Genomic DNA, 110917 nt, shown 5'->3' with positions numbered 1-110917 from the left:
TTACTAAACTAATCAGGGTGGGTCTTATTTGGCTGAAGGATGGGTGATTGAAATTTATATTGCTTTTGCTGCTGTTCCAGGGCATTACCTCGGCTGGGCCTTGGAGCTTTACAATAACGCGACACAGTGATGCGTCTGGGTGTGGGACTCCTGCTTCGCTAGAAATGAAATATCCAACCTCTCTTGATTTTAGTTCTTTTGTTATAAGTCTATTGTTGCAGTAGATATAGACTCCATAGTTTTCTAATTCGGGATCTCGATCGGATATCAATCCAGCATTAATTTCTACAAGGACTTTGTGTTGGATTGTCGGATATATCTCTAGGTTTAATTGTCTTGGTTCAAATGTTGGCGGGTATGACCAGTTCTCGAACAGGCTTGGTGTGATTGTCGTGCCGTTGAGTCTTATCGTGCAGCCTTGATTTATAAACCAGGCGTAGGTTTCTGATAGCTGCGAAAATATTTGGGTGATATCATTTTCTGTAAAGCTTTGTCTGAGTTTCGATATGTCTACGGTGGTTGTCCCTGGGCCTATGTTTTCTATTTCGTAGGCGGCTAGGCTCCAGTCTTCTGATTCGATCCATTCTGTAGTGATGTCGACTTGGAATCCTTGTTCTTTCTTGAATCGGGTTCGGATTTCTACCCTTTCCCCTAATGCTATTCCAGCTCTTTTCCCTCCTACTCCAAATATTCCGATGAGTTCTTGGTTTGCTTTATTACCACTTGCCCCGGGTGCTACAAGTAACCTTAGTTGTGGCTCTTTTATTCCTCCTGCATTGTCTGTTACTGATATTATTTGGCGTTCTGCGTCTAGGTATATATCTATTTTTAAGTCGCCGGATTTTCCATTAGAAACCCCGCAGTCTATGGCGTTATCTACTAGTTCAAAAAGCCCTGTTCTCAAGCCATAATCGCTTATTATTGATAGGAAAAGCCTTTTTTCTGGGGTTCCGTCTATGATGTGGTGTTCTTTTTTATGGCTGTTATTATACATTTTGCCTCCCGGGTTAAGCTGTTAATTTGACTTGGATGTTTGAAGTTGGGATTGGCTGATGATTAGTTTTTTTGAAAAAACTGAGGGCTTCTGATACGTCATCACCAACCGATCAATCGCCCGCGTCATCGCCACATACAGCAACCGCGCCTCATCCGCTTCCGGCTCGTTCTGCCTGGGCATTTCGCCTAGTCCCGGAATCAGTACCAAGCCGAATTCCAGCCCTTTGCTGGAGTGCATGCTGACGATCTTCACGCTGTCTTCGGCGTCGTAGAGTTGGGCGCGGCCCTTGTTGCTGGCGCCGGAGCGGTAGGGGATGGCGGCCTTCTTGAGTTCGTATTCGGTCTGGTAGGCCTGGCTGGTGCTGCGGTAGAGGATGGCCATGTCGCTGAGCTGGCGGCCGTTTGCCTGTTCGTCGCGGATGCGGGCGATGAGCAGGTCCCATTCCTCGCGGTCGCTGCCGCACTGGATGAGTTCAGGGAAGGGGCCGCGGCGGCCGGCGCTTTCCGGGGCGATCAGGGGCACGCCGTCTTCGCTGGCGTCACGGCTGGTCAGCAGTTCGGTAGCGAAGGCGCGGGCGACGGCGAGGATCTCCACCGTGTTGCGGTAGTTGAGCTTGAGGATGGTGGTGCGGCCCTGGGCTTGGATGCCGACGCTGGCGAAGCTGAAGTCCAGCGCCTTCTTGCCGCCCTTGCCGCGGTAGATGGCCTGGGCGTCGTCATAGAGCACCAGCAGGGACTGGGTGCTGGGGTCGACCATCTGCACCACCAGCTGGAACCACTCGGGGGCGAAGTCGTGGCCTTCGTCGATCAGCACGGCGCTGTACTGACCGCGGGGGATCTGGCCGCGGTCGACGGCGTCGATGGTGCGCAGCACGTACTGCTCCATCTTGGCCGCTACCGGCAAGCGGTGGTCCGGCTTGTCCACCTGATAGGCGGTGAGCATCTCGGCGCACCAGGCGTGGAAGTTCTGCACCACCACCCGTTCGCCCAGGCCCTTCTGCTCGATCACCTGGCGTAGCCGCCCGGCCAGGGACTTGTTGTAGCAGAGCACCAGGATGGGTTTGACCGAGACCTTGGCCAGGTGGGCGCAGCGATAGCCGAGGATCATGGTCTTGCCACTGCCGGCGGCGCCGTGGATGACGCGGTGGCCGTCGCCCAGGGAGCGCGCCAGTTGTTCCTGCTGCAGGTCCATGACCTTGATCAGGCTGGGCAGCGGCGCCTCGGCGGCGTCGAACAGGCCGAATTGGCCGGGCTGGCTGTTGACCCGTACCGCGGGGTAGAGGTGATAACGCACCCGGTCGATCTGCGGCAGGCTGAGGGCGCAGGGAAAGACATGGGGGAACATGTCCCAGAGGCGTTGCTGGAAGGCTTCCGGGTCGGCGGATTCGGTCATCTCGTCCTGGAACAGCACGCGTTGGGGATCGAGGACGTCGACCAGATCGGTCTGCTCGAACTGGCGGCGGGTGATGCCGGTGAGCACCACGCCCCAGCCCCAGGGCATGATCAGTTGGCCCGGGTGAGGCGAGCTGGCGCTCTGGCGCAGCAACGGATCTTTCTTGAGTAGCAGGTCGACTTCAAGGATGTAGGAGCGGGCTTGCAGCAGGGGATTGGCGACGGTCTTGAGGCCGTCCTGGGTATGCAGCCGCACCTTGCCCGGGGTGACGGATTCCAGGGTGGCGAGCTTCCAGTCCTTGACCTCCAGCACCAGGATGCCGCGACGCGGATGAAGTACGACGAAATCCGGGTAGCGCGCCTTGGGGCCGACCGGGACGTTGCTCCAGCAGAGGTAGTCGTCTTCGAGCAGTTTTTCCAGGCGTTCGGCGAAGCGGCGTTCACCGGGGGTATCGAACTGGCATTGGCTGCGAGCGGGGAAAAAGCGGGCCATCGGTCATCCATTCCGAGAGGCGGCAGGGCGCGGTAAAGCGAGACCTGGCGCACAAAAAATCCTTTCGTCATACGTTAGCCAGACCGGCAAGGCGGGTAAAGCGAGGAAGGGCGTTTGGTGGGCGATTGGAGCGCTTGGCCGACCGATGGTGGCTGGCAGGTGGCCGGTATTGGGCTGTCTTGGGGGTATAGCGGTACTTCGGGGTTTGGTTTGCCCTCACCCCGGCCCTCTCCCGGGGGAGAGGGGGCGTTTGGATGAGGTGCGGTGCCTTGGGGTGTTGGGCTTCGACGATGGAGCTGTCTCAGCCCAACCTACGGGGTGTGGTTTGCCCTCACCCTGGCCCTCTTCCTGAGGGAGAGGGGCGTTAGGTAGGGTGCGGTGCCTTGGGGTGTTGGGCTTCGACGATGGAGCTGTCTCAGCCCAACCTACGAGGTCTGGTTTGCCTCACCCCGGCCCTCTCCGGAGGGAGAGGGGGCGTTTGGGTCGGATGCGTTGCTTTGGGGCGTTGGGCTTCGACGGTGGGGCTGTCTCAGCCCAACCTACGAGGTCTGGTTTGCCCTCACCCCGGCGCTCTCCCTGGGGGAGAGGGGGTGTTTGGGTGGGATGCGTTGCCTTGGGGTGTTGGGCTTCGACGGTGGAGCTGTCTCAGCCTAACCTACGGTGATGGGCTGCCCTCACCCCGACCCTCTCCCTAGGGGAGAGGGGGCGTTTGGGTGAGGTGCGTTGCGTTGGGGTGTTGGGCTTCGACGGTAGAGCTGTCTCAGCCCAACAATCAGGGCCCCGCTCAGTAGTAACGGCGCATCACCGCGATCCCCGCTTCCAGCACGCTTTGCCATTCCTGGCGCAGGGCGGGGGTGAAGTCGGCGTCGTGCTGGGCCAGGGTGGCGAGCAGGCAGTCGACCCAGAGTTCGTAGAGTTCGGGGCCGATGTCCAGCCGCGCCCTGCAATGGCTTTCGCCGAGCTGGCGCAGTTTGGTGGTGGGCATGCCGCGGGCCACCAGGACCAGGTTCATGATGCCGTGGCGCAGCAGCAGCTTCTGGGCAGCCATGTCGGTGTGGGCGAATTTCTCCTGTACCTGCGGCGAACTGGCGAGGAAGCGCTGATAGAAATCATCGAAGAAGGCGGGGCTGGCGCAGCAGCGTCCGTAGCTCAGCATCACGTTCTGGGCCGGCAGCATGCGGATTCCTGGGTGGGCACGAAACGGCGCAGCCTGCCTGAGCGCTGCTGAGGACGTCTTGATCCCGATCAAGGGGGACGCCGCGCGACTCTGAAACATTTTGAACCAACTCACACGGCGGCTTCTCTACCTTAAGCGCAGCGGTCGCCGAGAAACCCCTACTCCAGAGGGCCTGGCCCGTCAGTGCGCACCTATCGTCCCCCTGGAGAACCCCATGAGTCAGACCCCTCTGCTAATCGGCTTCGTCATCATGTCGCTCGCCTCCCTGGCCATCTATGCCAAGGGTGCGCACCGCGGTCCGCTGCGCGGTCATACCCTGGTTCACGCCGCCGTGCCCTTCATCGCCGCCACGGCCTATCTGGCCATGTACCTGGGGGTCGGCAACCTGATCAAGCCGGACGGCAGCATCACCTACGTCGCTCGCTACCTGGACTGGACCTTCACCACGCCGTTGCTGCTGGCCGGGGTGGTGAGTTCGGCCTACCTGGGTGCCCGCGAGCAAGAGGGACAAGGCGGCTTCGTGGCCTCCATCGTCACCCTGGACGTGGTAATGATCGTGACCGGTCTGGTGGCCTCTCTGGCACCGTACGGCACCATCAAGTGGGTATTCTTCGCCTGGTCCTGCGCGGCCTTTGTCGGAGTGCTCTATCTGCTGTGGAAACCGCTGGCGACCCTGGCCGGCCAGCAGGCCGCGATCGGTGCGGCCTACCGCAAGAACGTGGGCTTTCTCAGTGTGCTCTGGCTGATCTATCCGGTGGTTTTCGCCGTGGCGCCGGAGGGCGTCTGGGCGGTGAGTGACACTGCGACGGTCTGGGTCTTCCTGATCCTCGATGTGCTGGCCAAGGTGGTCTATGCCTTCACCTCCGAGCGCAATCTGCGCGCGGCCCTGGCGCGGACCGGCGTCTAAGGATGCAGGAGACCGGGCGAGGCTGGCTGGCGCTGGTGCTGAGCGCCGGGCTCGCCAGCCTGGCAGGCGGAGCCGGGCAACTGGCCTATGCCCTGGTGGTAGGCCTGGGTCTGGGCCTGCTGCATGGTGCCAGCGATCTGCGCCTGGTCGCACCCGGGCGGCGCCTGGTCTTTCTCGGCTGCTATCTGGCGACGGCCCTGGCCTGCCTGCTCTGCTGGCAACTGGCAGGCACGGCAGCGCTGCTGCTGTTCCTGCTACTCTCGGCCTGGCATTTCGCCCATGAAGACGAGCTGTTTCCCGGTCGGCTGACCTCGCTGGCCCTGGGGCTGTTCATCATTGGCGGTCCGGCGCTGGTGCACGAAGCCGCCGTCGCCCGGTTGCTGGCTCTGGCCATGGGGCCGACTGCTTCTCTGGCCCTCGCAGACTGGCTGGCCCGCGTGCTCGCCCTGGGTGGGCTGCTGGCGCTGCCGGTGCTACTGCTGGCGGCCTGGCAGCAGCGTTGCCCTAGGTTGGCGGTGACGCTGCTGGCCGTGGTGCTGGCGCCGCCGCTGGTGGGGTTCGCCCTGGGCTTCTATCTGCTGCACGCCGCGCCCCAGACCGGGGCGCGCCAACGTTTGTTGGGGGCGCCCACCTTCAAGGCCTATCTGCGTCTGACGTGGCCGATCCTGCTGGGCGCTGCGCTCTTCACCCTGGCCGGTGGCCTGGTGTTCCTGCTGCAGGAGCGTACCGGTATCCGCGCCCTGTTCGCCGTGCTGGCAGCCTTCGCCGTGCCACACATGCTGGTGCTGCCGCGCTTTCTCGTATCCGACGCTGAAACGCAGCCGCGCTCAAGACCGCAGGTGGTTGAGCGGTAGCTCGGTACTGGCCAGGATCTGGTTGAGTACAAAGCTCGACCGCACGCTGGAGACGCCCTCGATGCGCGTCAGGGTACCCAGCAGCAGCTGCTGGTAGTGCTCCATGTCGGGCACGACGACCTTGAGCTGGTAATCCGCATCCATGCCGGTGACCAGGCAGCACTCCAGCACCTCAGGACACTGGGCGATGATGGCCTGGAAGTTCTCGAAGCGCTCGGGGGTGTGTCTGTCCATGCCGATGAGGACGAAGGCGGTCAGCGACAGGCCGAGTTTCTTGCGATCCAGCAGGGCGACCTGACGGGTGATGTAGCCGCTGTCTTCCAGTTGCTTGACCCGTCGCGAGCAGGGGGAGGGCGATAGCCCGATGCGTTCGGCCAGTTCCTGATTGGACAGGCGCGCGTCGCGCTGCAGTTCTGCCAAGATTTTCAGATCGAAGCGATCGAGTTTGTCCATTCTGCATGCCTTGCGCTAGCCGATTGCGCTTAATCCTAGGTTTGTGGACATGGATTGCGCAAGAGGCAGGAAAGAAGCGGCACAACGCAACCCGCTGCCGGCCACAGGGGCGTAAGCTGAATTCAACTTCGATAGCCCGGTAGAGCTGTCCAACGAAGGTGCCCCAGGAGGGCCTTTCGCATAGCCAACGACGGTATCCCGTCCGCCGCGCCCGGGCCCGCCCAGGTCACCATTCCTGGTCGATCGCAGCCACCGTCACGAGCGGTGCGAGAGGACAACGAATTCAAGGGGAGGCCGCAAGGTCTCCCCTTTTCTTTTGCGTGGGATTTGGGGGGCGGGGAGGGCGTCTGGGGAAGGTTGGGTAAGGGGGAAGAGCATCGCGGCCATGGGCCGCTCCTACAGCGGTATATGCCTGTAGGAGCGGCCGCGATCAATCCGTGAAACTCACGCCTGCCCAGGCGGCTGCTTGTCCACGGTCAGGGGTGCGTCGCTGGCGAGGAACTCCCTGGCCTCTTCTTCGCTGGCTACCGAGGGTGGCGAACCGCGCAGGGGTTGGCCGGCGGTTTCGCGCACGGTCAGCATGGTCAGGATGCCGATCACGGCCGCGGCCATCAGGTAGTAGGCCGGCACCAGGGGGTCGCCGGTCTTTTCCACCAGCCAGGCGGTGACCAGCGGAGTGGTCCCGCCAAACAGCGACACCGAGATGTTGAAGGCGATGGATAGGGCGCTGTAGCGGATGGGGGTGTAGAACAGCGCCGGCAGGGTGGACGGCATGGTGCTGGTAAAGCAGGCCAGGGCCATGCCCAGCAGCATCAGGCCGAGGAAGATCAGCCAGTCGTGGCCGCTGCCGATCAGCTTGAGGCAGGGAATCGCCAGGACCAGGATCGCCACGCACGCACCAATGATCATCGGCTTGCGCCCCAAGCGGTCGCTGAAGAAACCGCCCAGGATGTTGAGCGGCATCATCACCACCATGACGATGAGGATCAGCAGCAGACCCTTGGTCTCGGCGTAGCCCATGGTCACCGCCAGATAGCTGGGCATGTAGGTCAGCAGCATGTAGTCGGTGACGTTGAACACCAACACCAGGCCGACGCACTTGAGCAGCGCGACCCGATGCAGGGTGAACAGCTCGCGCAGACTGTGTGCCGGACCGTCCGCGGCCTTGCCTTCGTTGGCCTCGGTGTGGGCCTTGAACGCCGGGGTCTCTTCCAGCTTCAGGCGCATGTAGAGGCCGAGCAGGCCGAGGGGACCGGCGATGAAGAAGGGCACCCGCCAGCCCCAGTCGAGCAACTGTTCCTGGGTCAGGGCCGCGGTGAGCGCCGTGACCGTTCCCGCGCCGGCGATATAGCCAGCCAGGGTGCCGAATTCCAGCCAGCTGCCCATGCGTCCGCGGGTCTTGTCGGTGGCGTACTCGGCGATGAAGGTCGCCGCTCCCCCGTATTCACCGCCGGTGGAGAAGCCTTGGACGACACGTGCCAGCAGCAGCAGGGCAGGCGCCCAGATGCCGATGCTCTCGTAGCTGGGGATGAGGCCGATGCTGAAGGTGCCCAGGGCCATCATGATCATGGTCAGGGCCAGCACCTTCTGGCGACCGTACTTGTCGCCCAGGGGGCCGAACACCATGCCGCCGAGGGGGCGGACCAGAAAGGCCACGGTAAAGGTGGCGAAGGTGGCGATCAGCTGGGCGGCGGCATCGCCGTCGGGAAAGAAGACCTTGCCAAGGGTCACGGCCAGGTAGCCATAGACGCCGAAATCGAACCACTCCATGGCATTGCCAAGGGCGGCGGCGCCGACGGCGCGCTTGACCAGGGAATTGTCGACGATGGTGAGGTCGTCCGGCTTTACCTCATGGCGACGCTTGAACCAGCCAACGTGATGATGGTGTTTCGACATGTGTTTTCCTCCTTGCGTGGGGCCATAGACCCAAGCGGACCGCTGTAAGTGCGATTCCTGTGCGGTTGAAACTTGCCGAACACGCCTGGAGTCGACCCTTTATCGGTAAAAACTCTTGGAGGTTCCATGCAATATCGTCCGCTCGGCCACTCCGGCCTGCTGGTTTCCCAACTCGCCCTCGGCACCCTGCAGGTGGGTGGTCGCGATGGATTCGAGAAGTGCGGGGGCATCGACCTGCGCACCCTGCGGCGGCTGTTCGACATCGCCTTCGACGCCGGGGTGAATCTGGTGGATACCGCCGATCTGTATTCCTACGGCCTGGCCGAGGAACTCGTCGGCCAGGCCCTGGGCGACAAGCGCGACGGCATCCTGCTGGCGTCCAAGGGGCGGAGCGCCATGAGCGACGACCCCAACGACAGCGGCGCTTCGCGCTATCACCTGATCCGCGCCTGCGAGAACAGCCTGCGCCGGCTGGGCACCGATCACCTGGATCTCTACCAGCTGCACAACTGGGACGGGGTCACCCCCATCGAAGAGACGCTGGAGGCCATGACCCACCTGGTGCAAAGCGGCAAGGTGCGCTACTTCGGCACCAGCAACTACACCGGCTGGCAAATGATGAAGACCCTCGGCAAGGCTGAGCTGCACGGCTTCATCAAGCCGGTCAGCCAGCAGATCTATTACACCCCGGAATCCCGCGAGGCGGAGTACGAACTGTTGCCGTTGGCCCTCGACCAGGAGGTCGGCACCCTGGTCTGGGGCCCCATGGGCGAAGGTCTGCTGACCGGATCGACCCTCCGCGGCAAGCCTGCACCGCAGGGGACGCGCCAGGGCAGCGATTGGCCCGAGCCCTATGTACACGATCCCGAACGCGCCCTGGACATCATCGAGACCCTGGCCGCGGTGGGCGATGCCCATGGCGTCTCGGTGGCCCAGGTCTGCCTGGCCTGGCTCAGGGATCGCCCGGGCATCACCAGCCTGATCGTCGGTGCCCGCAGCGAGGCCCAGCTGCACGACAACCTGGCGGCCATGGAGCTGGCGCTGACGGCAGAGGAGTCCGCGCGGATCGAGGCGGCGACCCGTCGCGAGCCGCTGTATCCCTATTGGCACCGCATCGTCGCCGGGATGGATCGACTGGATCCGGCCGAGCAGCCGTTCCTGGCCGAGCAGCGCAAGACCCTGGAGCAGCGCCGCGACAAATAGGGCGAGCGGCTAACGGCCGGGCTGGGGGAGGGTCCAAGCCTTGGGGTACTCTGGGCCATCCCCTCGTGGAGCCGTGCGATGAAATCGCCTGCCGTGCTGTTCGCGCTTGTCTTCTCCGGCGTTTCGCTCTGGAGCATCGCGCCCGCCTGGGCCGATAACAACTATCGCCTGGGCGGCGTCTATGTGAATCCGCCGCCGGGCGCCCAGCCGCCACCCGTCATTCCCCCAGGCAATGCTGGGCGCTGGCAGGGCCGCGGTCAGGGTGACTGGAATGGCGGCTCGCCCGGACGCGGCAATGGTCCAGCCCTGGAGCGCTGGGAGCGCAACGATCCACCACCGCCGCGACCAGGCTATCAGCCGGCCTGGCAAGACCGCCCCGTCCCGCTGCCGCGTCCAGGCTACATGATGCCGGCGCCTGACCAGCCCGGTCGGAATTATCCGCCGCCGCCACCCCCACGACCGGAGCGGGACCCGCATTGGTCCGGCCCGCGTCCCGGTTGGGGCGCTAATCCCCAGTGGCGACCCGGTTTCGAGGTACCGGGCGTGCCGGCCGGTTTCACCCGCGTCTGGTATCGGGACAGTCAGTATTACTACGCCGACGGCTACTGGTATCGGCCCCAGGGGCCGCGCTATGTGGTGACCCTGCCGCCGACCGGGGTACGCGTCAGCGTCTTGCCGGCCTTTGCCGAAACGCTGTGGATGGGCGGCACCACCTACTATTTCGCCGCGGGCAGCTATTACCGCACCGATCCGGGCGGCGGCTTCGTCACCGTCGCCGATCCCAACGTCGCTGCAGTACCGACCACGACGGCAGCGCCTGCCGGGACCGGCTACGATGCCTATGACGTTACCGCCTATCCCTTGCAGGGCCAGCCGCCCGAACGCTACGCCACGGATCGCTACGATTGCCGCCGCTACGCCGCCGGCGAGTCGGGCTTCGATCCCGAACGACCCGGTGCGGTTGGCGATCCCTACCTGACCCAGCGTTTCCGCCAAGCCCTGGCCGCCTGCCTGGCGAGGCGTGGGTATCGGGTGGAGTAGCGCTCAGTCGTTGGTCAGCTGCACCAGGGTGAACAGCCCAAAGGGCGGCACGCTGCTGCGACTGGCGCGGCGCAGGTCTTCGCGGGAAAGGATGGAGTCCATGGCGAAGTCAGGGTGCCAGCCCAGCTTGCGCGAGGCCGGCGCCAGGGTCTTTTCCGCCAGCAGGCGCAGGCCGCTCTCGGCCTGGAAGTGATTGACCAGCAAGAGGTGGCCGCCCGGCTTCACCACGCGCCGCATCTCCTGCATCAGCTTGCGCGGATTGGGCACCACGGAGGCCACGAACATGGCCACGGCGATATCGAAAGAGCCGGTGGGCAGGCCGGTTTCCTCGGCATTGGCTTCGAGCAGCGCCTCCACCGTGGTGATCTCGTCGCGCGCGACCCGCTCCCGCGCCTTGGCCAGCATGTCCGGCGAGAGATCGATCCCGGTGACGCGCTTGTCGGCGCCATAGTGCGGCAGGGCCAGCCCCGTCCCTACCCCTACTTCCAGCACCCGGGTGCCCGCCAGGGCATTGACCGCTGCCACTGCCCGCTTGCGACCGGGCGCAGAGACGCCACCAAACACTCGATCGTAGACATTGGCCCAGCGCCGGTAGGCGGAAATGATGGCGGCATTGTCCAGCGCGGAGTGCGGTGCGGACGTGTCGGCGGTATCTAGCGAATAATCGATTTTCTTCGAGTCGTGCATAGCGGCCTTGTCATTGTCGGTAGATGAAAGCAGGGGCGTTACGGAGCTAACTCGGAGCGGCGTCCGATGGTGGGAAGTACATGCCAATGAGCGAAGCGTAAGCAGCTTCGTTATCGCTCGTGTTTTCTGTAATAGGGTTTGCCACCTGTCTCCTATTCGCAGCAGAACACCCCTAGATCATTTGGATGCTTGATATGGATCTCATCAGGCAAGTGATCTTCTTGTTTTAAAACAATTTATAGGTACTTGGCTAGTTTGTATTCATTTGGTCTTCCCTGAATGAGAAGCTGATTCTTTTATGGATTTTTTTTGTTCATTCAATGAATTTAAAGCTTCATTGTTTTTTGTTCGTTCAAATAAAAGGCTGTATTGGCGAAGATAGAGAGTGCCTACCGCTTTTTATCGATGTCAGAGCAGCCGTTCGAGCCTTGGCTACCGAGGGACAGCAAAGAAGGCTCGACGGCTGGTGTAAGGACGCCTTTGGTCGCATACGAAGCCAGGGATTGCTCATTGTCATATTTTGGTAATAGACAGCTTAATAGGCTAAGCAGAGCAGGCCTGAAAGCGCTAGGCTAGAGCGCTCGGGAACGCGAGGCAGAGACGTTAGCTGGCACATTGATAGCGGGCTATGCTTATGGCCTGTGGGCGTGCCTTTCCTCGGTGTAAGTCGCCGGATACGGCGTGTCCGGTTCGTCCCGGTCGTCCCGTCCTTACGTCCGAATGTCTCTCCATTGCTGATTTTCAGCCGTCTCGAAGGCAGCATTGCCTGGGTGTCCGGAATTGACAAGGCAGATGTGGCGTGAAGAAGGCCGCAGGCTTCACTCTTACAGAATTGCTGATAGTCGTAGGCTTGATCGCTATCCTTGCTGCGATAGCGGTACCTGGTTTCAGCTCGTTAATCCGCTCCAACAGAGTCGTCGGAGCTGCCGAAGAGCTGCAGAATGTTCTGACTTATGCCCGCAGTGAGGCGATGGCTCGCGGCGTCAACGTGGGTGTCACAGCCCCTAATGTCGATGCCTGGACCGGTGCCCTGATTGTCGCCACCGTGAGCAGCACCGTGTTGGGCGAGGCGGAAACACTGCGCAGTTTCACCAACACCGGCTTGGCCGCTTCGGGGGTCAACAGCACGGGCACCGCTGCCGCGCTGACCTTCCGGCCCAATGGCACTCTGGTGTCCTCCGCTGCAGCCACGATCAACGTCTGCGCCAGTAATGACAAAACCACTACCGGTAGGACGCTGACGATCACTCAAGGTGGGCAGATCAGCATGAAGGACTTTTCGCCGACGTCGGCCAAAGCGAGTGGCTGTTCATGAGCGCCTTGCGTCAACGGGGTTTCAGCCTCATCGAGGTGCTGGTCAGTCTGATCGTCATCTGCATTGGCGTTCTGGGCATGGTGGCATTGCAATCTCGTAGTCTGGTGCAGACTCAGGACTCCGTGCTGCGCAACAACGCCATCATGCTGGCGGGCGATCTCATAGAAATGATGCGCAGCAATCCCGGGGGGGCCCTTGCCGGAGACTTGTTCAGCGTCACCAGCAAGTACCACAAGGCTACCGGTAGTGACTTTGCCAGCGTTGCGCTGGATTCTGCCGACGACTCGTGCGCCAAGCTCGCACGAGGTGTTGGGGGGGACACCGTTGCTGGCAAGGATCTGACCTGCTGGCTGCGCCAGGTCAAGGCGCTGCTGCCGGTGACCGATGACCTCATCAAGGCCAACTTCGCCGTTTGCCCCTCGCTGGCGCCACCTGCGGTCGGCAGTACGACACCCTACGATGCCTGTGGCACCGAAAACAGCTCGATAGCCATGGTGGTCTTGGCCTGGCAGGACGCTTCCAGCAATACCCAGGGATGCGCCGGTGGTATCTGCTACTACGTCTTGAGGGCCGAGCTATGAAGCGACAGCGTGGTCTGTCCCTGATCGAGATGATGATCTCTCTGACGCTCAGTACCTTCTTGATTCTTGCCGTCACCCAGCTTTATCTCGGCAACAAGCGCCACTACCTCTATCAGGAAGGTCAGGTCGAGAATGGCGACAATGGTCGGCTTGCCCTGTTGCTGCTGGATCAGCAATTGGCGAAGGCTGGCTTCCGTGCCAATCCCGTCGTCAAGACAACTCTGACAGAGGCCTTTCCTCGTCTTGAGGAGACCAATGGCTGTCCGGCCTTCGCTGCAGGGCAGACCATCCAGCCCACCACGGACGCCAACCAAAGCGGTATCTGCTTTCGCTATCAAGGCGCGGCAAAGGGAACGGACGTTGATTGCCTGGGCAACAAGATCGCGGCTGCTACCCATGGTACCGAGGTTCTCACGCGAATCAGCTATGTGGCCGATGGCAGCGGAACGGGAACCCTCCGCTGCAGCGCTCAAGGCCAAGCCGCCCAGGTACTGGTCAGTGGCTTGACCAGCTTTGTCTGGTTCAAGGTGCCGTCCAGTGCCGACTCCAATCAGGCGATCCGCTATGCGGCCTTGTTTTCCACGACCAAGGATCTCACCGATGGTATCTCCAGTACGGTGATCAATAACTGGAACACCTTGAGTGGGCAGAGCTTGCAAGACAGCACCCACGTGTTGCAGATCGTTCAAGGCAGCGTGACCCTGCGGAATCTGATGCAATGACGGGCGCACCGGTGGCATCACAACGGGGTGCGGTATTGATCGTCGCGCTGATCATGCTGTTGCTGCTCACCCTGCTGGCATTGTCCAGCATGCGTTCCAGTACGCTGCAGAATCGCCTGGGTGGCAGCGTGTCCGAGCAGAAGCGGGCCTACAACGCGGCTGAATCGGCGCTACGCGAAGGAGAGCGCCGGCTAAATGCCCTGAAGTTCACGGCCGTCTTTTCCGCGGCCAGCGCAGGCTATTCAAGCTGCTCTTCGAGTGTAGCGGCCATTGGCAGCAATCTATGCATCCTGCTCGAAGGCAATGATCTCGATACCACCGAGAAAACTCAGGCTTGGGCCAAGACCGCTCTATCGGCAAGCGGTACGGCATCGGCATCAGTGGCCTACAGCGGCTATGACGGCAAGTCGACGTTCAGCCGCTTGCCTCGTTGGGTCGCTACGGTCGTCTCCAGCAGCGGGGAAAGCGATATGTCTCTCGCCAGCCAAGGCAAGGGCATCTACTACTATCGGGTAACCGCCGCTGCCACGGCAGGGGGCGCGCGTTTTCCTGTCATTCTGCAAAGTATCATCAAGGTAGAAGTCCAATGAGCTTGCGCCAATGCTCTGCGTTTCTGGCCCTGTGTTTGGCGCTTCCCTTGGTGGAAGCGGCTACCTTCAACCCGAGCCAGCAGCCGCTTTTCTTGACTACCGGTGTCGGGCCAAATTTCTTCATCACCATCGATAACTCCACCAGTATGCAGATGGCGGTGGTGCCGGACGCGTCGAACAACGCCACCATTCGCCCAACTCGCCGGGCCAAATCCGCTACCTTCAATGGGTTGTATTACAATCCTGCGGTCACCTATGCCGCGCCTTACAAGGTCGTTTACGACGCTTCGACAGGCATCTTGACCAAGACCCGATTGACGACGAGTTTTAACGCAGCCTATGTAAACGGTTTTCGTACCGGTTTAGGAACGGTAGACCTGAGCAGTAACTACAAGGTGAGTTGGGGCTACAACCCCAATATAAGCACGACCGACCCAGAGACCGCCCGTGGCACCACCTATGCCAACCCCGGGCTGGCGACCGGTAGCGTCAGTACCCTGGCAGAAAACCCTTCGGCTGATTTCCCCACTGTTACGTCTACCACCTCCAGCACGGGAAGCAGTACCAGGACGAACAACGTTACCTACACAACGTCCGCCTCTTTCTGTCCTTCTTCAATCAGTGATTCTTCGTCAACTTCCGGCACCACTAGCACCACGTCGAATGGTGTAACTACCAGTAGTTATACGACAACTCAAACGTCGTACAGCAATATTTCCTGCTCTTTCAATTTCTTCAGATACACGATCAGGGTTACCACCACCTCTACGCCGACGACCTACACCACCACTACCTCTGACAGAGTGAAAGCGGGTGTGGCCGCTTATTATTATCTTTACGATACCAAGCTCTCCACGTGCACCACGATTGGCACTCGTAACGATGACTGTTACAGGAAGGTCACGGTCTCCAACGACTCCGGTTTGAATGGTAGCGACGAACGCCAGAATTTTGCCAACTGGTATTCTTTCTATCGCAGTAGGTCCCTGGCGGCGCAAAGTGCAACCAACCTGGCGATGATTGATGTGGATGAAAACATCCGTGTTGGCTGGCAGGCGCTGGGCAGCTGTACCTTTTCCGCTACATCGCCAAGTTGCCGTGGTATCAATAACTCCAGTTCGTCGGCCTACGACAATCGCCTCCGCCCCTTCAGCGGCAGTCACCGACAGGCTCTGTTCGATTGGCTTGGCGACATCTACTACGACTCCAGCACGCCCTTGCATTCGGCATTGGCGCGGGTGGGCAACTTTCTATCCACGACTGGCATCAATGGCCCCTATGCCTACAGCCCTGGCAGCACCGAGGCTCCAATCTACGCCTGCCGGGCCAGCTATAGCCTGATGGTGACGGATGGCGTGTGGAACGCCAACTACGACGTGGCCGGCGAGGACAGTAGCAGCCAAGAGTTAGGCGATGGCAGGACATACAGCCCTATGGCGCCCTATCAGGACCTCACCACGGATACGCTGGCGGACTTGGCCTTCCAGTATTGGTACAGGGACGCCAACAGGTCGCTCGACAACAAGATTCCACCCTACACGGCAGTGAGCGGCACCGAGACCCATGGTGACAATAAGCTGACCTCCTACTGGAATCCAAAGAACGATCCAGCCACCTGGCAGCACCTGACCGGTTTCTATGTAGGCATCGGTTTGAGTAGTGCCCTGACCAGCCCAGTCTGGGGTGGGGATACCTACTCTGGTGGTTATGATGCGATCGCCGCCGGCACCCTGAATTGGCCCAAGGCGGCTTCGGGCAGCGACAACAATGTCTACGATCTTTGGCACGCGGCCATCAATTCACGCGGCGCCTTCTTCAGTGCGGATGACGCCGGTGACCTGGTCAGTTCGCTCGGCGCCGTGGTGACGCGGATCACCCAGTCGAACAATGCCTCTGCCAGCCAGGTGTCTTCGCCGATGCTCGACAACAGTTTCTCATCGAGCTACACCTATGTTCCTACCTTTTCCAGCAGTGACTGGAGTGGGGATCTAGACAAGAATTTGCGGACCGCAAAGTCTGTCACTCGCCAATGGAGTGCCCAAAGCAAACTCGATATTGCCTATGGCAGTGGTGGTTACACCGGGCGAACGGTGAAGATGGCCAAGTCTGCCAATACGCTGCAGGACTTCAATTGGAGCAATCTCAGCGCTACCCAACAGGCGTATCTGAACAAGAATCTGCTTGGTACGGTCGACAGTTACGGCTCTCAGCGGGTGGATTATCTGCGCGGCGCGCGTACCTATGAAAACAGCGCTACCACGCCAAGTTTCCGGATACGCAGTCACATCCTGGGCGATATCGTCAATTCGACACCGGTACAGGTAACTATCCCCAGCAGCCCCGAAGCCAAGATGAATGCGCTGGTTTCCTCAGCCAGCGGATCCTATACCGCGTTTCGCCAAAAATGGGCCAGCCGTGCCACACGTATCTATGTCGGAGGCAACGACGGCATGCTGCACGGCTTCGATGATGGCGGTAACGAAAAATTCGCCTTCATTCCCAGTGCGGTCCTGCCCGCTCTCTACAAGCTCACCGACGTGAACTACACCGGCGGTGCGCACCAGTTCTATGTCGATGGCTCGCCGGTGGTACAGGACGTCTATTTCGGCGGGAGCTGGCACACGGTGTTGATAGGGACCCTGCGTGGCGGTGGTCGCGGCCTCTTTGCCCTGGACATCACCGATCCAGACGATATCAAGTTGTTGTGGGAAAAAAGCAGTAGTGATTATCCCCAGCTGGGCTACACCTATGCAAAACCGGTAGTCACTCGGTTGCAGAACGGGTCCTGGGCAGTGGTGCTGGGCAACGGCTATGGCAGCAATTGGACGAACAACGGCGCTACCTTGGAGAATGCCGCTTCGCTGTATCTACTCAATGTCAGCGATGGCAGCTTGATTTCGCAGTTGACTGCCTCTGCCAGCGGTACGGCGGTGAATGGTCTGTCTTCGCCGCTCGTGGCCGATGTCAATAACGACCTGATTGCCGACTATGCCTATGCAGGTGATTTACAGGGTCGCTTGTGGCGCTTCGATTTGGTGGGTAGCAGCGCGACCAGCTACAGCGTTGCCTTTGGTGGCAAGACGCCCTTGTATAGCGTCCTGGCCAGCAGCTACTCGAGTGGCTTGAGCAGCTTTACCCAGGCCATCACTGCAGCGCCTTATCTGGTACGTCATCCATCCGGTACCGGCTATCTGATCGTCTTCGGGACAGGCAAGTACTTGGAGGGCGCCGATGCCACTGCCAATACCACCAAGGCCATGACGCTCTATGGCATCTGGGATCGTCAGGCTACGGGTACCGCCGCCAGCACGACACCGACGTTGACCGTTGCCAACCTGCAGCAGCAAACGCTGGGTGCGGACACTGGCATCTCCTATACCAGCTCTACGGGAGACTCGGTCGCATCCACTGCCAATACGCTGTCCACGACAGCGGTGGACTGGTACACGAGTACCAATACGGCGGGCAAGTATGGCTGGTACGTCAATCTGCCGCTGACAGGCGAGATGGTCATCAACAAGGCCCAGTACATCAGCGATACCTTGCTGTTCACATCGCTGGTGCCCAACGACGATCCGTGCGATTCCGGCGCGGTAACCTACCTGTATGCCCTCAATCCGTATACCGGGGGTGGCAGCGATCTCCTCGAACTTGGGCTGGATACCTCTTATTCACGGCTCAAACTGGCAGGCCTCTATGGCGGCGCCTCCATCTTCACCTATGGCAACAGCGTCGTCATTTCAGGGACGAGCCCGTCCACCACGACTACACTGACCAATGCTGATGGTTCCGTTACCACGACGACCCTGGATCCGAGTCTGTCGAAATCCACGGTCACCAAGCCAAAGTTCTCCCGCCAGACCTGGCGCACCATACCCAATCAGAATCCTGACGAATGAAATTTTCGATGCGAGCACGAGGCTTTACCCTGATCGAGCTGATGGTCGTTGTGGCGATCGTCGGCATCCTGGCGGCCATCGCCTATCCGAGCTATCAGAGCTACGTTTTGCGCTCTCATCGTAGCGAGGGGCAGGCACTGCTCAATGAAGCGGCGGCACGGATGGAGCGCTTCTATGCGCAGAACAATGCCTATCCGACCACGGTGAAGGACCTGAACATCGTGAATACCAAGACCGCAGCCGGCAGCGACAAGGTGTTTTCCAGCAGTGGTTATTACCAGTTGGGCATCGTGGCCAATACCGCTGGTAGCGATGCCTACAGCCAGAATGGTCCTTACCTGCTGACGGCGGAGCCGAAGGGTACTCAGGCCAATGATGTCTGCGGCAACCTGATGCTTAATGCCCAGGGCGTCAAGAAGGTATCCAAAGGCAACGCCACCGACTGCTGGCGCTAATCCTCCCGCCCCTGCACCAGGCCCGTATCCCGCTCCTGCTCCACCCGATAGCCGCCAAAGCCCAGGGTCACCCGCTGGGTGGCGTCGGCCTTGCCGGCGTCTTGGGCTTCGTGCTCGACCACCAGGCGATTGAGGCGGTTGAGCAGCTGCATGGATTCGTCGTAGGCGGTGCGATAGAGACTCAAGGTCGAGTCCTGGGTCAGGTTGTGGCCGTAGACCACGTGAAAGGTGAAGTCCGGCGCGGCGCGGTCCTGCAAGTAGAGGCGCTCGAAGCCGGCCAGTAGGTCGCCGGTGAAGTGGGCCAGCAGCCGGCCCGCGCCTTCCTGGCTCTCGGTGCCGCGCAGCAACGAGCGTGGCGTGAGCACCACCCGGTCTTCCTCGTCGAGGCGGGCATAGCCCTTGCGCAGCCATTCATCCAGCACGGTACGGGCGCGGACGTCGCTGCCGACGCTGGCGACCAGGGCATCGAAACTCTGCTCGCCACCGCGGCGCTGGGTGCGGGGCAGGGGGCGCAGATTGCCCCCGGCATCGAGCAGGTCCAGCCGTGAGGTCCAGGCGCTGAGCACCTGCCATTCCAGGCTGGGCGTGCAGGGCGTACGTTCCGGGCCAGCCTCGCGCAGGGCGCGGACCTCGCGGCGCGGCAGGCCGGTCAGCACCGAGATGCGGCTGTCGGAGTTGGGCTTGTCGCCCAGCGGCTCGAAATCCTGAGCGACTTCGAAGTAGGTCTGGCGCAGCAGCCGATCGAAAGTCTGGTAGGTCACGCCGGAGGCGATGGCGATCCGTACCAGCCGACCGATCAGGCTGCGCAGAAGCAAGGGTACCTTGGTGGAAAGCATGGGGGACTCGACGCGGCAGACGCCCCCCCATCTTCGCGGGGCCTCGGGCCCCCGTCAAACCAGCCAGTCATAAAGTGTCGCGGACGCCGCTCAGACTGTCGTCCGCGGGGCAGGGCGCTGCCTAGCCGGGTGTGCCCGATTCGGTCTCGCCGGCCACGTCCGGGTCGTCCGGAAACTCTTCCGGCTCCATGTCCGCATAGGGCAGCTCTTCGGGTGGCGGGGTATTGCTGGGGTTGTCATAGGTCTTCTGGTCGGCGTCGCTCATGGTGGGCTCCTGGGTGGGTGATGGAGATATCGAACCCCTCTGAGCGGGGCCGTTCCCGAGCGCCCATCGAGCGCGACCTTGTGTCGGCTGAGTGGCCAATGGCCGAACGCCGTTAGCGCGATAGCGGTCCATTGGCTGACCGTCTCGTCCGAATGACGGCGCCCGAGGAGTCCCGTGATGACCACGCCTACCGCTGTCCATCCGCTGCCGTTCCAGCCCACCTTCGAACAGGTGCCGGATGACGAAGCCGACACCGTTCGCGAGATGGTCGCGGCCATGAGAGACATCACCGAGACTACCTATGCCCATAATGGTCATGCCATCCGCAGCGTGCACGCCAAGAGTCATGGTTTGCTCACGGGCCAGGTAACGGTGCTGGATGGTTTGCCGCCGGCCTATGCCCAGGGCGCCTTCGCCACCCCGGGCAGCTATGCCGCGGTGCTGAGATTCTCTACCAACCCCGGCGACATCCTGGCCGACAGCGTTTCCACCCCGCGTGGCCTGGCGCTCAAGCTGATCGACGTGCCGGGCGAGCGCCAGCCTGGCAGCGAAGGGTAGGTAACCCAGGATTTCGTCATGCAGAACGCCCCTGCCTTTACCGCGCCGGATCCCAAGACCTTTCTCAAGACGCTCAAGCTGCTGGCCAAGACCACCGACCGCGGCGAGAGCCTGAAGAAGGCAGCCTCGGCAGTGCTGCGCGGCGCTGAGAAGGTGGTGGAGGCCTTTGGTGGCGAGAGTCCGACGCTCAAGAGCCTGGGTGGCCACCCGGAGACCCATCCGCTCGGCGAGACCTTCTACACCATGGTGCCCTTTCTGTACGGCCCCTATTTCGCCAAGCTCAGCGTGGTGCCGGTGGCGCCCGAGCTGACCGCCCTGACCGATGCCCCGGTGGAGGTCAACGGTAAGCCAGACGGCCTGCGCGAGGCGGTTAATGCCCATTTCGCCCGGCACGGCGGGGTCTGGGAGATCCGCGTGCAACTGGGGGTAGACATCGAGCAGACGCCGATCGAGGACGCTTCGGTGGTCTGGCCGGAAGACCTGACCCCCTATGTGACCGTGGCGCGCCTGGAGGTCCAGCCGCAACCGGCCTGGAACGAGGCACGCTCGCGCGAGGTTGACGACGCCATGGTGTTCAGCCCCTGGCACGGTCTGGCCGCGCATCGACCCCTTGGCGGCATCATGAGATCGCGGCAACCGGCCTACGAGATGTCTTCGCAGTTTCGCAGCGAGCGCAACGGCTGCCCGTTGCACCATCCGCGCGGACCGGTGGAGTTGTAGGCGAGGCTCAGTTGAGCGTGGCGAGTTCGGCGTCGTCGAGTTCGCGGGCGCGTACCGCGGCCGGACGGCTTACCAGCCCGGCCACATAGCGCTCGAAGTGCGGACGTTTCTCGATAGTGCCAAAGGCCATGCCCCAGGCGAGATGGGAACCGACATAGACGTCGGCGGCGGTGAAGCGGTCGTCCACCAGGTATTCACCCGGGGCCAGGGCAGCCTCCAGGGTGTCGAGTACCTCGCTGAGACTGCCGTAGCCCACCGCGCCGCGTTTCTGCGGATCCTCTGGCAGGACCACGCCCAGGGCCTGGTTGGTGGCGGCGGCCTCCAGCGGGCCGGCGGCAAAGAACAGCCAGCGGTAGTAGGCACCGCGCGCCGGATCATTCAGGGGTGGTGCGAGACCGGCGGCGGGAAAGGCGTCGGCGAGATAGGCGCAGATGGCCGCCGTCTCGGTCACCACGGCGGCGCCATGGCGCAGCGCCGGCACCTTGCCCATGGGATTGATGGCGCGATAGGCCGGGGATTTCATCGCCAGGCCGTAGTCGACCCGCTGCACTTCATAGGGCTGTCCGAGCTCCTCCAGCAGCCAGCGCACGATGCGTCCGCGCGACATGGGATGGGTATAGAGCACAGGCCGGTCGAACATGGTGTAACTTCCTTGAGTTGTCGTACCCCTTAGCATAGGTAGGCCCTGCTCCAGCGTCCATTCACGGGAGAGCCGGTACCCTTCTGCTAGACTGGTAAACCTTTACCAGCCGTTTCACAGGACTCCCGTGCCCTCATCCTTCGCTTCCCTGCCGCTGGCCGAGGCCATGCAGGCCAATCTGGCCGAACTCGGCTACCTGAGCATGACGCCCATCCAGGCGGCCAGCCTGCCCATCATCCTCAAGGGCCAGGATCTCATCGCCCAGGCCAAGACCGGCTCGGGCAAGACGGCGGCCTTTGGCATCGGCCTGTTGACGGGGCTCAACCCGCGCTATTTCGGCTGTCAGGCCCTGGTCCTCTGTCCGACCCGCGAGCTGGCGGATCAGGTGGCCCGCGAACTGCGGCGCCTGGCGCGCACCACGCCCAACCTGAAGATCCTGACCCTCTGTGGCGGCATGCCGCTGGGGCCGCAGATCGCCTCACTGGAGCACGGCGCCCAGGTGATCGTCGGCACCCCGGGGCGGGTGCAGGAACACCTGCGCAAGGGCACCCTGGTGCTGGACGGTCTCAACGTCGCGGTGCTCGACGAAGCCGATCGCATGCTCGACATGGGCTTCATCGACGCCATCGCCGACATCCTTCGGCAGACCCCGGCGCGGCGGCAGACGCTGCTGTTTTCCGCGACCTACCCGGAAGGCATCGAGCGCCTGGCCGAGGATTATCTGCGCGCGCCGCTGCGCATCAGCGTCGAAAGTCAGCACAGCGAGACCCAGATCCGTCAGCGCTTCTACGAGATCGCCGCCCAGGATCGCCTGGCTGCCGTGGTGCGCCTGCTCAGGCACCATCGCCCGGCCAGCGCCGTGGCCTTCTGCCAGACCCGCCAGCAGTGCCAGGAGGTGGTCGAGGCGCTGCACGCCCAGCGCATCTCCGCCGCTGCCCTGCATGGCGACCTGGAGCAGCGCGAGCGGGACCAGGTGCTGGCGATGTTCGCCAACCGCAGTCTCTGCGTGCTGGTGGCCACCGACGTGGCGGCCCGTGGCATCGACGTGGCCGGTCTGGAAGCCGTGATCAACGTGGAGCTGTCTCGCGATCCGGCGGTGCACGTGCATCGCATCGGCCGCAGCGGTCGCGCCGGTGAACAGGGCTTGGCGCTGTCGCTGGTGGCACCGGCCGAGGCCAGCCGCGCCCAGGCCATCGAGGTACAGCAGGGTTCGCCGCTGGATTGGCAGCCGCTGGGTGCCCTGCGCGACACCCCGGAGCCGCTGGTGCCGACCATGCACACCCTGGCCCTGGCGGCCGGCAAGAAGGACAAGCTGCGCCCCGGCGACATCCTCGGCGCCCTTACCGGCGACGCCGGCCTGCCCGGTGCCAAGATCGGCAAGATCACCCTGTTCGACAACCAGGCTTTCGTCGCCGTGGAACGCGATATCGCCCGCCAGGCGCTGCAGCGGCTGAGCGAAGGCAAGATCAAGGGGCGATCGATCAAGGTGCGGATGTTGTAGGTTGATCTATCGCGGCCATGGGCCGCTCCTACAGGTATCCAACCTATCCGTAGGAGCGGTCGCTACGGCGCACCGGCATGGCCGCGATAGTGGCGTAGGTTGGGTTGAGCGTAGCGAAGCCCAACGGTGCCCCATCGCACCGAAGTGCAGGCTAACCTTCGATCCCCATCCGCCGCCTGGCGCGATGCGAGGAGCCATTGCGCACCGCCCAGCGCAGCACCGGCGCGGTGGCACCGATACCGGTACGAATCAGCCGTTTTTGCAACGGGCCCTGGTGGAAACCGAGCTCCTCGCTGGCCCAGTCGGGCAAGAGGTCGATGCCGGCCTGCATCATCAGGGACCCGAAGGGTTTGGCTAGGGCGCTGGGTGCAGGCGCCTGCAGCAACACCCGGCAGACCTCGCGACTGCGTTCGTCGCAGACCAGCTGGGGACGGATCCCCTGGTAGTAGGCGGCGATCTCCGCCCGTGAACGGGGGACGTCGGTCGCCCCCAGGCGTTCGGCGACCAGGGCGATCTCGGCGTAGTAGCGGTCCTGTTCGGCGCCCGGCAACTGGGGATCGAAATAGCGCAGGTAGGCCGCGAGGAAATGACTGACCTCGGCCACATGGACCCAGGTCAGCAGCGCCGGGTCTTCGGCGCTGTAGGGGCGGCCATCGGCGGCCTGGCCGCGGATATGACGGTGGATGGCCTGGACCCGGGCGATCAGCCGCTCGGCGTCGCCGCGACTGCCAAAGGTGGTGGCGGCGATGAACTGACCAGTGCGCCGCAGGCGGCCGAGCATGTCTTCGCGAAACTTCGAATGGTCCCAGACCCCGGCCAGGGCCAGCGGGTGCAGCGTCTGCATCAGCAGGGCGGCGATGCCGCCGATCAGCATGCAGGTGAAGTCGCTGTGCACCCGCCAGGGAACGCTGCCCGGTCCGAACAGCCCGGGATCGCCCGGTGGCTGCTCGTAATCGACCTCGCCCAGAGACAGTCCGGTCAGGCTCATCACCTGCCGCTCGATACGCTTGCGGATCAGCTCCATGGGCTAGCGCGGCAGCAGGTAGAGGGCGGCGTATTGCAGCAGCATGATGGTCTTGCCGTCCAGCAGTCGACCGTCGCGGGCCATGGCGAGGGCCTCGTCGAAAGGCAATTCCAGCAGCTCGATGTCCTCGCCTTCCTCGTGCAGTCCGCCACCGTCGGCGATGCGCTGATCGGCGCGGTATTCACCGGCGAAGAAGTGCAGCAACTCGGTCACCGAGCCGGGACTCATGAAGGCGTCGAACAGGTGCTGAACGTTGTCCAGGCGGTAACCGGTCTCTTCCTCGACCTCGGCCTTGATACGCGCTTCGGGCGCGGCCGCGTCGAGCAGGCCGGCGGGGGTCTCCACCAGCAGGCCGTCGTCCAGGCCGTTGCCCAGGGTGGGCAGGCGGAACTGACGGATCAGCAGCACGGTGCGTCTGTCGCGGTCGTAGAGCAGGATGGTGGCGCCGTTGCCGCGGTCGTAGGTCTCCCGGGTCTGGCGTTGCCAGCTGCCGTCACGGCGCAGGTAGTCGAAGGTGGTCTTCTTCAGCAGGCCCCAGTCAGCGGAAAGGGTCTCGACCTGCTGGATGCGAAAGCGAGGGGTGTCGGGCATGGGGGCTCGTCTGGACAGGAGGCTTCGGGCCACGGTAGCAGAAGCGGTGCCTTTTTGAGGCACGCACCGTGACTCCGGGTTCCACCCAGCCGCGAGAACGGCTGCCCCCCGACGTTTAGAACCAGCGGTCGTTCTTCTTCCTGCCCCGCGTCATGGACGGCAGGATCAGCCCGGCCAGCAGGCCCGCGCCGGCGATGCTGCCGCCATAGACCATGTACTGCATCAGTGCCTGCTTGTTCTCGTTGCCGAGCTTGGCCTGGGTGCTGCGCAGTTCCGACTGGGCCTGGGTGAGCTGGGCGTCGAGGTCCTTGCGGCGGCTCTCCAGTTCGTCGATCTGCTGCTTGCGCGAATCCAGGGTCTCCTGCATCCCCTGGACGCGATTCTTCCAGCTGTCATCGATGGTCTTGAGCTGGCCGCTCAGCTCGGCCACCTGCTGTTCCAGCTGCGGCAGGCGCTCGGCCTGGCCGGGCTTGTCCTGCAGGTCGCTGTTGGGAATCCAGACGGTGCTGCCGCCTTCGCCGCGCACCTGGCTGTAGTCGCCCTGGGTGCTGATCAGCTCGACCTTCTGCCCGGACTTGAGGGTGCCGACGATGCGATAGCCATCGGTAGGCCCACTGCGGACATAGGTGGTCAGGCTGTCGCTGACCCAGCGAGCATTGCCTTCCTGGGCCACGGCGGTGCCGGCCAGGGAGGCGAGGGAGGCGGCCAGGCAGAGGCCGAGATGCGGTAGGCGGGACAACAGGCGAGAAGGGGACATGGGCATGATCGGGTCTGTATGCATGAGCTGAAAAGATGAAGGCCGTGGTGAACAGGCCGGATTATTGTGGGGCAGTACCCTAGCAAGCTGCCGCGATCTATCCGCCAACCCGTAGCGCCCTCTGTTCGAGACGGTGAAGCAGTTCAAGCTTTGGCGGCGGAAAGCGACGGTCAGTGTCATCTTGCCGCCATGTACTGGGCAGCGGAAGGCGCAAAGCCGTTCAGAATCTTGCGGCGCTTCAGAGGCGGTGGAGCAGATCCAGGCTCAAGGCCGCGAGTGCACCCAGACCGGCGCAACCAAAGGCCAGCGCCTTGCCCCACCAGCGTTTCCAGGCGATGGCGCCGGCGATCATGCCCACTCCGCAGAGCAGGAGGCCGGACTTGAGATAGAAGTCGGACCAGGCGAGCAGCTGATCGATGAAGTCGAAGAGGTCTTGGAATTCCTGCGGCATGGGGGCCTCCTGGCGCGTTGGCGCTATTGAGTCGCCGGGGCCGTGGTCGTTCCCTGGCAATCCGCGGCCAGCAGCCGTTCCGCTGAGCCGAAATCGCCTGGCTGGCTGCCCGCGCGTCCGGCCAGCAGCAGGAACTGGCGACCGGCGTCCTGGCTCGGCAGCGCCACCACCGCCAGCGACAAGCGCGGATCTGGCAGCGGATAGGGCGGCTGGCTGGCCAGAGCCTGGAAGAAGTCCGTGGCCCGCAACTGGGTTTCGCTCAGGCGCCGCGCCTGATAGCGACTGTCCGCCAGCGCCACTGGCAGGGCGCGCCAGTGTTCATCGATGTCTGGCGCCAGCTGCCACAGCTGTTGGCGCAACTCGGGCCGCAGGCAGGCGAGGTGCACATGCAATTGATCCTGGCTGCGCCCGCTGGGGGCATTGAGGGCGAGGGCGATCCGCTCATCCGCCACGGGTGCCTGGCCCCAGGCGCTCAGATACCAGCGCTGGCGCCAGGCCAGGCCGAACCAATTGGGTTGGCCTGGCTGCCAGAGCGCCGGACTCTCCAGCCCGCGCAGGGGGCGTAGGGGCACCAGGATGAAATGCTGACGCTCGCCGGGCGCACGCAGCATGGCGAAGCCGGGATCCTCTACCACCTGGCGACAGGGCGCCGCCAGGCCAGTGAGCCGGGCATTGGGCACACAGAGTGCCGTCGTGACCTGGCGCAGCAGCTCGCGGTTGGAGCAGCCCGTCAGCGCCAATCCCAGCATCAGCAGCGACAGCAGATGCCAGCACGACGGACGGACGCTGGACGGCAGCGAACATCTGCGCGAGCCTCGCTTCCAATGGGTATCAAGGCAACGCAGCTGGGAGTCAGCCATGGCCAATGGGTGGGCCGGAGACGGCGCGGTTCAGGAACAGATCGACAGCACGGTGGACGATGCGGTGCAGCGCGCCCGCAGTCGTCTGCATCGAGGCGCGAGCCTCACCCACTGCGAGGAGTGCGGCGACGCCATCCCCGAGGCGCGCCGCCAGGCGGTCCCGGGTGTACACCTGTGCATCCGCTGCCAGTCCGAGCAGGACGCCGAAGACCAGCGCGCCGGCGGCTACAACCGGCGGGCGAGCAAGGACAGTCAGTTGCGCTAGGGCTGGATTGGCTAGTGTCATGATGCGGCGACCCGGACAGGGCTGGACATCTTGCAGGATCGAGGGCTGACGGTTTGTACCATACGGGCCCTTCTTCAGCAGCTGGCATGAGGCGTGCCGGCTGCTGAGTGAGGCTGCCAGCAGGAGTCAGTCGGGATGCACCGCATAGCCTCGCAGTCGGTTACCGTCAGGATCCAGTACGACGAAGCTGCGGCCGAACGGCAGGTTGGTTGGCGGTGAGAGCTCTTCTGCGCCCTGCGTGCGCCAGCGGTCGTACAGCTCATCCACTGCCGACATGCTGGCTACCTTGAAGCCCAGTTCACCTGTCGCGCTGCCCGTGCCAACCGCGGGAACCACGGCCTCCCTTGCCCACAGGCCCAGAGCGAGACCGGACGGGAGCACGAAGAGAGCGAAGCCAGGGCCGTCCTCGACCGGGGTGAGGTCGAGCAATTTAGCGTAGAAATCCCGGCTGGTACGGACATCGGCAACGTAGAACATCAGACTGGTGCTGTAGGGCATGGTACATCTCCTCTGTGGTGATGTCGCCCAGTCTAGGGATCCCCACTGCCAGTTTCTGTCAGTAGTCAGCCAGCCGTGTCGCGCTGGCGCTCCATCTGCTTGCGCCAGTCCCTGAGCAGGGCCTGGCGACGCTGTGGATAGCGTTGCTCACTGGGCTCGAACGCGAGGATGCGATCGGCACGAAAGCTACGGAAGTCCTCACGCAACTCACACCAGCCCAGCAGCACCCGGGCGGAGTCGAAGTAGGCCAGCGCGAAGGGCCAGATGGTGCGCCGGGATTCGCTGTCAGTGGCATCGCGATAGACCAGGGTGAGCTTGGTTTCCTGGCGTATGGATTGACGCAAGATCGCCGGATCGACCTGATTGCGGGGTGTTTCCCGACTCGGCCCGATAAGCAGGGTGGTCATGGCCAGCTCGTTTTGCAGCTCGCTCGGCAGGACCGCGGAGATTCGGGCCAGGGCATTACTGGCCGCCGCCGCCAGGCTGCCATCGGTGCGTTCGGCCACCCAGCGCGAGCCGAGCACCAGGGCCTCCAGTTCTTCGGGCGTGAACATCAGCGGTGGCAGCAGAAAACCCGGTTTGAGGATATAGCCGACACCCGGTTCGCCCTCGATGGCCGCGCCCAGCGCCTGCAGGCTGGCGATATCGCGGTACAGGGTGCGCAGACTGACCCCTGTTTCCGCCGCCAAGGCGCGGCCACTCACGGCGCGGCGGTGCCGGCGCAAGGCCTGGAGCAGATCGAACAGGCGTTCTGAGCGGGACATCCGCGCAGTTTAATCCTGCGGATGGCGATGCTCTAGCAGGGCTGTAGACGTCGCTCGGCAACACTCAGGTACTGGCCCAGTTCAGCCAGGCCAATTGCATCGAGTTCGTTAAGGTCGCCAGCGCATCTTTGACTATTCAGGATCAAGCAACCGGGATATCAGGCATCCTGCCGATAACCAAGGCGTAGCCGCAGCCGGTCGTTGACGAGCATCAGGGCGCTGCCGGGATCTGCAGGCCACGTTGCACCGCCGGGCGGGCGAGGAAGGCGTCGAGGGCGCGACGGACCTCGGGAAAGTCTTGGAAGCCGACCAGGTTGGCCACCTGGTAGACCTCCAGCAGAGCGCGGATCCAGGGGAAGGTGGCGATGTCGACGAGGCTGTAGTCCTCGCCCAGGATCCAGGTGCGGCCCTTGAGCTGGCCATCCAGTACGCCGAGTAGGCGCCGCGCTTCGGCCACATAACGCTCGCGGGGCCGCGGGTCTTCGATGGCCTTGCCAGCGAATTTGGTGAAGAAGCCGAGCTGGCCGAACATGGGACCAATACCCCCCATCTGGAACATCAGCCACTGGATGGCTTGGTAGCGCCGGGCCGGATCCTCGGGCAGCAGGCGCCCGGTCTTTTCCGCGAGATAGAGCAGGATGGCGCCGGACTCGAACAGTCCGAGGGGTTCGCCACCGGGACCCTCGGGGTCGAGGATGGCGGGGATCTTGTTGTTGGGGCTCAGCGAAAGAAATTCCGCGGTGTGCTGATCGTCCTGGCCGAAGTCGATGCGATGCACCTCATAGGGCAGGCCAAGCTCCTCCAGCAGGATGGCGACCTTGACGCCGTTGGGCGTGGGCAGCGAGTAGAGCTGCAGGCGCTCGGGATGCCGGGCGGGCCAGCGGTGGGTGATGGGAAAGCGGGACAGATCGGCCATGGTGGACTCCTTGGAAAGAGGACGGTTTTGGGTGAGACCGGCCGGCGCGGTCTAGGTTGCCGGTCTTCAGCGAAGCGGAACTTAGCGCGCTGCCCGCCTCTCCATCTGGGGAGTGCCCGCCTTCAGCCCCGCACCCGAGGACTCCCGATGCTTCCCCACAGTCAGCAGGGCAGCGGTTCGCCCACCTTCGTGCTCATGCACTTTCTCGGCGGCTCCCACCGCACCTGGTTTCCCACCGTGCCCTATCTGGATGGCGAGCACCGCTGCGTGGCGCTCAATACGCCAGGCTTTGGCGATGCCGCCGAGGTTGAGGGCTACAGCGTGGCGGAGATGGCCGATCAAGTGGATGCCAGCATCCGCGCCTTGGGTCTGGACCGTTGCATCCTGGTCGGCCATTCGATGACCGGCAAGGTAGCTGTGGTGCTGGCGGCGCGGCGGCCGGAGTATCTGGTCGGCCTTATCCTGGTGGCGCCTTCGCCGCCCGGGCCGCAACCCATGAGCGAGGCGGACCGCGATGCCCAGCGCGCCTATGGCAAGAGCCGGGCGGAGGCCGAGGCCTTCGTCGACGACTCAAGCGCCCATCGCCTGCCGGATCCCATTCGCGAGGTGGTGATCGCCGACGCCCAGCGGCTGAATCTTCAGGCCTGGCGTGCCTGGGTCGATCACGGCAGTCGTGAAGACTGGAGCGATCGGATCGAGACCCTGGATTATCCGGTGCTGCTGGTCTGCGGCGCCGATGACCAGCAGGTGCCCGGTCCGGACGAACAGCGCCGGACCACTCTGGCGGCCTTTCCCAATAGCCGACTGGAGGTGATTCCCGGTGCCGGCCACCTGATGCCGCTGCAAACGCCCCAGGCCCTGGCGCGGTTGATGCTCGATTTCGCCCGGAAGCTCTGATCCATGGATTCGTTGACCCAGGCCGTACTCGGCGCCACCGTCCAGACCGCGCTGTTGGGGCGCTGGCAGGGCCGCCGCGCCCTTCTCTATGGCGCTGCTCTGGGCACCCTGCCGGATCTCGATGTGGTCATCGACTACGGCAACGCCGTCAACGAGATGACCTACCACCGCGGCTTCAGCCATTCGCTGTTCGTGCTGACCGGGGTGGCCCTGTTGCTGACCTGGCTGTGCGGGCGCTGGCGCAATCCGGGTTACAGCCAGCGACGACTGTTCCTGACCCTCTGGCTGGTGCTCATCACCCATCCGCTGCTGGATGCCTTCACCACCTACGGTACCCAGCTGTTCTGGCCTTTGCCGAGCACCCCGGTGGCCTGGTCCAGCGTCTTCATCATCGATCCGCTCTATACCTTGCCACTGTTGCTGGCGGTGCTCGCCGGGCTGGTGGCTGGCCCGCGTGGACGCTCGCCACGGCTGGCCGTGGCGGCGTTGGCGCTGTCCACGGGTTATCTGGGCTGGACGCTGGTGGCCAAGTATTCCGCCGAACACCAGGTGCGCGAGGTGCTGGCAACCCAGGGGCAGACGGACGCGCGCCTGTTCAGCGCGCCCCTGCCGTTCACCAGTCTGCTCTGGCGAGTCATGGTGGACGATGGTCCGGAGCGCTACCGGGAAACTTGGGTCGGCCTGTTCGACGACCGCCCGCCGCAGCTGGTCCCGCTGCCGCGAGGGGGCGAGCTGGCACCCATCCTCGCCGATTCCCCGGCCGAACAGCGCCTGCGCTGGTTCACCGACGACTGGCTGAGGTACGACCGCCTCGGCAACGACCTGGTGGTGACCGATTTGCGCCTGGGTGCCACCGGTTACCACAGCTTTCGCTTCGTGCTGGCTCAGCGCGACACGAGCGGCTGGCGGCTGGTGGCCGAGCCTTCGTTGTGGCCGCGCGAGCGAGGTGGTCGCGAGCAGCTGACGGTAGTCTGGCGCAGACTCTGGCATCCGGAGCTACCGGCGCCGGTGGCGGAGTGGGCCGCACGGTTGTCGCGGCTGCCGGACTGACGCCAGGCGTCCAGCAGCACCCGCCACCAAGGACGGCGGGCTTCGTGCAATGCCGTCAGGCGATCCAGGCCGATATCGGCCAGTTCTTCGTCCGACAGCTCCAGCAGGGTGCGGCGGGTGCTCAGCTGGCGCTGGAACAGCAGCCAGCAGCCGCTGGTGTGGGTCCGATCATGAAGGCGGGCGTCTCTGGGCATGGCGTCTCTCCTGTGCTGTCCCCATGCTCCGCCGTTGGCCCGTCCAGGGGCAGGTCCAGGCCGGTCGGTTGTCCGCCATACAGCCGCCTTACAGCAGGCAGCTGTATGGTAGGTGGCGTGGCCATCTGTATGGGGCGCGATCCGGTCCGGCACCGCTATAGTCCGGACATGAATCGCTATCAGCTGTTGGCCGACGCGCTCGGCCGCCGTATCGAACAGGGCCTCTATCGACCGGGCGAACGCCTGCCGTCGGTACGGGCCCTGGCTCAGGAGCACGGGGTGAGCCTGGCTACGGTGCAACAGGCCTATCGGCTGCTGGAGGATCGCGGCCTGGTCGAGCCACGGCCCAAGTCCGGCTATTTCGTCCGCCTGGAAAGACGCGCCATCGAGTTGCCGCGGGTGACCCGACCAGCGCGTTGGCCGGTGGAGGTCTCCGGCTGGGAACCGGTACGCGAGCTGATGACCAGCACCCCCGACTCGGTGCGGGTGCAACTCGGTCGCGGCCTGCCGGATACCGAGGCGCCGACCCTGGCGCCCTTGCTCGCCGGCATGGCACGCCTGGCGCGGCGACCAGGCAATGCCGGACTGTCCTACGACAGCATCCAGGGTGTGGCGGCGCTGCGGGAGCAGGTCGCACGACTGCAACTGGATGCCGGCTGCGTGCTGACCGCCGACGAGATCGTCATCACCAGCGGTGCCCACGAAGCCCTGGCTACGGCCTTGCGCGCCACCTGCCAGGAGGGTGACATCGTCGCGGTGGATTCGCCGACCTTTCACGGGGTGATGCAGACCCTCAAGGGCCAGGGCCTCAAGGCACTGGAGATCCCCACCGATCCGCGCACCGGCATCAGCCTGCCGGCGCTGGAACTGGCCCTGGAGCAATGGCCGGTACGGGCCATCCAACTCACCCCCAGCTGCAACAACCCCCTGGGCTACTGCATGCCCGAGGCCAACAAGCGTCAGCTGGTGGCCCTGGCGCGCAAGCACGACCTGGCGGTGATCGAAGACGACGTCTATGGCGACCTGCTCTATGGCTATCCGCGGGCGCGGGCGCTCAAGGCCTTCGACGAGGACGACCGGGTGGTGCTCTGCAGTTCCTTCTCCAAGACTCTGGCGCCTGGGCTCAGGGTCGGCTGGGTGGCGCCTGGGCGCTATGCCGAGCGCATCCTGCACCTCAAGTACATCGGCACCGGCTGCACCGCGCCCCAGCCGCAGCTGGCCATCGCCGAATTCATCGCCGCTGGCCACTACACGGCCCATGTCCGGCGGATGCGTGCCCAGTACCAGCGCAATCGCGACCTGATGAGCGCCTGGGTGCAGCGCTACTTTCCGGCCGGCACCCGGGTCAGCCAGCCTCAGGGCAGCTTCCTGCTCTGGGTGGAGCTGCCTGAAGCCTGCGACAGCCACAGACTCAATCGCGAATTGCTCGCCCAGAGCGTCCAGATCGCCTGTGGCAGCATCTTTTCCGCCTCGGGCAAGTACCGCAACTGCGTGCGGCTGAACTATGCCCAGGCCCAGCGCCCGGGGATCGAGGAGGGGGTACGGCGCGTCGGTGAAGCGGCTTGTCGGCTACTCGACGAGGCGCTGGCGCGGTCGGCGGCGGTGCCTGTCTAGCCGACCCTGGCGTACAGCGCGAAGTCTTCGCCACCGAGACGAGGTTTCGCCCGCCCTCTACACTGGCAGTTTTGAGCGAGGACTCCCTATGCCGCCCCGTCTCTATCTTGCCGGTCCCGAGGTGTTTCGCCCCGACGCCGTCGCCCATGGCGAAGCGCTCAAGGCGCTCTGCGCCAGCCAGGGCTGCGTGGGCCTGTTTCCACTGGACAACGCCATCCCGCCGGAGCTGAGCGAGCCGCGTAAACAGGCAGCCTGGATCTATCGGGCGAATCTGGCGCTGATCGAGCAGGCCGATGGCGTCCTGGCCAGCCTGGATTTCTTTCGCGGCGCCGAGCCCGACAGCGGTACCTGCTTCGAGGTGGGCTATGCGGTGGCGCTGGGCAAGCCGGTGGTGGGCTATGTCCCGGAGACGGGTAGCCTGGCCGAGCGGATTCGCGCGCGGCATCCCGAGTGGGTGGGAAAGGGGTTGCTGGATAAGGACGGCTGGACGCTGGAGGAATTCGGCTTGCCGCTCAACCTGATGTTGGCGGTGCCCGCCACGCTCGTCGTCGGCGGACCTGAGGTTGCCCTGGCGGTGTTGCGCGAGCGGTTGGGCTAGCGGGGCAGTTAGGTACGACCCGTTCCCCGCCTCTCTCCCCGGGGGAGAGAGGCGGATGGCACATGATCAGCCGCGCGCCAGGGGTGCCAGTTCGTCCAGCCCGCTGTGGCCGTCGGCATAGGCCGCTCGGAAGCTGTCGCGCTGCTGCCAGCGCGACCAGAAGGCCGCCAGGTGCTCGAAGCGCTCGTCCAGCGGCGTCTGGTTGGTGGGGAACTTGGAGAAGGCGATGGCGGTGCACAGGGTGATGTCGGCGAAGGTCGGCGCTGCGCCACCCAGCAGCCACTCGCGACCATCGGCCAGGTGCCGATCCACCATGGCCGCGTGCATCAGGGCCTCCTTGCGGCAATGCTCGCCCCACTGCGGATTGTGGGTCAGCTCCAGCTTGTGGCCGAGGCCTTCGTGCTGCACATGGAACATGGTCACGATGCGATAGAGCACATGGACGAAGATGCGGTCGTTCCACATGGCGTCCTGGCCCTGCTCCAGCGGCGTTTCGCCCATTACCTTACGCCCGGGATAGCTGTTATCCAGATAGCGGGCGATGGCCGCGCTTTCGGCCAGGTAACCGCCCTCGGCGAGTTCCAGGGTAGGCGTCTCGCCCCAGGGATTGCGCTTGAGGTGCTGCCACTGGCGCTGCTCGCCCTCGGGCGCCATCTTGAGGATGACCTCCTCGAACTGGTCGGCGATGCCCTTTTCATGGATGAACAGCCGTAGGCGCTGGGGATTGGGAAAGGCGGACGGCGAGGTGAAGAGGCGTAGCTTGGCCATGGCGGACTCCGGAAAAGGAACAGACGAAGCATGCGACTGCGGGCAGTCCTGCAGCGTTCGTACAGGGCGACCAAGGATGCTGGGCCAGGGCAGGGGATGAACAACCAAACCTCTGTATGCCGTTCATGCACAGAGTCGATTGGTCAGGCGGGCGTTTAGCTCACGAGGCTAAGCGCCGTAGGTTGGCGCTGAGCGTTGCGAAGCTCAACAGCGTGGCTGGGCCTTAGGTGATGTTGGGCTTCGCGGGTGCTCAACCCAACTTACAAGAGCCATGCCCCGCGCCGTAGGTTGGTGCTGAGCGTAGAGAAGCCCAACAGCGTGGCTGGGTCTTGGGTGATGTTGGGCTTCGCTGGCGCTCAACCCAACCTACGGGTGCGGTGCCAACCTGTGAGTGCCTTAGTTGGCTCTCTTGCTGTCCACCTGGTCCAGGCGGCCGCCGCGAAAGGTGAGGAAATACAGCATGCCGTTCCAAGGGCCGTAGGCCCATTCCTCGACGAATTCGACCTGGCGATAGCCGTAGCCGTCGGTGACCTGGCGCTCGCCCAGGGGCGTGACGCTCAGGGGGTCGCCGCACTTGCCGCGAACCTCGTGGGTGGTGGAGCCGGTGGAGACCAGGGCGCTGCCGCAACGCAGCGACGCGGCCTGGCTGGTACCGGTGGCGAGCAGAAGCAGCAACAGCAGGGCGCGAGGGGTCATTGGCGCTGGAACTCGATGCGACTGAGGCGGTTGGCTTCGAAGGTGAGGATGTAGTTGGCGCCGTTCTTCGGGCCGTACACCCATTCTTCGATCACCGCCTCGCGGCGTTCGTTGCGGCCCAGTTCGTAGCCCACCAGGTCGCGATGGGCGGGTTCGCCGCATTTTTGCAGCACTTCGAAAGCGCGATCGCCCCGGCTGACCAGGGCGTTGCCGCACCTCATGGAATCGGCGGCGGCGCCGGTGGCGACCAGCAGGGTGAGGGCGGCGAGCAGGCAACGCATGGGAGTCTCCTGACCGGTCAGAGCACCCCGAGCTGCAATTGCGCGGCCGTGGGCGATTCGCCGGATTGGGCTTGAGTACTGACGTCCAGCAGATAGACCCGCTGGGCATCCAGTTTCGCCGTCTCCACCAGATAGGTCTTGATGGCCCCCGCGCGTTGCTGGGCCAGGCTGCGCAGGAGGCCGTCGTTGCCGCTCCAGGCTTCGAGCACCGCTTGGCGCAGGCGCGCCGTGCGGGTGGCATCGTCAAGACTATCCCATTCCTGCGGCGGTTGCGCCTGCAGTCGCAGGCGATACAGGCCTTCCAGCAGCGGAGCACGCATGTCGGCGGGGACCTGCAGCTGGCTCGGATCGGCCGGGACCTTGTCGCCGCGGCGTTGCAGCAGGTTGAAGTACTGGGTCTGGAAGTCCTTTTCCAGCTGGCTGGCGGCCAGGGCGCGACCGTCACTGGCGGCGCTGGCATGCCCCTTCACCTCCACCGTGAGTTGCGGCCGCTGGCGCAGGGCCGCGGCCAGTTTGTCCAGCTCGCCGCGGGCCTGGGCCGAGAGGGTGGTGCTGCCGGCGGCGAAGTCGATGGCGCTGAGATCCGCTTCATGCCCGCCGACCAGTCCCGCCAGCATGCGGAAGGGCGCCTGGACGGCGCGGCTGAGCACGTTGCGCAGGGTCTGCCAGACCACCGGCATGACGCTGAAGTTGGGGTCGGCGAGATTGCCCGCCACCGGCAGGCGCAGGTCGATGCGACCGTGGCTGTCCTTGAGCAGGGCCACGGCCAGGCGCACCGGCAGGTCCACGGCGTCCTTGCTGTCCACCCGCTCGCCCAGTTCCAGCTGGTCGAGCACCACATGGTTCTGCGCTTGCAGCCGGCCGTCGTCGATGCGGTACTGCAGATCCAGGTCGAGGCGCCCCTTGCGCACCGCATAGCCGGCGAACTTGCCGGTATAGGGCGACAGAGTGGTGAGTTCGACCTGGCGGAAATAGGCGGTCACGTCCAGCTGCTGCAAGGGATCGAGGGGATCGAGGCGGCCCTTGATCTCCACCGGCGCGAAACGGTCGACCTTGCCGGCGAGGTGGATGTCGGCCGGCTTGGAGGCGGCGGTATCGAGGGTGCCGATGCCGCCTTCCAGCGACTGGATGTTGGTGGCGAAACCGGGCTTCAGGCTGTTGTCGGCGAAGTCGGCGCTGCCGTCCTTGATGCTCACGCCGCCGATGCGGATCTGCAGCGGTGGCGAGCTGTCCTTCGACGCGGTTTTCGGCTGGGGCACCAGCAGGGCGCTGAAGTTGTTGCTCAGGTCTTCGTTGATCACCAGGGTGCCATAGGGCTTTTCCAGGTCGATCCTGTCGATGACCAGCTGTTTACCAAGGGTAAAGGCGATGCCCTGCAGGTCCAGCCGCTGCCAACGCATGAAGTCCTGCTGGTGCAGGGTATCGAGCACATGCACCTGGGTGACCTGGGCCGCGCCGCTGACGGTGAGCCCCAGCGGCTCGCCGGGTTTCAGGGCCACCTTGAGCCGACTGGCCAGCTGGCCGCTGCGGATCTCCAGGCGCACATAGGGGCTGAGATAGGGCTGGGCCTGGCGCAGGTTGAGTTCGTCGATGTCGACGTCGAAGTTGCCCTGCAGGGGGCTGAGCGTCAGCTGGCCGCTGGCGGTGATGCGACCGCGATCGCCCAAGGTGGTCTTGAGTGCCAGGTCGAAGGGTTTGTCGCCAGCGGTATCGAAGCCGTTGAGCGCCAGGTCCAGGCCGCTGAAATAGAGACTGGCCGGGTCCTGTGGCACGCGGTCCACCAGGTGCAGCTGGTTGTCGCTGAACTCGGCGTCGTCGAGCCGCACGCGCCAGGCCGGGCCACTGCTGGGGGCATCGCTGGTGGGAAAGAGTTTCTGCCAGTCGAGCGTGCCGTCCTGCTCGCGATTGCCCCAGGCATCCAGGCCGTTGCCGCGCAGGCGGGCGATGCTGACTTCGCGCCGCTGCAGATCCAGGGCGATGCCCTCGGCGGCAAGGCGCTTGAAGCTGGCCTTGGGTTCGGCACCGACCGCCTGCACGGCGACGTCGTCCAGCGCCAGGCGGCCCTGGCTAAGTTGCAGTTGCAGGCTCTTGCTCAGGTCCAGGCGGTAGTGGGTGCTGGCTTCCAGGCGCCCCTTGCCCAGCGCCAGGGGCAACTGGTTGCGTACATAGGGCCACCAGGGCGCCAGGCTGACGCCCTTGAGGTTCAGGTCGCCTTCGCTGCGTAGCGGCAAGAGATCCAGGCTGCCCTTCCAGGTGAGCTGGCCGCCCTGGGCGGTGGTGGCGGTCAGTGCCAGTTGGCCGGGGGTATCGCCGCTGCGGGTGCGGAAATCCTGCAGGGTGGCATCCAGGGGGGTGAAGGTGGCCTCCACCGGCTGGGCGCCCTGGGCGTCGAGGAAGTGCAGGCGCCCCCCGACCAGGGCGATGCGCTCGATATGTACCGGGAAGGGCTGGCTTGGCTCCGCATCCGCTGGCGTCGGCGCGGCAGTGGTGGCGGGTTCGCTGCGCCAGAGCTGGGCCAGATTGACCTGGCCACCCTTGGCGATGCGCAGATCGACCTGGGGCTGGTCGAGGCGTACCTCGGTCAGGTGCAGGGTGCGGCGCCAGAGGCTGTCCCATTGCAGATCGGCCGAGAAGCCTTCGGCGGCAATCACGGGATGCTCCGCCGAGCCGATTAGCAGCTGGTCGGCGTGCAACTCCAGGGTGAAGGGGTTGAAGCTCAAGGCCTGCAGGCTGGCCGGCTGGGTGAGGCGCTCGGCCAGCGTCTGGTTGAGGTAGTGCAGGGCGAGGCGCGGCCCGACCAGGAAACCGAGCAGACTGTAGAGGGCCAAGAGCGCGAGCAGCACGAGGCTCGCTTTCACAATTCTGGACATGCAGGCATCTAGGACGGCGAAGGTGGCCGGATTATGGCACGGCGCCTCCGGCGACAAGGGCGGTGGCTGTCCCAAAAGCTATGGGTCTGACCTTCTGTAGCCGCCTGGCGACCGTACGGCGGGCCTTGGTAGAAATAGTCATCCTTTAAATTTTTTGAAATGTTATTGCAATAAATCTGTAGTGAAGTGACCGCCCGCGCCATCCTCTCGGTCCCTTTCCATGAATCCCTCTCGTTCTCTGCGTGCTCAATTGCTGCTGCTCATTGGCGGCGGTCTCGTCCTGTTGCTGGCACTGGCCCTGGCCGGTTTCGGCTTGCTGTCCCGGCAATTGGATGGCTATCAACGCCTCCTCACGGGTCCGCTGGAGGAGGCACGCCTGGTGGACGCCACCAATCTGGCCTTCAAATCCCAGGTGCAGGAGTGGAAGAACGTATTGCTGCGCGGCGGTGCCGCCGACCAGCGTGAGCGCTACTGGAAGCAGTTCCAGGAAGAAGAAGCCCGAGTCCAGGCGGCGCTGGAGCAGTTGCAACGCCGGGCCGACGAACCCGAGCTGCGTCAGCGCCTGCAGCAACTGGCCCGGAGTCACAGAGATATGGGCGAAGCCTATCGCCGCGGGCTGGCGGCCTATGTAGCGGCGGACTATGTCGCCGCCCAGGGCGATGTCGCGGTCAAGGGCATCGACCGGGCGACCAGCGAGCAGCTGTCCAGTCTGGTCACCGACCTACATGAGCGGGCTAACGACCAAGCCGAGGCCCTGAGCGCCGAGGCGCGGCGCACCGTGCTGCTGGCAGTGGGCGCCATGCTCGCCTTCGCCGCCCTGATCGCCCTGCTCAGTGCCTGGCTGGTCAACCGCCGCATCGTCGGACCGCTGGCGCGGGTCACCGAGCAGCTGGTCCAGCTCAGCGAGGGGCGCCTGGGGCAGCCCCTGGCCGAGTCGCGGCGCGACGAGGTAGGTCGGCTGGCACGCGCCGCCAATCGTCTGCGCGACTTTTTCGTCGATCTGGCCGGCCAGTTGCGCCAGGGTACCGGGGCGCTCGATGCCACCACCCAGGAATTGGGCGCCATCGCCCAGCGCAGCGGCGAGGGCATCCGCGATCAGTTCTCGCGTACCGATCAGGTGGCCACCGCCATGCACGAGATGAGCGCCACCGCGGAGGAGGTGGCCCGCCATTCCGGCAGTGCCGCCACGGCGGCCAACGACGCGGATCGCGCGGCCCGGGAAGGCGAGACGAGCATGACCCAGACCATCGCCACCATCGAACGGATGCACGCTGAAATCACCCGCACCGCCGCCGTCATCGCCCGTCTGGAGCACGACAGCGAGCGTATCGGGAGTGTGCTGGAAGTGATCCGCGGCATCGCCGACCAGACCAATCTGCTGGCGCTCAATGCCGCCATCGAAGCCGCTAGGGCAGGGGACGCCGGACGCGGCTTCGCCGTGGTAGCCGATGAGGTGCGCAGCCTGGCGGTGCGCACGGCCAGTTCCATCAGCGAGATCCATCAGTTGATCGCGACGCTGCAGGGCGCGGCCCACGAAGCCGCCGAAGCGGTGCGTGCGGGCGCCGCCGAAAGCAGTACCGGACGCGATCAGGTGGTCGCTTCGGGCGAGCGGCTGCGCAGCATCACCCTGGCGGTGGAGGCCATCCGCGACATGAACCGGCAGATCGCCACGGCGGCCGAGGAGCAGACCTCGGTGGCCGAGGACATCGCCCGCAACCTGGCGGAGATCGTCACCGTGGCTCGCCACAATGAAGATGACCTGGGGCGTACCCAGAGCGTCAGCGAACGTCTGCAGGGCGTTTCCCAGGATCTGTCCCAGCTGGCCGGTCGGCTGCGGGACTGATCGACGGTCACGCCGCCGTCGAGACGCTGGCTAGAGGTGTTCAGAAGGCAACGGAGTGCTCTGGCAAGGCACTTTGCCATGATCCGTCCGTCGCTCCGGATTAAGTTTGACTTAAGCACCGCCGACTAGTCTCGCGAACAGGTTGCATTCTCAGGAGGAGGCGCAGCGACGGGTCGAGCGGCTCGTGGCGAGACGACAGGAAGGCATGGGCAACCGCGAATCGAGAAACCGCGCCGCCGCCGGGAGTGCCAGATGTCCAGTCCGATCCAACTCCGTTCCATCCAGAAGAAGATCCAGTTCCTGCGTACCACCTTCAGCTATGTCGGCTGGTCGCTGTTCGGTCTGCTGCTGTGGGACGTGGCGGTCACGGTGGACGCCATGCTGTTCGTCGACGACCGCTTCGACCTGCCGCTCACGCCCCTGACCCTGCTGTGCTCGGCGCTGGTGGTGCTGATCAGTTTTCGCAACAGCAGCGCCTACGCCCGCTGGTGGGAGGCGCGCACCCTGTGGGGCGCCATGGTCAACAGTTCGCGCAGCTTCGGCCGCCAGGTGCTGACCCTGATCGACGATAACGGCAAGGCGCAGAACCGAGTCAAGGCGGTGCTGCTGCGTCGGCACATGGGCTATCTGCACGCCCTGCGCGCCCAGCTCAAGCGCCAGGACCCGGCCCAGGCCGCCGCGCCTTATCTCGCCCGTCATGAACTGGCACTGGCCGAAGGCAGCCTCAACTTCGCCAACGACATCCTCGCCGGCACCGCCGAGCTGATCGCCAGCGAATACCGCCAGGGCCGCCTGGACAGCATCCGCCTGGCGCGGCTGGAAGAAACCCTGGTGGACATGTCCAACTGGCAGGGCGGCATGGAGCGCATCGCCAATACCCCCTTGCCCTATCCCTACGTCTGCTTTCCGCAGCTGTTCAGCTTTCTGTTCTGCATCGCCATGCCGCTGGGCCTGGTCTCGACCCTGGGCTGGTTCACCCCGCTGGTGTCCACCGTGGTCGGCTTCATGCTGCTGGCGCTGGAGCGCATCGGCAGCGATCTGCAGGCCCCCTTCGCCGACAGCCAGCACCAGATCACCATGGACAAGCTGTGCGCCACCATCGAGGCCAACCTGCTGTCGATGCTGCGGCCGCGCAGCGAAGAGGGCAGTGCGGTGCTCCTGGCCCAACCCGAGACCGACGCCGCTCTGACCCGGCAGGTGGCCTGATACGCCGGCATCCTGAGATGGCGACCCTCTGCGAAGTGTGAAGACGTACGGAAAGTGGCGGGCCAGAGGGATTTCTTTGCTATCGGTACGGCACTAGCGCCGCTTCGCTCCGGTCACATTTTGCAATCTCCCCTGGCAGCGGTGGTTGGCTGGGATCCGTCGAGTCATACCGACGGCCTCTGGTGGGCTAGGGCGAGAGGTGCCGTGGGGCGTTTTGTCCTGCGACTCTTCATCTCGCTACGGATGCCCGCTCATGTCCGAAACCCGTGCCCCGGCCACCGCCGCCAGCGCCGAACCCTCGCGCCGCGCGCGTCATGCCCTGGATGCCCTGAACTTCACCCTGGCCGACGTCCGCGACGGCCTCGGGCCCTATCTCGCCATCTACCTGATCGCCGTGCGCGGCCCGGGGGAGGGCTGGAACGAGGCCACCGCCGGTTTCATCATGACCCTGGCCGGCATCGCCGGGCTGATCGCCCAGACCCCGGCTGGCGCCCTGATCGACCGGACCCGCCACAAGCGCCTCATGGTCGGCATCGCCGCCCTGGTGGTGACCGTCTGCAGCGTGATGCTGCCCTTCGTTTCCAACTTCTATGTGGTGGCGGCCACCCAGTCCTTGGCCCATGCCGCCGCGGCCCTCTTCGCCCCGGCGCTGGCGGCCATCACCCTGGGGATCGTCGGACCCAAGGCGTTCACCCGGCACATCGGCCGCAACGAGGGTTTCAACCACGCCGGCAATGCCGTCTCGGCGGCTCTGGCAGGTGGCTTGGCCTATTTCTTCGGCCCCACCGTGGTGTTCTGGCTGATGGCGCTGCTGGCGGCGGCCTCCATCGTCGCCATCGTCCGTGTCCCTCAGGACGAGATCGACGATGACCTGGCCCAGGGGCTGGGCGAGGAAAACGGCGCTCGCGACAGCAAGCCGGTGTCGGCCTGGCAGGCGCTGCTGGCCAATCGCAAGCTGCAACTGCTGGCGTTGCTGGCGGCCATCTTCCACCTGGCCAATGCCGCCATGCTGACCTCGGTCGGCCAGCAGCTAACCCATATCGTCGGCAAGGACAGCGCCACCTCACTGGTGGCCGTCTGCATCGTCGCCGCCCAGTGCGTGATGGTGCCGGTGGCCATCCTGGTGGGGCGCAAGGCCGACGTCTTCGGGCGCAAGCCGATCTTTCTCTTCGCCTTTGCCGTGCTGGCCATCCGTGGGGTGCTCTACACCTTTTCCGACAGCCCCTATTACCTGGTGGCGGTGCAGCTGCTCGACGGCATCGGTGCCGGGATCTACGGTGCCCTGGTGCCGGTGATCGTCGCCGACCTCACCCGCGGCAGCGGGCGCTTCAACGTCAGCCAGGGCGCCATCGCCACCGCCCAGGGCCTGGGCGCGGCGATCAGCGCCACCATCGCCGGGATCATCATCGTCCGCTTCGGCTACGCGGCGGCCTTCACCACCCTGGCCGCCATTGCCGCGGTGGGCTTCGTGCTCTATCTGCTGCTGATGCCGGAAACCCGCGATCGCCAGGTGGTTACCGATGCTCGATCAGGCGCCATGGAGCCTCCGCAATCGGCCGGATTAGGCTAATGTCTGCCGCTTTCCCGCTCGACAGAAGGCACTAGGCGTTCATGGGGTCACTCGCGCTCTCTCCTCACCTGCTGACCTGGATCATTGCCGGGTTAGCCACCCTTGGGGTAGTCTCCCGGCCCTTCGGCTTGCCGGAGGCGCTGTTCGCCGTCGCCGGCGCGGCGTTACTGGCCGTCTTCGGTCTGTTGCCACTGGATGGCGTCTGGCACGGTATCGCCAAGGGCACCGACGTCTATCTGTTCCTGATTGGCATGATGCTGCTGGCCGAGATCGCCCGGAAGGAAGGGCTGTTCGACTGGGTCGCCGGCCATGCGGTGCGCGCGGCCAAGGGTTCGGCGCTACGGCTGTTCGCCCTGGTCTATGGCGTCGGCATCCTGGTCACGGTGTTTTTGTCCAACGACGCCTGCGCCGTGGTGCTGACGCCGGCGGTCTACTACGCCACCCGCGCGGCGAAGGTGAAGAATCCGCTGCCCTATCTGTTCTCCTGCGCCTTCATCGCCAACGCGGCGAGCTTCGTGCTGCCGATCTCCAACCCGGCCAACCTGGTGGTGTTCGCCGAACATATGCCGGAGCTGGGCCGCTGGCTGGCGCTGTTCACCCTGCCGTCGATCCTGGCCATCGCCGCGACCTTCCTCACCCTCTGGGCGACCCAGGCCAAGGTCCTGCGTGCCGAGCAGCTGTCCGCAGGGGGCGCGGTGGACGCGCTGCCCACCACCGGACGGATCGCCGGCTGCGGTCTGATCCTGACCATCCTGGTGCTGCTCGGCGCCTCGGCGCTGGATCTGGAGCTGGGTCTGCCGACCTTCCTGGCCGGCTTCGCCACCTTCCTGGTGGTGGTGGCCTGCAAGCGCGGCGGCGGTCTGGAGTTGCTCAAGCACATCTCCTGGGGCGTGCTGCCGCTGGTGGCCGGGCTGTTCGTGCTGGTGGAAGCCCTGGAGACCACCGGGGTGCTGCAGGCGCTGGCCAATCAGCTGCAGGCCGCCGCCCAGGCGACCCCGGAGCGCGCCGCCTGGGGCGCCGGGTTGCTGGTGGCCTTTGGCAGCAACCTGGTCAACAACCTGCCAGCCGGCCTGCTGGCCGGGGCGGCGGTGCAGGCCGCCCATGTCTCGGAAAAGATCGCCGGTGCCGTGCTGATCGGCATCGACCTCGGCCCCAACCTGTCCATCACCGGTTCCCTGGCGACCCTGCTGTGGCTGGCCGCGCTGCGCCGCGAAGGGTTGTCGGTGAGCTTCTGGCAATTCCTCAAGCTGGGCGCCGTGGTGATGATCCCGGCGTTGCTGCTGGCCCTGGCTGCGCTTATTCATCTTTGAGCCAGCTCTGACGGACGGTCTCCAAGCGTAGCGGCGTTGCCGCTGCGCCTGGGGCACTATCGGGATTCGTCGCTACGGAGCATCGCCCATGGCCATCGCCCGCTACACCGGCTTCGCCCAGGCCCTGCACTGGCTGACCGTCGCCCTGCTGTGCCTGCTGCTGCCCTTCGTCTGGGTGGCGGAAAACTTTCCGCCCGGGCCGGTGCGCACCCTCTGGTACCTGCTGCACGAATCCACCGGGATCTCGGTGTTCCTGCTGATTCTGATTCGCCTGACCTGGCGCTGGCGGCATCCGGCGCCGCCGGCCAACCCCCGTGACGGTCGCCTGCTGCAGCTGCTCGCCGGGCTCAATCACGGCATGCTCTACGCCGTGCTGCTGATGATGCCGGTGACCGGCTACCTGATGGCTGGGCAGGGGCAGCCGGTGCCGGTGTTCGGACTGTTTTCCCTGCCCGGCTTTCCTCGCCACGAAGCCCTCGGCATCCTCGCCAATCGCATCCATGTGGCTGGTCAATTCGCCGTCTACGGGTTGGTGATCCTGCACGTGGCGGCGGTGGTCTGGCATGTGGCGATCCGCCGTGACGGCACCCTGGAGCGGATGCTGCCCGAGCAGCGGCCTTAAAGCGTCAGGTCCCTTCCACCAGCAGCCGATCGCGCTCTAGCAGGGCGGGCAGGGTCTCGCGCAGGTGGTCGACCAGGGTGCGGATCTTGGCGTCGAGAAAGCGCCGCGACGGATAGAGTGCATGGATGTCCAGGCCATAGAGCCGGTGCCCGGGTAGTACGCGTTGCAGGCGGCCACTGGCTAGGCCAGCGACCGCGGCGTACAGCGGCAGGGCGCCGATGCCCAGGCCGCTGGCCACGGCTTCGGCCAGGGCATCGGCGGTGTTGACCTGGAAGGGCGGCCGATCCACCGCCACCTCGGCTATCCCTTCAGGCCCCTCCAGCAGCCAGCGATCCGGCGCCATGGCCCGATTGACCAGGCGCAGGCAGCGATGTCCGGTAAGGTCGGCGGGCGTGGCCGGGCGCCCCTGGCGGTCCAGATAGGTGGGCGCCGCGCAGAGCACGCTATAGGTACTGCCCAGATGCGCCGAGTGGAAGGCCGAATCCGGCAGGCCAGCGGCCAGGATCAGCGACAGGTCGTAGCCTTCCTTGAGGATGTCGGTGAAGGTGTTGGTCAGCTGCAGGTCCAGGTCCACCTCGGGATAGCGCTCGGCATAGCCGGCCAGGCTCTGGATCAGGTAGTGCTGGCCGAGGCCGGTCATGGTGTGGATGCGCAGCCGCCCGCGCGGCACCGCCAGGGCGTGACGGGCCTCGGCATCGGCTTCGTCGAGGTCGGCGAGGATGCGCTGGCAGCGCGTGAGGTAGCGTTCGCCAGCGTCGGTCAGGCGCAACTGGCGGGTGGTGCGATGCAGCAGCCGGGTCTGCAGGTGCTGCTCCAGCTGACTGACCGCCCGGGAGACATAGGCGGTGGTCAATTCCAGCTGGCGGGCGGCGGCGGTGAAGCTGCCGGTCTGGGCCACGCAGGCGAAGGCACGCAGATTGAAGAGATGATCCATGGGCGGGGCAGGGCGGTGGAAAGGGGGCATTGTGGGCCATTACCCGCCCGTTGGTTAACGCTCTTTGCCGCCACACCCGACTTAATCGCCGTGGGGTGTGCTTCCTAGAATGGCCGCCGAGGCGCTGCGCCTCCTCCCCTCCGGTCGCTCCCGTCGTTGCCCACCATGCCCTTCGCTTCGCCGCTCTTCGCGCGACACCCCACTGCTTCCCCACGTAGACGCTGGCCCAGCCTGAACGCCTGGCGCCGTGCCGCTCGCGAATGGGCGCGTACCGATGGCCAGACCTGGGCCTTCATCGCCAAGGCGCTGTTGGCTGCCACCCTGGCCCTGTGGCTGGCCTATCGCCTGGAACTGCCGCAACCGAGCACGGTGCTGGTTACCGTGTTCATCGTCCTGCAGCCGCAGAGCGGCCAGGTGCTGGCCAAGAGTTTCTACCGGATCCTCGGCAGTCTCGCCGGGCTCACCTTCACTGTCGCCGCCATCGCCCTGTTCGCCCAGGAGCGGGTGCTCTTGCTCGGCGCCCTGGTGCTGTGGATCGGCTACTGCACCCGGGGCGCGGCGCGCTATCGCGACTTTCGCAGCTATGGCTTCCTGCTGGCCGGTTACACCGCCTGCCTGGTGGGCCTGCCGGCGGTGGCCCAGCCCCAGGGCGCCTTTCTGCAGGCGGTGTGGCGGCTGCTGGAGATCGCTCTGGGTATCTGCTGCGCCGGGGTGGTGAGCGTCGCGATCCTGCCGCAGACCACCCTTGGCGTCCTGCGCCGGACCCTGGCCCAGCGCCTGCGCGATTTCCTGGCCATGGCCCATGACGGTCTGCTGGGTAGCCTCGATGCCGAACGCTTCGCCGGGCTCAGTGCGCGTTTCGCTGCCGACTCCGTGGGCTTCGAAAGCCTGCGCAGCGCCAGTGTCTTCGAGGAACCCTATCTGCGCCGACGCAGCGGACGCCTGGCCGCCCTGGGCAATCGCCTCATGCTGCTCAACACCCGTTTCCACGCGCTCTACCAACTGCTCGATCGCCTGAGTGATCGGCCCCCGGCCGTACGCCAGGCGCTTGCGCCCGCCCTGGGGCTGATCGCCGCCGCCCTGGCGCCGGCTCTGGGTCGCCTGCCGGAAGAGCGTGACCTGCGCCGCCTCAGCGAGCGCCTGGCCACGGAGCGCGAGACGCTGATGGCCGCGATCCGCAGTGGCCGCCAGCAGCTGATCCGGATCGCGCCCGCCACCCAGGCCGACCGGCTCGACTACGACACCGCCGCCGAACTGCTCTATCGCTTCGCCGAGGATTTGCACCTGCTGCTTGGCGCCCAGTTGGCACTTGAGGCGCCGGCGAGTACGACACCCACACCCCGGGAGACCTTCACGCCCCTGGCCAGCCGTGCGGTGGCCTGGATGGCCGGGCTGCGTAGCGCCCTGGTGGTGCTGGGCGTGGGGCTGTTCTGGATCGAGACCGCCTGGCCGAGTGGCGCGGCCTGCACCCTGGCGGCCGCGCTGATCTCGGCGCTGGCTTCCACCTCAGCCGATCCGCGCCGCTATTGCCTGCAACTGGCCGGCGGTACCCTGGTCGGCGCCCTGGCCGGTGGGCTGCTGCAATTCCAGGTGTTGCCCTGGATCGACGGCTTCGCCCTGCTGCTGTTGACCTTGACGCCAGTGTTCGCCGCTGGCGCCTGGCTGATCACTCGACCGCGGCTGGCGGGCTATGGCACCGGGCTGATGGTCTGGTTCTGCTCGGCGGCGCTGCCGGGCAATCTGCCGCGCTACGACGCCGATGTCTTCTGCAACACCTACCTGGCCTACGGGGTGGCCTGCGCGGTGGCGGTGGTGGCCGTCAGCGTGCTCCTGCCGCCCAGCCAGCCCTGGGTCTGGCGCCGGCTGGAAGATGCCCTGCGCGAGCGACTGGTCCACGCCATCGGGGCGCCCCTGGCCGGTCTGAGTGGCCGCTTCGATTCCGGCCTGCGCGATCTGCTCAACCAGGTGCAGGTGCTCACCGTCGGCCAGCCGGAGGTGCAGCGTCGGCTGCTGCGCTGGACCTTCCTGAGTCTGGAGCTGGGCCACGCCATCATCGAGCTGCGCCTGGAGCAGGCCGCGCTGCCACCCTTGCCCTGGTATCGCGAAGAACGCGCCTGGCGCCTGGCCATTCGCGCCCTGGGGCGGGCGCTGGTGCGACTGTTCCGCAAGCCCGACGTCGCCAACCTGGTTCGCGCCCTCACGGCCGTGGACCACGCCATCACCCTGGCGCACCAGGCCCAGCGCCACCTGGAGCCCAATCCAGGCGACTTCGATCGCTCACCGCTGCGCCGTATCGCCAGCTACCTGCATTTCATCCGCACCTCGCTGCTGGCGCCGGATTCGCCCCTGGCCGGGTACCTGCCGCCGGCCCGGCCACCGGCGCGGGACGAAGGCTGAGCAGCGCTTCTGGAAATATTGGCTAGGCTTACGAACGGGGAGGGCCGTCAGGCCCTCTGCCATGCGACTTTCGGCACAACCAGAACAAGGCCCGCCTGCCCATGCCCGTCCGCTTCGTCCGTCCGCTGCTCTGTTCCGCCAGTTTTCTCCTGACGCCCCTGGCGTCCGCCCTGGAAGCCCCAGGTGCCCCCGGCGCCGCACCCTTCTGGTCCTATTCCGGCAAGACCGGCATCGGCACCAGCTACGAGGCCTATCGCGACGGCGCCTACAGCGACCAGGCCAGCACCGGCCGCGTCTCGCGGGTGTGGTTCTCCCTGGCCCAGGGGGTGGTCACCGAGACCATGCAGGGTCTTATCCATGAGGCGCAGCTGCGCGAGATGCAGCTGGTGATCCACGGGCCCGACTTCACCCACCTGGAGCGCGACGACACCGATAGCCGCATCGAATACCTGGCCACCGATGCCGCCGGCCGGCCCACCTCCCTGGCCTACAAGATCGTCAACCGCGACCGCCAGGGCCGCTACGAGATCGAGAAGCACGTCTTCACCGACCCGGACCAGGACACCCTGGTCATGCGTGTCATCTTTCGCAGCCAGGACCCACGCATCCAGCCCTATCTCTATGTCGATCCGGCGCTGGCCAACAGCGGTAGCCACGACCGCGCCGCGGTGAAGGGTGGGGTGCTCTACGCCAGCGAAGGCGAGCACGCCCTGGTGGTGAAGGCTAGCCAGCCGCTGCAGACGCCTACCGTAGGTTTCGTCGGCAGCTCCGATGGCCTCGACGACCTGCGCCGCAACGGCAAGCTGACCCAGACCTACAGCAGCACCGGCGACCAGGCCGGCAACGTCGCCATGCTGGCCAAGCTGCCGCTCAAGGGCGCCGAGACCACCCTGGACGTGGTGGTGGGCTTCGGCGCCAATCCGCGCCAGGCCGAGGCGGCGGCGGATGCCACCCTGACCCGCGGTTATCAAAAGGTGCTGGCCCACTACAACGGCGAGGGCGACGCCATCGGCTGGCAGGACTACCTGGCCGGTCTCGACCAGCTGCCGCGCCTGCAGGCCCAGGCCGGCGACGGCGGCAAGCTGGTCAACGCCAGCGCCCTGGTGCTAAAGGCCCAGGAGGACAAGACCCACGCCGGCGCCCTGATCGCCTCGCTGTCCAATCCCTGGGGCGAAACGGTGCCGGCGGGCAAGGGCACCACCGGCTACAAGGCGGTCTGGCCACGGGACTTCTACCAGTGCGCCATGGCGCTGCTGGCGCTGGGTGACCGGCAGACGCCCAAAGTCGCCTTCAGTTACCTCAAGCAGGTGCAGGTGGACGCCAATACCGCGCACAAGCCGGCCGACAGCTCCGCCTTCATCCACCAGCAGAAGCAGGGCGACGAAGTCCGCGCGCCCGGCGCCACCGGCTGGTTCCTGCAGAAGACCCATGTCGACGGCACCATCGAATGGGTCGGCGTGCAACTCGACCAGACCGCCATGCCGATCATGCTCGGCTATCGCCTCTGGCAGGGCGGCCTGCTGGGCGACGCCGAGATCGATCGCTGGTACCGCGAGATGCTCAGGCCTGCGGCGGACTTCCTCGCCCGCGACAGCCAGGTCAACCTGGGCTGGAACACCTGGCAGGTCAAGCCGCCGCAGACCCAGCAGGAGCGCTGGGAAGAGCAGTGGGGCTATTCGCCGTCCACCACCGCGGCGGTGATCGCCGGTCTCGCCACCGCCAGCGAGCTGGCGCGCCATGCCGGCGACGAGGCCAATGCCAGCCGTTACCGCGATACCGCCCGGCGCTATTCGGGCCAGGTGGAAAAGACCATGGCCACCACCCAGGGCAGCCTGGGCGCCGGCCACTACTACCTGCGCATCACCCAGAACGACGATCCCAACGACAAGGGCAAGCTGGTGGACAACAACAGCCGTCCGGGCCTGCCGGAGGACCAGGTGCTGGACGCCGGCTTCCTCGAACTGGTGCGCTACGGCGTGCGACCGGCCAGCGATCCCCTGGTACAGAAGAGCCTGGCGGTGCTGGATGACGAAGGCCTGCCGGAGAATCTGCGGGTCAAGTACAGCTTCCAGTATCCCGGCGTCAGCGGCACCTTCCCCGGCTGGCGGCGCTACGGCAACGATGGCTATGGCGAGAGCGAAAGCTCCGGCATCAATTTCCCCGCCACCGAGCAGCCGGTGCCCAACTCGGGGCTGCGTGGCCGGGTCTGGCCGATCTTCACCGGCGAGCGCGGCCATTACGAGCTGGCGCGCCTGGCCCTGCAGGGCAAGCCGGACCCAGCGGCGCTGGGCAAGCTGCGTGACACCTACGTCCGCGGCCTGGAGCTGTTCGCCAACGCCGGCCTGATGCTGCCCGAGCAGGTCTGGGATGGCGTGGGCGACAACCGGCGCCACGGCTACCAGATGGGTCAGGGCACCGATTCGGCGACGCCGCTGGCCTGGTCCCACGCCGAATACGTGAAGCTGCTGCGCTCCCTGGCGGACGGCCAGGTGTGGGATCACTACCCGGTGGTGGCGCGGGCACTCGCGCCCTGAAGCAAGCCAGTTGTCGGATCGCGAGCGCTGTTAGCGCTTGCGATCCGATAGCAGCTCTGGTCGATTTTGCTTCAGCCAATGCGTGACGTGCTGGAGCAGGACCTCGGCCTGCTGCAAGGCCTCCTGAGCCATCGAATCGCTGACTAGATCGCCCGAGTAGTCGATGACGTTGCGTTGCTTGCGCAAGGTATCCAGTACCAACATCGTCGATGTATCAAGCTCGACGGTCCGGGGCAGTGACTGGATCATGGTCTGATGGTGACCGGGGCGGCTAGTCAGGGTCCGATAGCCATTGGCCTGAAGCGCTGCGTTCGCGCCCTGCATGATTGCCTTGTAGGCCAGATCGAAGCGGCTTTCGCTGCTCAGTATTGGCAGACACGCATCGGTCAAGCTACGTTGCGCTGCCTCCAGCAAGCGCTGGATGCTCGCAGGGTCCGGTGTGATCGCCTCAAGACTCTTGCCGAGCAGATTATCCAGGGTCATCTGTCCTTCCTTGTGACAGGTACGAAGCGTCGCCGATGACGAACACCTTGGGCTTTTCCAGCAGGTCCGTGATGAAGGCTCCTCCTTCCGCCAACAGCCTCTGCCATTCCTCTCGCTGGTATACCTTGGGATTGATCTCGCGCCCAAGCGTCTCCTGACAGGGATAGAGCGATGCCACTACCTCGCGGAAGGTCACGGTACCCAGGATCATGAGGTCAATATCGCTTCCAGCGCTTGCTTTGCCGCTAGCCATCGAGCCGAAGACGAAAGCTGCCGATATTCGGTCTGCAATGGGGCTCAGCGCCTCGGCCAGAATATCGGTCAGGCCACTGGTCTTGCGTAAGATGCTCGCCAGCTCTTCGAAGATGGGGCACTCCCGATTGGCGCGATAGTGCTGTTGATTACCCACACGCGTCTTCACGGCCAGACCTGCCGCGACCAGCTTGACGAGCTCACGGCTCAGGGTGCCAGACTGGGTCTCGGTCAAGCGCGCGATTTCGCGCTGATGGTAGCTGCTCTCCGGATGGAGCAGAAGAAGTGCCAGGACCTTGCGGCGATAGTCGGGAAATAGAACGGAAGCAAGGGACATAGGAAATTTCTTTGCTGCCTTTTGGGCTGCAATTGAAGCCTAAAAGGCAGCAAACAACCAGTGTGATTGCCCTTGGTGTATTCCAGCGCCTGAACAGCCGACCAACGGTAGCGCGTTACTAATGCCCGTGCCAGGGCTGCTGACCCAGGGCAGCGAAACGTTGAACCCAAGGGAACGCCTGTAACAAGACTTGTCTGATGGGCGTTCTCGCGCTTAGCTGAGGCAGCGGATCCTTCCGCTCGCCGCGGTTCTCCTCTTTTTCCGGTCCCTCTGCCCTCGGTCACGTACCGCGCGGTAGCGTGCCCGGCTGTCACGGTTTTCTCTCGCTCGCTCCGGCGACCGCTCCGGCGGTCTGGGAGCGAGTCTTTGCCGGTTCCTGTCAAGAAGGTCACGGATATGACTGACGTCGCTCTCCCCATCGCCCTTTACCTGGGCACCCTGGTGCTGCTGGCCTTCGCCCTGCGCCGCAGCCCGCTGCTCACCCAGGAGACCCTGGCGCGCTCCTCGCCGCTGGATGCCCTGCGCGGCATCCTCGCTACTGCCGTGGTCTGCCTGCATTTCGTGCTGACCTATCACCTCAAGGCCGAGGGCCAGTGGCGCGAACCCGACAGCGATCTGCTCTACAACATGGGCGTGGTGCCGGTCTCGCTGTTCTTCATGATCACCGGCTACCTGTTCTTCGGAAAGGTCTATCGGCGCACGCCGGACTGGGGCGAGCTGCTCCGTTCGCGGGTACTGCGGGTGATGCCGCTGTACCTCTGTGTGGTGGCCGTGGTGGTGCTCTTCACCCTGATCCGCACCCACTTCGTCATCGCCGACGGCCAGCACTTCATGCTCGAACTGCTCAGCTGGGAGCTGTTTTCCGGCTTCAGTCTCAACGGCCTGGAGGAAAGCGGCTGGATGACCGCCGGCGCCCACTGGACGCTGCGCTACGAGGCGCTGTTCTACCTGGCGCTGCCGATCATCGCCGCGCTGTTCAACCGCCGCGGTTTCGGGCTGCCGCTGCTGGTCTCGGTGCTGCTGGTGGGCGGGCTGGTCGCCGCCGGCTATCACTATCAGGTACTGGGCGCCCGCTTCGGGCTGCTGTTCCTGCTGGGATTCCTGCCGGTGTTCGTCAAGGTTCATCTGCCGGGCCTGCTGGCGCGGCTGCGTACGCCCCTGGTGGCGGCGCTGTCGCTGGCGCTGGTGGGCTACGCCATGACCCAGCCGGACTACAGCCTCAGGCAGATGCTCGCGCTGGCCTTGCCCTTCGCCGCCATGGCCGCCGGCAACGATCTCTTCGGCCTCCTGCGCAGTCGCGGTCTCAAGGTGCTGGGCGAGATCAGCTACAGCCTCTATCTCACCCACGGCCTGCTGCTCTATGGCCTCTTCACCCTGCTCAACCTCGGCTCGGTCGAGACCCTGGGCACGCTCGGCTTCATGGCGCTGCTGCCACCGGTGCTGGTGCTCGCCTGTCTGCTGTCGATGCTCAGCTACCGCTGGATCGAGCGTCCGCTGATGCATCTGGGAAGGGCGCCGCGGCGTCAGCAAGTCCCCGCGTAGGGGGAGGCGCCGCGGCTGCAGGATACTCCAGCAGAAAGGCCAGCCCCTGGGCGCAGGAGGCCTCCACCTTGAGCGCGAGCAGGTCGTCCGCGCGGGTGCGGCCATAGCCCAGGGCGGCGATGGGCAGGCCGGCGCGGGCCGCGGCCTGGGCGAAGCGAAAGCCGGAATAGACCATCAGCGACGAGCCCACCACCAGCAGCGCATCGGCGCGGCCCAGGTGGGCGAAGGCGCGCTCCACCCGCGCGCCGGGCACGTGTTCGCCAAAGAACACCACGTCCGGCTTGAGCAGGGCGCCACAGCGCGGGCAGTCCGGCACGCGGAAACTCATGAAATCCACGCCTTCCAGATCGGCATCGCCATCCGGCGCGGTAGCCGCGTCCAGCGCCAGCCAGTCGCCATTGAGTTCACCCAGCCACTGCTGGAATTCCTGGCGCGGCAGGCGCAGCTCGCAACCCAGGCAGCGGATCTGGTCGAGGCGGCCGTGCAGGTCGATCACCGCCTCGCTGCCGGCGGCCTGGTGCAGCCGATCGACGTTCTGGGTCAGCAGCATCTCCACCTGGCCACGCCGCTCCAGGGCCGCCAGGGCCTGGTGGGTGGCGTTGGGCCGCGCCTGGCAGAAGCGCGGCCAGCCGATCAGGCTGCGCGCCCAGTAGCGGCGCCGCAGGAGTTCGTCGCCGACGAAGGCCTGCAGGGTGACCGGTTGCGGGCGCTTCCAGGCGCCGTCGCGGTCGCGGTAGTCGGGAATGCCGGAATCGGTGCTGCAACCGGCCCCGGTGAGCAGAAAGATCCGCTCGTGCCGGGCGATAAAGGACTGGAGCTCGGGCAGGGACATCGTGCACCTGGGATTGCGGGCGATATCCCCAGCTTGGAAAGGGTTATGCCGGGAGGCAAGCCGCAGCTGACGAACGTCCTGTTCGTGCTGCGGCGAGTGGCCTTTAGAAGACCGGCACGTAGATGTAGATCTGCGAATCCTGGGCATCCACCCCGGTGAAGGCCTCGGTGTAGTGCTCGAAGCAGGCGCCGGGACGGGGTTGCAGGCCGCGCGCCGGCAGCAGTTCGGCGAACAGGCGGCCGAGACTCTTGGCCACGCTGGGCGCGGTGCCCAGGTGCACGTAGCGGGCGTAGCGGCCTTCCGGCAGTTCCTGGCGCACCATGCCGGCGGGCAGGGGGGCGCCCGGGGTGGTGGCCACCGCGGCCAGGTAGTGCATGGTGCCGGCCTGGCGCCAGCTCACGCCATACCATTCGGCGTCGCCTTCGCGACCGGTGATCTCCCCGGCGCGGTCGGCGAAGCGCCGCCAGAGGGCGGCGATGTCTTCGCCCTGGCCAGGCTCGAACAGCAGACCGGTCACTTCCAGGGCGGGATGGTCGACGATTTCCAGCGACATGGGACAGACTCTCTCGAAGATGCGATGAAGGCCGTCACCTTACTCCAGCGGCGCGCGGCGGTCAGCCGGGGCGGCCATCGGACGAAAGGTCGCAGCCGCCGCCAGGCCCTGCCGCAGACCCTGCCAAGCCCTCCCGCCGCTTCGCTAAAACACTGATTTTGAATGATTTTTCGGCGAAGAAAGACGACGCTTCGCTCGAACTGCCAGGCCCGGGTCAGGACGAAGTCCTACCGTGATGTGCCTGGAGTTACCCAAGAAATGTCGATCAAGGTATCGCGCCGCAACTTCCTCAAACTCAGTACGGCGGGGGTCGCCACCTCGAGCATGGCCTTGCTCGGCTTCGCCCCGGAACCCGCGCTGGCGTCCATCCGCTACTACAAGCTCGCCGCCGCCAAGGTGACGCGCAACACCTGCACCTACTGCTCGGTGGGCTGCGGCATGCTGCTCTACAGCCGCGGTGATGGCGGCATCAATACCGTCAGCGACATCTACCACGTCGAAGGCGATCCGGATCATCCGGTCAGTCGCGGTTCCCTCTGCCCCAAGGGCGCCGGGGTACTGGACTTCATCAAGAGCGAATCGCGCCTCTCCCATCCCGAGGTCCGCGAGCCGGGCAGCAACGAGTGGAAGCGCATCAGCTGGAACGAGGCGCTGGACCGCATCGCCCGCTACATGAAGGAGGACAGAGACAAGAATTTCGTCACCCATGACGCCGATGGCCATCTGGTCAATCACTGGATCACCACCGGCTTCCTGGCGGCTTCGGCCTGTTCCAACGAGACCGCGTACCTCACCCAGAAGGTGATCCGCAGCCTCGGCATGCTGGCGATCGACAACCAGGCGCGCGTGTGACACGGACCGACGGTGGCAGGTCTTGCCCCTTCGTTCGGCCGCGGTGCCATGACCAATCACTGGGTCGACATCCGCAATGCCAATCTCATCCTGTCCATGGGCGGCAACTCGGCCGAGGCGCACCCGGTGGGCTTTCGCTGGATGGTGGAGGCCAAGGAAAAGAACAACGCCAAGCTGATCACCATCGATCCGCGCTTTACCCGTACCTCGGCGGTGGCGGACTACCACGCCTATATCCGCACCGGGACCGACATCGTCTATCTGGGCGGGCTGATCAACTTCCTGCTCACCACGGACCAGATCCAGCATGAGTACGTAAGGGCCTACACCGACGTCGCCCTCATCGTGAAGGAAGACTTCGGCTTCCACGACGGCCTCTTCTCCGGCTTCGGCGAAGACAAGCGTCGTGCCTACGAGAAATCCAGCTGGAGCTACGAGTTCGACGAGCGCGGCATGGTGAAGGAAGACCCCACCCTGCAGCACCCGCGCTGCGTCTACCAGCTGATGAAGGCGCACTACAGCCGCTACACCATCGACCTGGTGGAGCGCGTCTGCGGCATGCCGCGCGAGCAGATCCAGACCACCTGGGACATGATCGCCGAGACGGCGCGCCCCGAGCGCACCATGAGCATCCTCTATGCCCTGGGCTGGACCCAGCATTCCATCGGCGCCCAGATCATCCGCACCGCCTCCATGGTGCAGCTGCTGCTGGGCAACATCGGCATGCTCGGCGGCGGGGTCAACGCCCTGCGCGGTCACTCCAACATCCAGGGGCTGACCGACCTGGGCCTGCTCTCCAACCAGTTGCCGGGCTATCTCTACCTGGCCTCCCACGAGGAACAGGAGTACCGCGACTACATCAAGCGGCGGGCCAAGCAGCCCCTGCGCGAGGGCGAGGTCTCCTACTGGAAGTACTACGAGCGCTTCCACGTCAGCCTGATGAAGGCCTGGTTCTCCGAGGCGGCGACCAAGGACAACGACTGGTGCTACGACTGGCTTCCCAAGCTCAGCGAGCCGCTCTACGACGTCCTGCACACCTTCGAGCGCATGCACCACGGCGAGATCACCGGCTATTTCTGCCAGGGTTTCAATCCGCTGGCCTCCTTCCCGGACAAGAACAAGGTCAGCCAGGCGCTTGGCAAGCTCAAGTACCTGGTGGTGATGGATCCGCTGGCCATCGAGACCGCCGAGTTCTGGCAGAACCACGGCGAACTCAACGACGTGGACCCGAGCCAGATCCAGACCGAGGTGTTCCGCCTGCCCACCACCTGCTTCGCCGAGGAGAACGGCGCCATCGTCAACAGCTCGCGCTGGCTGCAGTGGCACTGGCGCGCCGCGCCGCCGCCGGGCGAAGCGCGGCCGGACGTGGCCATCCTCGCCGGGCTGTTCCATCGCCTGCAGGGGATGTATCGCGACGAGGGTGGCGCCTTCCCCGATCCCATCCTCAACCTGACCTGGCCCTACAGCAATCCGGAGGAGCCCAATCCCGAGGACATCGCCCAGGAATACAACGGTCGCGCCCTGGCCGACCTGCCCGGGCCGAACGGTACCATCTCCCACAAGCGTGGCGAACTGCTCGACGACTTCGGCTTCCTCGCCGACGACGGCAGCACCACCTGCGGCTGCTGGATCTATTCGGGCTCCTACAACCGCCAGGGCAACAACATGGACCGGCGCGACAACGCCGATCCCTACAACATCGGCATGACCCTGGGCTGGGCCTGGGCCTGGCCGCTCAATCGCCGCATCCTCTACAACCGCGCCGGCGCCCGGCCGGACGGGACCTCCTGGGCACCGGAAAAGCGGCTGATCTGGTGGAACGGCGAACGCTGGGCCGGCGCCGATATCCCCGACTTCCCCTGGACCTCGCCGCCCTCGGCCAAGGCCGGGCCCTTCATCCTCAACCAGGAGGGCGTCGCGCACTTCTTTGGCGGTAGCCTGCTGGCCGAGGGACCCTTCCCGGAGCACTACGAACCCTTCGAATCGCCGCTGGACCACAACCCGCTGCACCCGGACAACCCGCGGGCCAAGAACAACCCGGCGGCGCGGATCTTCCCCGGCGACCGGGCCCGGCTGGGCACCCGCGAGGAATTCCCCTATGCGGCCACTACCTACCGGCTGACCGAGCACTTTCACTTCTGGACCACCCATGCGCGGCTCAACGCCATCGCCCAGCCGGAGAAGTTCGTCGAGATCGGCGAGGACCTGGCGACCGAACTCGGCATCAAGGCCGGCGACTGGGTCAAGGTGAGCTCCAAGCGCGGCTACATCAAGGCGGTGGCGGTGGTGACCAAGCGCATGCACGGGCTGCAGGTGGAGGGGCGCACGGTGCACCACATCGGCATCCCCATCCACTGGGGTTTCAAGGGCGTCACCCGCCCCGGATTCCTCACCAACACCCTGACCCCCTTCGTGGGCGACGCCAACACCCAGACACCGGAATTCAAGTCGTTCTTGGTGAACGTGGAAAAGGTCTGAGGGAGGTTCTATGAGAGGCGATCAAGTCAACTTCCAGAACATCGTCGCGCGCTCGGCCACCTCCGAGGAGTCGCCCCATACCCGCATCGGCGGGGTAGAGGCGGTGGCCAAGCTGATCGACGTGTCGCGCTGCATCGGCTGCAAGGCCTGCCAGGTGGCCTGCTCGGAATGGAACGACCTGCGCGACGAGGTCGGCCATTGCAACGGCACCTACAACAATCCGCCGGACCTCACCCCGGAAACCTTCCAGGTGATGAGATTCGACGAATACGTCAACGAGAAGGGCAACCTGGAGTGGCTGATCCGCAAGGACAACTGCATGCACTGCGCCGACCCGGGCTGCCTCAAGGCCTGCCCGGCGCCGGGGGCCATCGTGCAGTACGCCAACGGCATCGTCGACTTCAATTCCGAGCACTGCATCGGCTGCGGCTATTGCGTCTCGGGCTGCCCCTTCGACGTGCCGCGCATCTCCAAGAAGGACCAGAAGGCCTACAAGTGCACCCTCTGCTCCGACCGGGTCTACCACGGCCTGGAGCCGGCCTGCGTGAAGTCCTGCCCGACCGGGGCGATCATGTTCGGTACCAAGGAGGACATGACCGAACACGCCCAGATGCGCGTCGGCCAACTGCATGACCGCGGCTTTCCCGGCGCCGGTCTCTACGATCCGGCCGGGGTGGGCGGCACCCATGTGATGTACGTGCTGCAGCACGCCGACAAGCCGGAGCTCTATACCCACCTGCCGGCCGATCCGCAGATCAGCCCCATGGTCAGCCTGTGGAAGGGCGTGACCAAGCCGATCATGTCGGCGCTGCTGGGCGTCACCGCCATCGCCGGCATCGCCCACTACCTGACCAAGGGACCCAAGGAAGAGCCCGAGGAGTCCCCGGACGAGGCAGAGCGCCAAGCCGCGCGCGAGGAGGACCGGCCATGACCACGCCATCGGACAACCAGCGCGGCATCCTGCGCTACACCACCTTCAGCCGGCTGAACCACTGGTTCATCGCCTTCACCTTCGTCTGCCTGACCCTGAGCGGCCTGGCCTTCTTCCACCCGTTCTTCTTCGACCTCACGGCGCTGTTCGGCGGACCGACCATGACGCGCATCCTGCACCCCTTCATCGGGGTGGCCATGAGCCTGGGCTTCGTGGTCATGGCGGTGCGCTTCTTCAAGGTCAACCTGTTCAAGCGCCACGACGTGGCCTGGGTGCGGCGCATTGGCGATGTCCTCGCCAACCGCGACGAACTGGCGCCGCCCATCGGCGCCAACAACCCCGGGCAGAAGCTGGTGTACTGGGTGATGCTGCTGTCGGTGCCGGCGCTGCTGCTCAGCGGCTTCTTCATCTGGCGGCCGTATTTCGCCGACATCCTGCCGCGCGGCTGGCTGCGCTTTTCCAGCCTGGTGCACGCCTATGTCGCCTTCCTCGCCATCGTCACCCTGATCATCCACGTCTATTCGGCGATCTGGGTGAAGGGCTCCTTCCGCGCCATGACCCAGGGCCGCGTCAGCCGCGCCTGGGCCAAGCACCATCACCGGCTGTGGTACGACGAGATCGTCGAGCAGGAACGCCGCGAAGGCGGCGAGCGGGGCGAGCGCCCCCTGGATGAACACCGCATGCCCGACAAGGGGACTCCCTGATGCATCAGTACGGCACCTCGCCCACCGGCATCCTCAATCCGCCGCCGGTGGTCCTGCCCGATCGCCAGCTGTTCGCCCGTCGTGCCCGCCGCTTGCGCGAACTCGCCGAGCGCAGCGCCGAGCTGGGCGATTTCCTCGGCTTCATGGCCCTGCTGGTCCAGGCCCAGGAGGCCGTCCTGCAGGAGCGCCAGCCTAGCTGGCAACCGGCGCCGGATGCCTTCAGCCTGGCCCTGGCGCACGGCATGCCGCCGCTGCAGGGGCAGGCCCTGCTGCGGGATCTGGACTGGCAGGGCGATCTGCAGGCGCTGCTGGCCAATCTGGAGTTGCGCATCGCCGCGCGTCAGCGGCCGGTGCTCGAACAGCTGGCTGCCTTGCCGGTGGCCGAGCGTCAACGGCTCGCCGAGCAGCTGCTGGCCCAGGAACTTGGCGCCCCGGAGGTCCGGGCCCTGCTGCCGCTGGTGGGCGCTGCCCTGCAGGTGGCCTGGGTGCGCCTGGCCCTGAGCCTGCCGCAACCGCCACAGCGCCATGGCGATGCCAGCCGGGTGCTGTGTCCGACCTGCGCCGCGCCGCCGCTGGCCAGCATCGTCCACGCCGACCGCGATCGCGACAACGTGCGCTACCTGCACTGCAGCCTCTGCGCCACCGAATGGCACCTGGAGCGCAGCAAGTGCAGCTGCTGCAACAGCAGCGCCCAGGTGCGCTACCTGGCCCTGGAAGACCAGGCCGGCAAGACGCCCTTGGCCGCCCAGGCCGAGACCTGCGACAGCTGCGACAGCTACCTCAAGCTGGTCAGCAAGAGCTTCAACCTGGGCGCTGAGCCCCTGGCCGACGACCTCGCCAGCCTGCCGCTGGACTTCGCCCTGGCGGAAGAGGGGCGCTATGCCCGCAGCGGCTTCAATCCGCTGTTCATCGCCGGGGACTAGGGCGCCAGCGCCGCGTCACGCCTCCACGGCGAGGGCCTGGGTCAGCGCCAGGCCCGCCAGGCGCGCGCTGGCCAGCAGGCGTTCCAGACTCTGGCCGTGTCGCGCGCTGGCGGAGAGGCCGGCCATGGTGGTGATGACGAAGTCGGCCAGTTCCTGAGCACGCTGCGGCTGGCAGGCGGCGATATGGGTGCGGATGAGCGTCTGGGCCGCCTGGTGGTGCCGGTCGGCCGCCGCGCGGGCCTGGGGATCGTCGGAATGGGTGCCCTCCAGCACCAGGCAGCCGGCCGCACAGGGGTCGACCGCATAGCTGCGCGCCGCCTCTTCCAGCACTCGGGTGAGCGCTACCGCCAGGGACTGCTCGCCGTCCAGGATCTCGTGCAGCAGCAGTGCGCCCGTCGAGATATAGCGCTCGAGCACCCGCTGGTACAGCTCGAGCTTGCTGCCGAAGGCCGCATAGAAGCTCGGCGGCCTGATCCCGAGCGCCTGGGTCAGATCGGCGACGCTCACCCCGTCATAGCCTTTTTCATGGAACAGGCGCTGGGCCTGGACGAGGGCCTCGTCCGGATCGAAGCGGCGCGGCCGCCCACGGGGTGCGGGTTTATTTGTAGCGTTCATTACAAAAATACTTTGACAGCGGACGGGAGAGGCTTATTGTAGCACTCACTACATTAATCAGGAGGCAGACCCATGAGCAATTTCGCAGGCAAGAAGGTGTTGGTGCTGGGCGGCAGTCGCGGCATAGGCGCCGCCATCGTGCGGCGCTTCGCCGCCGCCGGCGCCCAGGTGACCTTTACCTATGCCAGTTCCAGGGATGCCGCCCAGGCCCTGGCGGCGGAAACCGGCAGTACCGCCGAGCTGACCGACAGCGCCGACCGTGACGCGGTGATCGCCCGGGTGCGCGCCTCTGGTCCGCTGGACGTGCTGGTGGTCAATTCCGGCGTGGCGCTGTTCGGCGATGCCCTGGAACAGGATCCGGACGCCGTCGATCGTCTGTTCAGCATCAATGTGCAGGCGCCCTATCACGCGGCCGTGGAAGCCGCGCGGCAGATGCCGCCGGGCGGGCGGATCATCGTCATCGGCTCGGTGAATGGCGATCGCATGCCGGTGCCCGGCCTGGCCGCCTATGCCGTGAGCAAGTCGGCCCTGCAGGGGCTCGCCCGCGGTCTGGCGCGGGACTTCGGTCCGCGTGGTATCACCGTCAACGTGGTGCAGCCGGGTCCCATCGATACCGAGATGAATCCGGCCGATGGCCCCATGAAGGAGCTGATGCACAGCTTCCTGGCGATCAAGCGCCACGGCAGCGCCGACGAGGTGGCCGGCATGGTCGCCTGGCTGGCCGGCCCCGAGGCCGGCTTCGTCACCGGCGCCATGCACACCATCGACGGCGCCTTCGGCGCCTGATCGAGCGCGTACCCCTATCGCCCAGGGCCCAGGCGATAGGGGCGACGGCCGGCTATCCGGCAGGCCAGCCTAGTGCGCCGGCCCCAATACCTCTTCGGCGATATCCAGCAACGCCCGCAGCCTGTCCATGTGGCGCAGGTCCTGGTGATAGCCCACCCAGATATCCCTTGACGGAGGACTGCCGAAGCTCTCGATGAGCTGCAGTCCTGCCGTCGCATCGCCGAGCGGGCGGGGCAGGACGGCAACCCCCAGTCCACGCCGGCACATCTGCGCCTGAACGGTCCGACTGGTACTGGTGAAGGCGCGTTGCGACCCCGGCAGTCGATCAAGCAACCAGGCGACATCGGGAAAGTGCGATTGCGCGCTGTTCATGAGGATCAGCCCGACCACAGCCGTATCCTCCTGCATGGCCAGCACCGTCTCGGCGGAGCCATAGAGGCCGTAGGGCATCCTCAGGAAACGGCGCTGCACGATATCCGGTTCGCTGAAGGGCACCAGGCGAAAGGCCACGTCCGCATCGCGTCGGGAGAGATCCAGCAGTCGATAGCTGGCAATGACCTCGGGCACCACGGCAGGGTGCCGCCGGGTGAGGTCGGCCAGGACCGGCGCCAGAACATAGCCGGCAAACCAATCCGCCGAAGAGATTCGCAGGATTCCCTCCAGGCGCTGGTGGTTACCTGCCAGACGCCGCTCCATGGCCAGGGCCGAGGCTTCCATGGACTCGGCCAGGGCGAATACGGCATCTCCCGAATTCGTGAGGATCAGGCCCTCGCGGGTACGCCGTAGCAGCGCCTGTCCGGCTTCATCCTCGAGCGTTCTGATCCGTCGACCTACCGTTGGGTGGCTGATTCCCAAGGCTCGCGCGGCCGAGCCATAGGATCCACCCCGGGCGACTGCCAGAAAGATCCGTACATCGCTCCATTCCATGGCGAACCTGCGTTCAAAAATGAACATTGAATATGCAGGAAAGGCAGTACCCAAACAATATCGTAGGGGCGACCATGGTGGCTCACATCGACGTAGATCCGTTGGATTCAGCCAGGGATGTTCGAACTGGCTCTGTGCAGGTGAGCAGATATGAGCAGGTTGCTAGATAGGGTTGCGATTGTGACGGGCGCCTCCAAAGGCATCGGTGCGGGCATTGCCCGGCAACTGGCGGCAGCCGGCGCCAGGGTCGTCATCGGCTATGCGTCCAGCCAGGACGGGGCGGATGCCGTCCTGGCCGACATCGAGACCGCAGGGGGTACGGCTATCGCGCTACGCGCCGACGTTCGCCAGCGGGCCGATATGGAGGCCTTGGTAACGGCGGCCCTCGAACACTTCGGTCGCCTGGATATCCTGGTGAACAATGCCGGCATCTATCAATTCGCCAGGATCGAAGACACCACCGTGGATCTGTATCGGCTGCAATTCGACATCAATGTACTCGGCCCCTTGCAGCTCATAGGCGCCGCCAGTCCCTATCTGGGCGCCGGCAGCAGCATCATCAACGTCAGCTCGAATGTCACCAGCGTCCTGCCGGCGGAAAGCGCCATCTATAGCGGCACCAAGGGCGCGCTCGATGCGATCACGGGTGTGCTCGCCCGCGAGCTGGGCCCTCGTGGTATCCGCGTGAATGCCGTCAATCCTGGCCTCATCGAAACCGAGGGCACCCAGGCCGCCGGCGCCCTGGGCGCGGAATTCCAGGCCTGGAACGAGGCCCGCACCCCACTCGGCCGTATCGGCCAGGTACGGGATATCGCCCCCATCGTCGCCTTTCTGGCGTCCGACGATGCCAGCTGGGTGACCGGCGAATGCCTCTTCGGCTCCGGCGGGATGCGCTAGCAGGCGGTTGCCTTGGCCGCGCGCTGTTCGCTACAGCCGCTTGCTGACCGCCCGCCGGCACGCTGCTACCTCGCTTTTCGAGAAATCGCTGCATCCAGCTGCCGCGTGCCGGCAAGGCTTGCGCGGGTCAGGATGCAGCTCGATTAAAGGTAAGGTCCATGAACTCATCCCTTCCCATGGCCCAGCCCGATAGCCGTCGCTGGTTCGCGCTGGGCGTGCTGCTGATCGGTACGCTACTGCCACCGCTCGACTTCTTCATCGTCAATGTGGCGCTGCCGGTGATCCGTCGCGACTTCGAGACCTCCTCGGATCTGGCCCAGCTTGTGGTATCCGTCTATGCGACGGCTTATGCGGTCACCCTGATCCTGGGCGGCCGCCTGGGTGACATGTTCGGCCGCAAGCGTGTCTATCTGGGCGGCATGCTGGGCTTCGGTATCGCCTCTGCGCTATGCGGGGTCGCGCCAACGCCCGCTATGCTGATTGCCGGGCGGCTGCTGCAGGGCGTAGCGGCTGCCATCATGGCGCCACAGTCCATGGCGCTGATCCATGCGACCTTCCCCGCGGAAGAGAAGAATCGGGCGCTCGGCCTGTACGGCGCGACCTTCGGACTTGCCGCTGTGCTGGGCCAGGTCTTGAGTGGGGTGCTGATCGAGGCCAATCCCTTCGGCTTGGGCTGGCGCAGCATCTTCCTCATCAATCTTCCCATCATTCTCTGTGCCCTGCCGGCCGCGCTGGTCGTGCTGCGCGAGAGCCGGGCCACGCAACCGGGCCGGCTCGATGTCATGGGCGCCGGTCTGCTCGCGGCTGGGCTGTTGGCGCTGGTCGTACCCCTGGTCGAGGGACCACGACTGCATTGGCCCTGGTGGTCACTCCCCCTGCTCATCGTCAGTGGCGGGTTGCTGATCACCTTCTGGCGCTACGAGCAACGCAAGGAGGCGGCCGGCGAGACGCCCCTGGTGCTGCCTTCCCTGCTCACCGCTTCCCGGTTGAGACGCAGCCTCCTGGCGACCTTTCTGTTCTATGCCCTGGCACCTTTCTTTCTCATCTTCGCCGTCTACCAGCAGGCCGGCCTGGGGCACGGAGCCCTGGCTGCGGGCTGGGCGATCCTCCCCCTGGGGATCGGCTTCCTCCTCGGGCCCCTGTGCAGTCCGCACCTTGCCCAACGGTTGGGTGCACGCACCGCCGCCTTTGGCATGGCTTTGGAGGTCATGGGCCTGATGTTGGCGGCCGCGCTGGCCGGCTTGCCCACCTGGCTGCCGGTGCCGCTGCTGTTGATCGGCCTGGGGCAGGGCATAGCGCTTCCGGCCCTGGTGAGAGTGAACGCGGATCAGGTGGCGCCGAGCCTGGCCGGACTCGCCGCCGGCTTGATGAATGCCACCCTGCAGATCAGCGCCGCCCTGGCGGTAGCGCTCATAGGAGGCCTGTTTTTCGCCCTCGCCCCCGATGGCGCTGGCGGAAGAGAGGTGCAGGTCGCCTTTTCCGTTGCCGCCTTGACGATGGGCGCTGCCCTGGCGCTGGCAGCCGTTTTGAGTTGGCCAGGCACCCCGGCGACTGTCTCGCCAAGGGCTTGCGACGCAGAGTGAACAGCGCTTCTCACAGCGCGAGGAGAACAGCATGAGAAAGACCTGGCTTATTACCGGTTGCTCGAGCGGTCTTGGCGGCCATATCGCCGCAACGGCCGCTGCGCGTGGAGACAGAGTCGTGGCAACGGCTCGCGATCCCGCCTTGTTGCAACCCCTGGTTCGGCAATTCCCGGAGAACCTGAGGACCGTGCGGCTGGACGTCACCGATCCCGCCTCGGTGGCTGCCGCGATTGCCTTTGCAGAGCGGGAATTCGGCGGTCTCGATGTCTTGGTGAACAACGCCGGGATAGGCTTCATCGGTGCCGTGGAGGAGGCCGAGCCCAGCGAATACCGGCCGGTGTTCGACGTGAATGTATTCGGTCTGATCGAAACGACCCGCCTGGCGTTGCCTGTCCTGCGCCGGCGAGGCGGCGGCCGTATCGTCAACCTGTCATCCGGGGCAGGGCTCTCGGGAGGACCGGGTTCCGGCTACTACAGCGCGAGCAAGTTTGCGGTCGAGGGATTTTCCGAGTCGCTGGCCAAGGAGGTGGAACCCTTCGGAATCCGCGTGACCATCGTCGAGCCCGGCCCGTTTCGCACCGATTTTCTCGGGCGCTCCATCGCCATGGCGAACCAGGTGATCCCGGCCTACGCCGACACGGCGGGGCGGCGGCGTGCCTACCGGGACAGCAATGACGGCAAACAGGCGGGAGATCCGCGAAAGGCTGCCGCGGTGATAGTGCAGGCCGTCATGGCGACCGAGCCACCCTTGCATCTGCCGCTTGGACCGGTCGCCTACGACATCGCGGAACGCAAGTCGCAGGCGCTGCGCGCCGACATGGAGGCCTGGCGCGACATCGCCCTGCATACCGACTTCGACTGATCGATCCAGGCGGGGCTGCGGTACCCGTGGCTTCTAACGTTCCACCCACCTCGCGGATCATCTCGATCCCTGTGCCCAACCCGCTTGAGCGGCACGCTCATCGCCATGGGGTGCCTGGGCCTTGTCGCCTGGTGAGTGGATTCCTTTCCCGGCAAGCGTCCTTGCCATTCCGTAAATGAACACCGCTGGAGTGCTCCATGAGTCATACCTTCCCGGATTCGACTGCCCGCCACTGGCTGCAACGCTACTATTTCATCAGGACTGCGGTTTCGCTGCTGTGGATCGCGCTGGCGCTCGCCATCGGTCATGAGCAGGGTTGGGCGGGGCCGCTATTGCTCGTTCTCTACCCTGCGTGGGATGCCCTGGCGAACGTTCTGGATGCCCGCCAGAGCGGCGGGCTGCGGCACAACGCTGCGCAGCGACTCAACGCCGTCGTCAGTCTGGGCGTCGCGGTGGCGATAGGGCTGGCACTGGGGGCCGGCCTAGGCGCCGCGATCGGGGTGTTCGGGGTCTGGGCCATGGCCGCTGGGCTTTTCCAGCTGGTCGTGGCGATACGGCGCTGGCGGACGTCCGCTGGTCAGTGGGCGATGATCCTGAGTGGCGCTCAATCCGCCCTGGCGGGTGGATTCTTCGTGAAACAGGCGACCGAAGGCGTCCCGCTGGATGTTTCCAGCGTGACGCCTTATGTGGCTTTCGGTGCCTGCTACTTCGGGGTCTCGGCGGCCTGGCTCGCGGTAGCGAGATCGCGGCGGAGCGCGGCCGCTAGGCGAGCCTGATGTGGAGCCGACGCCCTCGTGGGCGCCGGCCCCGGCGGTGTCGAAGGACTCAGCCGTAGCGCTTGAACGCCTCGATGGCCAGGCCGTTGCCGATGTTGCCGAAGCGGTCGCCGTCCACCAGGCGGGCGCCGGGGAAGCGCTTGGCGAGGGCCTGGCGCAGTGCCGGGATGCCGCTGGAGCCGCCGGTGAAGAACAGGCTGTCGACCCGCGCCGGATCGAGATCGGCGCGGGCCAGCAGGTCGTCCACGCCACGGCTCAGGCGTTCCAGTTGCAGGGCGATGGCGGCATCGAACAGTGGCCTCTCCAGATCCGCGGCCAGGCCGGTCTCGATGCGATCCAGGCGCAGGGTGCGGCGCCAGTCGTCGGTAAGGGCGATCTTGGCGTCTTCCACCTGGATCGCCAGCCAGTGGCCGGCGCGCTGTTCGATGAGCTTGAACAGGCGATCCATGCAGCGGGTGTCCTGGGCGTCGTATCTCATGTCGCGCAGGCCCAGCACGCTCTTCTTGGCGTAGACGGCGTTGATGGTGTGCCAGGTCGCCAGGTTGATGTAGTGGCTGGTGGGCATGGTGGCGCCGCTCTTCATGGCGCTGCCGTAGCCCAGCAGCGGCATCACGCCTTCCAGACTCAGCTGGCGGTCGAAGTCGGTGCCGCCGACGTGCACGCCGCCGGTGGCGAGGATGTCGCCGGCGCGGTCGGCCAGGTTGCGGCGCTCCGGCGCCAGGCGCACCAGGGAGAAGTCCGAGGTGCCGCCGCCGATGTCGACGATCAGCACCAGTTCTTCGTGCTCGATGCTGCGTTCGTAGTCGAAGGCGGCAGCGAGGGGTTCGAACTGGAAGGAGATATCGCTGAAACCTACCTGGCGCGCCACAGCGGCCAGGGTGTCCTCGGCCTCCTGGTCGGCGACCGGATCGTCATCGACGAAGTGCACCGGACGGCCCAGTACCACGGCGTCGAAGGGGCGATCGGCCTGCTGTTCGGCGCGCTGCTTGAGGGTGCCGAGAAACAGGCCGAGCACCTCGGTGAAGGGCAGGGCGCTGCCGAGGATGCTGGTCTCGCCTTTGAGCAGGTTGGAACCGAGCAGGCTCTTGAGCGAACGCAGCAAGCGGCCCTCGTAGCCTTCCAGGTATTCGTGCAGCGCCTGGCGACCATAGGCCGGGCGGCGTTCCTCGGCGTTGAAGAAGATCACCGAGGGCAGGGTGGCCTTGCCTTCTTCGAGGGGCAGCAGGACGTCGCCGGCGGGCCTGAGCCAGCCGGCGGTGGAGTTGGAGGTACCGAAGTCGAGGCCCAGGGCGCGGGCGGGTTGAGCAGCAGACATGTCAGGATCCGTAACGCGAGCAGCCGCGCAGTTTAGCTGAGACCGGCGACCAGGCGAACCCTGGCCGGATGCCAGCAGGATTGACCCGCGCTGCTGCAGGACTGAAGCGATGGCAGGCGAACGGTGGTGTCAGCCCTTGCGCGAGCGGTCGCGCGGCTCTTCCAGGGTGCAGACATCATCCTGGCAACGCCGACTGCCCTCAGGATGCGGCAGCCAGGTCAGGCCTGGGCGCAGCTTGAGAAACAGGCGATAGCCCATTTCCAGCAGCGGCCGCAACGGCCGCCAGGCCAGCGGTCGGGCCCAGTGGCCGAGGCCTGCGGTGCGCCAGCTCCAGTAGGTGGCGTCCAGGCCCTTGAACCAGTAGCCATCGGCATCCCGGGCGTGGAGCAGATCGAGCATGGCCTGGCGCGGCGGCGCATCGGCGGGCGCCTGCGCCTCGTAGTCCGGCGCGGCCAGATCCACCAGGTGCAGCTGGCTGGGGTCGGCATGGCGGCGCAGCCAGGCGATCTCGCGGGCGCACAGCGGGCAGGCGCCGTCGTGAAAGAGGGTCAGGGGCAGGCGAGGGGCGTGCATCGTGATCTTCCCAGGGGACTTGTCTATCTGGACCGGCACGCGGGGCTGCCGTTGCGCTTTCCGCCGAACGGTAAGCGCAACGGCGCCCCGTGGCGAGTCGGAATCAGAGACGCCGAATGACGGCATTGCACGCAAACAACCAACGAGGTCGCTATGGATCTGGGAATCAAGGGGCGTGTCGCCCTCATCACGGGGGCCAGTGGTGGCATGGGGCTGGCCACGGCTAAGCTGTTGGCCGAAGAGGGCGTCAAGCTGGTGCTTTCCGACCTGGAGCAGGACAAGTTGGAAGCGGCGGCCAAGGGCCTGCCGGGCGAGCCGCTGCTGATCGCCGCCGACATGACTGACCAGGCCGCGGTGGACCAGTTGGTAGAGCAGGGCGAGGCCCGCTTCGGCCAGATCGACATCGTGGTACATACCGCGGGCGTCACCGGCGCCAAGGGCGATCCCCTGGAGCTGGCCGATGCCGACTACGAGGAGGCCTGGGCTACCGACTTCTTTTCCGCCGTGCGCGTCGGCCGCGCCGCCATCCCGCGCATGCGTAAGCGCGGTTGGGGTCGCTTCGTCTGCATCACGTCGGAAAACGCCGTCCAGCCCTATTGGGAAGAGGCCGTCTACAACGTCGCCAAGGCCGCCCTGGCCGCCTTCATCAAGAACCTCTCCTACAAGGAAGCGGCCCACGGCGTGCTGTGCAACACCGTGTCGCCAGCCTTCATCGAGACCGGCATGACCGACGGCATGATGGAAAAACGCGCCAAGGAACTAGGGGTCTCCTTCGAAGAAGCCATCGAAAGCTTCCTCGACGAAGAACGACCCGGCATCGTGCAGAAGCGTCGCGGCCAGGTGGAAGAGGTGGCCGCGGCCATCGCCCTGCTGGTGTCCGAACGCGGCTCCTTCATTAACGGCAGCAACCTGCGCGTGGATGGGGGCTCGGTCCAGGCCGTGCAGAACTAAGACGAGCGGGGCGGCTCCTCGGCCGTCCCGTTTTCTTGCTGGCGGCGCACGGCCTCTTCCAGGGGAATGAACTCCACTTGGCGATCCTTGACCACCGGTGGCAGGGTGATGCCCATGGAGACATAGATGCTGGTGAACATGTCGATGCCCATGTCCGCCGGTTTCACCCAGTCCACCGGGACATAGAGCAACCCGCCGCCCACGGGGACCGGCGCCGAAGGCACCAGCACGGCGTGATAGTGGCGACCCTCGATATCGATCACCGCCGGATTGGGCAGCAGTGCCAGCACCGCCACGCCCTGACCACCAAAGAAGCACCACACCGGACTCATGGCGCGGATATCCGCGCCCCCTTCCTTGCGATCGAGCAACTCGACGAAGCGTTCGGCCAGGCCATAGAGCTTGCCCACCACCGGAATGCGGCGGAAGGTCACGTCGGCGAACCAGCCCAGCGGCCGGCGCAGGCCCAGCTTGACCGCTAGTCCCAGCGGATAGAGCAGTACCAGCAAGAGCAGGGTGCCGAGGCCATAGGCCGCCAGGGAGTTGCCGACGAAGGGGTGACCGACCGCCACGAACAGCCGGCCCAGGGTGGTGTTGGGGCCGATCAGCCCATTGAGGAAGCTGACGATCCAGCCGATCAGCGCCAGGGTCAGGACCAGCGGCAGGAGCAAGAGCAGGCCGGCCAGCCAGGTGGAGACGACGCTTTCGATACTGCGGCGAACGAAGGGCATGCAAGAACTCGACGGCTAAAGCGCCATTCTATACGGCCCGGGTGCGCTCAGCGTCGGCCCGGACCGACTTTCTGAGCGCGCCTCGATCACAGCCAGCGGCGATAGAAGGCGGCCTCCTGCTCCAGGACATCGGCCTGGTTGGCCGCTCGGCGAAAGCCATGGCCTTCATCGGGATAGCGCCTGACCACCACCGGTATGCCGCGCGCCTCCAGGGCCGCGGCCATGGCGTCGGTCTGGGCCGGGACCACCACAGCATCCTTGAGGCCCTGCAGGAAGATCACCGGCGCCTGGATGCCATCCGCGTGCAGCAGCGGGGTACGGGCCTCGTAGCGCGCGCGGTCGGCCTCGGGATCGCCGATCAGCCAGTCCAGGTAGTCCGCCTCGAACTTGTGGGTGGCCTTGGCCAGCGCCAGGGGATCGCTGACGCCATAGAGGCTGGCGCCGGCGCGAAAGACGTCGCGGAAGGCCAGGGCGCAGAGCACGGTATAGCCGCCCGCGCTGCCGCCGCGGATAAAGGCGCGTGCTGGATCCACCAGCCCCTGGGCGCCGAGGTGCTCGACCACCGCGCAGGCATCCTCGACGTCCACCTCGCCCCAGCGCAGCTGCAGTGCCTGGCGATAGGCCCGGCCATGGCCGCTGCTGCCGCGATAGTTGAGATCGGCCACGGCGAAGCCCTGGCGGACCCAGAACTGGATACGCGCATCGAACACCGGATAGGTGCAGGAGGTGGGGCCGCCATGGATGCTGACCAGCAGCGGTGGCGGACCTTCGCCGTGCCCTTCCGGCAGATAGAGAAAGCCCTGGGCCTGCTCGCCACCGCTGGGATAACTCAGCGGCTGGGGCGTGACGATGGCCGCGTCCGCCAGGGGCGCCACCCCGCCGGTGACGATCTCCACCGCGCCGGTCTGGCGGTCGATGGCCAGCACCGCCGAGGGCCGGGTCGGCGCTGCGGCTATGCAGTAGCAGTGCGTCTCGTCCAGGGCCAGGCCGCGGAAACGGCTGAAGTCCGGGGCCAGGCGACGGACCTCGCCAGCTGCCCGGCGCTCGCCGAGCAGGCCGAAGCCGTCTTCCTGCCAGGTCGCCAGCCAGCCTTCCGCGGTCGGCAACCAGCTGCTACCGCCCAGCTGCCAGGGCGCCGCCGCGTGATCCGCCGCGGGTGCCTGCCTGGGCGCGAAGCCCTCCGCGGACTCGCACCAGGGCTGCCACCAGCCCTGGCGATCGCTCAGCGCCCAGAGTTGGTCATCCTCATCGAAGAGCGGCTGCTGCAGCGACTCCTCGGGATCGGCTGAAACGATGCTAGGCGCTACGGGCTGACCTTCTTTGTCCAGTGTCGCCGCCAGCAGCCGGGTGCGGGTCCAGGGCTGGTGCGGCCTGTCCCACTCGATCCAGGCCAGTCGACAGCCGTCGGCGCTGGTACGCGGCGCCGCATAGAAATCCGCGCCCTCGGCGAGCACCTGACGCTCGCCGCCCGAGCGCAGGGCGACCAGGCGATGCCGCGGCGGCTGCTCGCTGTGATCCTCCTCGACCGCCAGCACCTGCTGCCTGACGCCATCCCAGTGCAGATCGCCATAGCGCCAGGCCTCGCCACCGGCCAGCCATACGGGCGCGCCGCCCTCTCGCGGCTGACGATAGACCGCCTGGTCGGCTTCGTTGACGAACAGCGGTCCCTGGTCACCCAGGCAGAGGGCGCCGCCGCCGTATTCATAGACCTTGCTGCGCAGGCTGAAGCCTGCCGGCGTGAGGCACCGCGGTGCAGCGCCGGATGTGCGCAGCCACAGCCGGGTGGCGCCGTCGGCGGGATCGTACTGACTCCAGTAGAGGCCACTGGCATCGACCTTGAGTTCGGCGAAGTCGATGCCGGCGGCAACGGCCTGGGCCGGCGTGAGCGAGGTAGGGGCGGTCATGGCGACTCCGGAAGTAGGAACAGCCGTTAGCCTAGCAGCTGTGTGGGACGGTCTGGGGGGCGTGCCGGCCCGTTGGGCTTCGCTGCGCTCAACCCAACCTACGAAGCGTGCGCTGCTTTTCCCCCTTTCCCCTTGGGAGAGGGTTGGGGTGAGGGTGTCAGGCTGTTGGGCTTCGCTGCGCTCAACCCAACCTACGAGGCGTGCGCTGTTTTTCCCCTCTCCCTTTGGGAGAGGGCCGGGGGAGAAGGTGCCAGGCCGTTGGGCTTCGCTGCGCTCAACCCAACCTACGAGGCGTGCGCCGCTTTTCCCCCTCTCCCTCTGGGAGAGGGCTGGGGTGAGGGAGCGGCCCGTTCGGCGCCTGTCCTAGAACAACCCCAACTGCTCCCCCGGCGGGGCGAACTGGCTGCAATCCAGGCCTTCGCCCTCGCGGCGCTCCAGGCCGAAGCGGCGGCGGGCCAGGCGAAAGCGCTGGGCCAGGAGCTCGGCGAACTGGCCTTCGCCCTTCATGCGGATGCCGAAGCGGCTGTCGTAGTTCTTGCCGCTACGCGACTGCCGGATCAGGCTCATCACATGGGCGGCGCGTTCGGGGAAATGCGTCTGCAACCACTCCTCGAACAGGTCGGCGATCTCCAGTGGCAGTCGCAACAGCGTGTAGCCGGCCGAGCGGGCGCCGTGGTCGCGGGCTGTCTCCAGCAGGGCTTCGAGTTCATGGTCGTTGATCATGGGAATCATCGGCGCCAGCAGGGCGCTCACCGGCACCCCGTGCTCGTGCAGGGTGCGCATGGCGCGCAGCCGGGCCTGGGGCGCCGCGGTGCGGGGTTCGAGGATGCGCTTGAGGTCATCGTCCAGCGTGGTGAGGCTGAAGGCGACGCGGACCAGGTTGCGCTCGGCCAGCTGCACGAAGAGATCCAGGTCGCGCAGGATCAGCGCGCTCTTGGTGATGATCGTCACCGGATGGCGATAGCGCAGCAGGATTTCCAGTGCCTGGCGGGTCAGCTGGTACTGGCGCTCGATGGGCTGGTAGCCGTCGGTGTTGATTCCCAGGGCGATGGGTTGCGGCTGATAGCCCGGCTTGCACAGTTCCGCCTCCAGGCGCTCCGCCAGATTGGTCTTGGCGATCAGCTTCGTCTCGAAGTCGATCCCTGGCGACAGATCCCAATAGGCATGGGAGGGCCGGGCGAAGCAATAGATGCAGCCGTGCTCGCAGCCACGATAGGGATTCACCGAGCGATCGAAGCCCACGTCCGGCGACTGATTGCGGCTGATCACCGTCTTGGCGGTTTCCCGGCGTACCGAGGTGGTGAAGGTCAGCGGGGTGGCTTCGTCATACCAGCCATCGTGCTCAGCTTCGCTGCGGGTCGCGGCGAAGCGATTGTGCGGATTGCTGGCGGTGCCACGACCCCGTGGCGGGCGCTGGGGCTGGGTCATGTGGAGGCCTCGAAAGCTGTATCTTTGTACAGTATAAGGCCTGAGGGATCGGGGCAAGGGTGCAGCGGTCGGGTGGACTGTAGGAGCGGCTATCAACGAGTCCAGTCGGCGCGAGCGGCGGCCACCCGGGCCGCCGCCGAAACTGCGCCCTACAACACCGAGATCGGATAGTTGAGGATGATGCGGTTCTCGTCGAAGGAGCCGCTGGCACTGTAGTCGCGTCTCATGCTGGAGTTGCGCCAGCGGATCAGCAGTTTCTTCAGCGGACCGCTCTGCACCTCGTATTGCACCTCGGACTCGCGACCCCATTCCTTGCCGTCGGTGATGCTGCCGGTGTGCACGTTGTCGCCGCTGATGTAGCGGTTCATCAGGGTCAGGCCCGGCACGCCGAAGGCGGCGAAGTTGTGGTCGTAGCGCACCTGCCAGGAGCGTTCCCGGGCGTTGTCGTAGCTGGAGTTGTAGCTGTCGTTGCCCAGGGTGCCGCCGCTGGTGCCATTGACCCTCATCCAGGCGCTGTCGCCGCTGACGCGCTGCAGGCCGACATAGAAGGTGCCGCCGCCCTGCTTGGCCGAGAGCAGCGCATAGGCGGTGCGGTTGTCCAGGGCACCGGCGCGGGCCGAGCCGTCGTCGTCGCCGATGAAGTAGCCGAGGTTGGCGCCCAGGGTCCAGCTGCCCACTGGCTGGTAGTGGATCAGGTTGATGAACTTCTGGTTGTAGATGTCTTCGAGCTGGGCGTACCAGAGGCCGATCTGGGTACGCTTCTCGTTGAACCGGTATTCGCCGCCGACGTAGTTGAAGCGGTCGGAGGTGGCATTGGCGCGGCCCTGCATGAACATGTCTTCCATGCTGGCGTCGTTGCGCGGACTGTTCTGGCGCATCTGGCCGCCCCAGAGTTCCAGGTTCTGGATCTCGGTGGAGTGGATCTGGGCGCCCTGGAAGGTCTGCGGCAGCGAGCGGCCGTCGTCGGATCTGAGGATCGGCAGCACGGCGAACCACTCGCCGACCTTGATATCGGTCTTGGAGACCTTGGCCTTGGCCGCCACCGCCAGGCGGCCGAAGTCCTTGGCCGGCTCGTTGCCGGCATGGGTCGGTAGCAGCTGGGTGCCGTAGGTGCCGGCGCCGCCGTCGAGCTTGACCGAATAGAGCCCCAGGGCATCGATGCCGAAGCCCACCGGGCCCTGGGTGTAGCCCGAGGTCAGGCCGAAGATGAAGCTCTGGGTCCATTCCTCGGCCTTGTTCTGCGCGGTGTAGGCCGGATCGACGAAGTTGCGATTGAAGTAGAAGTTGCGCAGGTTGAGATTGGCCTTGGTGCCTTCGATGAAGCCGTCTGCGGCCCACAGCGGTGTGGTGCTGGCCAGGGCGGCGAAGGCGGCGCAGGCACGGGCGAGCCGGCCGGAAGCGAGTCGAGTGCTCATGGTGTTCCTTGTTCTTGTCGGTAAGGGGTGCCCTGCCGGCACGGGGGCGGCATCTGACGAGGGCAGGTAGGGCGGTGGCGCGAGGTACGGCTAGGAGGGTGCAGGCGACATGAGGGATTCCTTTCTTATTTGAATTATCGGAAAGCTAGGGCCGACGCATTCGGCTGAATAGTTATATGACAACGTATGTCTTACGGCAAGGCTACCAAGGTAGCAGGGCGGAGCCCTCGCCAGGCGAGGGCTCGCGAGGGGTCAGACGCTGGCCTTGAGGCTGTCCTGACGGGCCGTGTCATAGGCGTGCTTGTCCATCTGCACGGCGCCCGGCTTGCCCAAGTCGCTCATGGGCACCCGGTAGGTTTCCGGCGACAGGTAGGCCGCCAGGGCCGACAGGCAGGTCACGCCGAAGGCCAGGCCACCGACCACCAGCCAGATGTTGTCGGTGCCGGGCGGGGCGACCAGGGTGAACAGCGCCGGCAGCATGGCGGTGAACATGGTGCCGATGTTCTGGGCGATGGCCATGGCCGAGACGCGATAGCGGGTCTGGAACTGCTCCGGGTAGAAGCTGGGGAACACCGCGTTGTAGCCCTGGTAGACCACGCCCCACATCAGCAGCGACATGAGGAAAGCCAGCGGCAGGTTGTGGATGCTGATGGCATAGAGGTAACCGAAGGCCAACAGACCCGACCCCAGGGCACCGCCGATCATGGTCGGCCGCCGCCCGATGCGGTCGGAGAGGTTGCCGACGAAGGGGATCACCAGCACCGCGACGATGTTGCCCACCACCGGTATCCACAGATAGACGCTCTTGTCGAAGCCGATGCCGTAGGCCGGCTGCACCGCATAGGCGGCGCCGAAGATGGTGGCCACCACCGGGATGACGTTCATTAGCGCCATCAGGGCCACCAGGATCATGGCCTTCCAGCTGGTGGTCAGGGCTTCGCCGATGGGCGAGCGTCTGGCCACGGCGGCGGTCTCGGCCTTGGCTTCTTCCTTGACGAAGGCGGGCGTCTCATGGACTTCCCGGCGGATGATGAAACCGGCCAGCAGGACGAAGGCGCTGAGCAGGAAGGGGATGCGCCAGCCCCAGCTGTTGAAGGCATCGGCGGGCATGAAGTAGGCCAGCGGCAGGAAGATCGCCGCGGCCAGTACCTGACCGGCCTGGACGCCCTGCAGGGTAAAGCTCGCATAGTAGCCGCGCCGCCCGAAGGGCGCGTGTTCGAGCACCATGGAACTGGCCCCGGAGATCTCGCCGGCCACGGCGAAGCCCTGGATCAGGCGCAGCACCACCAGCAGGATGGGGGCGAGGATGCCGATCTGGTGGTAGGTGGGCAGCAGGCCAACGGCCATGGTGGCGATGCCCATGAGGAACATGCACAGCAGCAGGACGTTCTTGCGGCCGCGGGTATCGCCCCAGTGACCGAGCACGAAGGCGCCGACCGGCCGCGCCAGATAGCCCACGCCATAGGTGGCGAGGGAGGCGACGATGGCCATCTTGGGATCGCTGGAGGGGAAGAATATCTGCGGAAAGATCAGCGCCGCCGCCTGGGCGTAGATGAAGAAATCGTAGTATTCCAATGCCGAGCCGATCCAGCCGCTGGCAGTGGCTTTCTTGGCTTGGGAGCCGGGGGTGGGGGAGGCGGTATTGGCCATGGTTGTCTCCGGAATTTTATTGTCAGGCCAGGAGGGTTTCAGCGCCGCGCACGAACTCGCTCGGGCAGCGGGAGCCGAAGATGGAAAGGACGGGAAGACCTAGCCTGGCCGTCGCCGACCGAGCGCGGTGGGGCTGCAGACGAGACGGGGGGCGCAGGATAACGTGGATAGCAGGGGCATGGACGCACACTCTTGTTTGTCTTGTTATGGTCGACGCGGCGGAAGCGACGAGCGCTGGGCTCTGCGATCCATAGTGCGAGGCGCCGCTGGGGCGGGTCAATTCGCCAGATGACCAAATGTTCGATCAGCGAACAGAAACTAACTGGTTCGTACATAATCCATTGTTGGGCCGTGCGGTGCCACGAATAATCGGTGCCAGACCCTAACGAATACCGGTCACTCCGCCAGTAGCATGCGTGGTGGCCGTCAACCCAGGAGCACCGGCATGCAGCGTTCCATCGCGACCGTATCCATCAGTGGCACCCTGACCGAGAAACTCGAGGCCATCGCCGCGGCGGGCTTCGACGGTGTGGAGATCTTCGAGAACGACCTGCTGTATTCCGGCGCCAGTCCGCGGGAGATCCGCCAGCGCGCCCAGGACCTGGGACTGGCCATCACCCTGTTCCAACCGTTCCGCGACTTCGAAGGTAATCGCCGCGAGCGCCTGCAGCGCAATCTCGACCGCGCCGAGCGCAAGTTCGACCTCATGCAGGAACTGGGTACCGACCTCATCCTGGTGTGCAGCAACACCGCCGCCGACAGCCTCGGCGACGAACGCCTGATCGCCGACGACCTGCAACTGCTGGCCGAACGCGCTGCCCCGCGCGGCCTGCGCATCGGCTACGAAGCCCTCGCCTGGGGACGCCACGTCAACACCTGGCAGCAGGTCTGGCGCCTGGTGAAGGCGGTCGACCATCCCAATCTCGGCGTGCTGCTCGACAGCTTCCACACCCTGTCCATCGGCGGTGATCCGGCGGGCATCGCCCAGATCCCCGGGGACAAGATCTTTTTCGTGCAGATGGCCGATGCGCCGCTGCTGCAGATGGACGTGCTGGAGTGGAGTCGGCATTTCCGCTGCTTCCCGGGGCAGGGCGAATTCGACCTGGCCGGTTTTCTCGCGCCCATCCTGCAGACCGGCTACCAGGGGCCGCTGTCGCTGGAGATCTTCAACGACGGCTTTCGCGCCGCCCAGACCCGCGCCACCGCCGCCGATGGCCTGAGGTCCCTGCTCTATCTGGAAGAGCAGACCGCCGCGCGGCTGCAGCGCGACGAGACCTCGGTGGCGGCGCCGCTGTTCGCTCCACCCGAGGCGCCGCGCCTGGAAGGCACCGAATTCCTCGAATTCGCCGTGGACGACGGCCATGGTGCCGAACTGGCGCGCTGGCTGGGCAAGCTGGGCTTCGCCCAGGCCGGGCGGCACCGTTCGAAGAACGTCACCCTGCTGCGCCAGGGCGAGATCAACCTGGTGCTCAACGCCGAACCCTATTCCTTCGGCCACAACTTCTTCGAGGCCCACGGCCCCTCGCTGTGCGCCATGGCCCTGCGCGTGCCGGACAGCCAGGCCGCCCTGGAGCGCGCCCAGCAGTACCGGGCGCAGCCCTATCGCGGCCTGGTCGGCCCCAACGAGCGGGAGATCCCGGCGGTGCGGGCACCGGACGGCAGCCTGATCTATCTCGCCGATCGCGGCGTGGACGGTCGCAGTCTCTACGACACCGACTTCGATGTCAGCGCCGGCGCCAGCGGAGGGCTCGGTCTGACCCATGTCGACCACGTGGCCATCGCCCTGCCGGCCGATGCGCTGGACAGCTGGGTGCTGTTCTACAAGAGCCTGTTCGACTTCAGCGCCGACGACGAGGTGGTGGTGCCGGACCCCTATGGCCTGGTCAAGAGTCGTGCGCTGAAGAATCGCGAGAGCAGCGTGCGCCTGGCGCTGAACATCTCGGAGAATCGCAACACCGCCATCGCCCGGGCACTGTCCAGCTATCGCGGCTCGGGGGTGCACCACATCGCCTTCGCCTGCCAGGACATCTTCCAGGCGGTGGAGCAGGCCAAGGCCGCCGGGGTGCCCCTGCTGGAGATCCCAATGAACTACTACGACGACCTGGGGGCGCGCTTCGATTTCGACGACGACTTCCTCAGTCGCCTGGCCTACTACAACGTGCTCTACGACCGTGACGCCCAGGGTGGCGAGCTGTTCCACGTCTATACCGAGTCCTTCGCCGACCGATTCTTCTTCGAAATCCTCCAGCGCAAGGATTACAGTGGCTACGGCGCCGCCAACAGCCCGGTCCGCCTGGCGGCCATGCTGCAGGCCCGCCAGGGTCGCCCGGCGCCCCTGGAATTCTGAGCCAGGCGGGTACCTGTGGGTACCCGCATCTCTCCCCAGCCAAGAGTCAGACCCGATGCAGGACACCCCGGCGCTCGCGCCCGCGCTCCGTACGCCGCGCAAGAACAATCCCGAAAAGACCCGCCAGGCCATCCTCGCCGCCGCCGTGGCCGAGTTCGCCGATCTGGGCCTGAGCGGTGCGCGGGTGGACGCCATCGCCGAGCGCACCCATACCTCCAAGCGGATGATCTACTACTACTTCGGCAGCAAGGAGCAGCTCTACCTGACGGTGCTGGAAAAGCTCTACAGCGACGTGCGCGGCAACGAGGCCGAACTGCCGCTGGACCGGCTGCCGCCGCTGGAGGCGATCCGCACCCTGGCGGAGTTCCTCTTCGAGCACCACCGCAGTCACGACGACTTCATCCGCGTGGTGAGCATCGAGAACATCCACCGCGGTCGCCACCTGGCGCAGTCGGAGACCATCTCCAGCCTCAACTCCTCGGCCCTAGAAGCCCTGCGCCGCATCCTGGTCCGCGGCGAAGCCAGCGGTGACATCCGCAGCGGTCTTGATGCCGTGGATGTGCACCTGCTGATGTGTTCGTTCTGCTTCTACCGCGTCTCCAACCGCCACACCTTCGGCCGCATCCACGACATCGACATGGAAGCACCGGCGGTGTTGCGGCGGCACAAGACCATGATCGGCGATGCGATGGTGCGCTACCTGCAGCCGTAGGGCATCTGCGCGACCCTCACCCAGAGGGCGCCCGACAATCTTCTATCGGAGAGAGCAAGCCTCGTAGGCTGGGTTGAGACGGCTTCATCGTCGAAGCCCAACGCTGCTGGATATCTGGCGTTGGGCTTCGCCGCGCTCAACCCAACCTACGGGGCGCGGAATCCAGCCGCCCCCTCTCCCCTCGGGAGAGGGCTGGGGTGAGGGCAAACCCAGGCACCTTAACCTCGTAGGTTGGGTTGAGACGGCTTCATCGTCGAAGCCCAACATTGCCGGATATCCCGCGTTGGGCTTCGCCGCGCTCAACCCAACCTACGGAGCTACCCTTCTCCCTCTGGGAGAGGGCTGGGGTGAGGGCAAACCCAGGCACCCCAGCCTCGTAGGTTGGGTTGAGACGGCTCCATCGTCGAAGCCCAACGCTGCTGGATATCCTGCGTTGGGCTTCGCTGCGCTCAACCCAACCTACTACCTGCCAACCTCCTCTCCCTCGGAGAGAGGACTGGGGTGAGGGCAAACCCCGGCCCCCCAGCAAACCCTTAGAGCACCGGCATCCCGCCCGTCACCGGCAGCATGGCGCCAGAGATGTAGCTGCCTTCGTCCGACGCCAGCAGCACATAGGCCGGCGCCAGCTCCACCGGCTGGCCGGGACGCCCCAGGGGCGTGCTGCTACCGAATTGCTCCGGTTCGTCCGGCTTCATGGTGCTGACGATCAGCGGCGTCCAGATTGGGCCCGGGGCCACACTGTTGGCACGGATGCCTTTCTCGCCGAGCAGCTGCGCCAGACCCGCGGTGAAGTTGGCGATGGCGCCCTTGGTGGCCGAATAGGCCAGCAGGGTCGGCGGGGCGATGTCGGCATTGATCGAGGCGGTGTTGATGATGGAGCCGCCGCGCGGCATGTGCTTCACCACCGCCTGGGTGATGCGGAACATCCCATGGATGTTCACGTTGAAGGTATGCACCCATTCCTCGTCGGGAATCTCGTCGAGGCTGTCGCGCACCTGCTGGAAGGCGGCATTGTTGACCAGCACGTCGATGCGGCCAAAGGCCTCCACGGTTTTCTGCACCACGTCCAGGCAGGTCTGGCGCTCGGCCAGATCGCCCGGCAGCAGCACGGCCTGGCGCCCGGCTTCGGTGACCAGGCGAGCGGTCTCCTGGGCATCCTCGTGCTCGTCCAGGTAGGCGATGGCGACATCGGCGCCTTCCCGGGCGAAGGCGATGGCCACGGCGCGGCCGATACCACTGTCGGCCCCGGTGATCAGGGTCTTCTTGCCTGCCAGGCGACCCGAGCCGCGGTAGCTCGCGGCGCCGCTGTCGGGCTGCGGATCCATGCGCGCTTCGGAGCCGGGAAAGGTCTGGGGTTGGGGTTTGAGGGGTGGTTTGGGATGTTCGCTCACGAGAGGACTCCGAATGCAGACGAGAAGGGCGACCCCGGCGCGTGCCGGGGTGCGCAGGGGGCATTTAGAGGATCGGCTTGCCGCCGGTGACGGCGATGCGCGCGCCCGAGGTGTAGCTGGATTCGTCGGACGCCAGCATCACGTAAACCGGCGCCAGCTCCACCGGCTGGCCGGGGCGGCCCAGCGGGGTGTTGCCACCGAATTCCTTGACCTGCTCCGGTGGCATGGTGGCGGGGATCAGCGGGGTCCAGATGGGACCGGGAGCCACGCTGTTGGCGCGGATGCCCTTCTCGCCGAGCAGCTGCGCCAGGCCCGCGGTGAAGTTGGCGATGGCGCCCTTGGTGGTGGCATAGGCCAGCAGCGTCGGCCGCGGCATGTCCGAGTTCACCGAGGTGGTGTTGATGATGGAGCCACCCTGGCCCATGTGCTTTAGCGCGGCCTGGGTGATGCGAAACATGGCGGTGATGTTCACATCGAAGGTGTAGACCCACTCGTCGTCGGGAATCTCTTCGAGGGTCTCGTGGGTCATCTGGAAGGCGGCGTTGTTGACCAGCACATCGATGCGGCCAAAGGCGGCCACGGTCTGGTCCACCACCGCCAGGCACTGCTCGCGCTTGGACAGGCAGCCCGGCAGCAACAGGGCTTCGCGGCCGGCTTCGCGCACCAGGCGGGCGGTGTCCTCGGCGTCTTCGTGTTCGTTCAGGTAGCTGATGGCGACATCGGCGCCCTCGCGGGCGAAGGCGATGGCCACGGCGCGGCCGATGCCACTGTCGCCACCGGTGATCAGCGCCTTCTTGCCGGTCAGGCGGCCGGAGCCCTTGTAGCTCTGTTCACCGCAATCCGGGACCGGATTCATGCGCGATTGCAGGCCGGGAACCTTTTGTTGCTGTTCCGGCATGGGGGCTTTGGGAAAATCGGTCATGGGAGAATCCTCGTCGCTCTTGAAACGTTTGCGGGCCTGTCAGTACCGACAGGCCACAAGCGGCGAGGGTTCGAGACCCGAGACGGGCGGTGTAGCCAGATCAGCGCGGAGCCGATTCCGCCCAGCGCGGCGGCACCGTGGGTTGCCAGGCGGCGAGAGCGTCCAGCAGCGCGGTCGGCGAGTCTTCCACCTGCAGCATGGCGCGATGCGGCGCGGCGACGAAGCCCTGGGCCACCAGGTGATCGAGGAAGCCCTCCAGCTGGGCATAGAAGCCGTCGACCTCCAGCAGGCCCATGGGCTTGGCATGGTAGCCGAGCTGCCCCCAGGTCCAGACCTCGAAAAGCTCTTCCAGGGTGCCCAGGCCGCCGGGGAGGGCGATGAAGGCATCGGCCAGCTCCGCCATGCGCGCCTTGCGCGCATGCATGCCGTCGACCACTTCCAGACGCGTGCAGCCGGTATGGCCCAGCTCGGCGGTCTTGAGACTCTGGGGAATGATACCGATCACCTCGCCACCGGCGGCCAGGGCAGCATCCGCGACCACACCCATCAGGCCGACCTTGCCACCGCCGTAGACCAGGGTGAGGCCACGCTCGGCGAGGGTACGACCCAGGCGCGCGGCCGCTTCCGCGAAGACGGGCGAGGCGCCGGGCTTGGCGCCACAGAAGACACAGACGGTTTTCAGCGACATGGAGACTCCTAGGCAGGCAAAACGCCTAGCCTAGCTGCCCGCCACGCGCGATCAAAGCACCGTCATCGCGCGAGAGAAGCCTCTTCCGGCGCATTGCCGCTGGCGGCCTGGGCATAGCTGGCGAACAACTCGTGCAGCAGGGCGGTAAGGGTCATGGCGGGCGTCCTTGGCTGGCGGATAATGAGGGAGATAGTACCTAGAGGTAAGGCCCGACGACCCGGCAAAGGTTTCGATGGAGGCGATAGAGCGGAGCGGCTCCCTTGCCATGATCGCTGGAACCCGCCACCCTCGCATCGGTCTGACTGGCGACTTTCACGCATCCGGAGGGTTCATGAAATCCACGCTTTTTGCCGCCGCTTTGTTCGTCCTGGGAAGTACCGGCGCCTGGGCCGCCGACAGCTGTACCACCCAGATCGAAGCCGGCGACCAGATGACCTACAGCCGCGCCTCGATCCAGGTCCCGGCCTCGTGCAAGACCTTTACCGTCGAGCTGATCCACAACGGCAGCCTGCCCAAGAACGTCATGGGCCACAACTGGGTCCTGACCCGCGCCACCGACGCCTCGGCCGTCGACGCCGCGGGCATGAGCGCTGGGGAGGCCAAGGGCTATCTGCCCGAGGGCGACGAACGCGTCATTGCCCACACCCGCATGCTGGGCGGTGGCGAGAAGGACGCGGTGACCTTCGATACCGGCGTTCTGGAAGCGGGCAAGGAGTACACCTTCTTCTGTTCCTTCCCCGGGCATTTCGGGTCCATGCGCGGGGTGTTGCAGCGGGGGTAAGAGAGGGCGGGCTGACTGTCGCAGTCCGACTTCTTGAGCAGAAGATTCATGTAGGTTGGGTTGAGCGTTAGCGAAGCCCAACAATACATAGCCATTGCCAGGGCTTGTTGGTGCACTAGCTGATTATCGAGTGCTCTGATGGCTTTTGTTTCGCCCACCCGGGCGAGTTACTTTTGTCTGGGGCGCGCTGCCGCGACTGGCAAAAGTGACTCGCTCGAGAGAGCGAAACAAGAAGTGCCAGCAAAACTCGATAATCAGCTAGGGCACCAAGATTGAAGGTTGACCCTAACACCGTTGGGCTTCGCTAACGCTCAACCCAACCTACTGGCACCCCGACCTCAACCCTTGGCCAATTCCTTCTCGATGGCCTCCACCAATCGCGGATCATCCGCCGTCACGTCGGGCGCGAAACGACCCACCACCTCCCCATTGCGCCCGATCAGGAATTTCTCGAAGTTCCACAGCACCTCGGGCTTGGGATTGGGCGTGCCACCCCGACTCAGCATGCGCTCGCGGAAGGGGCCGTCGCCGGTGGCCTCGGGCTGCGCCTGGGTCAGTTCGGCATAGAGCGGATGCTGGTCTTCACCCACCACGCTGAGCTTGGCGAACAGCGGAAACTGCACGCCGTAGGTGAGGGTGCAGAATTCCTTGATCTCGGCGTCGCTGCCGGGCTCCTGCTGCTTGAAGTTGTTGGCGGGAAAGCCGAGTACTTCCAGACCGCGCTCGCGCTGGGTCTCGTAAAGGCGTTCCAGGCCTTCGTACTGGCTGGTGAGGCCGCACTTAGAGGCGACGTTCACCACCAGCAGCACCTTGCCCAGGTAGCGTTCCAGGGTCAGGGTTTCGCCGTCGATGGATTGCAGCGGGAGTTTCATCAGGGTCGCGGTCATGGTCGGCTTCCTCGGGGAGAAGCGACCAGCCTAGCGCAAAAACGCCGCCTCGATGGGCGGCGCCTGTCGGTCGAGTGGGGCTCAGCGCTTGAGCTTGACCACGTCGCCGGAAACGGTGGTGGTGTAGCCGTTCAGGACATAGGCCCAGAACCAGTTTTCCTGCACCTGGGCATTGATCAGGGCATCGCCGCCGCGGGACTTGATGGCGGCCTGCTGGGCACGCACGAAGCGGTCGTTCTGCTGGACCGGGATGAAGCCCAGGATCATGAGACCGGTGGCCTTGCCCTCGCCATGACCGACGACGGTGTACTGCGACGGATCCAGGTTCTGCGTCTTCATTGCGGTGCCGGTGCAGCCGGCGACGGCGGCGGCGAGGGCGAAGGAAGCGGCGAGCTTGGCGAAACGTTGCATGGAGTCACTCCTTTTTGAGTTGGCAGCGTCGGGCATCGTTTCCCGACGGGGCGCACTCTAGCAGTGCCAGGCCCGGCGGAAATACCGTTCGCCCCGGCGATAGAACCGCTCCTCCCAAGGTCCCAGGGTTATCAGGTGATAGCGCCTCGATCTAAGCCGAGTCGGCCCGAGCTGCTACCATCGCCGCCTTTTCGTCCGGCGGCCGCGTCGGGCGCCGTATCGGAGACCTCGTGTGAATCTGCCTCTCGTCCTCAACCTCGTCGCCTTCGCCGTGCTGCTCGGCCTGCTGGCGCGTACCCGCAACACCGGCTGGAGCCTGGCCGTGCGCGTCTTCATCGGTCTCGCCCTGGGCGTGGCCTTCGGCCTGGTACTGCAACTCGTCTACGGGCATGACGCCCCGGTGCTCAAGACCTCCATCGGCTGGTTCAACCTGGTCGGCAACGGCTATGTGCAGCTGCTGCAGATGAGCATCATGCCGCTGGTGTTCGCCTCCATCCTGGCCGCCGTGGCGCGGCTGCGCGAAGCCTCCTCCATGGGGCGCATCAGCCTGCTGACCCTGGGCACCCTGCTGTTCACCACCGCCATCGCCGCCCTGGTCGGGGTGCTGGTCACCTGGCTGTTCGGCCTGAGCGCCGAAGGCCTGGTGCAGGGCGCCCAGGAGACCGCGCGCCTGACCGCGCTGCAGAACAGCTATGTCGGCAAGGTGGCGGACCTGTCGGTGCCGCAGCTGCTGCTGTCCTTCATTCCGAAGAATCCCTTCGCCGATCTGTCCGGCGCCAATCCCACCTCCATCATCAGCGTGGTGATCTTCGCCGCCTTCCTCGGCGTCGCCGCCCTGCGCCTGCAACGCGACGATCCGGTGCGCGGCGAGAAGGTGCTGGCCGGCATCGACGTGCTCCAGGCCTGGGTGATGAAGCTGGTGCGCCTGCTGCTGCAACTCACTCCCTATGGCGTGCTGGCGCTGATGACCAAGATGGTCGCCACCGCCAGTCCCCAGGACGTGCTCAAGCTGGGCACCTTCCTGATCGCCTCCTACCTGGGCCTGGGTATCCTCTTTGGCGTCCATGCGCTGCTGCTGACCCTGAGCGGCCTGTCGCCGGCGCGCTTCTTTCCCAAGGTCTGGCCGGTGCTGAGTTTCGCCTTCACCAGCCGCTCGAGCGCGGCGACCATCCCGCTCAACATCGAAGCCCAGACCGAACGCCTCGGCGTGCCGCCGGCCATCGCCAGCTTCGCCGCCTCCTTTGGCGCCACCATCGGCCAGAACGGCTGCGCCGGTCTCTATCCGGCCATGCTGGCGATGATGGTCGCCCCGACCCTGGGGATCAATCCCTTCGATCCACTGTGGATCGCCACCCTGGTCGGCATCGTCACCCTGAGTTCAGCGGGCGTGGCCGGCGTGGGCGGCGGTGCCACCTTCGCCGCCCTGATCGTGCTGCCGGCCCTCGGCCTGCCGGTCACCCTGGTGGCGCTGCTGGTGTCCATCGAGCCGCTGATCGACATGGGCCGCACCGCCCTCAACGTCAACGGCTCCATGACCGCCGGCACCCTGACCGCGCGCTGGATGGGCCAGCTGGACAAGGCCGCCTACGACCGCGACGACCGCGCCGAAGCGCCAGCGGCGCCGATCAGTCGCGGCTGAGGCCAAGCCGTCTGCCATTGGGCTGCCTTGGCGCAGCCCAGTGGCTTCTGTGCCTAGTCAGAACAGGCCCCTTTAGAACAGGCCCTTTTAGAACAGAAAGTAGCGCTGCGCCATCGGCAGCACTTCGGCCGGTTCGCACCAGAGCAGCTGGCCGTCAGCCTTGACCTGGTAGTTCTGCGGATCGACCTCAATGGTGGGCAGATAGTCGTTGTGGATGAGGTCGCTCTTCTGCGCGGTGCGGCAGCCCTTGACCACACCGATGCGCTTCTTCAGCCCCAGTTGCTCCGGCACCCCGGCCTCGAAGGCGGCCTGGCTGATGAAGGTCAGGCTGGTGTCGTGGAGCATACCGGCGTAGCTGCCGAACATGGGGCGGTAGTGCACCGGTTGCGGGGTGGGGATGGAGGCGTTGGCGTCGCCCATCAGACTGGCCGCGATGGCGCCGCCCTTGAGGATCAGGGTCGGCTTGACGCCGAAGAAGGCGGGGCGCCAGAGCACCAGGTCGGCGAACTTGCCCACCTCGATGGAACCCACCTCGTGGCTGATGCCATGGGTGATCGCTGGGTTGATGGTGTACTTGGCGATGTAGCGCTTGACCCGGAAGTTGTCGTTGCCGGCGCCATCCTCGGGCAGCGGGCCGCGCTGCTTCTTCATCTTGTCGGCGGTCTGCCAGGTGCGGGTGATGACCTCGCCGACGCGGCCCATGGCCTGGCTGTCGGAGCTGATCATGGCGAAGGCGCCGAGGTCGTGGAGGATGTCCTCGGCGGCGATGGTCTCGCGGCGGATGCGACTCTCGGCGAAGGCCACGTCCTCGGCGATGCTCGGGTCCAGATGGTGGCAGACCATGAGCATGTCCAGGTGCTCGTCGATGGTGTTCTTGGTGAAGGGCCGCGTCGGATTGGTGGAGCTGGGTAGCACGTTGGGGAAGCCGCAGGCCTTGATGATGTCCGGCGCGTGGCCGCCCCCGGCACCCTCGGTGTGGTAGGTGTGGATGGTGCGACCCTTGAAGGCGCCCAGGGTGGTCTCGACGAAACCGGATTCGTTGAGGGTGTCGGTGTGGATGGCCACCTGGATGTCGAAACGATCGGCCACCGCCAGGCAATTGTCGATGGCGGCCGGGGTGGTGCCCCAGTCCTCGTGGAGTTTCAAGCCGATGGCGCCGGCGCGCACCTGCTCTTCCAGTGGCCCAGGCAGGCTGGCGTTGCCCTTGCCGGTGAAGCCGATGTTCATCGGGAAGGCGTCGGCGGCCTTGAGCATCTGGGCCATATGCCAGGGACCGGGGGTCACGGTGGTGGCATAGGTGCCGGTGGCCGGCCCGGTGCCGCCGCCGATCATGGTGGTGGTGCCACTCATGAGCGCCTCTTCGATCTGCTGCGGGCAGATGAAGTGGATGTGGGAGTCGATGCCGCCCGCGGTGAGGATCATGCCTTCGCCGGCGATGACCTCGGTGGCGGCGCCGATGGGTACGCTGACGCCGGGCTGGATGTCCGGATTGCCGGCCTTGCCGATGGCCTGGATGCGCCCATTCTTGAGGCCGACATCGGCCTTGACGATGCCCCAGTGGTCGACGATCAGGGCGTTGGTGATGACGGTATCGACCACCTCGGCCGCCAGCAGCTGGCTCTGACCCATGCCGTCGCGGATGACCTTGCCGCCCCCGAATTTCACTTCTTCGCCGTAGACGGTGTGGTCCTCTTCGACCTCGATCCAGAGATCGGTATCGGCCAGGCGCACCCGGTCGCCGGTGGTGGGGCCGAACATGTCGGCATAGGCTTGGCGGGAGATTTTCATAGGCGTAGATCCCGAATAAAGGTGGTCCGGTTGGCCCTCACCCCGACCCTCTCCCGCAGGGAGAGGAGAAGAGCGGGAGCTCGGTGTCTGTTCTTGAGCCCCTCTCCCCCTGGGAGAGGGTTGGGTGAGGGCGCGTAAAAGGCGAAGAGCCCGAGCGGCCCTACAACTTGCCCATCACCCGTCCGGCGAAGCCGTAGACGGTGCGCAACCCCGCCAGCTCGACCAGTTCCACCTCTCGACTCTGGCCCGGCTCGAAGCGCACGGCGGTGCCGGCGGCGATGTTCAGGCGCATGCCGCGGGCCAGGGCGCGGTCGAACACCAGGGCGTCGTTGGTCTCGTGGAAATGGTAGTGGGAGCCCACCTGGATCGGCCGATCGCCGCTGTTGGCGACGGTCAGGCTGAGGGTGCGGCGGCCGGCGTTGAGCTCGATGTCGCCGTCCTGGATCTGGTATTCGCCGGGGATCATGGGCGCTGCTCCAGCATCAGTTGCATGAAGGTGAGGTCCAGCCAGCGACCGAACTTGGTGCCGACCTGGGGCATCTGCCCGGTGGTGATGAAGCCCAGGCGCTCGTGGAGGCGGATGGAGGCCTGGTTGCCACTCTCGATGGCGGCCACCATGACGTGCTTGTCGCAGGCACGGGCGCGTTCGATGAGCGCTGTCATCAAGCGCGGCCCGATGCCCTGGCCGCGCTGGTCGGGGTGGATGTAGACCGAGTGCTCGATGGTGTGGCGAAAGCCCTCGAAGGGCCGCCAGTCGCCAAAGGAGGCATAGCCCACCACCGCGCCGTCGGCATTCTCGGCGACCAGGATGGGGTAGCCCTGGGTGGCGCGCAGGTCGAACCAGGCCTGGCGGTTGGTCAGGTCCACCGGGGTCTCGTTCCAGATCGCCGTGGTGTTGCTGACGGCGTCGTTGTAGATGTGCAGCACGGCCGGCAGGTCGGCAGGCGTGGCGTCGCGGACGATCAGACTCATGGCGGTCTCCCTAGGCGATCGGCTGGTGGACGGTGACCAGCTTGGTCCCGTCGGGGAAGGTGGCTTCCACCTGGATCTCCGGGATCATCTCCGGAACGCCTTCCATCACCTGGTCGCGGGTCAGCAGGGTGGTGCCGTAGTGCATCAGCTCGGCCACGGTGCGACCGTCACGGGCGCCTTCGAGCAGGGCGGCGGAGATCAGCGCCATGGCTTCCGGGTAGTTGAGCTTCACCCCACGCGCCAGGCGGCGTTCGGCCACCAGGCCGGCGGTGAAGATGAGCAGCTTGTCTTTTTCGCGGGGCGTCAGGTCCATGGGTGTTCCGGTTGGCAGATGCGGTCAAGGAAAGTCGGTCGATCATCGCGGCCATGGGCCGCGCCTACAAGAGTGTCGCGGCCTCAGGTGCTCCAGATCCGTGGCGGCATGGCGGCGCGGCCCAGCAGGGCCGGGCGCAGCAGGCGCCAGAGGTCGATCAGCCAGGCGCGGGCCTGCAGGGATTCGGTGGCCAGGCAGCGGGCGACCACCAGGCCGGGCAGCTGGGTCAGGTCGCCGCGAACCGGCAGGGCGAGGTCGCGGCAGCGCGCCAGGGTGTCGGCGTCCAGGGTGCCGGTGATCAACAAGGTAGCGAACACCGGCTGACCGGCCAGGCCGATGGGCGAGTCCAGCAACCGATCCGCGCCGACCAGGCGTTGGCGCTCATGCCACAGCGGAGTGCCGTCGCGGCGGATGTCCAGGTGCGCCTGGAACAGCCCCTCGGTGAAGCGCTCGGCACTGGCTGGGCGGCCCAGGGCGACGATGTCCCAGTAGCAGAGGCGGGCGTCGCCTGCCAGCTCGATACGGGTGGCGAGATGGGCCTGGGCGCCGGAGAAGACGATGGTCTCCTGGGGTAGCCATTCCAGGGTAGCGCCGGCGGCGGCGCGCAGCTCGATCTGCTGATGCGCTGCGCTGTCGGCGCGATACCACTTGGCCGCCCCGGGGCTGGTGAGCTGGGCCCAGGCGTTCTCGCCGACGCTGGCGTCGATGTCCAGCCGATCGCCCCCAGCGATGCCGCCCGGTGGATGGACGATGATGTGCTGGCAGACCTCGGGACCTTCGGCGTGCAGATGTTTCTGCACCCGCAAGGGGCCGACGTGGCGGCGGGTGGTCGGCCGGGTCCAGTCGCCCTGGCGGGCATAGGCCAGCTCCAGGCGCGCCAGCCAGGCGGGGGTGAAGAGGGCAGGAGGCAGAGCAGAGGTCATCGGGGGTGGTCGTTGTTCTGGTTGGGCCGTTTGGGGAGGCCCTTGCAAGAATCTGACCGGGTGGGTGGTATTTGTGAAGCGGGGGCGCTATGGAGGGCGTCGGGATAGGTGCTCGGGCTATTTGCTGAGTTTTGTATGTAGTTCCTGTTTCGCCTGGCCGGCGACTTACTTTTCTTTGCTTGCGGATCGCCGCCCGGTGCAAAGAAAAGTAAGCAAAAGAAAGCACACCCCACGTTTCGGCCCTCCGCTGCGCTCCGGGTGATTCGCTCCGCTCACCCTTCGGGCCAGCCTGCGGCTGTTACTCCACTTCGCTACGTCTCCCTCGCTCCGGCGCCGCTCCGGGGGCACGGCACGAAGGGGCTTCCTGCCCCTCGCACCTTGCTCGGCGTCCTGCCTCGCATCCCCCTCCGCAACACCTACACTCGGCCTCACTGACAGGGACGGGGCGCAAGCCTGATGTCCGGATGTTCACAGGTTTGTAGCGTGGAAAACCGCGCAGCGTTTTCCACTGGAAGGTACCGACACTATCAGTGGACAAGGCGACGCTGTCCACGCTACGGGCTACGGGTTTTATGGTTCTTCAACCAACACTTTCAGGCTGGCGAATCGCCCCGTTCAGGAGGGCAAGCGCCAGTGTCGTGGAGTGGGTCGAGCCGCATGGATGCGGCGAGAGGTCCAGTGGGCCATGGACGGCCCATCTGGACCGACCCCGGAACGGCGCTGGCGTGAGCGGACCCGGAGCGCAGCGAAGGGCCGGATGTCCGGGGCAAGCGTTTTTGGTTACTTTTGCCGCGATTGGCAAAAGTGACTCGCCCGGGTGGGCGAAACAAAAAGTCTCAGCAGACTTCAGTAATCGGCTGGGTACCGATGAGCACAGGTGCTTTGGGCTTCGCTCCGCTCAGCACCAATCTACGTCAGCCGGTCTTCGGCGCGCCGACCCTTCCCTACGAAATCCCCCGCCACTGCCGCGGACTCACCTGAAACCACCGCCGAAACGCCCGCGAAAAGGCGCTCGTCTCCGAGTAGCCCAGCAGCGGCGCCAGGTCGGTGACCGGCAGCCGCTGCCGCAGGTAGTGCTGGGCCAGGTCGCGGCGGACGCCTTCGACCAGCGCCGAGAAGCTCGCGCCCTGGTCGCGCAGGCGGCGCTGCAGCTGGCTGGTGGACAGGTCCAGGCGCTGGGCGATGGACTCCAGGCTGGGTTCGCCCAGGGGTAGGGCCAGGCGTACCGAGGCGCGGACCTCTTCGAGCAGTTCCAGCTGCGGCAGGCGCTGGCCGAGTTGGCGGATGGCGTCCTGTACCACCAGCAGGAGCAGCGGATCGTGGTCGGGCATGGCGCGGTCGCGCAGGTCGACCTTGGGCACCAGCATGGCGTTGCACGGCTGGCCGAAACTGACCGGGGCGTCGAACAGCCGGCGATGCTCGTGCCAGCCCTCGGGCCGGGGGTGTTCGAACTGCACCGCCCGCGGCGCCCAGGTCGGGCCGAGCACATGGCGCAAGAGGTTGAGCAGCATGCCCAGGGTCAGCTCGGCGTCCTGGCGGCGGGCGACGATGGCGCCGTGGCGTACCTGGTAGTCGAAGCGCCAGCAATCGCCGGCGTCCACCAGCTGGATCAGGGTGCTGTGCTGGTGGAAGGGAAAGGCGGCGGCGAAGTTCTGCAGGGCCGCCTCGGCGGTGGGCGAGCAGAGTCCCACGTAACCCAGCAGACCGAGCATCTGCGGCTTGAACTGCTGCCCGTAGTGCAGCCCGAAATTGTCGCAGCCGGACTGGGCGGCGGCTTCTTCCAGGACCCGGCAGTAGTTGCCCAGCCCCAGGCTCAGGGTGGGATGCTGCAACTGTTCCGGATCGATGCCGGCGGTGCCGAAGATGCGATCGACATCGCCGCCGTGGCTGGTGATGACGGTGTCCAGCCCGCTGGCGGCAGCGGAGAGCACGCCGAGGTTGCGCGATATTGAGGTCAGGGCGGCGAAGCCAGAGGCGGCCAGGGGCATGGAGTGGGTCCAGGGAGGGGATCGGCATGAATGAAGCAAAGGCTGTGCCCCAGGGTGGCAGTCGATCCAGAGCAGGGACCATAACGTCGAGGGCTTCACGCTATTCGGCCCCTTGATGTGCCCCATCGCAGGGCGAGGGATCGGACATCGCACCAGGGTGGTGCGGCCTTGGGTAGCAGCCTGGGAAGAGGAGTAACGCCGACTTGACCCAAGGTCACAGCGGCCGTGCCGAGCGGTCAAGTCGGCACGGCCCCGGCCTGTTTAAGCTCGAAAAAGCCGGGCATCGCGGGATCGCGGTCGCCCATTCGGATCACGTCGCTACAAGGGGAGTGGCCTGTCATGACCAACGAGAAACTCAATCCGACCCTCGGCACCCTGCACCTCTGGGGTATCGCCGTGGGTCTGGTGATCTCCGGGGAGTACTTCGGCTGGAGCTATGGCTGGGGCGTCGCCGGGACCCTGGGCTTTCTGGTTACCGCGCTGGTGGTGGCGGTGATGTACACCTGCTTCATCTTCAGCTTTACCGAGCTGACCACCGCCATTCCCCATGCCGGCGGCCCCTTCGCCTACAGCCGCCGCGCCTTCGGCCCCCGGGGCGGTACCATCGCCGGGATCGCCACCCTGATCGAATTCGTCTTCGCCCCGCCGGCCATCGCCATGGCCATCGGCGCCTACCTCAATGTGCAGTTTCCCGCCCTCGATCCCAAGCTGTGCGCGGTGGCGGCCTATTTCATCTTCATGACGCTGAACATCCTCGGGGTGAGCATCGCCGCCACCTTCGAATTGGTGGTAACGGTGCTGGCGGTGATCGAGTTGCTGATCTTCATGGGGGTGGTGGCGCCGGATTTCAGTCTGGCCAACTTCACCCGCGGTGGCTGGGCCGGGCAGGACCAGTTCTCGCTGGCGGCGGTGGGTGGCATGTTCGCCGCCATCCCCTTCGCCATCTGGTTCTTTCTCGCCATCGAGGGCGCGGCCATGGCCGCCGAGGAAGCCAAGGACCCCAAGCGCACCATTCCCAAGGCCTACATCGCCGGCATCCTCACCCTGGTGACCCTGGCCATCGGCGTGATGATCTTCGCTGGCGGCGTGGGCGACTGGCGGGCGCTGTCCAACATCAACGATCCGCTGCCCCAGGCCATGAAGGGGGTGGTGGGCGAGGGCTCCGTGTGGCTGCACCTGCTGGTGGGCATCGGCCTGTTCGGGCTGGTGGCCAGCTTCCACGGCATCATCCTCGGCTATTCCCGGCAATTCTTCGCCCTGGCCCGCGCCGGCTTTTTGCCCCACGGCCTGGCCAAGCTGTCGCGCTTCCAGACGCCGCACCGGGCGGTGCTCGCGGGTGGCGTGGTGGGCATCGCCGCCATCTTCAGCGACGGCGTGATCAGCCTGCAGGGCCTGACCCTGACCGCCGCCATGATCACCATGAGCGTGTTCGGCGCCATCGTCATGTACATCATGAGCATGCTCAGCCTGTTCAAGCTGCGCCGCAGCGAGCCGAACCTGGAGCGCACCTTCCGCGCACCCGGCTATCCGGTGGTGCCGGCCATCGCCCTGGTGCTGGCGGTGGTCTGCCTCATCGCCATGGTCTGGTACAACCCGGTGATCGCCAGCGTCTTCGTGGTGCTGATGGTGATAGGCGCGCTGGTCTGCGGTCTCAGCCGTAGACAGGGCGACATTGCACCCGATGCTGCCTTTGGCGAAGCCTGAGAGCCTATTCAAAGTCTGCTGCGCGTCGGCCAAACGGCGTTGAAAAGGCCCTGGAGGGCCAGCCCCGTCGGAATGCTCATTTACCATTCGTAAACTCGAGCGCGAGTCCGATCCGCTTCCTCAGGCCTTTTCGTGGGGCTGCCTAGGCCTTGTTTGTCTCTAGCTCGCGAGCCTTTGAACAGGCTCTGCGCAGCGCAACCCGGGAGGTAGCATGAGCGGTTTCCAGCATAGCGTGGGCGGCCAGACCTGGCGTTTCGCCGATCTCAAGGAACTGCTGGCCAAGGCCACCCCGGCGCGTTCCGGGGATGTCCTGGCCGGAGTCGCCGCCGGCAGCGACGTGGAGCGGGTGGCAGCGCAGATGGCGCTGGCCGAAGTGCCACTCAAGCACTTTCTCAGCGAGGCGGTGATCCCCTACGAGGCCGACGAGGTCACCCGGCTGATCCTGGATACGCACGATGCCGAGGCCTTTGCCCCGGTCGCCCACCTCACCGTGGGCGGCTTCCGCGACTGGCTGCTGGGTGCGGCGGCCGACGAGACCAATCTCGCCGCCCTGGCCCCGGGGCTGACCCCGGAGATGGTCGCCGCGGTGTCCAAGATCATGCGCATCCAGGACCTGATCCTGGTGGCGCAGAAGGTTCGGGTGGTGACCCGCTTTCGCAATACCATCGGCCTGCGTGGACGACTGTCGACCCGGCTGCAGCCCAATCATCCCACCGACGATCCGGCCGGCATCGCCGCCAGCGTTCTCGACGGCCTGCTCTATGGCAACGGCGATGCGGTGATCGGCATCAACCCGGCCACCGACAGCACGGGCGGCATCTGCGAGCTGCTGAAGATGCTCGATGCCGTGATCCAGCGCTACGAGATCCCGACCCAGGCCTGCGTCCTGACCCACGTCACCACCAGCATCGCCGCCATCGAGCGCGGTGCGCCGGTGGACCTGGTGTTCCAGTCCATCGCCGGCACCCAGGGCGCCAACGAAAGCTTCGGCATCAGCCTGGCGCTGCTGCAGGAGGGCTATGAAGCCGGACTGTCGCAGCGACGCGGCACCCTGGGCGACAACCTCATGTATTTCGAAACGGGGCAGGGCAGTGCGCTGTCGGCCGGCGCCCACCATGGCGTCGATCAGCAGACCTGCGAGGTGCGTGCCTACGCCGTGGCCCGTCAATTCAAGCCGCTGCTGGTGAACACCGTGGTCGGCTTCATCGGCCCCGAGTACCTCTACAACGGCAAGCAGATCATCCGCGCGGGTCTCGAAGACCATTTCTGCGGCAAGCTGCTCGGCGTGCCCATGGGCTGCGACATCTGCTACACCAACCATGCCGAGGCCGACCAGGACGACATGGACATGCTGCTGACCCTACTGGGCGCGGCGGGTATCAACTTCATCATGGGCATCCCGGGCTCGGACGACGTGATGCTCAACTACCAGACCACCTCCTTCCACGACGCCCTCTATGCCCGCCAGGTGCTGGGCCTGCAACCGGCACCGGAATTCGCCGCCTGGCTCGACCGCCTGGGCATCCTGCGCCTGGAAGACGGCCGCTTCCGCCTCGGCGACGGCCTGCCCGCGCCGTTCCAGCGCGCGTTGGCGCAGATGTGAAGGGTTTTTCGTAGGTTGGGCTGAGCGCAGCGAAGCCCAACCTTGCCAGGCCCGACTCGTACCTGTTGGGCTTCGACGGTGGAACTGTCTCAACCCAACCTACGAAAGGGCCGAGTGCCAGCCCCAATCCTTGCTTGTCGGGCTTCGACGATGAAGCCGTCTCAACCCAACCTACCGAGGAGGTTGCCATGAAGGACTCCGACACCGCCCGCCCCGATCCCTGGGCCGAATTGCGTCGCCTGACCCCGGCGCGCATCGCCCTGGGCCGCGCCGGCACCAGCCTGCCCACTGCCGCCCAGCTGGACTTCCAGGCCGCCCATGCCCAGGCCCGCGATGCCGTGCACCTGGCCTTCGATCACCAGGCGCTGCGTGAAGGCCTGACCGCCCAGGGCCGCGAGACCCTGGTGCTCAAGAGCGCCGCGCCGGATCGACACACCTATCTGCAGCGCCCCGACCTGGGACGCAAGCTGTCGGAGGAATCCGCCCGCGAACTCCAGGCCTATGCCGCCGAGCATCCGGATGGCTTCGACGTCGCCGTGGTCATCGCCGACGGCCTCTCGGCCCTGGCAGTGCATCGCCATGCCCTGCCGTTCCTGGAGCGGCTGGCCGACCAGGCCAAGGCCGACGGTTGGCGCTGGGCGCCGGTCACCCTGGTGGAGCAGGGGCGGGTGGCGGTGGGTGACGAGATCGGCGGCCTGCTCAAGGCGCGGCTGCTGGTGATGCTGATCGGCGAACGCCCGGGCCTGAGTTCGCCCGACAGCCTCGGCCTCTACTTTACCTATGGCCCACGCCCTGGCCTCAACGACGCCTATCGCAACTGCATCTCCAACGTGCGCCTGGAAGGCCTCGCCTATGGCCTGGCCGCGCACAAGCTGCTCTACCTGATGCGCGAGGCGGATCGGCGCAAACTGTCCGGCGTGCAACTCAAGGACGAAGCCGAGGTGCCGCTGCTGGAGGGTGGGGAAGAAAACGCCCGAGTGGGAAATTTCCTGACGGCGCTCTAGCGATGTCAGGGGCGAGTGGCGCGCCGGCGATGCTCCTCCAGCAGGCGGTCGATTGCACTGCGATCGAGGGGCCGTTTCTGTTTTAGAAAGCCCTGCAGCTGATAGGAATTCCAACCATCCGACGCCTTGCCCGGACGCCGGATAGGTCGCTGCGGATCAGCACCGTAGCGCAACAGCAGCGCGACCAGGTCCGGCCGATTGAAGAGGATGGCGGCGTTGAGTGGCGTCAGGCCGCCGGTATCGACCGGCTCATCGGCCGGACAGCCGGCGGCTAGGGCGGTCTGCGCCATCTGCAAGAGCACTTCCCGACGTATCCCTGGCTCATCGTAGTGGGCGCCGACAAAGTCCAGCGTTGGTTGAGTCCGAATTTTCCCGCCCGTGGTGAGGCCTAGCAGGCAGCCGCGTTCATCGATCACCTTGATGCCAGGGTCGGCCTGACTGCTGTCGGCCAGCGCCAGCAGCGCTACCAGACCCAGCGTCTGAAATAGGAAAGTGCGCATGGTCCCTCGCTAGCTGGCCGATCAACCCAGCGCCTTGCGCAGGAAGTACCGCGCAAAGCCCGGCGGATAGTCCGCCAGTTCGCCGAACACCTCGTAGCCCAGACGCTCGTAGAAGCCGCGGGCCTGGAATTCGTGGGTGTCGAGCCAGGCGCCGTGGCAGCCGCGGCTGCTCGCCTCGGCCTCGGCGCGCAGCAGCAACTCGCGGCCGGCGCCCTGGCCGCGGACGGCCTCGTCCACCGCCAGCAACTGCACGGTCAGCCAGCCATAGCTGGTATAGCCCCAGAGGCCGCCGAGGGCTTCGCCGCCGCGGGTCAGGCTGATGACCAGGGCCCGGTAACCGCTCGGGCCCGCCTGGCTGTCGTTGTAGCGCCTCAGCGGCGCGGCGATGGCCTGGCGCAGGTCTTCGCGTGCTTCGTCGGTCAGGTGGTAAACCAGGGGTGCTGCGGACATGGCGAAGGTCTCGGGAAGAGGTCTGTCCGAGCATAGCGCAGCAGTGCTGCGTGACCGCCCGGTTCTGCCGCTTTCGCCGGGGCGGCCTTGGGGTAGCATGGCCTTTTAGCCGTCTCGCGAGGGAGCCATGGACATACGTGAAGGTCGCGCCCGGGTCGGCGCCCTCGAGCTGGCCTATGAGGACTGGGGCGATCCCGCTGATCCGGCGCTGCTGCTGATCATGGGCTTTGGCGCCCAGTTGCTGCTCTGGCCGGAAGGCTTCTGCGAGGCCCTGGTACGCCGGGGCCTGCGGGTGATCCGTTTCGACAATCGCGACGTCGGCCAGTCCTCGCGGCTGAGCTGGCCGGGTGGACGGCCGCCTTCACTGTGGCCGGTGCTGGGGCGGGCGCAACTGGGCAAGCCCAGCGCCGTGCCCTATCGCCTGGAAGCCATGGCCGCCGATGCGGTCGGGCTGCTCGATCACCTGGGGCTGGAACGCGCCTTCGTACTGGGCGGCTCCATGGGCGGCATGATCGCCCAGATCCTCGCCGCCAACTGGCCACAGCGGGTGGCGCGGCTGGGCATCCTGTTCTCGTCGACCAATCAGCCGCTGTTGCCGCCACCCTCGTTCAAGCTGCTTGGCAGCCTGCTGCTGCGACCCCCGGCCGATCTGCCGGCGGAGGCGGCGCTCGCCCGGCAGAAGGCCCTGCTGCGCGGCATCGAGAGTCCGAGGTATCGCCAGAGCGAGGCCGATCTGGAACGGCTGGTGCAGCGCATCCTGGCGCGCGGGGTGGATGTGGAGGGGGTGCAGCGGCAGTTGTTCGCCCTGCTCGGCAGCGGCGATCTGCGCGTCTTCGCCCGCCGCATCCAGGCGCCGACCCTGGTGGTGCACGGCGCGCGGGATCCCTTGCTGCGTCCGGCCTGTGGTCGCGCCGTGGCGCGGGCCATTCCCGGCGCCCGCTTCGAGCTGATACCGGACATGGCCCATGACCTGCCGGCACCGCTCTGGCCGAGGCTCAGCGAGTTGTTCGCCGACTTCTTCCTGGCGGCCTAGGCCGGGTCGCCGGCGCGGGGCCTGAGTCCGTCGATGATCAGCGTCTCCAGGCCCTGCAGGACCTCGTCGAAGAACAGCGGATCCTTCAGCGAGCGGCCGCACAGGGTCTGCACCTGCACCCGGAAGTCCGCATAGTGCTGGGTGATGGCCCAGATGCTGAAGATCAGGTGGTGCGGATCCACCGGCGCCAGCTTGCCGGCGGCGATCCAGGTGCGGATCACCCGGGTCTTCTCATCCATCAGGTCGTGCAGGCTGCCCTGCAATTCGGGCAGCAGCAGCGGTGCGCCCTGGACCATCTCCAGGCAGAACAGCCGGGACTCGGCGGGATAGTCGCGGGACATCTCCAGCTTCTGGCGCAGATAGTCGCGCAGGGCGTCGAGGGGTTCCTGGTCTTCGCTGAAGGTGCGCAGGGGATTCAGCCAGGTCGCCAGCAGCTGACGCAGCACGGCGACATAGAGTTCTTCCTTGTTGCTGAAATAGTAGAGCAGGTTGGTCTTGGAGACGTCCGCCTGCAGCGCCACCTGGTCCAGACTGGCGCCGTGCAGGCCGAAGCGGGAAAAGATATCGAGCGCCGCGCTGAGGATCTGGGCGCGTTTGGCTTCTATCTGGCGCTGCCGGCGTTGCTGGGCGGCAGGGCTGGGTTGGCGGGACTTGCGTGGCGGAAGATCACTGGCCTGACTCACGAACTGCTCCTTGGGCCTTCTTGGACATCTGACGCGGGCCGGCTGCAGGCGCGGTCGTTGAGCTTCGCACCTTCCTGGTGACGAATCATCGGCGGACCCCGAAAGGTAGCGCGTCAGTCTCCGAACTCTAGCATGGCGCGCCGGCCTTCATGCCCCGGATTCGGGCGCCTTGCACAAACTAGGTGCTCTAATCTAGACCAAATGGTCCAGCTTTATTCTCGAACAGACCCCAAGTGTTTGATTGGCTTGAACTTTCAAGACTTGGCAAGCTTTCTGCTCCGATCCTGCAGCAACGGCGCATCTGGATGCGCTTCGATTCCTGACTGCGGGAGAGTGCGAGCGATGAACATCGGTGTCTTCATTCCCATCGGCAACAACGGCTGGCTGCTATCGGAAAACGCGCCCCAGTACCGGCCCACCTTCGAGCTGAATCGCGAGATCGTGCAGCGCGCCGAGCACTACGGCTTCGACTTCGCCCTGTCGATGATCAAGTTGCGCGGCTTCGGCGGTAAGACCGAATTCTGGGACCACAACCTGGAATCCTTCACCCTGATGGCGGGCCTGGCGGCAGTGACCTCGCGCATCAAGCTGTTCGCCACCGCCGCGACCCTGACCCTGCCGCCGGCCATCGTCGCGCGCATGGCCGCCACCATCGACTGCATCTCCGGCGGCCGCTTCGGCGTCAACCTGGTCACCGGCTGGCAGAAGCCCGAATACAGCCAGATGGGGCTCTGGCCGGGGGATGAGTTCTTTGCCAGTCGCTATCAATACCTCGGTGAATACGCCCAGGTGCTGCGCGATCTCTGGGGCACCGGCCAGTCGGACTTCCAGGGCGCGCACTTCCGCATGGAGGACTGCCGGGTCAGTCCGCAGCCCCAGGCGCCCATGGAGATCGTCTGCGCCGGGGCGAGCGATGCCGGCCTGGCCTTCGCCGCCGAGCATGCCGACTACAGCTTCGTCTTCGGCAAGGGCGTCAACACGCCCAAGGCCTTCGCCCCGGCGGTGGAGCGGCTGCAGGCGGCCACTGCCAAGACCGGGCGCGAGGTCTCCTCCATCGCCCTGTTCATGATCATCGCCGCCGAGACCGACGAGGCGGCCCGCGCCAAGTGGGAGCACTACAAGGCCGGGGCCGACGAGGAGGCCATCGCCTGGCTGGGCGCCCAGGCCGCCGCCGACACCAAGTCCGGCAGCGACACCAATGTGCGGCAGATGGCCGATCCGACCTCGGCGGTCAACATCAACATGGGCACCCTGGTGGGTTCCTTCGCCAGCGTGGCGCGGATGCTGGACGAGATCGCCGAGGTGCCCGGGGCCAGCGGGGTGCTGCTGACCTTCGATGACTTCGTCCAGGGCGTGACCGACTTCGGCGAGCGCATCCAGCCGCTGATGCAGAGCCGCCGTCACGTCGAGCTGCTCAAGGAGAGTGCCTGATGAACGCTGTGGAAACCCTGGCGGGCTATGCCCTGCCTGCGAGCGACGCCGAAGCCGTGACGCTGCCGGCGCGGCCCGAACCGCTGCGGCTCAAGGCCAGCGAGACGGCGCTGATCGTGGTGGACATGCAGAACGCCTATGCCAGCAAGGGCGGCTACCTGGACCTGGCCGGCTTCGACGTCTCCGCTACCGGCCCGGTGATCGAGAATGTCGCCGCCGTGGTGGAGACCGCCCGCGGCGCCGGTATCCAGGTGGTCTGGTTCCAGAATGGCTGGGATCCGGAGTATCGCGAGGCGGGCGGACCGGGTTCGCCCAACTGGCACAAGTCCAATGCCCTGAAGACCATGCGCAAGCGACCCGAATTGCAAGGGCAGTTGCTGGCCAAGGGCGGCTGGGACTATGCCCTGGTGGATCAGCTGCAGCCGGCGGCCGCCGATCTGGTGGTGCCCAAGACCCGCTACAGCGGCTTTTACAACACCCACCTGGACAGCCTGCTGCGCGCCCGTGGCATCCGCAACCTGGTGTTTGTCGGCGTCGCCACCAACGTCTGCGTGGAGTCGACCCTCCGGGACGGCTTCTTCCTCGAATACTTCGGCGTCTGCCTGCACGACGCCTGCCACCAGGCCGGACCCCGTTCGGCCCACGACGCCGCGCTGTTCAACATCGAGACCTTCTTCGGCTGGGTCGCCAGCTGCGCCGACTTCCACACCACCTTCGCCAAGGACTGAGCACCATGCCCAAGCAAGCCGTGATCCCAGCCGGTACCGGTACCCCCATCGCCCCCTTCGTGCCCGGCAGCCTGGCCGATGGCGTGCTCTATGTCTCCGGCACCCTGCCGTTCGATGCCCAGAACAACGTGGTCCATGTCGGCGACGCCGCCGCCCAGGCACGCCACGTGCTCACCACCATCCAGGGCGTGGTGGAGGCGGCTGGCGGCAGCATGGCCGACGTCACCTTCAACATGATCATGCTCACCGACTGGGCGAACTACGCCGCCATCAACGCGGTGTACGCCGAATTCTTTCCTGGCGAGAAGCCGGCGCGCTACTGCATCCAGTGCGGCCTGGTGAAGCCTGACGCCCTGATCGAGATCGCCAGCATCGCCCATGTCGGCTAGCTCCCGCTCCGTACCTACCCCCTCTCCCTCTGGGAGAGGGCTGGGGTGAGGGAAGCCCCAACCACTGAACCACCAAGGACCGCCCATGCACTTCGAACTCCATGGCCGCCAGGACCCGGCGGCCGAGACCCTGCTGCTCAGCTCCGGGCTGGGCGGCGCCGGGGCCTTCTGGGCGCCACAGCTGGCGACTCTGGGCGAACGTTTCCGGGTGGTGGTCTACGACCAGACCGGCACCGGCAGGAGCCCGGCCGAGTTGCCCGCCGACTATTGCATCCAGCATATGGCCGAGGACCTGCTGGCGCTGGCCGATCGCCTGGAACTCGACCACTGTCTGTTCATGGGCCATGCCCTGGGCGGTCTGGTGGGCCTGCAGGCCGAGCTGCTACGGCCGGGCCTGATCCGTCGCCAGGTGCTGGTCAACGCCTGGAGCCGACCTAATCCGCACACCGCGCGCTGCTTCGCCCTGCGCCAACGGCTGCTGCGCGACAGCGGCGCCGCGGCCTATGTCCAGGCCCAGGCGATCTTTCTCTATCCGGCCACCTGGATCGCCGAACAGGGCGAGCGCCTGGCCGCCGACGAAGCCCATGCCCTGGCGCACTTCCCCGGTGAGGCCAATGTCCTGCGGCGCATCGGCGCGCTGCTGGCCTTCGATGTGGACGCCGAGCTGGGACGTATCCAGGTACCGACCCTGGTATTGGCCAACCGCGACGACGTGCTGGTGCCCTGGACCTCGTCCCAGCGCCTGGCCGCAGGCTTGCCCCAGGCCACCCTCCAGTTGCTGGAGTGGGGCGGCCACGCTTCCAGCGTCACCGACCCCGCCACCTTCGACCGGGTGGTACTCGACTATCTCAGCCAAGCCCTGGAGGCGTAACGCCATGTCCGTTGCCCATGCCGTGCCCCTATCCGCCACTACGCCCGCCGCTCTTGTCGACCGCGACCTCTTCCGGGGGGCCATGGCGCGCCTGGGCGCCGCGGTCAACCTCGTCACCACCGACGGTCCGGCCGGCCTGGCCGGCTTTACCGCTACCGCCGTGTGCAGCGTCAGCGACAGCCCGGCGACCCTGCTGGTCTGTCTCAACCGCGGCGCCTCGGTGCATCCGGCCTTCAGCGCCAACGGCGTGCTCTGCGTCAACGTCCTGGCCGCCGGCCAGCAGACGCTGGCCAACCTCTTCGGCGGCAAGACCGCCATGGCCGAACGCTTCGCCGCGGCGAACTGGACGCGCCTCGCCACCGGTGCGCCGGTGCTGGACGGCGCCCTGGTGGCCTGCGATTGCCGCATCGCCGGAGTGCAGTCGGTGGGCAGTCACGACCTGCTGCTCTGCGAGGTGCTGGGAGTGGCCGAGCCGGGTGGTCAGGGTGGCCTACTGTATTTCGATCGCCGTTATCACGAGCTGGGTTAGTGGGGGCTGTTGGGCTTCGAAGAGGGAGCCGTCTCAGCCCAACCTACGACCGCCGTAGGTTGGGCTGAGCGCAGCGAAGCCCAACACCGCCAAGCCGGTCCAGCCCCCGAGTCTTGCCTGCCAGCGCCAAGCGCGGCCCAGGCGCCACCCCGGTGCACACTGACCGTTCGAGGTGCAGCGCACCGCCAGCGGATCCTGAGTATCGCCCTCAACCTGCTGTTTTAACTGGCTTTTGTAATTTTTACCAAATGGTCCAAAGCTGGCACAGCGGTTGCAATTTCCCTGCTGCCGTCCTGCCCGGTGAACGTGCGTCGCGCTGTCTCCTTTCGTCCCACTCGTGAGGTCCGTCATGCCGCTGTCCAGTGTTCCCATTATCGATCTGGCTCCCTACTTCGAAGGTTCTGCCGCCGGCAAGCAGGCGGTGGCCAAGGCCGTCGACCAGGCCTGCCGCGATATCGGCTTTCTGGTCATCACTCACCATCAGGTGCCCGAAGAACTGGTCGAGCGTGTCTCGCGCCTGTCGCGAGCCTTCTTCGACCTGCCGCTGGCGGAGAAACGCAAGGCTGATCGACCGCGCCCGGATCAGGTGCGCGGCTACAGCGCGGTGGCCGAGGAAAGCCTGTCCTACAGCCTGGAAGAGGCGGCGCCGGGGGATCTCAAGGAGTCCTTTTCCATTGGCCCTCTGGATGTTCCGGCCACGGCCTATTACCGCGGCCCCGAAGCCGGACCGCACTTCGCCCCCAATGTCTGGCCCACGACCATCCCCTGCTTTCGCGAGGCCTATGCCGAGTACTTCGCCGCCATGAGCGACCTGGCGCGCACCCTGATGCGGCTCTTCGCCCTGGGGCTGGACTTGCCGGAGACCTACTTCGACAGCCGCATCGATCGCCACATCAGCATGTTCCGCACCCTCTGCTATCCCCACCAGAAGGAAGCGGCGCTGCCTGGCCAGCTGCGCGCCGGTGCCCATACCGACTACGGCAGCCTGACCATCGTCCGTCCCGATGACGCCCCCGGCGGGCTGCAGGTGCGCAATGCCGACGGCGAGTGGGTGGACGTGCCCAAGGTGCCGGGCAGCTTCGTGGTCAACATCGGCGACCTGATGATGCAGTGGACCAACGACCGCTGGGTCTCGACCCTGCACCGGGTGGTGAATCCACCGGCGGATGCCGGTTGCGACACCCGCCGCCAGTCCCTGGTGTTCTTCCACCAGCCCAACTACGACACCCTCATCGAATGCCTGCCCGGTTGCGCCACGCCCGGCACGCCGCCGCGCCATGCGCCCATCACCTCGGGCGACCACCTGAGATCCAAGTTCGTCAAGCAGACCACCTTTGGCGGTACCCAGACCGGCGTGCGGGTGGCCTGATGCCGAGTCTTTCCTACGTCAACGTCTTCGCCCAGGACGTGATGGCCCTGAGCGGCTTCTACCAGCGGGTGTTCGCTTTTCCCGAGATCGAGGCGATCCGCTCGCCGATCTTTCGCGGCCTGGACACCGGCAAGACCGCCATCGGCTTCAACGCGCCGGAGGCCTATGAACTGCTGGGGCTGGGCGAATTCGCCGGCAGTGAAGGCTGCCGCTTCCTGCTCAATCTGGAGGTGGACAGCCGCGCCGAGGTGGACCGGCTGGTGCCGGTGGCCGAGGCCGCCGGTGCGCGCCTGGTGAAGGCGCCCTACGAAACCTATTACCACTGGTACCAGGCGGTGCTGCTGGACCCGGAAGGCAACGTGTTCCGTATCAACCACATGTTGTAGACAAGGCTAAGGACGAAACGATGCTGAGCAGATGGCTGGGAAGAGTGGTGTGCGTGCTGGTGCTGGTAGGGCTGGGCAGCGTGGCGCGGGCGGACGACGAGGGTTTCACCCTCAAGGGTGAACCGAAGATCGCCATGCTGTATTTCACCGCCAAGAACGACGGTGGCTGGACCCAGGCCATGGACGAGGCGCGGGTGAAAATCGAGAAGGAACTGGGCCTGAAGATCCAGTTCGTGGAAAACGTGCCGGAGACCGCCTCGGCCATCCGCCCGGCGGCCGAGCGCTTCATCAAGCGCGGCGCCAACATCGTCATCGGCACCGCCTTCGGCTATTCCGACACCTTCAAGCAACTGGCCGAGCAGTATCCCGAGGTGGCCTTCCTCAACGCCTCGGGCACCACCAACGGCCGTAACCTGGAATCCTTCTACGGCCGCACCTACGAGAGTCAGTACCTCTGCGGCATGGCCGCGGGCGCGGCCTCCAAGACCGGCAAGCTGGGCTTCGTCGCCGCCAATCCCTTTGGCGTGGTGAACTGGACCATCAACGCCTACGAGCTGGGCGCCCGGCAGATGAATCCCAATGCCACCCTGACGGTGATCTACACCGGCAGCTGGAACGATCCGGTCAAGGAGCGCGCCGCGGCCGCTGCCCTGATCGACCAGGGCGCCGACGTCATCGGCCAGCACGTGGACACCCCCACGCCGCAGATCGTCGCCCAGGAGCGTGGCGTTTATGGCACCGGCCACCACCGTGACATGCGCCAGTTCGCGCCCAAGGCCACCCTCTGTTCCTCGGTGTGGGTCTGGGATCGCTTCCTGGTGCCGGAGCTCAAGCGCGTCATCGCCGGCCACTGGAAACCCGCGCCCAACGGTGCCCTGGTGTCCATGGCCGCCGGCGGCACCGACATCGCCGGCTTCGGCGATGCCGTGCCCAAGGCGGCCCAGGAGAAGATCCTCGCCGAGCGCGAAGCCCTGCTCAAGGGCAAGCAGATCTACGCCGGTCCCCTGAATGATCGCGACGGCAAGGAGCGCGTCCCCGCCGGCCAGGTGCTGTCCGACCCGGCGCTGTGGCAGATGGACTGGTTCGTCCAGGGCGTGACGACGCAGAAGTAGCGGTTCACCCCTGGGTAGGGTGGAAAACCGCATAGCGTTTTCCACGAAAGCGATGCCTGGAAGAGGGCGACCCGCATGAAAAGACACAACGCCCTGCAACTGCGCGGCGTCGGCAAGACCTTCGATGGCTTCCAGGCGCTGCAGCAGGCGGATTTCCTGGTGCGCTGGGGCGAGGTGCATGCGCTGCTCGGCGAGAATGGCGCGGGCAAGTCGACGCTGATGAACATCGCCGCCGGCCTCTATGCGCCGGAGACCGGTGAGCTCCTGGTGGACGACAACCCGGTGCGGTTGCGCGGTCCGGCGGACGCCGCTCGCTTGCACATCGGCATGGTCCACCAGCACTTCAAGCTGGTACGCCCCTTCAGCGTTGCCGAGAACGTCCTGCTCGGCCTGCCGGCGGGGCAGGGTAGTCATCGCCGGCGCCTGGCCGAGATCAGCAAGCGTATCCGCCAGCAGGCGGCCGCCCTGGGCTTCGCCATCTGCCCGGAGCAGCGGGTGGCGGAACTGTCCATCGCCGAGCAGCAGCGGGTGGAAATCCTCAAGGTGCTGCTGGCCGGGGCGCGCATCCTCATTCTCGACGAACCCACCGCAGTACTCACCGACGGCGAAGGCGAGCGGTTGCTCCAGACCCTGCGCGCCCTGGCGGCGGAGGGCGCAGCGGTGGTGCTGGTGACCCATCGCATGCAGGACGCCCTGACCTACGCCGACCGCCTCACGGTGATGCGCGGCGGCCGCACCCTGCGCAGCCTGGACCCCGCCGAGGTGTCGGTGGACGAACTGGTACGCCTCACCGTGGGTGACGCCCAGCCGCTCGCCGACACCCCGCGACGTGCTGCCGGGGCACCGCTGCTGACGGTGCGCGGCCTACGCACCCCGGAACGTGGCGGGCGCCGCGCCCTGGATGGCATCGACCTGGAGCTGCGCGCTGGGGAGATCTATGGCATCGCCGGGGTTGGCGGCAACGGCCAGGGCGAGCTGGCCGACGTGCTGATGGGCCTGCCGCAGCCCTGCGAAGGCGAGGTGCGGCTGGAGGGCTTCGGCGATCTGGCCGCGGCCGCCAGCGCCCGACGCCGCGATCTGCGCATCGCCGCCATTCCCGCCGACCGCTATGGCAGCGCCCTGGCCGGGTCCCTGTCGGTGGCCGACAACTTCGCCATCGGCGCGGTGCATGCCGGTCGCTTCGGTGGCTTCGCCCGGCTGGATAGACGCGCCCAGGAAGCCGCGACCCAGGCGGCGGTCACGCAATTCGATGTCCAGGGCGTGCGATCGGTGCGGCAGAAGGCGGCGCTGCTTTCCGGCGGCAACGCCCAGAAGCTGGTGATCGCCCGGGAATTCGGCCGCGAGCCACGTTTGGTATTGGCCCACAGCCCCAGTCGTGGCCTCGACGTGCGCGCCGGCGCCGAGGTGCAGGCACGGCTGCTGGCCGCCCGCGAGGCCGGCGCCGCGGTGTTGCTGATCAGCGAAGACCTGGACGAGGTACTGGCCCTCGCCGACCGCATCGGGGTGATGAGCGCCGGACGCCTCGTCGCCGAATTCCAGCGACCCGCCGATCGCCAGGCGATCGGCCATGCCATGGTGAATCATGCTTGAACCCCTGAGTGCTCCCCTGGCCGAGGTCGATAGCCCGCGACCACGGCAACCGCTGTTCAGCCGGCGCTACACCCTGGAGATCCGCCAGCAGCTGGCCTGGCCCTGGCAGGCGCTGATCCTCGGCCTGGCGTTGCTGGTCGGCCTGGGGCTGTCGGCCGCCATCCTGGTGCTGGCCGGGGTGCCGGCCGGCGAGTTGCTCAACGAATTCGTGGTCGCCACCCTGTTCGATGCCCAGAGTCTGCAGGCCACCCTGTTCCAGGCCGCGCCGGTGATCCTGGTCGGTCTGGCCGGCTGCCTGGCCTTTCGCGCGCGCTTCTGGAATCTGGGGCTGGAAGGCCAGATGATCTGGGGGGCCATCGGCGCCACGGCAGTGTCGCTGTTCGAGATCGGCCCGGAAGCCCTGCGCCTGCCGCTGATGCTGGTGGCGGCGCTGCTCGGCGGCCTGCTCTGGGCGCTGGCGCCCCTGTTGCTCAAGCTGCGCCTGGGGGTCAACGAGATCATCGCCTCGCTGATGCTCAACTACATCGCTGCCAACTTCCTGCTGCACCTGGTGTTCGGTCCCTGGAAGGACCCGCGCGACGCCTTTCCCTATTCACCGCTGTTCCGCCCCTTCGAACGGCTGCCGGAGTTGTTGCCCGGGCTGAGTCTGGCGGTGCCCCTGGCGCTGCTGGTGGCGGTGCTGGCCTGGTGGTTCGTCGCCCTGAGCCGGGCCGGGCTCTACCTGAAATTCGTCGACGCCAATCCGCGGGTGGCCGGCGCCGTCGGCGTGCCGGTGCGCGCCACCATCCTTGCCACGGTGCTGGCTTCCGGCGCCCTGGCCGGGCTGGCCGGCTTCGTGGTGGCGGCCGGGCAGGAGGGGCGGCTGACCCAATCCTTCTACCAGGGCTATGGCTTCTCCGGGATCCTCATCGCCTTCCTGGCGCGCAACAACCCCCTGGCCGCCGCCGTGGTGGCTTTCCTGGTGGCGACCCTGTTCGTCGCCGGGCGCAATCTGCAGGTGTTCTACCAGATCCCCTTCGCCATGGTGCAGCTGATCCAGGCGCTGATCGTCATCTGCGTGGCGTCCTCGGATTTCTTCATCCGCCATCGGCTCAGACGCAGCCAGGGAGGTGCCGCTTGAATCTGGTCGCCAGCTGGCTGGGTAACGTCCCCGACTTCGCCATACCCTACGCCCTGGCGGCGCTGGGTCTGATCCTCACCGAGCGATCCGGGGTGCTGGCCCTGCATGCCGAGGGCCTGATGCTGGTCGGCGCGCTGTTCGGCATCGGCGCGCAGCTGGCCTTGGGCAATGCCGGCCTGGCGCTGCTGGCGGCCATGGGAGCGGCGGCGCTGGTCTCGTTGCTGTTCGCGGTCATGGTGATCTGGCTGCGCATCAACCAGGTGATTGCCGGCCTGACCCTGGTGTTCTTCTGCCAGGGCCTCACCGGCCTGCTCGGCACCCTCTGGGGCTGGACCAACCAGCCGGTGGCCGGCCTGCCGGCGCTGGCGCTCTGGCCGCTGTCGGAGCTGCCGCTGGTGGGGCGGCTGTTCCAGCAGAACCTGCTGGTCTACCTGACCCCGCTGATCTTCTTCGCGGTGATCGCCTGGCTCGAACGCACCACCCCCGGGCTGCGTCTGCGGGCGGTGGGTGAGAACCCCCAGGCGGCCGATGCGGCGGGTCTCTCGGTGGCCGGCTACCGGTTGCTGGCGATCCTCGCCGGTGCGGCGCTGGTGGGTCTGGCCGGAGGCTACATCGCCGTGCTCAGCACCAAGCTGTGGATCGCCGAGATGACCGGCGGCCGTGGTTGGATCGCCGTGGCCCTGGTGATCTTCGCCCGCTGGTCGCCCTGGCGCGCCCTGGCCGGGGCGCTGCTGTTCGGCTGCATCGAGGCGCTGATTCCGCAGCTGGCTGCCGCCGGTGTGCGGCTGTCGCAATACTTCATCCTGATGGCGCCCTATGCCGTCACCCTGGGCGTGATGATCTGGGTCGCCCTGGCCGGGCGTGACCGCCTGAGCCAGCCCGGCGCCCTGGGCGAAGCCTATGTTCGGGAGGAACGCCGATGAGCCTGCGCGCTTTCGTCTATGAAGAACTCCGGCTGCTGGCGCGGGCGGACTTCGCCGATTATCTGGATCCGAGCACCACGGCGGTGCTGTCCATCGACCTGCACCGCGGCCACCTGGACGCCTCGCCGAAGTGCCCCTGCCCGGCGCCCCGCGCCCGTGACCTGGTGGCGCCGGTGGACGCCTTCCACCGCCAGGCCCGCGCCCTGGGCGTGCGCATCGTCCATGTGAAATCGGTGCTGCGCGCCAATGGCGCCGATGACCTGGGCGGTATTCCTGCGGCCTGGCGGCGGACCTTTCCGCTACACGTGGGGCCGATTCCCAATGCCGACGCCCATGCCCTGGAAGGCTCGCCCTGGACCGAGCTGCTCACCGAGGTCCTGCCCGAAGACCTGCGGGTGGAAAACAAACGGCGGCTGTCGGCCTTCTATCCCACCGACCTGGACTTCCTGCTGCGCAACCAGCGCATCACCACCGTGGTGCTGGATGGCGGCTTCACCGACTGCTGCGTGCTCAACACCGCCTTCGACGCCAGCAACCGCACCTACAGGGTGATCGTCCTGCGCGACCTGGTGCGAGGAACCGATGAAAGCCTGGAGCGGGCGGCGCTGAGCATGGTCTCCCTGCACCTGGGGCTGGTGATGGAATCCCGGGATCTGCTCGCGGCCTGGGGTGCTAGCAGCGGGTCCTGACCGCGGTCCGTTGGGCTTCGACGATGGAG

The 110917-nt window shown here is 65.9% G+C and carries 103 protein-coding genes and 3 pseudogenes (1 of these 106 cut by a window edge); 56 read left to right on the top strand and 50 right to left on the bottom strand.

Features of this window, described 5'->3' with window-relative positions; genetic code table 11:
• The 3 genes from C722_RS25960 to C722_RS0122725 all read right to left on the bottom strand — a co-directional run.
• On the bottom strand, positions 1 to 994 hold the 5' portion of the coding sequence (locus tag C722_RS25960; protein ID WP_081594617.1) for an ATP-binding protein. 602 nt of this gene lie to the left of the window's left edge; 994 of the gene's 1596 nt are visible here — the first part of the coding sequence; the start codon lies at positions 992 to 994; its stop codon lies beyond the left edge, outside the window.
• A 21-nt stretch (positions 995 to 1015) separates the two neighbouring features.
• Positions 1016 to 2881: a 3'-5' exonuclease gene (locus tag C722_RS0122730; RefSeq protein WP_017642716.1), complete on the bottom strand. Its 1866-nt coding sequence runs from the start codon at positions 2879 to 2881 to the stop codon at positions 1016 to 1018.
• A gap of 784 nt (positions 2882 to 3665) precedes the next feature.
• Positions 3666 to 4058 (bottom strand): globin domain-containing protein, encoded by a 393-nt coding sequence (locus C722_RS0122725; RefSeq protein WP_017642715.1) that lies wholly within the window; start codon positions 4056 to 4058, stop codon positions 3666 to 3668.
• A gap of 214 nt (positions 4059 to 4272) precedes the next feature.
• On the opposite strand from C722_RS0122725, the gene C722_RS0122720 reads away from it, so the two are divergent.
• Together C722_RS0122720 and C722_RS0122715 are read left to right on the top strand one after the other, a co-directional pair.
• Positions 4273 to 4965, top strand: coding sequence for a bacteriorhodopsin (locus tag C722_RS0122720; RefSeq protein ID WP_017642714.1), 693 nt, complete (start codon positions 4273 to 4275; stop codon positions 4963 to 4965).
• A 2-nt stretch (positions 4966 to 4967) separates the two neighbouring features.
• Positions 4968 to 5819 (top strand): beta-carotene 15,15'-dioxygenase, Brp/Blh family, encoded by an 852-nt coding sequence (locus C722_RS0122715; RefSeq protein WP_017642713.1) that lies wholly within the window; start codon positions 4968 to 4970, stop codon positions 5817 to 5819.
• Here the strand turns inward: C722_RS0122715 and C722_RS0122710 are convergent.
• The gene (locus C722_RS0122710) at positions 5793 to 6272 is read right to left on the bottom strand and encodes an Lrp/AsnC family transcriptional regulator (RefSeq protein WP_017642712.1); all 480 of its coding nucleotides are present in this window, start codon (positions 6270 to 6272) and stop codon (positions 5793 to 5795) included. The two genes, C722_RS0122715 and C722_RS0122710, sit on opposite strands and share 27 nt — an antisense overlap.
• 444 nt (positions 6273 to 6716) lie before the next feature.
• Positions 6717 to 8168 (bottom strand): glycine betaine/L-proline transporter ProP, encoded by a 1452-nt coding sequence (gene proP, locus C722_RS0122705; RefSeq protein ID WP_017642711.1) that lies wholly within the window; start codon positions 8166 to 8168, stop codon positions 6717 to 6719.
• A 126-nt stretch (positions 8169 to 8294) separates the two neighbouring features.
• Here proP and C722_RS0122700 point away from each other — a divergent pair, with 126 nt between their 5' ends.
• Both C722_RS0122700 and C722_RS0122695 read left to right on the top strand, forming a co-directional pair.
• Entirely contained in the window at positions 8295 to 9371 is a 1077-nt protein-coding gene (locus tag C722_RS0122700) for an aldo/keto reductase (RefSeq protein ID WP_017642710.1), read from the top strand.
• A gap of 78 nt (positions 9372 to 9449) precedes the next feature.
• Positions 9450 to 10412 carry a DUF6515 family protein gene (locus C722_RS0122695; RefSeq protein ID WP_017642709.1) on the top strand — a complete coding sequence of 321 codons (963 nt, stop codon included), beginning with the start codon at positions 9450 to 9452 and terminating at the stop codon, positions 10410 to 10412.
• A 3-nt stretch (positions 10413 to 10415) separates the two neighbouring features.
• Here C722_RS0122695 and C722_RS0122690 read toward each other — a convergent pair whose 3' ends face one another.
• Positions 10416 to 11099: a class I SAM-dependent methyltransferase gene (locus C722_RS0122690; protein WP_017642708.1), complete on the bottom strand. Its 684-nt coding sequence runs from the start codon at positions 11097 to 11099 to the stop codon at positions 10416 to 10418.
• A 799-nt stretch (positions 11100 to 11898) separates the two neighbouring features.
• Here C722_RS0122690 and C722_RS0122685 point away from each other — a divergent pair.
• The 6 genes from C722_RS0122685 to C722_RS0122660 are packed head-to-tail and all read left to right on the top strand — an operon-like array spanning position 11899 to position 18661.
• Complete coding sequence (locus tag C722_RS0122685) at positions 11899 to 12414, top strand: GspH/FimT family pseudopilin (RefSeq protein ID WP_017642707.1); 516 nt, start codon at positions 11899 to 11901, stop codon at positions 12412 to 12414.
• Positions 12411 to 12995 (top strand): type IV pilus modification protein PilV, encoded by a 585-nt coding sequence (gene pilV / locus C722_RS0122680; protein ID WP_017642706.1) that lies wholly within the window; start codon positions 12411 to 12413, stop codon positions 12993 to 12995. The genes C722_RS0122685 and pilV overlap by 4 nt, the downstream gene beginning before the upstream one ends.
• Positions 12992 to 13717, top strand: a complete 726-nt coding sequence (locus tag C722_RS0122675) for a PilW family protein (protein WP_017642705.1) — start codon at positions 12992 to 12994, stop codon at positions 13715 to 13717. Before pilV ends, C722_RS0122675 begins: the two co-directional genes overlap by 4 nt.
• On the top strand, positions 13714 to 14307 hold the full coding sequence (locus tag C722_RS0122670) for a PilX N-terminal domain-containing pilus assembly protein (protein WP_017642704.1): 594 nt from the start codon (positions 13714 to 13716) through the stop codon (positions 14305 to 14307). Before C722_RS0122675 ends, C722_RS0122670 begins: the two co-directional genes overlap by 4 nt.
• A complete protein-coding gene (locus C722_RS26345) occupies positions 14304 to 18206 on the top strand; it encodes a pilus assembly protein (RefSeq protein WP_157225864.1) in 3903 nt (1300 codons plus the stop codon). The genes C722_RS0122670 and C722_RS26345 overlap by 4 nt, the downstream gene beginning before the upstream one ends.
• An 8-nt stretch (positions 18207 to 18214) precedes the next feature.
• Entirely contained in the window at positions 18215 to 18661 is a 447-nt protein-coding gene (locus tag C722_RS0122660; RefSeq protein ID WP_037064511.1) for a type IV pilin protein, read from the top strand.
• Here C722_RS0122660 and C722_RS0122655 read toward each other — a convergent pair.
• Positions 18658 to 19497, bottom strand: a complete 840-nt coding sequence (locus tag C722_RS0122655; RefSeq protein WP_017642701.1) for a DUF6502 family protein — start codon at positions 19495 to 19497, stop codon at positions 18658 to 18660. The genes C722_RS0122660 and C722_RS0122655 overlap by 4 nt on opposite strands.
• Positions 19498 to 19618: 121 nt before the next feature.
• Positions 19619 to 19762, bottom strand: a complete 144-nt coding sequence (locus tag C722_RS26490; protein ID WP_017642700.1) for a hypothetical protein — start codon at positions 19760 to 19762, stop codon at positions 19619 to 19621.
• Between the two features lie 177 nt (positions 19763 to 19939).
• Between C722_RS26490 and C722_RS25290 the strand changes: the two are divergent.
• A pseudogene (locus C722_RS25290) lies at positions 19940 to 21040 on the top strand (catalase family protein).
• Between the two features lie 7 nt (positions 21041 to 21047).
• Here the strand turns inward: C722_RS25290 and C722_RS0122640 are convergent.
• A complete protein-coding gene (locus C722_RS0122640; protein WP_017642697.1) occupies positions 21048 to 21680 on the bottom strand; it encodes a glutathione S-transferase family protein in 633 nt (210 codons plus the stop codon).
• A gap of 127 nt (positions 21681 to 21807) precedes the next feature.
• Between C722_RS0122640 and dbpA the strand changes: the two genes are divergently transcribed.
• Positions 21808 to 23181 carry an ATP-dependent RNA helicase DbpA gene (dbpA, locus tag C722_RS0122635; RefSeq protein WP_017642696.1) on the top strand — a complete coding sequence of 458 codons (1374 nt, stop codon included), beginning with the start codon at positions 21808 to 21810 and terminating at the stop codon, positions 23179 to 23181.
• Positions 23182 to 23332: 151 nt separating this feature from the next.
• Here dbpA and C722_RS0122630 read toward each other — a convergent pair whose 3' ends face one another.
• The 5 genes from C722_RS0122630 to C722_RS0122610 all read right to left on the bottom strand — a co-directional run bounded on the left by C722_RS0122630 (position 23333) and on the right by C722_RS0122610 (position 26864).
• Positions 23333 to 24205: an oxygenase MpaB family protein gene (locus C722_RS0122630; RefSeq protein WP_017642695.1), complete on the bottom strand. Its 873-nt coding sequence runs from the start codon at positions 24203 to 24205 to the stop codon at positions 23333 to 23335.
• Between the two features lie 3 nt (positions 24206 to 24208).
• Complete coding sequence (locus tag C722_RS0122625) at positions 24209 to 24796, bottom strand: NUDIX domain-containing protein (protein WP_017642694.1); 588 nt, start codon at positions 24794 to 24796, stop codon at positions 24209 to 24211.
• A gap of 115 nt (positions 24797 to 24911) precedes the next feature.
• Entirely contained in the window at positions 24912 to 25553 is a 642-nt protein-coding gene (locus tag C722_RS0122620) for a TIGR04211 family SH3 domain-containing protein (protein WP_017642693.1), read from the bottom strand.
• A 238-nt stretch (positions 25554 to 25791) separates the two neighbouring features.
• A complete protein-coding gene (locus C722_RS0122615) occupies positions 25792 to 26004 on the bottom strand; it encodes a hypothetical protein (RefSeq protein ID WP_017642692.1) in 213 nt (70 codons plus the stop codon).
• A 23-nt stretch (positions 26005 to 26027) separates the two neighbouring features.
• A complete protein-coding gene (locus C722_RS0122610) occupies positions 26028 to 26864 on the bottom strand; it encodes a CDP-diacylglycerol diphosphatase (RefSeq protein WP_256204564.1) in 837 nt (278 codons plus the stop codon).
• On the opposite strand from C722_RS0122610, the gene C722_RS0122605 reads away from it, so the two are divergent.
• Entirely contained in the window at positions 26863 to 27129 is a 267-nt protein-coding gene (locus C722_RS0122605; RefSeq protein WP_017642690.1) for a DksA/TraR family C4-type zinc finger protein, read from the top strand. The two genes, C722_RS0122610 and C722_RS0122605, sit on opposite strands and share 2 nt — an antisense overlap.
• A gap of 147 nt (positions 27130 to 27276) precedes the next feature.
• Here C722_RS0122605 and C722_RS0122600 read toward each other — a convergent pair whose 3' ends face one another.
• The 3 genes from C722_RS0122600 to C722_RS0122590 form a co-directional block, all read right to left on the bottom strand.
• On the bottom strand, positions 27277 to 27648 hold the full coding sequence (locus C722_RS0122600) for a VOC family protein (RefSeq protein ID WP_017642689.1): 372 nt from the start codon (positions 27646 to 27648) through the stop codon (positions 27277 to 27279).
• A 65-nt stretch (positions 27649 to 27713) separates the two neighbouring features.
• Positions 27714 to 28412, bottom strand: coding sequence for a YafY family protein (locus C722_RS0122595; protein ID WP_017642688.1), 699 nt, complete (start codon positions 28410 to 28412; stop codon positions 27714 to 27716).
• Between the two features lie 211 nt (positions 28413 to 28623).
• Positions 28624 to 29328, bottom strand: a complete 705-nt coding sequence (locus C722_RS0122590) for a glutathione S-transferase N-terminal domain-containing protein (RefSeq protein ID WP_017642687.1) — start codon at positions 29326 to 29328, stop codon at positions 28624 to 28626.
• Between the two features lie 147 nt (positions 29329 to 29475).
• Here C722_RS0122590 and C722_RS0122585 point away from each other — a divergent pair, with 147 nt between their 5' ends.
• On the top strand, positions 29476 to 30225 hold the full coding sequence (locus C722_RS0122585; RefSeq protein WP_017642686.1) for an alpha/beta fold hydrolase: 750 nt from the start codon (positions 29476 to 29478) through the stop codon (positions 30223 to 30225).
• A gap of 3 nt (positions 30226 to 30228) precedes the next feature.
• Positions 30229 to 31275 (top strand): metal-dependent hydrolase, encoded by a 1047-nt coding sequence (locus tag C722_RS0122580; RefSeq protein ID WP_017642685.1) that lies wholly within the window; start codon positions 30229 to 30231, stop codon positions 31273 to 31275.
• An 86-nt stretch (positions 31276 to 31361) separates the two neighbouring features.
• Here the strand turns inward: C722_RS0122580 and C722_RS27225 are convergent.
• A pseudogene (locus C722_RS27225) lies at positions 31362 to 31469 on the bottom strand (hypothetical protein); the annotation flags it as partial.
• 168 nt (positions 31470 to 31637) lie between these two features.
• Between C722_RS27225 and C722_RS0122575 the strand changes: the two are divergent.
• Together C722_RS0122575 and C722_RS0122570 are read left to right on the top strand one after the other, a co-directional pair.
• The gene (locus C722_RS0122575; RefSeq protein WP_177323676.1) at positions 31638 to 33083 is read left to right on the top strand and encodes a PLP-dependent aminotransferase family protein; all 1446 of its coding nucleotides are present in this window, start codon (positions 31638 to 31640) and stop codon (positions 33081 to 33083) included.
• A gap of 88 nt (positions 33084 to 33171) precedes the next feature.
• On the top strand, positions 33172 to 33681 hold the full coding sequence (locus C722_RS0122570) for a nucleoside 2-deoxyribosyltransferase (protein ID WP_017642683.1): 510 nt from the start codon (positions 33172 to 33174) through the stop codon (positions 33679 to 33681).
• Between the two features lie 66 nt (positions 33682 to 33747).
• Here C722_RS0122570 and C722_RS0122565 read toward each other — a convergent pair whose 3' ends face one another.
• The 4 genes from C722_RS0122565 to C722_RS0122550 form a co-directional block, all read right to left on the bottom strand.
• Positions 33748 to 34449, bottom strand: coding sequence for a glutathione S-transferase family protein (locus C722_RS0122565; RefSeq protein WP_017642682.1), 702 nt, complete (start codon positions 34447 to 34449; stop codon positions 33748 to 33750).
• Between the two features lie 396 nt (positions 34450 to 34845).
• The gene (locus tag C722_RS0122560; protein WP_017642681.1) at positions 34846 to 35145 is read right to left on the bottom strand and encodes a DUF2845 domain-containing protein; all 300 of its coding nucleotides are present in this window, start codon (positions 35143 to 35145) and stop codon (positions 34846 to 34848) included.
• Complete coding sequence (locus C722_RS0122555) at positions 35142 to 35426, bottom strand: DUF2845 domain-containing protein (protein WP_017642680.1); 285 nt, start codon at positions 35424 to 35426, stop codon at positions 35142 to 35144. The genes C722_RS0122560 and C722_RS0122555 overlap by 4 nt, the downstream gene beginning before the upstream one ends.
• Before the next feature lie 17 nt (positions 35427 to 35443).
• Positions 35444 to 38296, bottom strand: a complete 2853-nt coding sequence (locus C722_RS0122550; protein WP_026084038.1) for a DUF748 domain-containing protein — start codon at positions 38294 to 38296, stop codon at positions 35444 to 35446.
• Positions 38297 to 38516: 220 nt separating this feature from the next.
• Here C722_RS0122550 and C722_RS27220 point away from each other — a divergent pair.
• The 6 genes and pseudogenes from C722_RS27220 to C722_RS0122525 form a co-directional block, all read left to right on the top strand.
• Positions 38517 to 39269, top strand: a pseudogene (locus tag C722_RS27220) (HAMP domain-containing protein); the annotation flags it as partial.
• Positions 39270 to 39425: 156 nt separating this feature from the next.
• On the top strand, positions 39426 to 40139 hold the full coding sequence (locus C722_RS27215) for a methyl-accepting chemotaxis protein (protein WP_371099830.1): 714 nt from the start codon (positions 39426 to 39428) through the stop codon (positions 40137 to 40139).
• Between the two features lie 252 nt (positions 40140 to 40391).
• A complete protein-coding gene (locus tag C722_RS0122540; RefSeq protein ID WP_017642677.1) occupies positions 40392 to 41345 on the top strand; it encodes a bestrophin family protein in 954 nt (317 codons plus the stop codon).
• 253 nt (positions 41346 to 41598) lie between these two features.
• A complete protein-coding gene (locus C722_RS0122535) occupies positions 41599 to 42915 on the top strand; it encodes an MFS transporter (RefSeq protein ID WP_017642676.1) in 1317 nt (438 codons plus the stop codon).
• Between the two features lie 41 nt (positions 42916 to 42956).
• On the top strand, positions 42957 to 44225 hold the full coding sequence (locus C722_RS0122530; RefSeq protein ID WP_026084036.1) for an arsenic transporter: 1269 nt from the start codon (positions 42957 to 42959) through the stop codon (positions 44223 to 44225).
• Positions 44226 to 44313: 88 nt separating this feature from the next.
• On the top strand, positions 44314 to 44847 hold the full coding sequence (locus C722_RS0122525) for a cytochrome b (protein WP_017642674.1): 534 nt from the start codon (positions 44314 to 44316) through the stop codon (positions 44845 to 44847).
• Between the two features lie 4 nt (positions 44848 to 44851).
• Here the strand turns inward: C722_RS0122525 and C722_RS0122520 are convergent, their stop codons facing one another.
• Complete coding sequence (locus C722_RS0122520) at positions 44852 to 45781, bottom strand: LysR family transcriptional regulator (protein WP_017642673.1); 930 nt, start codon at positions 45779 to 45781, stop codon at positions 44852 to 44854.
• Positions 45782 to 45946: 165 nt separating this feature from the next.
• Here C722_RS0122520 and C722_RS0122515 point away from each other — a divergent pair, with 165 nt between their 5' ends.
• Positions 45947 to 48178, top strand: coding sequence for an FUSC family protein (locus tag C722_RS0122515; protein WP_017642672.1), 2232 nt, complete (start codon positions 45947 to 45949; stop codon positions 48176 to 48178).
• A gap of 101 nt (positions 48179 to 48279) precedes the next feature.
• Positions 48280 to 50712, top strand: coding sequence for a glucan 1,4-alpha-glucosidase (locus C722_RS0122510; protein ID WP_017642671.1), 2433 nt, complete (start codon positions 48280 to 48282; stop codon positions 50710 to 50712).
• 30 nt (positions 50713 to 50742) lie between these two features.
• Here the strand turns inward: C722_RS0122510 and C722_RS0122505 are convergent, their stop codons facing one another.
• Both C722_RS0122505 and C722_RS0122500 read right to left on the bottom strand, forming a co-directional pair.
• On the bottom strand, positions 50743 to 51195 hold the full coding sequence (locus C722_RS0122505; protein ID WP_017642670.1) for a hypothetical protein: 453 nt from the start codon (positions 51193 to 51195) through the stop codon (positions 50743 to 50745).
• Positions 51182 to 51784, bottom strand: a complete 603-nt coding sequence (locus C722_RS0122500; protein WP_017642669.1) for a nucleotidyltransferase domain-containing protein — start codon at positions 51782 to 51784, stop codon at positions 51182 to 51184. Before C722_RS0122500 ends, C722_RS0122505 begins: the two co-directional genes overlap by 14 nt.
• A 396-nt stretch (positions 51785 to 52180) precedes the next feature.
• Here C722_RS0122500 and C722_RS0122495 point away from each other — a divergent pair, with 396 nt between their 5' ends.
• On the top strand, positions 52181 to 53326 hold the full coding sequence (locus C722_RS0122495; RefSeq protein WP_017642668.1) for an acyltransferase: 1146 nt from the start codon (positions 52181 to 52183) through the stop codon (positions 53324 to 53326).
• Here C722_RS0122495 and C722_RS25285 read toward each other — a convergent pair.
• A complete protein-coding gene (locus C722_RS25285) occupies positions 53253 to 54158 on the bottom strand; it encodes an NAD-dependent protein deacetylase (protein ID WP_017642667.1) in 906 nt (301 codons plus the stop codon). The genes C722_RS0122495 and C722_RS25285 overlap by 74 nt on opposite strands.
• 103 nt (positions 54159 to 54261) lie before the next feature.
• Entirely contained in the window at positions 54262 to 54711 is a 450-nt protein-coding gene (locus tag C722_RS0122485) for a GyrI-like domain-containing protein (protein WP_017642666.1), read from the bottom strand.
• A 264-nt stretch (positions 54712 to 54975) separates the two neighbouring features.
• Here C722_RS0122485 and fdnG point away from each other — a divergent pair, with 264 nt between their 5' ends.
• The 4 genes from fdnG to fdhE are packed head-to-tail and all read left to right on the top strand — an operon-like array spanning position 54976 to position 60599.
• Complete coding sequence (gene fdnG, locus C722_RS0122475) at positions 54976 to 58041, top strand: formate dehydrogenase-N subunit alpha (protein ID WP_157225865.1); 3066 nt, start codon at positions 54976 to 54978, stop codon at positions 58039 to 58041.
• A gap of 10 nt (positions 58042 to 58051) precedes the next feature.
• On the top strand, positions 58052 to 58972 hold the full coding sequence (fdxH, locus tag C722_RS0122470) for a formate dehydrogenase subunit beta (protein WP_017642663.1): 921 nt from the start codon (positions 58052 to 58054) through the stop codon (positions 58970 to 58972).
• Positions 58969 to 59676 carry a formate dehydrogenase subunit gamma gene (locus C722_RS0122465; RefSeq protein ID WP_017642662.1) on the top strand — a complete coding sequence of 236 codons (708 nt, stop codon included), beginning with the start codon at positions 58969 to 58971 and terminating at the stop codon, positions 59674 to 59676. Before fdxH ends, C722_RS0122465 begins: the two co-directional genes overlap by 4 nt.
• Positions 59676 to 60599, top strand: a complete 924-nt coding sequence (gene fdhE, locus C722_RS0122460; protein WP_017642661.1) for a formate dehydrogenase accessory protein FdhE — start codon at positions 59676 to 59678, stop codon at positions 60597 to 60599. The genes C722_RS0122465 and fdhE overlap by 1 nt, the downstream gene beginning before the upstream one ends.
• 15 nt (positions 60600 to 60614) lie before the next feature.
• Here fdhE and C722_RS0122455 read toward each other — a convergent pair whose 3' ends face one another.
• On the bottom strand, positions 60615 to 61214 hold the full coding sequence (locus tag C722_RS0122455) for a TetR/AcrR family transcriptional regulator (protein ID WP_017642660.1): 600 nt from the start codon (positions 61212 to 61214) through the stop codon (positions 60615 to 60617).
• Positions 61215 to 61286: 72 nt separating this feature from the next.
• On the opposite strand from C722_RS0122455, the gene bdcA reads away from it, so the two are divergent.
• Entirely contained in the window at positions 61287 to 62000 is a 714-nt protein-coding gene (bdcA, locus tag C722_RS0122450) for an SDR family oxidoreductase (protein WP_017642659.1), read from the top strand.
• 69 nt (positions 62001 to 62069) lie between these two features.
• Here bdcA and C722_RS0122445 read toward each other — a convergent pair whose 3' ends face one another.
• Positions 62070 to 62927, bottom strand: coding sequence for a LysR family transcriptional regulator (locus C722_RS0122445; protein WP_026084035.1), 858 nt, complete (start codon positions 62925 to 62927; stop codon positions 62070 to 62072).
• 150 nt (positions 62928 to 63077) lie between these two features.
• On the opposite strand from C722_RS0122445, the gene C722_RS0122440 reads away from it, so the two are divergent.
• The 4 genes from C722_RS0122440 to C722_RS0122425 all read left to right on the top strand — a co-directional run bounded on the left by C722_RS0122440 (position 63078) and on the right by C722_RS0122425 (position 67045).
• Positions 63078 to 63824: an SDR family NAD(P)-dependent oxidoreductase gene (locus C722_RS0122440; protein WP_026084034.1), complete on the top strand. Its 747-nt coding sequence runs from the start codon at positions 63078 to 63080 to the stop codon at positions 63822 to 63824.
• Between the two features lie 158 nt (positions 63825 to 63982).
• Positions 63983 to 65407, top strand: coding sequence for an MFS transporter (locus C722_RS0122435; protein ID WP_037064503.1), 1425 nt, complete (start codon positions 63983 to 63985; stop codon positions 65405 to 65407).
• Between the two features lie 31 nt (positions 65408 to 65438).
• Complete coding sequence (locus C722_RS0122430; protein WP_026084033.1) at positions 65439 to 66269, top strand: oxidoreductase; 831 nt, start codon at positions 65439 to 65441, stop codon at positions 66267 to 66269.
• A 197-nt stretch (positions 66270 to 66466) separates the two neighbouring features.
• Positions 66467 to 67045: a hypothetical protein gene (locus C722_RS0122425; protein WP_017642654.1), complete on the top strand. Its 579-nt coding sequence runs from the start codon at positions 66467 to 66469 to the stop codon at positions 67043 to 67045.
• Between the two features lie 49 nt (positions 67046 to 67094).
• Here the strand turns inward: C722_RS0122425 and C722_RS0122420 are convergent, their stop codons facing one another.
• Both C722_RS0122420 and C722_RS0122415 read right to left on the bottom strand, forming a co-directional pair.
• Positions 67095 to 68360 (bottom strand): Hsp70 family protein, encoded by a 1266-nt coding sequence (locus C722_RS0122420; protein ID WP_017642653.1) that lies wholly within the window; start codon positions 68358 to 68360, stop codon positions 67095 to 67097.
• 129 nt (positions 68361 to 68489) lie between these two features.
• Positions 68490 to 68933, bottom strand: a complete 444-nt coding sequence (locus C722_RS0122415; protein WP_017642652.1) for a thiol-disulfide oxidoreductase DCC family protein — start codon at positions 68931 to 68933, stop codon at positions 68490 to 68492.
• A gap of 153 nt (positions 68934 to 69086) precedes the next feature.
• On the opposite strand from C722_RS0122415, the gene C722_RS0122410 reads away from it, so the two are divergent.
• Positions 69087 to 69884, top strand: a complete 798-nt coding sequence (locus tag C722_RS0122410) for an SDR family NAD(P)-dependent oxidoreductase (protein ID WP_017642651.1) — start codon at positions 69087 to 69089, stop codon at positions 69882 to 69884.
• Here C722_RS0122410 and C722_RS0122405 read toward each other — a convergent pair.
• The 5 genes from C722_RS0122405 to C722_RS0122385 form a co-directional block, all read right to left on the bottom strand.
• Complete coding sequence (locus C722_RS0122405; protein WP_017642650.1) at positions 69881 to 70615, bottom strand: DUF502 domain-containing protein; 735 nt, start codon at positions 70613 to 70615, stop codon at positions 69881 to 69883. The genes C722_RS0122410 and C722_RS0122405 overlap by 4 nt on opposite strands.
• A gap of 86 nt (positions 70616 to 70701) precedes the next feature.
• Complete coding sequence (locus C722_RS0122400; RefSeq protein ID WP_017642649.1) at positions 70702 to 72519, bottom strand: S9 family peptidase; 1818 nt, start codon at positions 72517 to 72519, stop codon at positions 70702 to 70704.
• A 363-nt stretch (positions 72520 to 72882) separates the two neighbouring features.
• Positions 72883 to 73947 (bottom strand): PA0069 family radical SAM protein, encoded by a 1065-nt coding sequence (locus C722_RS0122395; RefSeq protein ID WP_017642648.1) that lies wholly within the window; start codon positions 73945 to 73947, stop codon positions 72883 to 72885.
• A 149-nt stretch (positions 73948 to 74096) separates the two neighbouring features.
• A complete protein-coding gene (locus C722_RS0122390) occupies positions 74097 to 75362 on the bottom strand; it encodes an OprD family porin (protein ID WP_017642647.1) in 1266 nt (421 codons plus the stop codon).
• 252 nt (positions 75363 to 75614) lie between these two features.
• Positions 75615 to 77012, bottom strand: coding sequence for an MFS transporter (locus C722_RS0122385; RefSeq protein ID WP_017642646.1), 1398 nt, complete (start codon positions 77010 to 77012; stop codon positions 75615 to 75617).
• Between the two features lie 445 nt (positions 77013 to 77457).
• On the opposite strand from C722_RS0122385, the gene quiC reads away from it, so the two are divergent.
• Together quiC and C722_RS0122375 are read left to right on the top strand one after the other, a co-directional pair.
• Positions 77458 to 79359 carry a 3-dehydroshikimate dehydratase QuiC gene (quiC, locus tag C722_RS0122380; protein ID WP_017642645.1) on the top strand — a complete coding sequence of 634 codons (1902 nt, stop codon included), beginning with the start codon at positions 77458 to 77460 and terminating at the stop codon, positions 79357 to 79359.
• A 55-nt stretch (positions 79360 to 79414) separates the two neighbouring features.
• Entirely contained in the window at positions 79415 to 80071 is a 657-nt protein-coding gene (locus tag C722_RS0122375) for a TetR/AcrR family transcriptional regulator (protein ID WP_017642644.1), read from the top strand.
• A 533-nt stretch (positions 80072 to 80604) separates the two neighbouring features.
• Here the strand turns inward: C722_RS0122375 and C722_RS0122370 are convergent.
• From C722_RS0122370 to C722_RS0122360, 3 genes are all read right to left on the bottom strand, one after another.
• Complete coding sequence (locus tag C722_RS0122370) at positions 80605 to 81462, bottom strand: glucose 1-dehydrogenase (protein WP_017642643.1); 858 nt, start codon at positions 81460 to 81462, stop codon at positions 80605 to 80607.
• A gap of 64 nt (positions 81463 to 81526) precedes the next feature.
• On the bottom strand, positions 81527 to 82384 hold the full coding sequence (locus C722_RS0122365; RefSeq protein WP_017642642.1) for an SDR family oxidoreductase: 858 nt from the start codon (positions 82382 to 82384) through the stop codon (positions 81527 to 81529).
• 100 nt (positions 82385 to 82484) lie between these two features.
• On the bottom strand, positions 82485 to 83072 hold the full coding sequence (locus tag C722_RS0122360; protein ID WP_017642641.1) for a TIGR00730 family Rossman fold protein: 588 nt from the start codon (positions 83070 to 83072) through the stop codon (positions 82485 to 82487).
• Positions 83073 to 83403: 331 nt separating this feature from the next.
• Between C722_RS0122360 and azu the strand changes: the two genes are divergently transcribed.
• A complete protein-coding gene (azu, locus tag C722_RS0122350) occupies positions 83404 to 83853 on the top strand; it encodes an azurin (protein WP_017642639.1) in 450 nt (149 codons plus the stop codon).
• Positions 83854 to 84191: 338 nt separating this feature from the next.
• On the opposite strand, the gene C722_RS0122345 is transcribed toward azu, so the two are convergent.
• Entirely contained in the window at positions 84192 to 84740 is a 549-nt protein-coding gene (locus C722_RS0122345; RefSeq protein WP_017642638.1) for a glutathione peroxidase, read from the bottom strand.
• A gap of 81 nt (positions 84741 to 84821) precedes the next feature.
• Positions 84822 to 85151 (bottom strand): hypothetical protein, encoded by a 330-nt coding sequence (locus tag C722_RS0122340; RefSeq protein ID WP_007163001.1) that lies wholly within the window; start codon positions 85149 to 85151, stop codon positions 84822 to 84824.
• A gap of 232 nt (positions 85152 to 85383) precedes the next feature.
• Here C722_RS0122340 and C722_RS0122335 point away from each other — a divergent pair, with 232 nt between their 5' ends.
• The gene (locus tag C722_RS0122335) at positions 85384 to 86790 is read left to right on the top strand and encodes an L-cystine transporter (protein ID WP_017642637.1); all 1407 of its coding nucleotides are present in this window, start codon (positions 85384 to 85386) and stop codon (positions 86788 to 86790) included.
• Positions 86791 to 86877: 87 nt separating this feature from the next.
• Here C722_RS0122335 and ureC read toward each other — a convergent pair whose 3' ends face one another.
• The 6 genes from ureC to C722_RS0122305 form a co-directional block, all read right to left on the bottom strand.
• Positions 86878 to 88578: an urease subunit alpha gene (gene ureC, locus C722_RS0122330; RefSeq protein WP_017642636.1), complete on the bottom strand. Its 1701-nt coding sequence runs from the start codon at positions 88576 to 88578 to the stop codon at positions 86878 to 86880.
• Between the two features lie 160 nt (positions 88579 to 88738).
• Positions 88739 to 89044 (bottom strand): urease subunit beta, encoded by a 306-nt coding sequence (locus tag C722_RS0122325; RefSeq protein WP_007162998.1) that lies wholly within the window; start codon positions 89042 to 89044, stop codon positions 88739 to 88741.
• The gene (locus C722_RS0122320; RefSeq protein ID WP_017642635.1) at positions 89041 to 89550 is read right to left on the bottom strand and encodes a GNAT family N-acetyltransferase; all 510 of its coding nucleotides are present in this window, start codon (positions 89548 to 89550) and stop codon (positions 89041 to 89043) included. The genes C722_RS0122325 and C722_RS0122320 overlap by 4 nt, the downstream gene beginning before the upstream one ends.
• A gap of 10 nt (positions 89551 to 89560) precedes the next feature.
• The gene (ureA, locus tag C722_RS0122315) at positions 89561 to 89863 is read right to left on the bottom strand and encodes an urease subunit gamma (protein ID WP_007162996.1); all 303 of its coding nucleotides are present in this window, start codon (positions 89861 to 89863) and stop codon (positions 89561 to 89563) included.
• An 83-nt stretch (positions 89864 to 89946) separates the two neighbouring features.
• On the bottom strand, positions 89947 to 90786 hold the full coding sequence (locus C722_RS0122310) for an urease accessory protein UreD (RefSeq protein WP_017642634.1): 840 nt from the start codon (positions 90784 to 90786) through the stop codon (positions 89947 to 89949).
• 944 nt (positions 90787 to 91730) lie between these two features.
• Positions 91731 to 92774 carry an AraC family transcriptional regulator gene (locus tag C722_RS0122305; RefSeq protein ID WP_017642633.1) on the bottom strand — a complete coding sequence of 348 codons (1044 nt, stop codon included), beginning with the start codon at positions 92772 to 92774 and terminating at the stop codon, positions 91731 to 91733.
• Positions 92775 to 93113: 339 nt separating this feature from the next.
• On the opposite strand from C722_RS0122305, the gene eat reads away from it, so the two are divergent.
• From eat to eutC, 3 genes are all read left to right on the top strand, one after another.
• Positions 93114 to 94478 carry an ethanolamine permease gene (eat, locus tag C722_RS0122300; protein ID WP_017642632.1) on the top strand — a complete coding sequence of 455 codons (1365 nt, stop codon included), beginning with the start codon at positions 93114 to 93116 and terminating at the stop codon, positions 94476 to 94478.
• A 211-nt stretch (positions 94479 to 94689) separates the two neighbouring features.
• Positions 94690 to 96081 (top strand): ethanolamine ammonia-lyase subunit EutB, encoded by a 1392-nt coding sequence (locus C722_RS0122295; protein WP_017642631.1) that lies wholly within the window; start codon positions 94690 to 94692, stop codon positions 96079 to 96081.
• 188 nt (positions 96082 to 96269) lie between these two features.
• Positions 96270 to 97085 carry an ethanolamine ammonia-lyase subunit EutC gene (gene eutC, locus C722_RS0122290; RefSeq protein WP_017642630.1) on the top strand — a complete coding sequence of 272 codons (816 nt, stop codon included), beginning with the start codon at positions 96270 to 96272 and terminating at the stop codon, positions 97083 to 97085.
• 5 nt (positions 97086 to 97090) lie between these two features.
• Here eutC and C722_RS25515 read toward each other — a convergent pair whose 3' ends face one another.
• Both C722_RS25515 and C722_RS0122280 read right to left on the bottom strand, forming a co-directional pair.
• The gene (locus tag C722_RS25515) at positions 97091 to 97585 is read right to left on the bottom strand and encodes an ankyrin repeat domain-containing protein (protein WP_017642629.1); all 495 of its coding nucleotides are present in this window, start codon (positions 97583 to 97585) and stop codon (positions 97091 to 97093) included.
• A 21-nt stretch (positions 97586 to 97606) separates the two neighbouring features.
• Positions 97607 to 98035, bottom strand: coding sequence for an N-acetyltransferase (locus C722_RS0122280; RefSeq protein WP_017642628.1), 429 nt, complete (start codon positions 98033 to 98035; stop codon positions 97607 to 97609).
• A gap of 127 nt (positions 98036 to 98162) precedes the next feature.
• On the opposite strand from C722_RS0122280, the gene C722_RS0122275 reads away from it, so the two are divergent.
• Entirely contained in the window at positions 98163 to 99068 is a 906-nt protein-coding gene (locus C722_RS0122275) for an alpha/beta fold hydrolase (protein ID WP_017642627.1), read from the top strand.
• On the opposite strand, the gene rutR is transcribed toward C722_RS0122275, so the two are convergent.
• A complete protein-coding gene (rutR, locus tag C722_RS0122270) occupies positions 99065 to 99751 on the bottom strand; it encodes an HTH-type transcriptional regulator RutR (protein ID WP_017642626.1) in 687 nt (228 codons plus the stop codon). The genes C722_RS0122275 and rutR overlap by 4 nt on opposite strands.
• A 342-nt stretch (positions 99752 to 100093) precedes the next feature.
• Here rutR and rutA point away from each other — a divergent pair, with 342 nt between their 5' ends.
• From rutA to C722_RS0122210, 12 genes are all read left to right on the top strand, one after another.
• Positions 100094 to 101182 (top strand): pyrimidine utilization protein A, encoded by a 1089-nt coding sequence (rutA, locus tag C722_RS0122265; protein ID WP_017642625.1) that lies wholly within the window; start codon positions 100094 to 100096, stop codon positions 101180 to 101182.
• Positions 101182 to 101910: a pyrimidine utilization protein B gene (gene rutB / locus C722_RS0122260; protein WP_017642624.1), complete on the top strand. Its 729-nt coding sequence runs from the start codon at positions 101182 to 101184 to the stop codon at positions 101908 to 101910. The genes rutA and rutB overlap by 1 nt, the downstream gene beginning before the upstream one ends.
• A gap of 5 nt (positions 101911 to 101915) precedes the next feature.
• Positions 101916 to 102299 (top strand): pyrimidine utilization protein C, encoded by a 384-nt coding sequence (gene rutC / locus C722_RS0122255; RefSeq protein WP_017642623.1) that lies wholly within the window; start codon positions 101916 to 101918, stop codon positions 102297 to 102299.
• An 85-nt stretch (positions 102300 to 102384) separates the two neighbouring features.
• On the top strand, positions 102385 to 103170 hold the full coding sequence (gene rutD, locus C722_RS0122250; RefSeq protein ID WP_017642622.1) for a pyrimidine utilization protein D: 786 nt from the start codon (positions 102385 to 102387) through the stop codon (positions 103168 to 103170).
• Positions 103171 to 103174: 4 nt separating this feature from the next.
• Entirely contained in the window at positions 103175 to 103699 is a 525-nt protein-coding gene (locus C722_RS0122245) for a flavin reductase (RefSeq protein ID WP_017642621.1), read from the top strand.
• Positions 103700 to 104048: 349 nt separating this feature from the next.
• A complete protein-coding gene (locus C722_RS0122240; protein ID WP_017642620.1) occupies positions 104049 to 105068 on the top strand; it encodes an isopenicillin N synthase family oxygenase in 1020 nt (339 codons plus the stop codon).
• Positions 105068 to 105454 carry a VOC family protein gene (locus C722_RS0122235; RefSeq protein WP_017642619.1) on the top strand — a complete coding sequence of 129 codons (387 nt, stop codon included), beginning with the start codon at positions 105068 to 105070 and terminating at the stop codon, positions 105452 to 105454. The genes C722_RS0122240 and C722_RS0122235 overlap by 1 nt, the downstream gene beginning before the upstream one ends.
• A 20-nt stretch (positions 105455 to 105474) precedes the next feature.
• On the top strand, positions 105475 to 106566 hold the full coding sequence (locus C722_RS0122230; RefSeq protein ID WP_081594612.1) for a BMP family ABC transporter substrate-binding protein: 1092 nt from the start codon (positions 105475 to 105477) through the stop codon (positions 106564 to 106566).
• Positions 106567 to 106641: 75 nt separating this feature from the next.
• The gene (locus C722_RS0122225) at positions 106642 to 108156 is read left to right on the top strand and encodes an ABC transporter ATP-binding protein (protein ID WP_017642617.1); all 1515 of its coding nucleotides are present in this window, start codon (positions 106642 to 106644) and stop codon (positions 108154 to 108156) included.
• Complete coding sequence (locus tag C722_RS0122220) at positions 108149 to 109276, top strand: ABC transporter permease (protein ID WP_017642616.1); 1128 nt, start codon at positions 108149 to 108151, stop codon at positions 109274 to 109276. The genes C722_RS0122225 and C722_RS0122220 overlap by 8 nt, the downstream gene beginning before the upstream one ends.
• Positions 109273 to 110199 (top strand): ABC transporter permease, encoded by a 927-nt coding sequence (locus C722_RS0122215; RefSeq protein WP_017642615.1) that lies wholly within the window; start codon positions 109273 to 109275, stop codon positions 110197 to 110199. Before C722_RS0122220 ends, C722_RS0122215 begins: the two co-directional genes overlap by 4 nt.
• A complete protein-coding gene (locus C722_RS0122210) occupies positions 110196 to 110888 on the top strand; it encodes a cysteine hydrolase family protein (RefSeq protein ID WP_017642614.1) in 693 nt (230 codons plus the stop codon). The genes C722_RS0122215 and C722_RS0122210 overlap by 4 nt, the downstream gene beginning before the upstream one ends.
• The last annotated feature ends 29 nt before the right edge of the window (positions 110889 to 110917 follow it).

Source organism: Pseudomonas sp. 313, assembly GCF_000316965.1.
GTDB classification, from domain to species: Bacteria; Pseudomonadota; Gammaproteobacteria; order Pseudomonadales; family Pseudomonadaceae; genus Chryseomonas; species Chryseomonas benzopyrenica.
This window is presented reverse-complemented; position numbering and strand designations above follow the sequence as displayed.

What these genes read in the sequence shown, in the direction of transcription:
- C722_RS25515 (WP_017642629.1), bottom strand. Translation starts at nt 97,585, where the DNA reads ATGCGCACTTTCCTATTTCAGACGCTGGGTCTGGTAGCGCTGCTGGCG.
- C722_RS0122485 (WP_017642666.1), bottom strand. Translation starts at nt 54,711, where the DNA reads ATGTCGCTGGAAATCGTCGACCATCCCGCCCTGGAAGTGACCGGTCTG.
- C722_RS0122410 (WP_017642651.1), top strand. Translation starts at nt 69,087, where the DNA reads ATGGATCTGGGAATCAAGGGGCGTGTCGCCCTCATCACGGGGGCCAGT.
- C722_RS0122570 (WP_017642683.1), top strand. Translation starts at nt 33,172, where the DNA reads ATGCCGCCCCGTCTCTATCTTGCCGGTCCCGAGGTGTTTCGCCCCGAC.
- fdxH (WP_017642663.1), top strand. Translation starts at nt 58,052, where the DNA reads ATGAGAGGCGATCAAGTCAACTTCCAGAACATCGTCGCGCGCTCGGCC.
- C722_RS0122655 (WP_017642701.1), bottom strand. Translation starts at nt 19,497, where the DNA reads ATGCTTTCCACCAAGGTACCCTTGCTTCTGCGCAGCCTGATCGGTCGG.
- C722_RS0122515 (WP_017642672.1), top strand. Translation starts at nt 45,947, where the DNA reads ATGCCCTTCGCTTCGCCGCTCTTCGCGCGACACCCCACTGCTTCCCCA.
- C722_RS0122725 (WP_017642715.1), bottom strand. Translation starts at nt 4,058, where the DNA reads ATGCTGCCGGCCCAGAACGTGATGCTGAGCTACGGACGCTGCTGCGCC.
- C722_RS0122230 (WP_081594612.1), top strand. Translation starts at nt 105,475, where the DNA reads ATGCTGAGCAGATGGCTGGGAAGAGTGGTGTGCGTGCTGGTGCTGGTA.
- C722_RS0122235 (WP_017642619.1), top strand. Translation starts at nt 105,068, where the DNA reads ATGCCGAGTCTTTCCTACGTCAACGTCTTCGCCCAGGACGTGATGGCC.
- C722_RS0122505 (WP_017642670.1), bottom strand. Translation starts at nt 51,195, where the DNA reads ATGACCCTGGATAATCTGCTCGGCAAGAGTCTTGAGGCGATCACACCG.
- quiC (WP_017642645.1), top strand. Translation starts at nt 77,458, where the DNA reads ATGCAGCGTTCCATCGCGACCGTATCCATCAGTGGCACCCTGACCGAG.
- C722_RS0122540 (WP_017642677.1), top strand. Translation starts at nt 40,392, where the DNA reads ATGTCCAGTCCGATCCAACTCCGTTCCATCCAGAAGAAGATCCAGTTC.
- C722_RS0122595 (WP_017642688.1), bottom strand. Translation starts at nt 28,412, where the DNA reads ATGTCCCGCTCAGAACGCCTGTTCGATCTGCTCCAGGCCTTGCGCCGG.
- C722_RS25285 (WP_017642667.1), bottom strand. Translation starts at nt 54,158, where the DNA reads ATGTCCCTGCCCGAGCTCCAGTCCTTTATCGCCCGGCACGAGCGGATC.
- C722_RS0122700 (WP_017642710.1), top strand. Translation starts at nt 8,295, where the DNA reads ATGCAATATCGTCCGCTCGGCCACTCCGGCCTGCTGGTTTCCCAACTC.
- ureA (WP_007162996.1), bottom strand. Translation starts at nt 89,863, where the DNA reads ATGGACCTGACGCCCCGCGAAAAAGACAAGCTGCTCATCTTCACCGCC.
- C722_RS0122675 (WP_017642705.1), top strand. Translation starts at nt 12,992, where the DNA reads ATGAAGCGACAGCGTGGTCTGTCCCTGATCGAGATGATGATCTCTCTG.
- C722_RS0122630 (WP_017642695.1), bottom strand. Translation starts at nt 24,205, where the DNA reads ATGGAGCTGATCCGCAAGCGTATCGAGCGGCAGGTGATGAGCCTGACC.
- C722_RS0122345 (WP_017642638.1), bottom strand. Translation starts at nt 84,740, where the DNA reads ATGACCGCGACCCTGATGAAACTCCCGCTGCAATCCATCGACGGCGAA.
- C722_RS0122495 (WP_017642668.1), top strand. Translation starts at nt 52,181, where the DNA reads ATGACTGACGTCGCTCTCCCCATCGCCCTTTACCTGGGCACCCTGGTG.
- C722_RS0122550 (WP_026084038.1), bottom strand. Translation starts at nt 38,296, where the DNA reads ATGTCCAGAATTGTGAAAGCGAGCCTCGTGCTGCTCGCGCTCTTGGCC.
- C722_RS0122640 (WP_017642697.1), bottom strand. Translation starts at nt 21,680, where the DNA reads ATGTTCGACCGGCCTGTGCTCTATACCCATCCCATGTCGCGCGGACGC.
- C722_RS0122325 (WP_007162998.1), bottom strand. Translation starts at nt 89,044, where the DNA reads ATGATCCCCGGCGAATACCAGATCCAGGACGGCGACATCGAGCTCAAC.
- ureC (WP_017642636.1), bottom strand. Translation starts at nt 88,578, where the DNA reads ATGAAAATCTCCCGCCAAGCCTATGCCGACATGTTCGGCCCCACCACC.
- C722_RS0122390 (WP_017642647.1), bottom strand. Translation starts at nt 75,362, where the DNA reads ATGAGCACTCGACTCGCTTCCGGCCGGCTCGCCCGTGCCTGCGCCGCC.
- rutD (WP_017642622.1), top strand. Translation starts at nt 102,385, where the DNA reads ATGCACTTCGAACTCCATGGCCGCCAGGACCCGGCGGCCGAGACCCTG.
- C722_RS0122240 (WP_017642620.1), top strand. Translation starts at nt 104,049, where the DNA reads ATGCCGCTGTCCAGTGTTCCCATTATCGATCTGGCTCCCTACTTCGAA.
- C722_RS0122465 (WP_017642662.1), top strand. Translation starts at nt 58,969, where the DNA reads ATGACCACGCCATCGGACAACCAGCGCGGCATCCTGCGCTACACCACC.
- C722_RS0122375 (WP_017642644.1), top strand. Translation starts at nt 79,415, where the DNA reads ATGCAGGACACCCCGGCGCTCGCGCCCGCGCTCCGTACGCCGCGCAAG.
- C722_RS0122620 (WP_017642693.1), bottom strand. Translation starts at nt 25,553, where the DNA reads ATGTCCCCTTCTCGCCTGTTGTCCCGCCTACCGCATCTCGGCCTCTGC.
- C722_RS0122610 (WP_256204564.1), bottom strand. Translation starts at nt 26,864, where the DNA reads ATGGCTGACTCCCAGCTGCGTTGCCTTGATACCCATTGGAAGCGAGGC.
- C722_RS0122245 (WP_017642621.1), top strand. Translation starts at nt 103,175, where the DNA reads ATGTCCGTTGCCCATGCCGTGCCCCTATCCGCCACTACGCCCGCCGCT.
- C722_RS0122580 (WP_017642685.1), top strand. Translation starts at nt 30,229, where the DNA reads ATGGATTCGTTGACCCAGGCCGTACTCGGCGCCACCGTCCAGACCGCG.
- C722_RS0122310 (WP_017642634.1), bottom strand. Translation starts at nt 90,786, where the DNA reads ATGACCTCTGCTCTGCCTCCTGCCCTCTTCACCCCCGCCTGGCTGGCG.
- C722_RS0122320 (WP_017642635.1), bottom strand. Translation starts at nt 89,550, where the DNA reads ATGAGTCTGATCGTCCGCGACGCCACGCCTGCCGACCTGCCGGCCGTG.
- C722_RS0122305 (WP_017642633.1), bottom strand. Translation starts at nt 92,774, where the DNA reads ATGCCCCTGGCCGCCTCTGGCTTCGCCGCCCTGACCTCAATATCGCGC.
- C722_RS0122585 (WP_017642686.1), top strand. Translation starts at nt 29,476, where the DNA reads ATGCTTCCCCACAGTCAGCAGGGCAGCGGTTCGCCCACCTTCGTGCTC.
- fdhE (WP_017642661.1), top strand. Translation starts at nt 59,676, where the DNA reads ATGCATCAGTACGGCACCTCGCCCACCGGCATCCTCAATCCGCCGCCG.
- azu (WP_017642639.1), top strand. Translation starts at nt 83,404, where the DNA reads ATGAAATCCACGCTTTTTGCCGCCGCTTTGTTCGTCCTGGGAAGTACC.
- C722_RS0122425 (WP_017642654.1), top strand. Translation starts at nt 66,467, where the DNA reads ATGAGTCATACCTTCCCGGATTCGACTGCCCGCCACTGGCTGCAACGC.
- C722_RS0122560 (WP_017642681.1), bottom strand. Translation starts at nt 35,145, where the DNA reads ATGACCCCTCGCGCCCTGCTGTTGCTGCTTCTGCTCGCCACCGGTACC.
- C722_RS0122510 (WP_017642671.1), top strand. Translation starts at nt 48,280, where the DNA reads ATGCCCGTCCGCTTCGTCCGTCCGCTGCTCTGTTCCGCCAGTTTTCTC.
- C722_RS0122365 (WP_017642642.1), bottom strand. Translation starts at nt 82,384, where the DNA reads ATGACCGATTTTCCCAAAGCCCCCATGCCGGAACAGCAACAAAAGGTT.
- C722_RS0122395 (WP_017642648.1), bottom strand. Translation starts at nt 73,947, where the DNA reads ATGACCCAGCCCCAGCGCCCGCCACGGGGTCGTGGCACCGCCAGCAAT.
- C722_RS0122525 (WP_017642674.1), top strand. Translation starts at nt 44,314, where the DNA reads ATGGCCATCGCCCGCTACACCGGCTTCGCCCAGGCCCTGCACTGGCTG.
- C722_RS0122210 (WP_017642614.1), top strand. Translation starts at nt 110,196, where the DNA reads ATGAGCCTGCGCGCTTTCGTCTATGAAGAACTCCGGCTGCTGGCGCGG.
- C722_RS0122615 (WP_017642692.1), bottom strand. Translation starts at nt 26,004, where the DNA reads ATGCCGCAGGAATTCCAAGACCTCTTCGACTTCATCGATCAGCTGCTC.
- C722_RS0122715 (WP_017642713.1), top strand. Translation starts at nt 4,968, where the DNA reads ATGCAGGAGACCGGGCGAGGCTGGCTGGCGCTGGTGCTGAGCGCCGGG.
- rutB (WP_017642624.1), top strand. Translation starts at nt 101,182, where the DNA reads ATGAACGCTGTGGAAACCCTGGCGGGCTATGCCCTGCCTGCGAGCGAC.
- pilV (WP_017642706.1), top strand. Translation starts at nt 12,411, where the DNA reads ATGAGCGCCTTGCGTCAACGGGGTTTCAGCCTCATCGAGGTGCTGGTC.
- C722_RS0122535 (WP_017642676.1), top strand. Translation starts at nt 41,599, where the DNA reads ATGTCCGAAACCCGTGCCCCGGCCACCGCCGCCAGCGCCGAACCCTCG.
- C722_RS27215 (WP_371099830.1), top strand. Translation starts at nt 39,426, where the DNA reads ATGCACGAGATGAGCGCCACCGCGGAGGAGGTGGCCCGCCATTCCGGC.
- C722_RS0122625 (WP_017642694.1), bottom strand. Translation starts at nt 24,796, where the DNA reads ATGCCCGACACCCCTCGCTTTCGCATCCAGCAGGTCGAGACCCTTTCC.
- C722_RS0122670 (WP_017642704.1), top strand. Translation starts at nt 13,714, where the DNA reads ATGACGGGCGCACCGGTGGCATCACAACGGGGTGCGGTATTGATCGTC.
- C722_RS0122400 (WP_017642649.1), bottom strand. Translation starts at nt 72,519, where the DNA reads ATGACCGCCCCTACCTCGCTCACGCCGGCCCAGGCCGTTGCCGCCGGC.
- C722_RS0122385 (WP_017642646.1), bottom strand. Translation starts at nt 77,012, where the DNA reads ATGGCCAATACCGCCTCCCCCACCCCCGGCTCCCAAGCCAAGAAAGCC.
- bdcA (WP_017642659.1), top strand. Translation starts at nt 61,287, where the DNA reads ATGAGCAATTTCGCAGGCAAGAAGGTGTTGGTGCTGGGCGGCAGTCGC.
- C722_RS0122695 (WP_017642709.1), top strand. Translation starts at nt 9,450, where the DNA reads ATGAAATCGCCTGCCGTGCTGTTCGCGCTTGTCTTCTCCGGCGTTTCG.
- C722_RS26490 (WP_017642700.1), bottom strand. Translation starts at nt 19,762, where the DNA reads ATGAGCGACGCCGACCAGAAGACCTATGACAACCCCAGCAATACCCCG.
- C722_RS0122600 (WP_017642689.1), bottom strand. Translation starts at nt 27,648, where the DNA reads ATGCCCTACAGCACCAGTCTGATGTTCTACGTTGCCGATGTCCGTACC.
- C722_RS0122530 (WP_026084036.1), top strand. Translation starts at nt 42,957, where the DNA reads ATGGGGTCACTCGCGCTCTCTCCTCACCTGCTGACCTGGATCATTGCC.
- C722_RS0122360 (WP_017642641.1), bottom strand. Translation starts at nt 83,072, where the DNA reads ATGTCGCTGAAAACCGTCTGTGTCTTCTGTGGCGCCAAGCCCGGCGCC.
- C722_RS0122275 (WP_017642627.1), top strand. Translation starts at nt 98,163, where the DNA reads ATGGACATACGTGAAGGTCGCGCCCGGGTCGGCGCCCTCGAGCTGGCC.
- C722_RS0122445 (WP_026084035.1), bottom strand. Translation starts at nt 62,927, where the DNA reads ATGGAATGGAGCGATGTACGGATCTTTCTGGCAGTCGCCCGGGGTGGA.
- proP (WP_017642711.1), bottom strand. Translation starts at nt 8,168, where the DNA reads ATGTCGAAACACCATCATCACGTTGGCTGGTTCAAGCGTCGCCATGAG.
- C722_RS0122295 (WP_017642631.1), top strand. Translation starts at nt 94,690, where the DNA reads ATGAGCGGTTTCCAGCATAGCGTGGGCGGCCAGACCTGGCGTTTCGCC.
- rutA (WP_017642625.1), top strand. Translation starts at nt 100,094, where the DNA reads ATGAACATCGGTGTCTTCATTCCCATCGGCAACAACGGCTGGCTGCTA.
- C722_RS26345 (WP_157225864.1), top strand. Translation starts at nt 14,304, where the DNA reads ATGAGCTTGCGCCAATGCTCTGCGTTTCTGGCCCTGTGTTTGGCGCTT.
- rutC (WP_017642623.1), top strand. Translation starts at nt 101,916, where the DNA reads ATGCCCAAGCAAGCCGTGATCCCAGCCGGTACCGGTACCCCCATCGCC.
- C722_RS0122405 (WP_017642650.1), bottom strand. Translation starts at nt 70,615, where the DNA reads ATGCCCTTCGTTCGCCGCAGTATCGAAAGCGTCGTCTCCACCTGGCTG.
- C722_RS0122415 (WP_017642652.1), bottom strand. Translation starts at nt 68,933, where the DNA reads ATGCACGCCCCTCGCCTGCCCCTGACCCTCTTTCACGACGGCGCCTGC.
- C722_RS0122455 (WP_017642660.1), bottom strand. Translation starts at nt 61,214, where the DNA reads ATGAACGCTACAAATAAACCCGCACCCCGTGGGCGGCCGCGCCGCTTC.
- eutC (WP_017642630.1), top strand. Translation starts at nt 96,270, where the DNA reads ATGAAGGACTCCGACACCGCCCGCCCCGATCCCTGGGCCGAATTGCGT.
- C722_RS0122690 (WP_017642708.1), bottom strand. Translation starts at nt 11,099, where the DNA reads ATGCACGACTCGAAGAAAATCGATTATTCGCTAGATACCGCCGACACG.
- C722_RS0122435 (WP_037064503.1), top strand. Translation starts at nt 63,983, where the DNA reads ATGAACTCATCCCTTCCCATGGCCCAGCCCGATAGCCGTCGCTGGTTC.
- C722_RS0122710 (WP_017642712.1), bottom strand. Translation starts at nt 6,272, where the DNA reads ATGGACAAACTCGATCGCTTCGATCTGAAAATCTTGGCAGAACTGCAG.
- C722_RS0122565 (WP_017642682.1), bottom strand. Translation starts at nt 34,449, where the DNA reads ATGGCCAAGCTACGCCTCTTCACCTCGCCGTCCGCCTTTCCCAATCCC.
- C722_RS0122420 (WP_017642653.1), bottom strand. Translation starts at nt 68,360, where the DNA reads ATGTCTGCTGCTCAACCCGCCCGCGCCCTGGGCCTCGACTTCGGTACC.
- C722_RS0122225 (WP_017642617.1), top strand. Translation starts at nt 106,642, where the DNA reads ATGAAAAGACACAACGCCCTGCAACTGCGCGGCGTCGGCAAGACCTTC.
- C722_RS0122590 (WP_017642687.1), bottom strand. Translation starts at nt 29,328, where the DNA reads ATGGCCGATCTGTCCCGCTTTCCCATCACCCACCGCTGGCCCGCCCGG.
- C722_RS0122280 (WP_017642628.1), bottom strand. Translation starts at nt 98,035, where the DNA reads ATGTCCGCAGCACCCCTGGTTTACCACCTGACCGACGAAGCACGCGAA.
- C722_RS0122605 (WP_017642690.1), top strand. Translation starts at nt 26,863, where the DNA reads ATGGCCAATGGGTGGGCCGGAGACGGCGCGGTTCAGGAACAGATCGAC.
- C722_RS0122730 (WP_017642716.1), bottom strand. Translation starts at nt 2,881, where the DNA reads ATGGCCCGCTTTTTCCCCGCTCGCAGCCAATGCCAGTTCGATACCCCC.
- C722_RS0122500 (WP_017642669.1), bottom strand. Translation starts at nt 51,784, where the DNA reads ATGTCCCTTGCTTCCGTTCTATTTCCCGACTATCGCCGCAAGGTCCTG.
- C722_RS0122440 (WP_026084034.1), top strand. Translation starts at nt 63,078, where the DNA reads ATGAGCAGGTTGCTAGATAGGGTTGCGATTGTGACGGGCGCCTCCAAA.
- C722_RS0122430 (WP_026084033.1), top strand. Translation starts at nt 65,439, where the DNA reads ATGAGAAAGACCTGGCTTATTACCGGTTGCTCGAGCGGTCTTGGCGGC.
- eat (WP_017642632.1), top strand. Translation starts at nt 93,114, where the DNA reads ATGACCAACGAGAAACTCAATCCGACCCTCGGCACCCTGCACCTCTGG.
- C722_RS0122340 (WP_007163001.1), bottom strand. Translation starts at nt 85,151, where the DNA reads ATGCAACGTTTCGCCAAGCTCGCCGCTTCCTTCGCCCTCGCCGCCGCC.
- C722_RS0122720 (WP_017642714.1), top strand. Translation starts at nt 4,273, where the DNA reads ATGAGTCAGACCCCTCTGCTAATCGGCTTCGTCATCATGTCGCTCGCC.
- C722_RS0122575 (WP_177323676.1), top strand. Translation starts at nt 31,638, where the DNA reads ATGAATCGCTATCAGCTGTTGGCCGACGCGCTCGGCCGCCGTATCGAA.
- C722_RS0122220 (WP_017642616.1), top strand. Translation starts at nt 108,149, where the DNA reads ATGCTTGAACCCCTGAGTGCTCCCCTGGCCGAGGTCGATAGCCCGCGA.
- C722_RS0122660 (WP_037064511.1), top strand. Translation starts at nt 18,215, where the DNA reads ATGCGAGCACGAGGCTTTACCCTGATCGAGCTGATGGTCGTTGTGGCG.
- C722_RS0122555 (WP_017642680.1), bottom strand. Translation starts at nt 35,426, where the DNA reads ATGCGTTGCCTGCTCGCCGCCCTCACCCTGCTGGTCGCCACCGGCGCC.
- C722_RS0122520 (WP_017642673.1), bottom strand. Translation starts at nt 45,781, where the DNA reads ATGGATCATCTCTTCAATCTGCGTGCCTTCGCCTGCGTGGCCCAGACC.